This window comes from Flexivirga sp. B27, assembly GCF_052905685.1.
Map to the genome: position 1 here is coordinate 1 of NZ_JBPYUM010000003.1, position 114064 is coordinate 114064.

At 68.3% G+C, this 114064-nt stretch carries 104 protein-coding genes and 2 pseudogenes (1 of these 106 cut by a window edge); 48 read left to right on the plus strand and 58 right to left on the minus strand.

What is annotated here, in order from left to right:
• The coding region (locus ACSZL9_RS12310) for an ISL3-like element ISPfr2 family transposase (protein ID WP_446665803.1) at positions 1-1312 on the plus strand (1312 nt) is incomplete at its 5' end.
• A gap of 75 nt (positions 1313-1387) precedes the next feature.
• Positions 1388-2062 (plus strand): annotated as a pseudogene (locus ACSZL9_RS12315) (NAD(P)/FAD-dependent oxidoreductase); the annotation flags it as partial.
• 5 nt (positions 2063-2067) lie between these two features.
• Here ACSZL9_RS12315 and ACSZL9_RS12320 read toward each other — a convergent pair.
• Together ACSZL9_RS12320 and ACSZL9_RS12325 are read right to left on the minus strand one after the other, a co-directional pair.
• Positions 2068-3909 (minus strand): AMP-dependent synthetase/ligase, encoded by a 1842-nt coding sequence (locus ACSZL9_RS12320; protein ID WP_446665804.1) that lies wholly within the window; start codon positions 3907-3909, stop codon positions 2068-2070.
• A 52-nt stretch (positions 3910-3961) separates the two neighbouring features.
• Positions 3962-4801, minus strand: a complete 840-nt coding sequence (locus tag ACSZL9_RS12325) for an alpha/beta fold hydrolase (RefSeq protein WP_446665805.1) — start codon at positions 4799-4801, stop codon at positions 3962-3964.
• A 171-nt stretch (positions 4802-4972) separates the two neighbouring features.
• On the opposite strand from ACSZL9_RS12325, the gene ACSZL9_RS12330 reads away from it, so the two are divergent.
• Positions 4973-6571 carry an arylsulfotransferase family protein gene (locus ACSZL9_RS12330; protein WP_446665806.1) on the plus strand — a complete coding sequence of 533 codons (1599 nt, stop codon included), beginning with the start codon at positions 4973-4975 and terminating at the stop codon, positions 6569-6571.
• A gap of 25 nt (positions 6572-6596) precedes the next feature.
• Here the strand turns inward: ACSZL9_RS12330 and ACSZL9_RS12335 are convergent, their stop codons facing one another.
• Both ACSZL9_RS12335 and ACSZL9_RS12340 read right to left on the minus strand, forming a co-directional pair.
• A complete protein-coding gene (locus tag ACSZL9_RS12335) occupies positions 6597-8267 on the minus strand; it encodes a long-chain fatty acid--CoA ligase (protein WP_446665807.1) in 1671 nt (556 codons plus the stop codon).
• Positions 8268-8326: 59 nt separating this feature from the next.
• Positions 8327-9724: a glycoside hydrolase family 3 N-terminal domain-containing protein gene (locus tag ACSZL9_RS12340; protein WP_446665808.1), complete on the minus strand. Its 1398-nt coding sequence runs from the start codon at positions 9722-9724 to the stop codon at positions 8327-8329.
• Positions 9725-9845: 121 nt separating this feature from the next.
• Here ACSZL9_RS12340 and cobT point away from each other — a divergent pair, with 121 nt between their 5' ends.
• Both cobT and ACSZL9_RS12350 read left to right on the plus strand, forming a co-directional pair.
• Positions 9846-10883: a nicotinate-nucleotide--dimethylbenzimidazole phosphoribosyltransferase gene (cobT, locus tag ACSZL9_RS12345; RefSeq protein ID WP_446665809.1), complete on the plus strand. Its 1038-nt coding sequence runs from the start codon at positions 9846-9848 to the stop codon at positions 10881-10883.
• Between the two features lie 41 nt (positions 10884-10924).
• Positions 10925-11692, plus strand: coding sequence for an adenosylcobinamide-GDP ribazoletransferase (locus ACSZL9_RS12350; protein WP_446665810.1), 768 nt, complete (start codon positions 10925-10927; stop codon positions 11690-11692).
• A 20-nt stretch (positions 11693-11712) separates the two neighbouring features.
• On the opposite strand, the gene cobU is transcribed toward ACSZL9_RS12350, so the two are convergent.
• From cobU to ACSZL9_RS12375, 5 genes and pseudogenes are all read right to left on the minus strand, one after another.
• A complete protein-coding gene (gene cobU, locus ACSZL9_RS12355; protein WP_446665811.1) occupies positions 11713-12249 on the minus strand; it encodes a bifunctional adenosylcobinamide kinase/adenosylcobinamide-phosphate guanylyltransferase in 537 nt (178 codons plus the stop codon).
• An 11-nt stretch (positions 12250-12260) separates the two neighbouring features.
• Positions 12261-12794: a 2'-5' RNA ligase family protein gene (locus ACSZL9_RS12360; RefSeq protein ID WP_446665812.1), complete on the minus strand. Its 534-nt coding sequence runs from the start codon at positions 12792-12794 to the stop codon at positions 12261-12263.
• Positions 12794-13507 carry an aminoglycoside adenylyltransferase domain-containing protein gene (locus ACSZL9_RS12365; protein ID WP_446665813.1) on the minus strand — a complete coding sequence of 238 codons (714 nt, stop codon included), beginning with the start codon at positions 13505-13507 and terminating at the stop codon, positions 12794-12796. The genes ACSZL9_RS12360 and ACSZL9_RS12365 overlap by 1 nt, the downstream gene beginning before the upstream one ends.
• 41 nt (positions 13508-13548) lie before the next feature.
• Positions 13549-14123 (minus strand): annotated as a pseudogene (locus ACSZL9_RS12370) (DapH/DapD/GlmU-related protein).
• A 61-nt stretch (positions 14124-14184) separates the two neighbouring features.
• A complete protein-coding gene (locus ACSZL9_RS12375) occupies positions 14185-16533 on the minus strand; it encodes a heavy metal translocating P-type ATPase (protein ID WP_446665814.1) in 2349 nt (782 codons plus the stop codon).
• A 296-nt stretch (positions 16534-16829) separates the two neighbouring features.
• Here ACSZL9_RS12375 and ACSZL9_RS12380 point away from each other — a divergent pair, with 296 nt between their 5' ends.
• From ACSZL9_RS12380 to ACSZL9_RS12390, 3 genes are all read left to right on the plus strand, one after another.
• On the plus strand, positions 16830-17432 hold the full coding sequence (locus tag ACSZL9_RS12380; protein ID WP_446665815.1) for an NUDIX hydrolase: 603 nt from the start codon (positions 16830-16832) through the stop codon (positions 17430-17432).
• 14 nt (positions 17433-17446) lie between these two features.
• Positions 17447-18076, plus strand: coding sequence for a hypothetical protein (locus ACSZL9_RS12385; protein ID WP_446665816.1), 630 nt, complete (start codon positions 17447-17449; stop codon positions 18074-18076).
• 221 nt (positions 18077-18297) lie between these two features.
• Positions 18298-20214 carry a hypothetical protein gene (locus tag ACSZL9_RS12390; RefSeq protein ID WP_446665817.1) on the plus strand — a complete coding sequence of 639 codons (1917 nt, stop codon included), beginning with the start codon at positions 18298-18300 and terminating at the stop codon, positions 20212-20214.
• 148 nt (positions 20215-20362) lie between these two features.
• Here the strand turns inward: ACSZL9_RS12390 and ACSZL9_RS12395 are convergent, their stop codons facing one another.
• From ACSZL9_RS12395 to ACSZL9_RS12405, 3 genes are all read right to left on the minus strand, one after another.
• Entirely contained in the window at positions 20363-20797 is a 435-nt protein-coding gene (locus ACSZL9_RS12395) for an SIP domain-containing protein (protein WP_446665818.1), read from the minus strand.
• A gap of 126 nt (positions 20798-20923) precedes the next feature.
• Entirely contained in the window at positions 20924-21409 is a 486-nt protein-coding gene (locus ACSZL9_RS12400) for a Dps family protein (RefSeq protein ID WP_446665819.1), read from the minus strand.
• A gap of 148 nt (positions 21410-21557) precedes the next feature.
• Entirely contained in the window at positions 21558-22226 is a 669-nt protein-coding gene (locus ACSZL9_RS12405; RefSeq protein ID WP_446665820.1) for a class I SAM-dependent methyltransferase, read from the minus strand.
• A gap of 106 nt (positions 22227-22332) precedes the next feature.
• Here ACSZL9_RS12405 and ACSZL9_RS12410 point away from each other — a divergent pair, with 106 nt between their 5' ends.
• Positions 22333-23592 (plus strand): MFS transporter, encoded by a 1260-nt coding sequence (locus ACSZL9_RS12410; protein ID WP_446665821.1) that lies wholly within the window; start codon positions 22333-22335, stop codon positions 23590-23592.
• Positions 23593-23689: 97 nt separating this feature from the next.
• On the opposite strand, the gene ACSZL9_RS12415 is transcribed toward ACSZL9_RS12410, so the two are convergent.
• From ACSZL9_RS12415 to ACSZL9_RS12445, 7 genes are all read right to left on the minus strand, one after another.
• A complete protein-coding gene (locus tag ACSZL9_RS12415; protein WP_446665822.1) occupies positions 23690-24172 on the minus strand; it encodes an aminoacyl-tRNA deacylase in 483 nt (160 codons plus the stop codon).
• Between the two features lie 61 nt (positions 24173-24233).
• On the minus strand, positions 24234-24854 hold the full coding sequence (locus ACSZL9_RS12420; protein ID WP_446665823.1) for a GNAT family N-acetyltransferase: 621 nt from the start codon (positions 24852-24854) through the stop codon (positions 24234-24236).
• Between the two features lie 150 nt (positions 24855-25004).
• Positions 25005-25604, minus strand: a complete 600-nt coding sequence (locus ACSZL9_RS12425) for a PIN domain-containing protein (RefSeq protein WP_446665824.1) — start codon at positions 25602-25604, stop codon at positions 25005-25007.
• Positions 25605-25642: 38 nt separating this feature from the next.
• Positions 25643-26077, minus strand: a complete 435-nt coding sequence (locus ACSZL9_RS12430; protein ID WP_446665825.1) for a helix-turn-helix domain-containing protein — start codon at positions 26075-26077, stop codon at positions 25643-25645.
• A gap of 241 nt (positions 26078-26318) precedes the next feature.
• Positions 26319-26810 (minus strand): GNAT family N-acetyltransferase, encoded by a 492-nt coding sequence (locus tag ACSZL9_RS12435; RefSeq protein WP_446665826.1) that lies wholly within the window; start codon positions 26808-26810, stop codon positions 26319-26321.
• A 207-nt stretch (positions 26811-27017) separates the two neighbouring features.
• The gene (locus ACSZL9_RS12440; RefSeq protein ID WP_446665827.1) at positions 27018-28223 is read right to left on the minus strand and encodes an RNA polymerase sigma factor; all 1206 of its coding nucleotides are present in this window, start codon (positions 28221-28223) and stop codon (positions 27018-27020) included.
• A 7-nt stretch (positions 28224-28230) separates the two neighbouring features.
• Positions 28231-28623: a YciI family protein gene (locus tag ACSZL9_RS12445; RefSeq protein ID WP_446665828.1), complete on the minus strand. Its 393-nt coding sequence runs from the start codon at positions 28621-28623 to the stop codon at positions 28231-28233.
• A gap of 165 nt (positions 28624-28788) precedes the next feature.
• On the opposite strand from ACSZL9_RS12445, the gene ACSZL9_RS12450 reads away from it, so the two are divergent.
• A complete protein-coding gene (locus ACSZL9_RS12450; protein ID WP_446665829.1) occupies positions 28789-30105 on the plus strand; it encodes a lipase family protein in 1317 nt (438 codons plus the stop codon).
• A gap of 9 nt (positions 30106-30114) precedes the next feature.
• Here ACSZL9_RS12450 and ACSZL9_RS12455 read toward each other — a convergent pair whose 3' ends face one another.
• Positions 30115-30897, minus strand: coding sequence for a glucosamine-6-phosphate deaminase (locus tag ACSZL9_RS12455; RefSeq protein WP_446665830.1), 783 nt, complete (start codon positions 30895-30897; stop codon positions 30115-30117).
• Between the two features lie 69 nt (positions 30898-30966).
• On the opposite strand from ACSZL9_RS12455, the gene ACSZL9_RS12460 reads away from it, so the two are divergent.
• On the plus strand, positions 30967-31854 hold the full coding sequence (locus ACSZL9_RS12460) for a MurR/RpiR family transcriptional regulator (protein WP_446665831.1): 888 nt from the start codon (positions 30967-30969) through the stop codon (positions 31852-31854).
• Between the two features lie 74 nt (positions 31855-31928).
• Complete coding sequence (gene ald, locus ACSZL9_RS12465) at positions 31929-33044, plus strand: alanine dehydrogenase (protein ID WP_446665832.1); 1116 nt, start codon at positions 31929-31931, stop codon at positions 33042-33044.
• Positions 33045-33058: 14 nt separating this feature from the next.
• Here ald and ACSZL9_RS12470 read toward each other — a convergent pair whose 3' ends face one another.
• The 3 genes from ACSZL9_RS12470 to ACSZL9_RS12480 all read right to left on the minus strand — a co-directional run bounded on the left by ACSZL9_RS12470 (position 33059) and on the right by ACSZL9_RS12480 (position 35790).
• On the minus strand, positions 33059-33763 hold the full coding sequence (locus tag ACSZL9_RS12470) for a class I SAM-dependent methyltransferase (protein ID WP_446665833.1): 705 nt from the start codon (positions 33761-33763) through the stop codon (positions 33059-33061).
• Positions 33764-33826: 63 nt separating this feature from the next.
• The gene (locus ACSZL9_RS12475) at positions 33827-35326 is read right to left on the minus strand and encodes a DHA2 family efflux MFS transporter permease subunit (RefSeq protein WP_446665834.1); all 1500 of its coding nucleotides are present in this window, start codon (positions 35324-35326) and stop codon (positions 33827-33829) included.
• A gap of 137 nt (positions 35327-35463) precedes the next feature.
• Entirely contained in the window at positions 35464-35790 is a 327-nt protein-coding gene (locus tag ACSZL9_RS12480; protein ID WP_446665835.1) for an antitoxin, read from the minus strand.
• Between the two features lie 119 nt (positions 35791-35909).
• Between ACSZL9_RS12480 and recC the strand changes: the two genes are divergently transcribed.
• From recC to recD, 3 genes are read left to right on the plus strand one after another with little or no spacing between them, the layout of a single operon-like run.
• Positions 35910-39368: an exodeoxyribonuclease V subunit gamma gene (recC, locus tag ACSZL9_RS12485; RefSeq protein WP_446665836.1), complete on the plus strand. Its 3459-nt coding sequence runs from the start codon at positions 35910-35912 to the stop codon at positions 39366-39368.
• Positions 39365-42898 (plus strand): UvrD-helicase domain-containing protein, encoded by a 3534-nt coding sequence (locus tag ACSZL9_RS12490; protein ID WP_446665837.1) that lies wholly within the window; start codon positions 39365-39367, stop codon positions 42896-42898. The genes recC and ACSZL9_RS12490 overlap by 4 nt, the downstream gene beginning before the upstream one ends.
• The gene (gene recD / locus ACSZL9_RS12495; RefSeq protein ID WP_446665838.1) at positions 42898-44796 is read left to right on the plus strand and encodes an exodeoxyribonuclease V subunit alpha; all 1899 of its coding nucleotides are present in this window, start codon (positions 42898-42900) and stop codon (positions 44794-44796) included. Before ACSZL9_RS12490 ends, recD begins: the two co-directional genes overlap by 1 nt.
• Before the next feature lie 272 nt (positions 44797-45068).
• Here recD and ACSZL9_RS12500 read toward each other — a convergent pair whose 3' ends face one another.
• The 3 genes from ACSZL9_RS12500 to ACSZL9_RS12510 all read right to left on the minus strand — a co-directional run bounded on the left by ACSZL9_RS12500 (position 45069) and on the right by ACSZL9_RS12510 (position 47365).
• Entirely contained in the window at positions 45069-45452 is a 384-nt protein-coding gene (locus ACSZL9_RS12500) for a nuclear transport factor 2 family protein (protein WP_446665839.1), read from the minus strand.
• 69 nt (positions 45453-45521) lie between these two features.
• Positions 45522-46154, minus strand: coding sequence for a response regulator (locus ACSZL9_RS12505; protein ID WP_446665840.1), 633 nt, complete (start codon positions 46152-46154; stop codon positions 45522-45524).
• Positions 46151-47365, minus strand: a complete 1215-nt coding sequence (locus ACSZL9_RS12510) for a sensor histidine kinase (protein ID WP_446665841.1) — start codon at positions 47363-47365, stop codon at positions 46151-46153. Before ACSZL9_RS12510 ends, ACSZL9_RS12505 begins: the two co-directional genes overlap by 4 nt.
• Before the next feature lie 178 nt (positions 47366-47543).
• On the opposite strand from ACSZL9_RS12510, the gene ACSZL9_RS12515 reads away from it, so the two are divergent.
• Positions 47544-48611: an ABC transporter permease gene (locus ACSZL9_RS12515; protein WP_446665842.1), complete on the plus strand. Its 1068-nt coding sequence runs from the start codon at positions 47544-47546 to the stop codon at positions 48609-48611.
• 14 nt (positions 48612-48625) lie between these two features.
• Positions 48626-49312, plus strand: coding sequence for an ABC transporter ATP-binding protein (locus ACSZL9_RS12520; RefSeq protein WP_446665843.1), 687 nt, complete (start codon positions 48626-48628; stop codon positions 49310-49312).
• Positions 49313-49318: 6 nt separating this feature from the next.
• Here the strand turns inward: ACSZL9_RS12520 and ACSZL9_RS12525 are convergent, their stop codons facing one another.
• Both ACSZL9_RS12525 and ACSZL9_RS12530 read right to left on the minus strand, forming a co-directional pair.
• Positions 49319-50602 (minus strand): aminoacyl--tRNA ligase-related protein, encoded by a 1284-nt coding sequence (locus ACSZL9_RS12525; RefSeq protein ID WP_446665844.1) that lies wholly within the window; start codon positions 50600-50602, stop codon positions 49319-49321.
• A gap of 200 nt (positions 50603-50802) precedes the next feature.
• Positions 50803-51870: an NAD(P)-dependent alcohol dehydrogenase gene (locus ACSZL9_RS12530; RefSeq protein WP_446665845.1), complete on the minus strand. Its 1068-nt coding sequence runs from the start codon at positions 51868-51870 to the stop codon at positions 50803-50805.
• Positions 51871-51964: 94 nt separating this feature from the next.
• Between ACSZL9_RS12530 and ACSZL9_RS12535 the strand changes: the two genes are divergently transcribed.
• Entirely contained in the window at positions 51965-52552 is a 588-nt protein-coding gene (locus tag ACSZL9_RS12535; protein ID WP_446665846.1) for a TetR family transcriptional regulator, read from the plus strand.
• Positions 52553-52597: 45 nt separating this feature from the next.
• On the opposite strand, the gene ACSZL9_RS12540 is transcribed toward ACSZL9_RS12535, so the two are convergent.
• Together ACSZL9_RS12540 and ACSZL9_RS12545 are read right to left on the minus strand one after the other, a co-directional pair.
• Positions 52598-52912 carry a hypothetical protein gene (locus tag ACSZL9_RS12540; RefSeq protein WP_446665847.1) on the minus strand — a complete coding sequence of 105 codons (315 nt, stop codon included), beginning with the start codon at positions 52910-52912 and terminating at the stop codon, positions 52598-52600.
• Positions 52913-53089: 177 nt separating this feature from the next.
• Entirely contained in the window at positions 53090-54154 is a 1065-nt protein-coding gene (locus tag ACSZL9_RS12545; protein WP_446665848.1) for an OmpA family protein, read from the minus strand.
• Positions 54155-54254: 100 nt separating this feature from the next.
• Here ACSZL9_RS12545 and ACSZL9_RS12550 point away from each other — a divergent pair, with 100 nt between their 5' ends.
• Entirely contained in the window at positions 54255-54722 is a 468-nt protein-coding gene (locus tag ACSZL9_RS12550) for a PPOX class F420-dependent oxidoreductase (RefSeq protein ID WP_446665849.1), read from the plus strand.
• Between the two features lie 103 nt (positions 54723-54825).
• Here ACSZL9_RS12550 and ACSZL9_RS12555 read toward each other — a convergent pair whose 3' ends face one another.
• From ACSZL9_RS12555 to ACSZL9_RS12565, 3 genes are all read right to left on the minus strand, one after another.
• Positions 54826-56406, minus strand: coding sequence for a DHA2 family efflux MFS transporter permease subunit (locus ACSZL9_RS12555; protein ID WP_446665850.1), 1581 nt, complete (start codon positions 56404-56406; stop codon positions 54826-54828).
• A gap of 171 nt (positions 56407-56577) precedes the next feature.
• Positions 56578-57153 carry a dienelactone hydrolase family protein gene (locus tag ACSZL9_RS12560; RefSeq protein WP_446665851.1) on the minus strand — a complete coding sequence of 192 codons (576 nt, stop codon included), beginning with the start codon at positions 57151-57153 and terminating at the stop codon, positions 56578-56580.
• Positions 57154-57162: 9 nt separating this feature from the next.
• A complete protein-coding gene (locus tag ACSZL9_RS12565; RefSeq protein WP_446665852.1) occupies positions 57163-58551 on the minus strand; it encodes an MFS transporter in 1389 nt (462 codons plus the stop codon).
• 86 nt (positions 58552-58637) lie between these two features.
• On the opposite strand from ACSZL9_RS12565, the gene ACSZL9_RS12570 reads away from it, so the two are divergent.
• Positions 58638-59057 (plus strand): hypothetical protein, encoded by a 420-nt coding sequence (locus ACSZL9_RS12570; RefSeq protein WP_446665853.1) that lies wholly within the window; start codon positions 58638-58640, stop codon positions 59055-59057.
• Between the two features lie 204 nt (positions 59058-59261).
• Here ACSZL9_RS12570 and ACSZL9_RS12575 read toward each other — a convergent pair whose 3' ends face one another.
• Positions 59262-60284: an ATP-dependent 6-phosphofructokinase gene (locus ACSZL9_RS12575; RefSeq protein WP_446666364.1), complete on the minus strand. Its 1023-nt coding sequence runs from the start codon at positions 60282-60284 to the stop codon at positions 59262-59264.
• A gap of 132 nt (positions 60285-60416) precedes the next feature.
• On the opposite strand from ACSZL9_RS12575, the gene ACSZL9_RS12580 reads away from it, so the two are divergent.
• Both ACSZL9_RS12580 and ACSZL9_RS12585 read left to right on the plus strand, forming a co-directional pair.
• The gene (locus ACSZL9_RS12580) at positions 60417-60974 is read left to right on the plus strand and encodes an 8-oxo-dGTP diphosphatase (protein ID WP_446665854.1); all 558 of its coding nucleotides are present in this window, start codon (positions 60417-60419) and stop codon (positions 60972-60974) included.
• A gap of 94 nt (positions 60975-61068) precedes the next feature.
• A complete protein-coding gene (locus ACSZL9_RS12585; RefSeq protein WP_446665855.1) occupies positions 61069-61893 on the plus strand; it encodes an alpha/beta fold hydrolase in 825 nt (274 codons plus the stop codon).
• A 56-nt stretch (positions 61894-61949) separates the two neighbouring features.
• Here ACSZL9_RS12585 and ACSZL9_RS12590 read toward each other — a convergent pair whose 3' ends face one another.
• The gene (locus ACSZL9_RS12590; RefSeq protein ID WP_446665856.1) at positions 61950-62927 is read right to left on the minus strand and encodes an ArsR/SmtB family transcription factor; all 978 of its coding nucleotides are present in this window, start codon (positions 62925-62927) and stop codon (positions 61950-61952) included.
• Positions 62928-63106: 179 nt separating this feature from the next.
• On the opposite strand from ACSZL9_RS12590, the gene ACSZL9_RS12595 reads away from it, so the two are divergent.
• Positions 63107-65224: an MMPL family transporter gene (locus ACSZL9_RS12595; RefSeq protein ID WP_446665857.1), complete on the plus strand. Its 2118-nt coding sequence runs from the start codon at positions 63107-63109 to the stop codon at positions 65222-65224.
• A gap of 32 nt (positions 65225-65256) precedes the next feature.
• Here the strand turns inward: ACSZL9_RS12595 and ACSZL9_RS12600 are convergent, their stop codons facing one another.
• The 13 genes from ACSZL9_RS12600 to ACSZL9_RS12660 all read right to left on the minus strand — a co-directional run bounded on the left by ACSZL9_RS12600 (position 65257) and on the right by ACSZL9_RS12660 (position 75869).
• The gene (locus tag ACSZL9_RS12600; protein ID WP_188836149.1) at positions 65257-65784 is read right to left on the minus strand and encodes a glycosyl-4,4'-diaponeurosporenoate acyltransferase CrtO family protein; all 528 of its coding nucleotides are present in this window, start codon (positions 65782-65784) and stop codon (positions 65257-65259) included.
• A 174-nt stretch (positions 65785-65958) separates the two neighbouring features.
• Positions 65959-67119: a glycosyltransferase gene (locus tag ACSZL9_RS12605; protein ID WP_446665858.1), complete on the minus strand. Its 1161-nt coding sequence runs from the start codon at positions 67117-67119 to the stop codon at positions 65959-65961.
• Positions 67086-68492, minus strand: coding sequence for a cytochrome P450 (locus ACSZL9_RS12610; protein WP_446665859.1), 1407 nt, complete (start codon positions 68490-68492; stop codon positions 67086-67088). The genes ACSZL9_RS12605 and ACSZL9_RS12610 overlap by 34 nt, the downstream gene beginning before the upstream one ends.
• The gene (locus ACSZL9_RS12615; protein WP_446665860.1) at positions 68444-68785 is read right to left on the minus strand and encodes a hypothetical protein; all 342 of its coding nucleotides are present in this window, start codon (positions 68783-68785) and stop codon (positions 68444-68446) included. Before ACSZL9_RS12615 ends, ACSZL9_RS12610 begins: the two co-directional genes overlap by 49 nt.
• Complete coding sequence (locus tag ACSZL9_RS12620) at positions 68782-69138, minus strand: lycopene cyclase domain-containing protein (protein WP_229749522.1); 357 nt, start codon at positions 69136-69138, stop codon at positions 68782-68784. Before ACSZL9_RS12620 ends, ACSZL9_RS12615 begins: the two co-directional genes overlap by 4 nt.
• Positions 69135-70793, minus strand: a complete 1659-nt coding sequence (crtI, locus tag ACSZL9_RS12625; RefSeq protein WP_446665862.1) for a phytoene desaturase family protein — start codon at positions 70791-70793, stop codon at positions 69135-69137. The genes ACSZL9_RS12620 and crtI overlap by 4 nt, the downstream gene beginning before the upstream one ends.
• On the minus strand, positions 70790-71710 hold the full coding sequence (locus ACSZL9_RS12630; RefSeq protein ID WP_446665863.1) for a phytoene/squalene synthase family protein: 921 nt from the start codon (positions 71708-71710) through the stop codon (positions 70790-70792). Before ACSZL9_RS12630 ends, crtI begins: the two co-directional genes overlap by 4 nt.
• A gap of 25 nt (positions 71711-71735) precedes the next feature.
• Positions 71736-72830 carry a polyprenyl synthetase family protein gene (locus tag ACSZL9_RS12635; protein WP_446665864.1) on the minus strand — a complete coding sequence of 365 codons (1095 nt, stop codon included), beginning with the start codon at positions 72828-72830 and terminating at the stop codon, positions 71736-71738.
• Positions 72831-72867: 37 nt separating this feature from the next.
• On the minus strand, positions 72868-73332 hold the full coding sequence (locus tag ACSZL9_RS12640) for a hypothetical protein (protein WP_446665865.1): 465 nt from the start codon (positions 73330-73332) through the stop codon (positions 72868-72870).
• Positions 73332-73775, minus strand: coding sequence for a pyridoxamine 5'-phosphate oxidase family protein (locus ACSZL9_RS12645; protein WP_188836156.1), 444 nt, complete (start codon positions 73773-73775; stop codon positions 73332-73334). Before ACSZL9_RS12645 ends, ACSZL9_RS12640 begins: the two co-directional genes overlap by 1 nt.
• Complete coding sequence (locus ACSZL9_RS12650; protein WP_188836157.1) at positions 73772-74071, minus strand: hypothetical protein; 300 nt, start codon at positions 74069-74071, stop codon at positions 73772-73774. The genes ACSZL9_RS12645 and ACSZL9_RS12650 overlap by 4 nt, the downstream gene beginning before the upstream one ends.
• Complete coding sequence (locus tag ACSZL9_RS12655; protein WP_188836158.1) at positions 74068-75492, minus strand: cryptochrome/photolyase family protein; 1425 nt, start codon at positions 75490-75492, stop codon at positions 74068-74070. Before ACSZL9_RS12655 ends, ACSZL9_RS12650 begins: the two co-directional genes overlap by 4 nt.
• The gene (locus tag ACSZL9_RS12660; protein ID WP_446665866.1) at positions 75492-75869 is read right to left on the minus strand and encodes a hypothetical protein; all 378 of its coding nucleotides are present in this window, start codon (positions 75867-75869) and stop codon (positions 75492-75494) included. The genes ACSZL9_RS12655 and ACSZL9_RS12660 overlap by 1 nt, the downstream gene beginning before the upstream one ends.
• A gap of 61 nt (positions 75870-75930) precedes the next feature.
• Here ACSZL9_RS12660 and ACSZL9_RS12665 point away from each other — a divergent pair, with 61 nt between their 5' ends.
• From ACSZL9_RS12665 to ACSZL9_RS12685, 5 genes are all read left to right on the plus strand, one after another.
• A complete protein-coding gene (locus tag ACSZL9_RS12665; protein WP_188836160.1) occupies positions 75931-76824 on the plus strand; it encodes a MerR family transcriptional regulator in 894 nt (297 codons plus the stop codon).
• A 37-nt stretch (positions 76825-76861) separates the two neighbouring features.
• A complete protein-coding gene (locus ACSZL9_RS12670; protein ID WP_188836161.1) occupies positions 76862-77299 on the plus strand; it encodes an SRPBCC family protein in 438 nt (145 codons plus the stop codon).
• A 79-nt stretch (positions 77300-77378) separates the two neighbouring features.
• Complete coding sequence (locus tag ACSZL9_RS12675) at positions 77379-78113, plus strand: CPBP family intramembrane glutamic endopeptidase (protein ID WP_446665867.1); 735 nt, start codon at positions 77379-77381, stop codon at positions 78111-78113.
• A gap of 3 nt (positions 78114-78116) precedes the next feature.
• The gene (locus ACSZL9_RS12680) at positions 78117-79511 is read left to right on the plus strand and encodes a tryptophan-rich sensory protein (protein ID WP_446665868.1); all 1395 of its coding nucleotides are present in this window, start codon (positions 78117-78119) and stop codon (positions 79509-79511) included.
• A 318-nt stretch (positions 79512-79829) separates the two neighbouring features.
• Entirely contained in the window at positions 79830-80315 is a 486-nt protein-coding gene (locus ACSZL9_RS12685; RefSeq protein WP_446665869.1) for an OsmC family protein, read from the plus strand.
• Here the strand turns inward: ACSZL9_RS12685 and ACSZL9_RS12690 are convergent.
• Entirely contained in the window at positions 80305-80730 is a 426-nt protein-coding gene (locus ACSZL9_RS12690) for a rhodanese-like domain-containing protein (protein ID WP_446665870.1), read from the minus strand. The two genes, ACSZL9_RS12685 and ACSZL9_RS12690, sit on opposite strands and share 11 nt — an antisense overlap.
• 158 nt (positions 80731-80888) lie before the next feature.
• Between ACSZL9_RS12690 and ACSZL9_RS12695 the strand changes: the two genes are divergently transcribed.
• The gene (locus tag ACSZL9_RS12695; RefSeq protein ID WP_446665871.1) at positions 80889-82271 is read left to right on the plus strand and encodes a glucose-6-phosphate dehydrogenase; all 1383 of its coding nucleotides are present in this window, start codon (positions 80889-80891) and stop codon (positions 82269-82271) included.
• A gap of 30 nt (positions 82272-82301) precedes the next feature.
• On the plus strand, positions 82302-82874 hold the full coding sequence (locus ACSZL9_RS12700; RefSeq protein ID WP_446665872.1) for a DUF4190 domain-containing protein: 573 nt from the start codon (positions 82302-82304) through the stop codon (positions 82872-82874).
• Positions 82875-83027: 153 nt separating this feature from the next.
• Here ACSZL9_RS12700 and ACSZL9_RS12705 read toward each other — a convergent pair whose 3' ends face one another.
• Positions 83028-84206: a geranylgeranyl reductase family protein gene (locus tag ACSZL9_RS12705; RefSeq protein WP_446665873.1), complete on the minus strand. Its 1179-nt coding sequence runs from the start codon at positions 84204-84206 to the stop codon at positions 83028-83030.
• Between the two features lie 123 nt (positions 84207-84329).
• Here ACSZL9_RS12705 and ACSZL9_RS12710 point away from each other — a divergent pair, with 123 nt between their 5' ends.
• From ACSZL9_RS12710 to ACSZL9_RS12740, 7 genes are all read left to right on the plus strand, one after another.
• On the plus strand, positions 84330-85877 hold the full coding sequence (locus tag ACSZL9_RS12710) for a flavin-containing monooxygenase (protein WP_446665874.1): 1548 nt from the start codon (positions 84330-84332) through the stop codon (positions 85875-85877).
• A 115-nt stretch (positions 85878-85992) separates the two neighbouring features.
• Positions 85993-87261: a glycosyltransferase family 4 protein gene (locus ACSZL9_RS12715; RefSeq protein ID WP_446665875.1), complete on the plus strand. Its 1269-nt coding sequence runs from the start codon at positions 85993-85995 to the stop codon at positions 87259-87261.
• Positions 87258-87983, plus strand: a complete 726-nt coding sequence (locus ACSZL9_RS12720; RefSeq protein WP_446665876.1) for a class I SAM-dependent methyltransferase — start codon at positions 87258-87260, stop codon at positions 87981-87983. The genes ACSZL9_RS12715 and ACSZL9_RS12720 overlap by 4 nt, the downstream gene beginning before the upstream one ends.
• The gene (locus ACSZL9_RS12725; RefSeq protein ID WP_446665877.1) at positions 87983-89077 is read left to right on the plus strand and encodes a prenyltransferase; all 1095 of its coding nucleotides are present in this window, start codon (positions 87983-87985) and stop codon (positions 89075-89077) included. The genes ACSZL9_RS12720 and ACSZL9_RS12725 overlap by 1 nt, the downstream gene beginning before the upstream one ends.
• Positions 89077-89709, plus strand: coding sequence for a class I SAM-dependent methyltransferase (locus ACSZL9_RS12730; protein ID WP_446665878.1), 633 nt, complete (start codon positions 89077-89079; stop codon positions 89707-89709). Before ACSZL9_RS12725 ends, ACSZL9_RS12730 begins: the two co-directional genes overlap by 1 nt.
• Positions 89710-90046: 337 nt before the next feature.
• Positions 90047-92104 (plus strand): M4 family metallopeptidase, encoded by a 2058-nt coding sequence (locus ACSZL9_RS12735; RefSeq protein WP_446665879.1) that lies wholly within the window; start codon positions 90047-90049, stop codon positions 92102-92104.
• A gap of 89 nt (positions 92105-92193) precedes the next feature.
• On the plus strand, positions 92194-92712 hold the full coding sequence (locus ACSZL9_RS12740; RefSeq protein WP_446665880.1) for a DUF2599 domain-containing protein: 519 nt from the start codon (positions 92194-92196) through the stop codon (positions 92710-92712).
• 109 nt (positions 92713-92821) lie between these two features.
• Here ACSZL9_RS12740 and trxA read toward each other — a convergent pair whose 3' ends face one another.
• On the minus strand, positions 92822-93223 hold the full coding sequence (trxA, locus tag ACSZL9_RS12745; protein WP_446665881.1) for a thioredoxin: 402 nt from the start codon (positions 93221-93223) through the stop codon (positions 92822-92824).
• A 341-nt stretch (positions 93224-93564) separates the two neighbouring features.
• On the opposite strand from trxA, the gene ACSZL9_RS12750 reads away from it, so the two are divergent.
• Positions 93565-94023: a cysteine dioxygenase gene (locus ACSZL9_RS12750; RefSeq protein WP_446665882.1), complete on the plus strand. Its 459-nt coding sequence runs from the start codon at positions 93565-93567 to the stop codon at positions 94021-94023.
• A gap of 37 nt (positions 94024-94060) precedes the next feature.
• Positions 94061-95326 (plus strand): low temperature requirement protein A, encoded by a 1266-nt coding sequence (locus ACSZL9_RS12755; RefSeq protein ID WP_446665883.1) that lies wholly within the window; start codon positions 94061-94063, stop codon positions 95324-95326.
• Here the strand turns inward: ACSZL9_RS12755 and ACSZL9_RS12760 are convergent.
• A complete protein-coding gene (locus tag ACSZL9_RS12760; protein ID WP_446665884.1) occupies positions 95310-95855 on the minus strand; it encodes a hypothetical protein in 546 nt (181 codons plus the stop codon). The genes ACSZL9_RS12755 and ACSZL9_RS12760 overlap by 17 nt on opposite strands.
• Before the next feature lie 115 nt (positions 95856-95970).
• Here ACSZL9_RS12760 and ACSZL9_RS12765 point away from each other — a divergent pair, with 115 nt between their 5' ends.
• Complete coding sequence (locus ACSZL9_RS12765) at positions 95971-96762, plus strand: crotonase/enoyl-CoA hydratase family protein (protein WP_446665885.1); 792 nt, start codon at positions 95971-95973, stop codon at positions 96760-96762.
• A 133-nt stretch (positions 96763-96895) separates the two neighbouring features.
• The gene (locus ACSZL9_RS12770) at positions 96896-98038 is read left to right on the plus strand and encodes an NAD(P)/FAD-dependent oxidoreductase (protein ID WP_446665886.1); all 1143 of its coding nucleotides are present in this window, start codon (positions 96896-96898) and stop codon (positions 98036-98038) included.
• A 95-nt stretch (positions 98039-98133) separates the two neighbouring features.
• On the opposite strand, the gene ACSZL9_RS12775 is transcribed toward ACSZL9_RS12770, so the two are convergent.
• Both ACSZL9_RS12775 and ACSZL9_RS12780 read right to left on the minus strand, forming a co-directional pair.
• On the minus strand, positions 98134-98955 hold the full coding sequence (locus tag ACSZL9_RS12775; RefSeq protein ID WP_446665887.1) for an alpha/beta fold hydrolase: 822 nt from the start codon (positions 98953-98955) through the stop codon (positions 98134-98136).
• 9 nt (positions 98956-98964) lie between these two features.
• A complete protein-coding gene (locus tag ACSZL9_RS12780) occupies positions 98965-100227 on the minus strand; it encodes an MFS transporter (RefSeq protein WP_446665888.1) in 1263 nt (420 codons plus the stop codon).
• Between the two features lie 131 nt (positions 100228-100358).
• Here ACSZL9_RS12780 and ACSZL9_RS12785 point away from each other — a divergent pair, with 131 nt between their 5' ends.
• Positions 100359-102398, plus strand: a complete 2040-nt coding sequence (locus ACSZL9_RS12785) for an NAD(+) synthase (RefSeq protein ID WP_446666365.1) — start codon at positions 100359-100361, stop codon at positions 102396-102398.
• A 63-nt stretch (positions 102399-102461) separates the two neighbouring features.
• On the opposite strand, the gene ACSZL9_RS12790 is transcribed toward ACSZL9_RS12785, so the two are convergent.
• Positions 102462-103787: an MFS transporter gene (locus ACSZL9_RS12790; protein ID WP_446665889.1), complete on the minus strand. Its 1326-nt coding sequence runs from the start codon at positions 103785-103787 to the stop codon at positions 102462-102464.
• 73 nt (positions 103788-103860) lie between these two features.
• Between ACSZL9_RS12790 and ACSZL9_RS12795 the strand changes: the two genes are divergently transcribed.
• Positions 103861-104442 (plus strand): helix-turn-helix domain-containing protein, encoded by a 582-nt coding sequence (locus tag ACSZL9_RS12795; RefSeq protein ID WP_446665890.1) that lies wholly within the window; start codon positions 103861-103863, stop codon positions 104440-104442.
• A 14-nt stretch (positions 104443-104456) separates the two neighbouring features.
• Here ACSZL9_RS12795 and ACSZL9_RS12800 read toward each other — a convergent pair whose 3' ends face one another.
• A complete protein-coding gene (locus tag ACSZL9_RS12800) occupies positions 104457-104936 on the minus strand; it encodes a hypothetical protein (protein WP_446665891.1) in 480 nt (159 codons plus the stop codon).
• A gap of 242 nt (positions 104937-105178) precedes the next feature.
• Here ACSZL9_RS12800 and ACSZL9_RS12805 point away from each other — a divergent pair, with 242 nt between their 5' ends.
• From ACSZL9_RS12805 to ACSZL9_RS12815, 3 genes are read left to right on the plus strand one after another with little or no spacing between them, the layout of a single operon-like run.
• Positions 105179-108430: a DEAD/DEAH box helicase gene (locus ACSZL9_RS12805; protein WP_446665892.1), complete on the plus strand. Its 3252-nt coding sequence runs from the start codon at positions 105179-105181 to the stop codon at positions 108428-108430.
• A 46-nt stretch (positions 108431-108476) separates the two neighbouring features.
• Positions 108477-109352, plus strand: coding sequence for an SDR family NAD(P)-dependent oxidoreductase (locus ACSZL9_RS12810; RefSeq protein ID WP_446665893.1), 876 nt, complete (start codon positions 108477-108479; stop codon positions 109350-109352).
• Positions 109353-109359: 7 nt separating this feature from the next.
• A complete protein-coding gene (locus ACSZL9_RS12815; RefSeq protein ID WP_446665894.1) occupies positions 109360-110043 on the plus strand; it encodes an NAD(P)H-binding protein in 684 nt (227 codons plus the stop codon).
• A gap of 115 nt (positions 110044-110158) precedes the next feature.
• On the opposite strand, the gene ACSZL9_RS12820 is transcribed toward ACSZL9_RS12815, so the two are convergent.
• Positions 110159-111061 carry an SDR family oxidoreductase gene (locus ACSZL9_RS12820; protein ID WP_446665895.1) on the minus strand — a complete coding sequence of 301 codons (903 nt, stop codon included), beginning with the start codon at positions 111059-111061 and terminating at the stop codon, positions 110159-110161.
• 111 nt (positions 111062-111172) lie between these two features.
• On the opposite strand from ACSZL9_RS12820, the gene ACSZL9_RS12825 reads away from it, so the two are divergent.
• Complete coding sequence (locus ACSZL9_RS12825; RefSeq protein ID WP_446665896.1) at positions 111173-111739, plus strand: TetR/AcrR family transcriptional regulator; 567 nt, start codon at positions 111173-111175, stop codon at positions 111737-111739.
• Here ACSZL9_RS12825 and ACSZL9_RS12830 read toward each other — a convergent pair whose 3' ends face one another.
• Complete coding sequence (locus ACSZL9_RS12830) at positions 111740-112153, minus strand: hypothetical protein (protein WP_446665897.1); 414 nt, start codon at positions 112151-112153, stop codon at positions 111740-111742.
• 192 nt (positions 112154-112345) lie between these two features.
• On the opposite strand from ACSZL9_RS12830, the gene ACSZL9_RS12835 reads away from it, so the two are divergent.
• Positions 112346-114064 carry the 5' portion of an ArnT family glycosyltransferase gene (locus tag ACSZL9_RS12835; RefSeq protein WP_446665898.1) on the plus strand. 357 nt of this gene lie beyond the right edge of the window, so the window shows 1719 of its 2076 coding nt (coding positions 1-1719); the start codon lies at positions 112346-112348; its stop codon lies beyond the right edge, outside the window.

Genomic DNA, 114064 nt, shown 5'->3' on the forward strand with positions numbered 1-114064 from the left:
TACCCCGCCGGCCGGCTTCGGCCGCCCTGACCTGACCGCCTTCGCTCGACTCGACGGCCTCGGTCTGAGCGTGACCGGACAACGACTTGAACCGGATCGTGCGGTCCTCGCGTGCCGCGTGGTGGAACCAGATCAGTGGTGCCGACGGTGCGGCAGCGAAGGCGCTGCTCGTGACACCGTGATCCGGCGGTTGGCCCACGAGCCGCTGGGCTGGCGACCGACCGTGCTGGAAGTTGTAGTGCGCCGCTACCGCTGTGCCGACTGCGGACACGTGTGGCGCCAAGACACCAGCGCCGCGGCGGAGCCACGCGCGAAGCTCTCGCGCACCGGGCTGCGGTGGGCGCTGGAAGGGATCGTGGTCGCACACCTCACCGTCGCTCGTGTCGCCGAGGGGCTCGGGGTCGCGTGGGACACCGCCAACAACGCGGTCCTGGCTGAAGGCAAGCGGCTGCTGATCAACGACCCCACGCGGTTTGAGGGCGTGAAGGTCATTGGCGTCGATGAGAACGTCTGGCGCCACACCAGGCGTGGCGACAAGTACGTCACCGTGATCATCGACCTCACCCCGGTCCGCGATGGCGCCGGCCCAGCAAGGCTGCTGGACATGGTCGAGGGCCGGTCGAAGGCGACGTTCAAGACCTGGCTCGCCGACCGCGACGACGCCTTCCGTGACGCGGTCGAGGTGGTCGCGATGGACGGCTTCACCGGGTTCAAGACCGCCGCTGCAGAGGAGATCCCTGACGCGGTCACGGTGATGGATCCCTTCCACGTCGTGCGCCTGGCCGGTGACGCCCTCGACAGGTGCCGGCGCCGGGTCCAACTCGCGATCCACGGGCACCGTGGGTTCAGGGATGACCCGCTCTACAAGTCGCGGCGCACGCTGCACACCGGCGCGGACCTGCTCACCGACAAGCAGAGCGACAGGCTACGCGCGCTGTTCGTTGATGACGCTCACGTCGAGGTCGAGGCGACCTGGGGTGTTTACCAGCGCATGATCGCCGCCTATCGCCACGAGGACCGGCAACGTGGCCGCGAGCTCATGGAGAAGCTGATCACCGACCTCAGCGCCGGCGTCCCCAAGGTGCTCACCGAGCTCACCACCCTGGGCCGGACCCTGAAGAAGCGAGCTGACGTGCTCGCCTACTTCGAACGACCCGGCACCAGCAACGGGCCGACCGAGGCGCTCAACGGACGGCTCGAACACCTGCGCGGCTCCGCACTCGGGTTCCGCAACCTGACCAACTACATCGCCCGAAGCCTGCTCGAGACCGGCGGCTTGAGACCCCAACTCCTACACCCCCGATTGGGATGAGCCAGCAAAACCCACAAGGCAAATTGACGACGAATTTCGTGTTGAAATCGCCATTTGAGATCGAAAACAGCAGATGTTGCAGCAACCAACATATTTCCGTCGTTGCTGCGCAGGCTACGACTCTTCTGCGTCCCCGTCTACGACCACGTGCTGATGACCGAACCGTTGACCGATGAGCAACTGTCCGCTATCGGCTGGCAGCACCGGCAGGGCTTCGGCGACAGCGGCAACCAGTTCCACTACTACCGCCTGACGGCGGACAACCGGATCCTCTGGGGCGGTTACGACGCGATTTACCACTTCGGTCGCCGCATCCGTCCCGTGTATGACGACCGACCCGCCACCTACCGCACTCTCGCGCTGCACTTCGACGCGACCTTCCCGCAGCTCGCCGGCATCGGCTTCAGCCACCGGTGGGGCGGCGCGATCGACACCTGCACGCGTTTCTGCGCGTTCTTCGGGTCGGCATACGACCACCGGGTGGCCTATGCACTCGGCTACACCGGCCTCGGTGTGGGCGCCACACGCTTCGGTGCACAGGTGATGCTCGACCTGCTCGACGGCGTGGAGACCGAGCGCACACGCACCCCGCTGGTCCGCACGCAACCGCTGCCATTCCCGCCGGAGCCATTGGCATTCCTCGGGATTGAAGCAACACGGCGCTCGCTCGCGCACGCCGATGCACACGAGGGCCGCCGGAACCTCTGGTTGCGCACGCTCGACCGCGTCGGGCTCGGCTTCGACTCCTGAAACGGTCAGACGCCCTTCCCGGCATACAACTGCTCGATGGTGTCCGCCTCGGTCGCGGTGATGATGTTGCGCTTCATCTTCAGCGTGGGTGTGAGGTCGCCGGACTCGACGGTCCACTCGGTCGGCAGGAGGCGCCACCGGCGGATGTGTTCGGCCTCGGCGAGCGGCTCGTTGGTCGAGGCGACCAACTCCTCGATCGCGTCCAGCACATCGGGATGGGTGGTGAGCTCCTCACCGTCGCGGATGCCGTTGCGCCGCGCCCACGACGCGGCGCCCTCCGGGTCGAGGGTGAGCAGTGCGGCGAGAAAGGGTCGTTTGTTGCCCACGACGAGCGCCTGCGCGATCAGCGGGTGCTGAGTCAGGCTGTCCTCCAACACATTCGGCGCGATCTTACGCCCGTTGGTGGTGACGATCAGGTCCTTGGATCGCCCGATGATCAGCAGGTGTCCGTCCTCGAACGTGCCCAGGTCGCCGGTGCGGCACCAGCCGTCGACCGTCATCGTCGCGCGGGTCGCCTCGGGGTTGCCGTGATAGCCGATCATCGCCTGCGGCGCCTGGATGAGCACCTCGCTGTCCGGCCCCAGCGTCATCCGCACACCGGGCACCGGCGGACCGACCGTGCCGACCTTGGTGGCACCCGGCTGGTTGACGTTGGTGATGCCGCCCTCGGTCAGCCCGTAGCCCTCGAGGATCTCGAAGCCGACCCCGGCGAAGAATTTGCTCAGGTGCGGGCTGAGGGCGCTTCCGCCGGAGATGATCGTGTGGCACCGGCCGCCGAGCGCTGCCCGCAGCTTGCGATAGACCAGCCGGTCGTACATGCCGTATTTCATCCGCAGGTTGAAACCGGGCGTCTCCGTCTCGGCATACTCCACGGCCGTCTCCTCCGCGCCCACGAAGGCACGCACCGCCCGGGCGCCCTTCGCATGCGCGGACGCTGCCGCCGCGGAGTAGACCTTCTCGAAGACACGCGGCACCGAGCCGACATACGTCGGCTGATGTATGGCGAACGCCTCCGCGACGTGCGTCAGGTCCGGCTCGTGCACCATCACGTAGCGCGCCAGCAGGGTGCATGTCTCGAGCACCCGGCCGAAGATGTGCGCCAGCGGCAGCATCAGCACCGTCGTGGGTCGCTCGCCGCGGCTGACCGCTTCGCGGATCGCGGTGTATGGCGCATCGGCGCCGCAGAAGAACGCGCCGTGGGTGACCTCGCAGCCCTTCGGCCGGCCGGTCGTGCCGGAGGTGTAGACGATGCCGTGCAGGTCGGATTCGGCGACGGCGTCGGCGCGTTCGTCCAGCGACCGGTTGCTGACCGACGACGCAGCGCGCTCGATCTGCTCCAGCGCGCCGTTGTCGACGACCAGCACGTCGGGGCGTATGTCGCGGGGGATGTCGTCGACATTGGACGCGTCGCGCATCTCGGTCGACTCGACCACGAAGACGCGCGCTTCGGAGTCGGTGAGGATCCACTCGACCTGCAGCGCGGACGACGTGTCATAGATCGGCACCACCGCGACGCCGACGTAGGCGCACGCCCACGACACCAGCGACCACTCGTGCCGGGTGCGACACATGATCGCCAGCCGGTCACCGTGCCGCAGCCCCATGCCGATGAGACCCCGCCCCAGGGCGCGGACCCGGTCGCGGAACTGCCGCGCGGTCACCTCGGTCCACTCCTCCGCGGGTGCGGAGGTGTCGCCGTCCGGTGGCAGCAGCAGCACGATGGTGTCCGGCTCCTCGGCGACGAAGTCGATCGCCAGGGGTCCGGTGCGCGGGAAATTGCGCGCCTCCGGCCCGCCGTCCAGCTCGATCGGTGTGCCAGGCCGGAAGATGCTCGGTTGTGCGGTCATCGACGCTGTGCCTCGGGGATGGACGCCTCGGGTCCGTGGAAGATCATGGCGGTCACCGTATATGCGACGGGGCTCCGGTGTGGCCGGATCGGGCCACCCCGGACGTGACCCGGCCGGGGTCGTTGTGCGCCGCGACGGACCGTATGACGCCCGCGACCACCTGCGGACGCTGCTGCGGGAGACCGTGCGCGGCACCCGAGATCGTGTGCAGCGCAGCCCCACTCGCCGCAGCGAGGGCGGCGCACCACCGCTCGGTCACCACCCGGTCGTGCCGGCCGCGGGCGATGGTGACCGGGGCACGGACCCCCGCCAACAGGGATTCCGTGGTCGAACCGAGCATCTCGTGGAAGCCGACCATCACCGCCGGGCCCGCGGTGACGTAGTCACGCGTCGCCTGCACCAGGGTGCGCGGTGCTTCGTGGACGGCGCCGCGCAGCAGTGCAGCCAGGTGCTGCCACATGCGGGGCATCCCACCGTCGGGTGACGGTGACAGCAGGGTCAGTGACGCAACCGCATCCGGCAGGGCCGCTCCGAGTCGCGCCGCGAGCACCGCTCCGAGTGAGTGCCCCACGACGTGGACACGCTGTATGTCGTTCGCGCGCAACCATTTCGCGAGGTGACGTGCCTGCGAGTCGGCATCCATCGACCCCTCCAGCGCGTCGCTGTCACCGCAGCCCGGCGGGTCGACCACCAGCACGCGACGCGTCGTGGCGAGTCGGGGCAGCACCCACGCGTAGGCCCGGAACGTCATACCGACGCCCGGGATGAGCAGCACCGGCGGCCGCTCGTCGGCTTGCCCGGGCCGCTCGATCCAGCACAGTTTCGCCCCGTCGACATACGTCGTGTGCGAGTCGAACCCGTCGGGCACCTCGAGCCACTGCAGCCATCGCATGGGTCCCATCGTGACGCACGTGTCGAGATCGTGACCTCGGCGCCGTCCCTCGTATCTCAACGGTGCAGCAGGCACCGCAGGAACCGAAGGAGCACCGCCGTCAGCGTTTCCACAGCTGGCGCCCAGACCATCGCGGCGTAACAAATAGTGACGCGATGGAATGTGTTGTGAATGATCAGTGAACACCTCAAGTCCGGCAAGACAGTCCGACCGAGTTCGCCGCTGCGAGACGGTGACGAACGTCCGGTAGTCGGACGACGCACCCTTCTCATGCTGGGCGGAGGTATGGCGATCGGATCGGCGCTCCTGGCCGGTTGCAGTTGGGGAGCCGACGAGGCTTCTGCAGCGGCCGACTCCACCGGATCGGCGTCAGCTGGGTCCGAATCCGCTTCTGGCAGTGCGACATACGGTCCCGTGCGCAACTTCGTCAGCACGGACCTGACGATGCCGGCGCTGACTGCCACCACGTCGGGGACGACCGCGGACGGCAAGATCTTCACGACGGCGGCGCATCCGAAAGCGCCGTGCGGGATGATCCTCGACGACAACGGCGAGCCCTACTGGATCCGCGACTCGAAGGTGATCGGCCAGGACGTCGACACCAACGAGAACGTCTACAACCTCAGGGCCGAGACGTATGACGGCAAACCGGTGCTGCAGTGGGTGGAAGGCCGGACCGGCAACCGGAAGGCGTATGTCGTCGGCCCCGACTACGAGCCGATCCGGGTGATCAGCAAGCTGCAGGACGGGCACGGGATCGACGTGCACGAGATGCAGTTCACCGGCGACGGTTCGGTCCTGCTGGTCTCCCAGGTCTCCAAGCAGATGGACCTCACATCGGTCGGTGGGCCGAAGAAGGGGTGGATCCTCGACGGGCATGTCTACGAGGTGGACCTCGCCACGGGGGACGTCACGCGCAGATGGGTCGCGTCGGATGACATCGCAGTCACCGAGAGTTACCGGCCCATCGACGAAGCCGGTCAGGGTGACGGCACGAGCGAGTCGTCGCCATACGACCCCTACCACCTCAACTCCGCCCAGGTCTGGGGCGACAGCATCCTCGTATCGTGCCGGGCGACGTGCGCGTTGTATTCGGTCGAGCGCTCGACAGGGAAGCTGGAGTGGCGGATGCACGGCAAACGCAGTGACTTTCAGGTGGCGTCGGACGCTGCCTTCTCGTGGCAACACCACGCCCGCTGGCGCAGCGACACCGAGATGACCCTCTTCGACAACAACGCAGAGGTGTCGAAGGACAAGGGGCCATCCAGCGCGAAGTACCTCACGGTGGATCTCGCAGCCAGGACAGTCGCCCTGAAGCGGAAGCTGGAACGTGACGAGATAGTCGGATTTGCCACTGGCTCAACGGCATTGGTCGACGATCACACGCTGGTCAGCTTCGGCACCGGTGACCGCATCACCGAGTTCGACGCGGACGACAAGCCCGTGCTGGACCTGTCCGGCTTCGGGATGTACGCCTACCGCGCCTTCAAGGCGGACTGGATCGGCATACCGACGACGAGCCCGGACGTCGCGGCACGCAGGAACTCCTCGACGATGACGGTTTACGCGAGCTGGAACGGCGCGACCGAGGTCGCTGAGTGGGAGGTCCTCACCGGGACCGACAAGGACTCGATGCACCAGGTCGCGACCATGCGGCGCAGCGGGTTCGAGTCCAGTCGCAGCGTGCCGACGGCGGCGTATGTCGCGGTCCGTGCGCGCGACGTAGCGGGCACGGTGCTGGGGACGTCGAAGACCGTCACACCGGACTGACCGGCACCGTGCAACCGCGTGCCGCTCAGTCGGTGGGTTGTTCCACGTGCAACTCGCCGGCGGCATACCGCTCGCGTAGCCGCTTCTTGTCGAATTTGCCGACACTGGTCTTGGGCACCTCGTCGATGAGCACCCATCGCTCGGGCAGCTGCCAGCGAGCAACCTTGTCCGCCAAGTGCTTTCGCAGATCGGAAGTGGTCGTCGTCGACCCCTCCTGAAGCACGACGGTCGCCAGCGGACGCTCGCCCCACTTGTCGTCGGGGATGTTGACGACGCTCGCCTCGACCACGTCGGGGTGGGACATGATGTGGTTCTCCAGCTCGACCGAGCTGATCCACTCACCGCCGGACTTGATGACGTCCTTGGACCGGTCGGTCAGTTTCAGGAAGAGGTCGGGGGTGAGGGCGCCGACGTCGCCGGTGCGGAACCACCCGTCCTCGCTGAAGCGCGACGCGCGGTCGGCGATGTCCGCCTCGGAGTCACCGTCGTTGTTCAGGTATGACGCCGCGATCCACGGGCCGCGGATCTCCAGCTCGCCGACGCTGGTGCCGTCCTGGGGCTGCACCGCACCATCGGGGCCGACGATGCGCCCCTCGAAGGACGCGAGCAGCCGACCCTGCGAGGAGCGGTAGCGCCAGTAGTCGTCCGTGCCTGCATCCAGCCGCGCCGGTGGTATGGCGACCGAGCCCATCGGCGACGTCTCGGTCATGCCCCAGGCGTGGATGATCTCGATCCCGAGGTCGTCCTGGTAGTGGCGCATCAGCGACTCCGGTGCCGCCGATCCGCCCACGATCAGCCGTCGCACGGTCGAGGAGTCGATCTCCGGATGCGACGTCAGGTGCCGCAGCAGGTCCAGCCAGATGGTCGGGACGCCGGCACCGCCGGTGACCTTGAGCTCGTGGATCATCTTCCCGAGCGGCTCGGCCTGCAGGTAGCGGTCCGGCATGACCAGGCTGGAGCCGGAAAGCATTGCCATGTAAGGGAAACCCCACGCGTTGGCGTGGAAGAGCGGCACCACGACCAGCAGGCGGTCGGCCGCTGACCAGTGGAACGTCCCCGCGCCGGCCAGCGCGTGCAGGTAGTTGGAGCGGTGCGAGTAGGCCACGCCCTTGGGGTTGCCGGTGGTGCCGGAGGTGTAGCACAGCGACGAGGCGTCGTTCTCGTCCATCGCGGAGACCCACTCGAACGTGGTCGGCTGCCCGCCGACCAGCTCGCCCCAGTCGTGCACCTGCGCGTGCTCGGCCAGCGCGCTGCGGGCGGTGTCCGGGATCGGGCCGTTGACGATGACGTGCTCGACCTTCGGCAGGTGCGGCAGGAGCCGGCCGAACGGCTCGGCGAGCGAGTTGTCCACGATGACGACCTGGCTGCCGCCGTGGTTGGTGACGTAGGCCAGCTGCTCGGGGAAGAGCCGGATGTTGAGCGCGTGCAGCACCGCACCCATCGACGGCACCGCGAGGTATGCCGCCAGGTGCTCGGCGTTGTTCCACATGAACGTGCCGACCCGCTGGTCGCCGTCGATGCCGAGACCGCGCAGCGCGTTGGCGAGCTGCGCGCACGTCTCGCCGAGCTCGGCATACGTCGTGGTGCGCGGGCCGTCCTCGGTCCAGGTGATGACCTCACTGTCCGGATAGGCCGTCGTGCCGAACTTCAGCAGCGTCGAGATCAGTAGCGGCGATTCCTGCATCGTGCTCTTCATGGCCGCAGCCTGTCACCTGCGAGCCTCCGGCGGGAGGGGTCCGGCGGATTTTTCCTGGTCTACTTGCAGAAGAGCAGCCCGCGCTGCGATTTCAGCGTGAGCACCCGGTGCACCGCGGAGTCGACCTGCTTGGCGAAGGTCGGGCTGGACTTCATCTTCGCCAGGATCGCCGCCTTCATCGTCGGTATGTCGTGAGGCGCGCCGGTCAGCACGATGTCGCCGCCCGCAGCGATGAAGCGCACGGCCCGGTCGCCGACCGGGACGCTCTGCACCGCGACGGCGCTCATCGAGTCGCTGACCACGACACCCTTGAAGCCGAGCTGCTGGCGCAGCAGCGTGGTGACGATCTTGGACGAGAACGGTGCCGCGTTGGCCGAGTCGATCTTGGGGTATTTGGCCAGCCCGACCATGACCATGTCGGCGCCCGCGTCGATGCCCGCCTGGAACGGCTTCAGGTAGGGATCGGCCGTGGTCGCCGTGTTGTCGGTGATGCCCGTGCTCGACGTGTCGGTGTTGTTCTTGATCCGCCCGATGCCGGGGAAGTGCTTGAGCGTGGCGATCTCGCCGCGACCCTGCATGCCGTGCACGACGTTGGTCACCGCGCGGGAGACGGTGCTGGTGGTGTAGCCGTACTCCCGGTAGTAGTGCCCGATCGGGCCGTTGCCGGTGCCGAGTGACTTGGGCACGGTGTCGGTGACCGGTGCGAGGTTGACGTTGACACCGACGTCCCGCAGCTCCTGGCCGGTGCGGGCCGCGACGCTCTGCTGCTCGGACGAGGTCCAGCCGCCCTGGGTCAGCGCGCTCGGGTTGGAGCTGAAGCCGGTGCCGGTCAGTTGCTGCACCTCACCGCCCTCCTGGTCGGCGGCGATGAGCAGCGGGACGTCGCCGGTGTTGGCGCTGGACGTCAGGCCCTGGTTGGCGTCCGAGGTGCGTCCGACGTTGCCGTCGCCGCTCCACCCGCCGAGGTAGACGATGTTGCCGACGTGGTCGTAGCGCATGAGCACGTGGACGTAGGTCTGGTCGTCCTTGTTCATGCCGACCATGAGCAGCTGACCGACGCGCTGCTCCTGCGTCAGCTCGTCGTATTTCGCAGTGACACACGCCGCTCCGCTCGGCCCGAAGCTCTCCAGCGCCTTCCAGTTGAGCCGGTCGACGACGCCGGTCGAATTCAGGTGTCGGGCCGTCTGGAACTTCTTCACAGCTGCGGTCGTGCCCGCCCCGAAGGTGCCGTTGGCGCCGGACGAACCGACCGAGTAGCCGTGCTTGATCAGCAACTGCTGCGCCTGCGTGACACAGGCACCGGTCATTCCCTCGTAGAGCACCGGGTGCGTGGTGCAGCTTGCTGCGGCAGCGCGCGCTGTCGCATGTGACGGGGTGGCGACCGACAGCGCCATACCGGCTGCTGCGATGGCGACCGTCGTGCCCAGCACGAACGGCCGGTCTGCGATGAACTTCATGACGTGACTCCTCCGTTGAGTGTCCTCTCGGGTAGGACGCCGCAGTGCGCGAACGGGTTGTCGCGGGGTCGGTGGTCGCCCGAAGTTTCCGCACCGGTGCCTGGTCCGATAGGAATGCAGCATGTCCGACTTCGCCGCACCCTCGGCCACCGCGCGCAGGCAGGCCACCGATCGGCTCGCTGCACTCGCGACACCGCCTGGCGCGCTCGGCCGGCTCGGCGACATCGCGGTCTGGCTGGCGGCCTGCCAGGGACAAGTGCCGCCGCAACCTCTCGACAGTGTCCGGCTGGTGATCTTCGCCGGCGACCACGGTGTCGCGGGGCACGGTGTGTCCGCGTTCCCGCCGGCGATCACCGGCGCCATGGTGCGCACCTTCCTCGTCGGGAAGGCCGGGGTCAGCGCCCTCGCCGCCGCCCACGGGGTCGCCGTGCGGGTGCTGGACATCGGTGTGGCAGAGGGCTTTTCGGATCTGGACGCCGGGAGTCGGGAGGCGCTCACGGCATACAAGATCCGCGAGGGCAGCGGCGCGATCCATCTCGAGGACGCGCTGACGGCCGACCAGACCGAAGCGGCGCTCGCGGCCGGGGCGGCGGTCGCGGCCGAGGAGATCGCCGCGGGCGCGCAACTGCTGATCAGCGGCGACATGGGCATCGGCAACACCACGCCGGCCGCGGCGATGGTCGCCGCCGGGCTGGGGCTGCCGGGTGCGGCGGTGGTCGGACGGGGGACCGGCATCAGCGAGGAAGCGTTGCAGCACAAGGCATCCGTCGTCGACGCCGCCCTGGCGCGGGTCGCCGACCGCGCCGCCGACCCGGTGCAGACGCTGACCGCGCTGGGCAGCGCAGACCTGGCCGCCACCACCGGCTATCTGCTCGCCGCTGCGCGCGCCGGCGTGCCCGTGTTGCTGGACGGCCTGATGAGTGTCGCCTGCGCACTGACCGCCGACCGCATCGAGCCCGGTGCCGCCTCCTGGTATGCCGCCGGCCACCGCTCGACCGAGCCCGCGCAGTCGTTGGCACTGGACAAACTCGGCCTCGAGCCGTTGTTGGACCTCGGGCTGCGGCTCGGTGAAGGTTCGGGTGCGGTGGCAGCCGTGGCGCTCGTGCGCAGCGCGATCGCGCTGCTGCGGGACGTCGCGCTGTTGGCGGAGCTCGACTGATGGTGCGCGATTGATGGTGCTCGACTGATGGGGATCGGCTGATGTTGCTCGACGCGTGGCGGCTGGCGCTCGGCACTTTCACTGCGGTCCGCGTGCGGCCACCCTCCGAGGTGGACCGTCGCGTCGCCGGTATGGCGATGGTCCTCGCTCCGCCGGCGGCCGTCCCGCTCGGCGTTGCGGCGCTTGTCGTCGGTGTGCTCGGGCACTGGCTGGGCCTGCCGGTCCTGGTGACGGCGCTGCTCGCGGTCGGCGCGGTCGTGCTCGGCAACCGCGCCTTCCACCTCGACGGCTTGTCGGACACGGCCGACGGCCTTGCCGCGTCGTTCGACGCACAGCGATCGCTGGAGGTGATGAAGACCGGCACGTCCGGTCCGGCCGGGGTTGCCGCGATGGTGTTCGTGGTCGGGCTGCAGGTGACCGGCCTGGCCGGGCTGCTGGACCGGCAGCACTGGTGGCAGGCGGCGGTTCTCGGGGGTGTCGCGGTGTGCGTCTCACGGGCGGCACTGGTCGTCTGCTGCGTGCGCGGTGTCGTGCCGGCGCGGGAGGACGGGTTGGGACGCACCTATACCCAGACGGTGCCGCGCGGCGTCGCCGCGGCAAGTTGGCTGGTGGTGGCGGCGCTGCTGTCGATCAGCGGTGTGTGGGCCGGATTCCCTTGGTGGCGTGGGGTTTTGGCAGCCGGTGTGGCGCTGGCCGCCGTGGGCTTGATCGTGCGGCGGGCGATCCGCCGCTTCGGCGGAGTCACCGGTGACGTCTTCGGGGCGACGGTGGAGGTGGCGCTCGCCGCCATACTCGTGACGCTTGCGTGAGGTGTATGCCGTGCGGCGCGTCAGAGCACCAGCACGCGACCGGCGACGACGAGGTGCACCTCGTCGCAGGCCACGGCCAGACGCTGGTTGACGGTGCCGAGCAGGTCACGGAAGAGGCGTCCGGAGCGGTGCGCCGGGACCACTCCGAGACCGACCTCGTTGGTCACCAGCACCGCCTGGTCGCGGGTCTGCAGCACCGCAGCGGCGGCCTCGACCAGCTCGTCCACGGCCGCGGCGGCGTCATCGACCGGTGCCTCCCACAGCTCGCGCTCGTCGAGAACGGCGGTCAGCCAGGTGCCGAGGCAGTCGACGATGATCGCATCATCGGTCCGCAATGCCGTTGCCAGGTCACGGGTTTCGAGGGTGGTCCAGTGGGCCGGCCGGTGCTGTCGGTGGGCCGCGATGCGTGCGACCCAGTCGGGGTCGGCCTCCTCGTCGACGGTCGGGCCGGGTGCGACATACGTGACCGAGGGGTGGCCGACGACCAGCGACTCGGCGTGGCGTGATTTGCCGGAGCGGACGCCGCCGGTGACCAGTGTCTTCACGTCCGTCGTCACATCTGGTCCTTTCACCTGTCGTTCGCGCGAGGCCGCAGCGGAAACGACTGCAGCAGGCGGCAGTCGTCGTTCGCCCACCATTGCAGGTCGATGCGGTCCACGGTCACGGCGGCGGGCAGCAGATGTGCGACCCGCTCGCGGACCGACTCGCGGGTGACCGTCGCCGATCGCTGATCCAGCGTCAGGTGCGGGGCCACGTCGCCGAACGCTCCGCCGTACGGCGGGTGCTCGGGGAAGGCCGCAGCCAGCCGCGCGGTCAGTGCCCGGAGCTCGTCGTCGGGCACGGGAGGCAGGTGCAGCAGGCCGTTCGGGAATTCCTCGACCCGTTCCAGCTTGACGTCGAAACACGTTGTGTCGGCGGAGATTTCGGCGACCGTCGCCAGGTCCTCGATGGTCGGCTCCGGCACCCACGGCCCGAGCACGGTGATGTGCGCATGCGCGAAGCCGGGGTCGGCGGAGACGAAGGACGCGTCATAGAACGCCGTCCGTTCACGCACGACCGCCTCGAGAGCCGGCACCGGCACGGCGAGCACGGTGTGACCCATCAGGACGCTGCTTGCACTATCGCGACGCAGTAGTTCACGAAGCTGTGAGCGCCTGCGTCAGGGGTCCCCAGGTCCGTGCCCTGCTGCTGCGCTCGACGGGCACTGTCGACGAGGCTGCTCCGGCCGTGGGCGCGAGTCCACCAGTCCGCGCCGTCAACCTTCGACAGCAAACGGCCGGTCTCGGCGTAGGCGACGGCCCGGCACGCGTTCAGCACGGCATACCGCTGGTCCGCGTGTCGCAGACCCCACTCGAGCTCGCCGGCCAGATAGCGGAGCAACTGAGCACGGTGCACCGGCCCGAAGACCGCCTCGGGGTCTGGTCCCCACAGCGCGATGCCTGACTGCCGCGTGACCGCGTAGTGCGCGATCAGGTCCGGATCACCGGCTCCACCGATGGTGTTCACACGCTGCTCGGCGCTGTTGACATGCAACAGATACGGCCACGGCTGCTTGGGTTGTATGGCGGCAGCGCTCGCAACGACCGAGAGCTCGAGCGCCCTGGGGTGACTCGCTGCGCCCAGCAGGGCCTGCCCCAGCGCAGACACCCCGACAGCGGGCTCGGCGACGACCAGGATGTCGAGGTCGGACCGAGGCGTCATACCACCGAGGGTTGCTGACCCGTGGACGTAGATGCCCACCAGATCGGAGAGGTGGTGCCGGCAGGCCGCGACAACTGCGTCGCCCTGTGCATGCCAGTCGTCAACGTCGGTCACGCGTTCCAGGGTATGTCGCGTGTCGAGATCAAGTGCTCCACTCAGGCGTGAAAACCGGTGTCGCGAATGACTTTCGCGGGGACTCCCGCCACGATCGCATCGGCCGGCACGTCCTTGGTGACGACGGCGCCGGCACCGATGACCGCACCGTCGCCGATGGTCACACCGGGCACGACCGTGACACCTGCGCCGAGCCACACCTTGCGGCCGATGACCACCGGGGCGGGATGCATGTCGGCACGCCGCGCCGATTCATCCCGTGGTTGAGCGTGGTCAGCGTGCTGCCGTGGCCGATCAGTGACCCGTCGCCGATGCGTATGCCGCCGGTGTCCTGGAAGCTGCACCCCATGTTGATGAAGACGTCCTTGCCGAGGGTCAGGTTCTTGCCGAACTCGCTGTAGAACGGCGGGAAGAGGGCGACCGAGTCGTCGATCGGCCTGCCGGTGAGCTCACTCAGCAGCGCGCGCACCTCGTCCGGTGTCCGATAGTGGTTGTTGAGTTCACCGACGATGCGTAGCGCGTCCTGCGCCGCGCCGTGCATGAACTCGTGCAACTCCGAGCCGCCTTCGATCACCTCGCCGCGGTTCACGTGATCGAGGAAGTCCTGGAGATTCATGACTCATTCCTTCTGGCATCCGAGGGGCGGTAGCCCATCCCGCCACTGTGGGGGCGAGCGATCACCTCGGCAAAGAGGACCGGAATCCCTTGAGCCGCAGGCTGTTCGTGACCACTGACACGGAGGAGAACGCCATGGCAGCGCCGGCGAGCATCGGGTTGAGCAGTCCGGCGGCGGCGATCGGGATCGCGATGACGTTGTAGCCGAACGCCCATGCGAGGTTGCTCTTGATGACGCCGAGCGTGCGATGGGACAGGCGGATCGCGTCCGCCGCGACACGCAGGTCGCCCCGCACGAGGGTGATGTCACTGGCCTCGATCGCGACGTCGGTGCCGGTGCCCATCGCCAGGCCGAGGTCGGCGCGGGCGAGTGCGGCGGCGTCGTTGATGCCGTCGCCGACCATGGCGACGACGCGGCCCTCGGACTGCAGCTTCTCGATCACGGCCACCTTGTCGGCCGGCAGCACCTCGGCGAAGACATCGTCGGCGGCGATGCCGACCTGACCGGCGACCGTGTGCGCGACGCGAGAGTTGTCGCCGGTGAGCAGGATCGGGCGCAGTCCGAGATCGCGCAGTTGGGTGATTGCCTCCGCCGAGGTGGCCTTCACCTGGTCGGCGACCACGAGCACGCCGCGCGCCTTCCCGTCCCAGCCGACCGCGACCGCGGTCCGGCCCTGGTCCTGCGCCTCGTCGAAGGCCGCCTGCAACTCACCCAAGCTGGTCGAGTAGCGGTGAGGGACGAGCCGCGTATCGAGACCCTCCTCCGACCACTGCGCAAACAGCTGCGGGCGTCCGACGAGGACCGTGTGCCCGTCGACGATCCCTTGCACGCCGAGTCCTTCGATGCTGGCGAAATCCTCTGTGCTGCCGAGCGATCCGGCTTCGCGAGCCGCGTCGGCGATCGCCCGGGCGATCGGGTGCTCGGAGGCATCCTCGAGCGCGCCCGCCATACGCAACACCTGGGCGGCGTCTTCACCGTCGGCGACGTGGGTCGCTGCCAGGGTCATCTCGCCGGTGGTGACCGTGCCGGTCTTGTCGAGCACGATCGTGTCGATGGTGCGGGTCTGCTCCAGCACCTCCGGGCCCTTGATGAGTATGCCGAGCTGGGCACCTCGACCCGTGCCGACCATCAGCGCCGTCGGTGTCGCCAGACCGAGGGCACAGGGACAGGCGATGATGAGCACCGCCACCGTGGCGGTCAGTGCGCCCGCAGCGCCGGCGCCGGTGGCGAGCCAAAAGACGAAAACGCCTATGGCTATAGCGATTACGGCGGGGACGAAGATGCCGGAGATGCGGTCGGCGAGCCGCTGCACGGCGGCCTTTCCGGTCTGCGCGTCCTCGACCAGCTTTGCCATCTGGGCGAGTTGGGTGTCGGACCCGACACGGGTGGCGCGCACCAGCAGGCGACCGGACGTGTTGACGGTCGCGCCCACGACGCCGTCGCCGGGGGAGACGTCCACCGGCACCGACTCGCCGGTGAGCATCGATGCGTCGACCGCCGAGCGACCCTCCTCGACGGCACCGTCGGTGGCGATCTTCTCGCCGGGGCGGACGACGAAGAGGTCGTCGGTTGCCAACTGCGACACCGGGATCCGTTGCTCGGCACCATCACGGATCACCGCGACATCCCGGGCACCCAGGTTGAGCAGTGCCCGCAGGGCAGCGCCGGCGTTTCGCTTGGAGCGGTGCTCCAGATAGCGGCCCAGCAGGATGAAGGTGATGACGCCCGCGGCGGCCTCGAGATAGATGTTGGAAGTGCCGTCGGTGCGCTCGATGGTCAGCTCGAAGGGGTGCCGCATCCCCGGCATACCGGCGTCGCCCCAGAAGAGGGCATAGACCGACCACGCGAAAGCGGCTCCGGTGCCGAGCGACACAAGGGTGTCCATGGTCGCGGCGCCGTGCTTGAGGTTGGTCCAGGTGGCCTTGTGGAAGGGCAGGCCACCCCAGACGACGACGGGTGCGGCGAGGGTGAGCGACAGCCACTGCCAGTTGTCGAACTGCAGCGCCGGGATCATCGCCATCGCGATCACCGGGATCGAGAGTATGGCGGAGACGATCAACCGGGTCCGCAGGTCCTGCAGGGCCGAATCGGCGTTGGCGGCAGCGGGATCGACGCTGTCCGCGTTGTTGTCGGAGCTGTTGCTGGCCGTCTCCGGCTTCGGCGGCTCGGGAAGGTTGGCGCCATACCCGGCGGCCTCGACGGTCGAGACCAGATCCTCGGGTGTCACGGTGTCGGCGTAGGTGACCTTCGCCTTCTCGGTGGCGTAGTTGACGGTGGCGGTGACGCCGTCGAGCTTGTTGAGCTTGCGCTCGATCCGGTTGGCGCACGACGCGCAGGTCATCCCGGTCAGCAGGAGCTCGACGTCGGTGCCACTCGTCGCCGGATCCGTCCTGTCGGTGGTCGTGCTCATGGACCGGTCCTCTCGGTTGCAATGTCGTGCGGTGCTCTCCGTCGCAACGTCATACCCCATGGGGGTATTCCCAGCATACCTCGGCGGTGTGGACCTGAGGTGGCCGAGGAGGTCCGAGCGACCGCGAGGATCGTCTCGAGGCCACAACCAAGGTGGCCGAGCCCGTCGAGGTCACAACCAAGGTGGCCGAGGAGGTCCGAGCGACTGCGAGGATCGTCTCGAGGCCCCGACGAGGTTGCGACCTGCTCAAACGACCTCGGCGGCGCGATGTCGGTGCGCGCTGCCATGATCGGGCGATGACGGGAGACCTGGCGGAAGATGTCGTCCGGCGGGTGTGCGCAGCGGTCGCCGACATCGAGCCGTCCGACGAGCTTGCGGTGGCGCATCGGCGTGCCGCGCTGCGCTGGCTGGATTCGACGCAGGACATCTTCCGCCGGGTGAAGCCGGCCACGCCCTCGCCGCACTTGGTCGCCTACTTCCTGCTGGTCGACCGCCCGGCCGGCGCGGTGCTGCTGTGTGACCATCGCCTGTCCGGGCTGTGGCTGCCGACGGGCGGGCACGTCGAGCCGGGGGAGGACCCCGTGGACACGGTGCGTCGCGAGGTCGTCGAGGAGCTCGGGATCGAGGCCACGTTCGATCCAGTCGCGGGCGAAGCGCCGTTCTTCCTGACCGTCACCGAGACGGTGGGTGACCCTGCGGCGCGGCATACGGACGTCAGTTTGTGGTTCGCACTCGCCGGCAGTCGCGGGCAGGTGTTGCACCCCGACGAGCGGGAGTTCCGATCTGTGCGCTGGTGGCGCACGAGTGAGCTGTATGCCGCAGCCCCGTCGCGCATGGAGCCGCATCTCTTGCGTGCGCTGAAGCCACTTCAGCTCGATGTGTCGCCGGGTCGCGGCTGACGAGGCATGGGGAGATGTTGCGCATCAACGAGTCGGCAGCGGAAGCAGTCTCGGCATACGTTGCAGGCTGGTCGGTGTCGCGACGCACACCACCGCCAGAGCCGGCTCCTCTCGGCTGGCATGTCGCGAGCGGTCTCGCGCACGAGCCTGAGCGCTACGTGCCGGTCCGTGGCACGGAGTCTGACGTCAGGTCGCTGGCCGAAAGGTTGACGACTCCGCTGACCTGCGTGAAGTTCGCGGGCAGCCACCGGGATTGGCGGCCGACGTTCGGGTCTGAATGGGACGACAACCCGGTCGGGTGGTTCATGACGAAACGGCTCACACACCAGTCGGTCGAGCGACCGTTCGCGGGCGAGTTGGCTGTCGTGGCCGACCGTGATCTCGTGACCGCGCAGATCGCCCTGGATGGTCAGGTCGTTGCTTCCGGCCGAGCCGGTTTGGCGGGCAGCTGGTGCGTGCCTGACCGCATCCGCACCAGCGAGCACCACCGCAGGCGTGGACTGGGCAGCACCGTCATGCAAGCGCGCTGCTCGACGCCGCACTCGTGGCTGGTGCCGAGCGTGCTGTCCTGGACGCTTCGCCTGACGGCCGCGGTCTCTACGAGGCGATGGGGTGGGACATGTGCTCGCCGCAATTCGGAGTGACCCGACGCTGACCTGAGGTGCAGCTGAATCAGCTCGCGGAGCAGCTCAAGCAGCTCAAGCAGCTCGTCGTGAAAGTCGATACATAGCGTCCGATACGTATCGATATATGAACAAAGGTGAGCGGCGCTGGGAGTGCGATGCTCTCCGGAAAGGCTGTGTGTTATATGAAATTTACGGACATGAAGTCTTCCAAATAGATCGAACAGGTGTATTATATAAGTATGAAGGATCCGCAGAACGAGCAGCCGCCCACACCGGGTGCCGGCTCGACTGCGGCCGACAAGATCAGTGCGGCGTTCACGTTGTTGACTGCGGCATTCCAGGACTCGCGGACCGACGCCGACTCACTGGCCAAGGACGACCTCGTTGATCAGGTGGTGGTCGCCCAGCAGGTGCTCAACACGGTGTGGGCGCTGCAATCGGCCCGGCTCGCGCAGGCCGGCGCGATCGAGGAGCGCTTCGCGCCGGACTCGCGTGACCCACGGGGGCACCGTGAGACGCAGGTGCGGCATCCGATCGGGTCCTTCCACGCCGAGTTCATCGGATCGGACGTCGGGCCACGGCTCGGGTGGACCACCGGGCAGGCCGAGGCTCGGGTGCACGAGGCGACCGATGCGATCACTCGCACGCCACGCTTGTTCCAGCGGATCGGGTCCGGTGAGCTCGAGCCGGCCAAGCTCACCACCATCCATCGTGCTCTCGGCCGGGTGGAGCGGGGCGTCACCGACGACGGCACCACGGCAACGCTCGACCTGGCACGAGAGGTCGAAACCGCCATGCTGGGCGACCCGAACGACGCCGACAGTGCGGCCGAGGCCGCCGTCGTCGAGGAGCAAGGCACCCGCTTGCTCGCCGGGCAGTCGACGCCGCAGGTGCGCTACCGCACTGCACGGATCATCGCCTCGATCGATCCGGCAGCCGCCGACGAAGCCGCGAAGCGACGTCGCCGGCAGCGGGTCGGCGTCTACACACATCCGGACGGCGAGCCCGGTCTGAGCCAACTGCACGCGATCCTGCCGTCCGCGGCCGCAGCGCGCGTGATGGCCGCAGTTGATCGGCATGCCCGCGATCTGCACGCAGACACCACCACGGACAAGACACTCGCCGAGTGCCGCGCCGACGCGCTCGCCGATCTCGTCCTGGGCAACGCGAGTGTGAGCACTCACCTCGTCGTGCAAGTCCCGGTCCGCACCGGAGCGTCGTATGCCGCCGGATTTGCAACCTCCGGTTCATCGGAGAGCGCTGCGGGAGGTGCCGCAACGCAGGCGCCCGACCGAAGTCCTCGCGGGAGCGCGGTGTTCGCGCATCCGGTCAGCGGGCTGCCAACCGACCTGCCGGGGCACGATGCGCAGGGCTCCCCTTTTGCTTCCTCCTCGTCTGCTTTCTCGCAGGAGACCGGCGGCGGCTCGACCTGGAAGTCCCAGGATGCCGTCGACCGGGAGTTCAACGAGCTCCTCAAGCAGTGGTACGCGCCCGATCCGGACGAGGTGGACCACGACGAGGATGACCTCTTTGACGACAGCTGGGAGCTGGACGACAGGTGGGCGAATGCCCGCCCGCCTGACCCGGGCGAGTCGGCCACCGGCGCTGAGGAAGGCACTGCAAAGGGCAACGTCGACGCGAACGCGCAACCATGCGCTGGTTCCGCACTGCTGGATGCTTTGAGCCAGGGCGCGGGTCCACCCGATGCGTGCGCGCGTGAAATCCGACTGGGTGACGCACGCCTGGGTGACGCGATCGTGCCGGGCATCGGTGACATCCCCGCCCACGTGATCGAGGCGATGTCTCGATCGTTCGGCACGACGATGACGCGCGCGCTCATCGACGCCGACACCGGCATCACACTCGAGAGCAGCCAGATCGCCTACCGGCCGAGCCCGCGGTTACGACATTTCATCGAGACACGCGACCGGCACTGCCGCTTCCCCGGCTGCACCCGCGCTGCACGCTGGTGCGACATCGACCACGTGGTGCCGTGGCCGCTGGGGCCGACCGCAGCCGCCAACCTGATCTGCCTGTGCCGACACCACCACCGCACGAAGCAGTCACACGGGTGGTCGGTCACCGTGACACCGCTCGGTGTCTGCACCTGGACCAGCCCGTCCGGCCGCGTCTACCTCACGACCCCCGCCGAATAGTCCTCTCCCGAGCTGCCGCGGCCGCTGCCCGGCCGCCGCGGTCACCTGGGTCAACCTGACGGATCAGCTTCGGCTTCGCGACAAGCCCAGGTGACGGGATCGCCAACGCGCTCCGGGACGCGGGGCGCCCGGGTGAGGTGGACCGGGCTCAGCCCGTGACCCCGGGCGCGGATGTCGCGGTGACCGTGATGTGAGCAAGGCTCTCGAGATGCGGACAAGCGTCGGCGATGAGCACCTCGCGGACGACCTCCACCGCACAAGACCCCACGGCACCGACGAACAGATGATGGCAACGGTGCAGGTGGCGGTCACCCTCCGGCAGCCATTCGTGTGCCCACGCGGCGAGACTCTCCGCGAGTCGATGCCCGGGCTGGACACTCCCAACAGCCCGTGGCAGCCACTGCACGGCGACCCGCTCCGGAACCGACAGCTCTGGCGGGCCGGCCTGGATCGGCGTCTCCACCAAGATCTGCCCGTAGGCGTCACGGGGGAGCGCGGCGGCGAGTTCGCGAATGACCGGCAGATCCTGCTCGTCCCCGGCGATGAGCACGTGGGTCGAGGGACCTCGGCGGTGACGATTCATGCAGTGACTGTAACTAAGCCAAGCCTTACCTAAAAGCTGGGGGTCCAGTTCGTGGGACGTGAGTGGACGCAGAGCGAGGGCGGGCGACCCTGTCGGATCGCCCGCCCTCGTGGAGTCGTACCGGGATCATCCGGCGATGTGCGCCTCGAGGAGCCACCGATCCTTGGTGAGGCCGCGCTCGATCTCGATCGCGATGTCCTGGCTGACGAGATCGACCTCGTCGAGGCCATTGATGGCCGCACGAACGGTCACCAGAGCGGCGTCCAACTGGGCGACGACCTCGGTAACCGTGGTCTCCCACTGCTGGAAGCCTGCGGACAGAGTCGGGAGAGTCGCCTTCTCTGCGACGGTGGTCAGGCGCGAGTCGAGCGGGAGGCCGAGGGCGACCACACGCTCGGCAGCGGCGTCGGCGTAGTCCTGCGCGTGCGCCACGACACCGTCGAGCAGCTCGTGGATGCCGATGAAGCTGTCGCCACGCGTGTGCCAGTGAGCCTGCTTGCCGTTGACGACCAGTGCCTCGAGGTCGATGACGACCGGGGCCAGGAACTGTGCCGACCCCGAAGCCAGCTCAGAAGTCGTGGTGCTGGTGGTCGTGCTGGATTGGGTGGCCATGATTTACGTCCTTTCCGCGACTACCTGCGTGGGTCTGGGCCCAATACTTTCGCGTATGGCGGGCGCGTGCAAGGAAGAGAAGCCTGACCAACCCTGCGCGAAAAACAAGCGCTGGCAGTCTGTTTGGTTGTCCGTCGGCGATGCACCTTCACGCACCCCGTTGCGCGGTGAGCACCACCGCCGGGCCGGCGCCGTCGGTCGGGGTCAACCGCAGCTCGGCCGTCGGCTCCAGCCCGGCCGCGCGCAGCAGCGTGACGAGCTGCTCGGGTCGCCAGCGGTGCGTCGTCCACTGCACGGGCACGTCGCCATACGCCCGGGTGCGAGCGACGTCCTCGTCGCCGACGTGGGTGCCGATGATCAGCTGCCCGCCGGGTCGCAGCGCGGCCGCGCAGTGCGCGAGCACCGGCGGCACGAGGTCACGCGGCAGGTTGAACAGTGACCACCAGCCCAGGATGCCGCCGTATGACGCCGGCGCCAGGTCCAGCTCGGTCCACGAACCCACCTCGAAGCGGCACTCCGAGTGCAGCCGTCGCGCGTTGGCGATCATCTGCGGTGAAAGGTCGATGCCGGACACGTCGACACCACGCTCGGCGAGGTATGCCGTGACGGTGCCCGGCCCGCACCCGACGTCGAGCACCGGCCCGAGATCGCGCACGTCGTCGGCGAAGATGTCGATCGCCGCGAGCAGCCACGGTTGCCGGCGGATGTCGCCGATGCCGTCCTCGATCACCATCCGTGCGTAGTTGTCGGCGACGGCGTCATAGGACGCACGGACCGTCTCCAGGTCCTCGGGATGGCGGGTGGCGGGTCCGGTCACGGGTGGCTCGCTTCTCTCGGGTGTTGGGTCTACTCGGCAGCTGCGGGCCCAGTCAAGCCGTCGGGTACGACACGCCAGCCCGGGGAGTCCCCGTAGAGTCGCAGGCGTGACCACCGACCGCGACGTCGCGCCGGGTGACACACGGCTGTCGCCCAATTTCTGGCGGCTGTGGACCGGCGAGTCGGTGTCGGCCTTCGGCACCTACGTCACGCTCCTGGCACTGCAGGTGCTCGTCCTGGTCACCCTGCACGGCAACGCTCAGGACGTCGGCTGGGTCAACGCGGCCCGCTGGTTGCCCTACCTGCTCTTCGGCCTGCTCGTCGGCGCATGGGTGGAGCGACGTCGCCGGCAGCCGGTGATGATCGCGACCGACCTGCTGTGCGGCGGGTTGCTCGCCGTCATACCGCTCGCCTGGGCCACCGGTGTCCTGTCCGTGCCCGTCCTCGTCGCCGTCGTCTTCCTGTATGGCGCGGCCGCGCTCTGCAACGATGCCGCGTCGATGGCCGCCCTGCCCCGCATCGTCCCGCGCAACAACCTGCAGCGCGCACATGCTCTGTCGGACGGATCCTCCGCGGTGGCGCAGACCGCCGGCCCGGCGCTGGCCGGAGTGCTGATCCGGGTGCTCGGCGCACCGGTCGCGGTGCTGGTCGACGCGGCGAGCTATGTCTTCTCTGCGGTGATGATGGGCACGCTGAGGCTGGATGAAAAGCGTGTGCTGCCAGGGCGATTCGAGAGCTCGGTCCGCCGCGACATCGGTGACGGCGTGCGCTGGATCTACCGCGGACACACGCTGGCACCGCTGGCCATCGGCACGCACGTCTGGTTCGCGGCGAACGCAACGCTCGGCGTCGTCGTGCCCACCTTCGCGCTGCACACCGTGCGCCTGTCGGTCCTGCAGTTCAGCATCACCAGCGCGATCGCCGGGCTGGGCGCGGTCGTCGGAGCGAGCATCACAACCGCCGTCGGACGGCGCCTCGGCACCGGCCGGACGATCATCACCGCTCACCTGATCTCGGTCGTGGGTGTCGTGGTGATGGCGCTCGCCTTCGCGAGCCATAACTGGGCGGCGATGACCACGCTCGCCGTCGGGCAGGGGTTGCACGGCATCGCGATGGGCATGAGCAACTCGCACGAGACGGGCTACCGGCAGGCGGTCACGCCCGACGAGTTGCAGGCGCGGACCAACATCACCATGCGTGCCTTCAACCGTGCCGTGATCGTCGTATTCGCCCCGGTCGCAGGCCTTTTGGCGACCGTCATTGGGACTCGAGCCTCGCTCCTGGTCGCGGCCGGTGTATTCGCGCTCGCCGTCGTGGTGCTCGCGGCATCGCCCGTCCGGCAGGCGAATATCATGGAGCCGCGTTGAGCGCCGCGGAGCTGTCCACGGTGTCGGTGCACCTCGCGGACCGCCGGGCCTCTGCGCAACGACATCTGCTGACGTGTCTTCGATTGACCGAGCCGCGTCAGCCCATCGGGTCGGTGACATCGGCAGCATTCGCGCCGAGTGCTCGTATGACGTCATCGGCCGCCACAGTTGCCGACACACCGTGTCCGCCGGCGCCGATCGAGATGACGCCGGTGACGCGGCTGTCTGCGATGACCGGCCATGCCCGCAGCGATCCGAACGGCGTGATCGTGCCGCGCTCGTAACCGGTAACGTCGAGCGCGGTCGCGGCGTCAGGCATCGAAAGCCGTTTGACACCAAGCAGATCCCGCAGTTTCGGCCACGAGATCTTGCGGTCGCCGGGCACCAGCACGAAGAGGTAGTCGTCGTCACCGCGGCGTACGACGATCGTCTTGGCGATCTGTGCGGGCTCCATGCCGCGCACGGCAGCCGCCTCGGCGAGTGAGCCGACGGGGCCGTGCCGGACGATCTCGTGGGGTATGCCGGCCGCGGCCAAGGCTTGCGCCGAACGTTCTTCGCCGCTGCTCGTCACAGTCCCCATCCTTCGATCCAGTGCTTTGCCAGTTCACTTGGCTGCCGACTTTGACCGTACTCATAGGGCTTCACAGCCGCCGCAGGAGCGTCCGGCACGGCTCGACGGCACGAAGCTGGATGTTCTCGCGGCGCTGTGACGCCCACGTGTCGCGGGTCAGCCGCCACCGGTTCATCAGTGCAGGGTCACTATGTCGTGTCGCCCACTCCACTCCGTTGGGCTCATAACCGAGATCGCGAGAAATTGCGTTGGAGGCGTGGTTGTCCACGAATGCTTCACTGGTGGCCTCGGTCGCGTCGAGTCCGTCGAAGGCCAGGTGCAAGGCGGCAGAACGCATTTCGTGACCGATCCCACGCTGCCGGTGGTCAGCCGACACCCACGAAAAAGTCGTGACGGCGCCGATGGTCGCGAAGTTCACGCCGATGATGTCTTGCATCCCGATCAGTCCGTCGTCGGTGACGACGACGAAGAACAGCCGCCACGACTGCGCGTTGACCATGCCGCGTCCGCGCCAGATCGCCTGCAACCACTTGGCCACCCGCAACTCCGGGTCAGGCTCGTAGAACGACATCGGGTCGTCATACGGTGCGGGCTCAGCCGATGCCTTGCCGGCTCGGACGACGTCAGCGAGTTCGTCCAACAGTGCGTCGGTGGCAGAACGCAACTGCAGCATCGGTGTCTCGACACTCACATCAAGTAGCGGGTATCTCGCCACCTGTACCTCCGCGCAGTAAGAAGTTGCTGAGGAACCTCGATTCAACCCAGCTCGGCCCGCCGCCCGCAAGCGGATTGCCCGCCCGAAGAGTGGCTTGGCCAGTTGCGGATCGGTGCATGGGACTTGTCACGGATCGCCATCGATGTGAATTCCCGCGATGTCGTGCAAGTGATGGAGTACCCGCTTGGCGAACTCAGGACAAGACGCGGCGCGTAGCCTGGCGCACAGGTCGGCCTCGGCCGTCCTGCTGAGCCAGTAGTCGCGTTGCTGACAGGTGACAGAGCGCACGATGGCTGGTGCTGCCTCATCGACGAGCACGAAGAACTCGTCGGGCGTCATGGTGTCGTAGTAGGTGTCGCTACCGTCCCAGACGAAGTGCTTCGTATTGGAGGTCAGGAGGATGTCTGCCTGACACGCCAATGCCGCGGCATGGACGTGCGCGTCGTCAGGATCCCCGCCTCGGTAAGTGCCATCCACAGTGAAGTCAGCGACTCGGCCAATCTCGAACGTTTTGGCGAGTTGATCATGAACACGTGCGGTTTTTGCGCCGTCCCAGGTCGGGTGATCCTTTCTGAGGTGGTGAATCACATCGGCGAGGATCTCCTCGCTCCAGCACACCGTGAACAGGGCACCCTCTGTATAGAGCAGGCCCAACCAGTCGCGGGTGGTTCGTGAATAGAGGACGTTTGAGTCCGCGAACACGACATGCCTCCCGAGCCCCTGCATGCTCGGGAGGCTACCGTTTGGCAGCGGCTATTTCCCGCCTATGCCTCGTCTTCGTCGAGTTCATCACGCAGAGCTAGGAACGCGGCACGTTCGCGGGCGCGGCGCGCATGTAGCTCGCGCTGCACGTCGTCCGTCATCAGGCGGTTGTGACTGCCCACCTTGTGCGCCGGGATGCGCCCATCCTCAATCATCTTGAGCATTGTCGGTCGGGACACTCCGAGCATGGCAGCGGCGGTCGAGGTGGTGAGCTCTTTTGGTGTGGACATGACAGTGACGGTGCCGCCGGCGGCCATCGTCTCGAGAACCTGTTGCAGGATCCGGCCCAGGGCAGGTGGCAGATCCAGACGCTTCTCGCCTCGCTCTACAGCCAGCTTTCCCTCCGGGCCCGTGAGGTCCTCGAGCACCTGCTGGGCGAGCTCTTCGTCCTGGTGCGTGGTCAGCACGCGCCCGGCGGCGGGCAGGATCGGCGACATGGCGCGACCTTCCTCATCACTTCGTTCACTACAGCTTGACGTTGTAAGCGTATGACGCTGCACTTGTAATGTAAAGATGAAAACGCAAGGGGAGGTCTCGCCGAACACCACCGGAGTACCTGCACGACAAGTAGAGCTGCCGCGTCCAGAGCTGGCGAGACGATGGCAAAGCGGAGTCTGGCCACCCGCCAACAACCGGATTGGGTCGCGCGACGGTGCCGCCCGACCCAATCTTGTTGTGTTACAACGCCTTCAGGTAGGCAACGGTCGGAATGGGATGGAACCCGAGCGACTCGTAAAATGCCCGAGCCGGTGCGTGGAACCAGTCACCGCCGGTGCCGAGCTCGACATAGCGGGTCCCGCTCGCGCGCATCGCGTCCATCGCGTGCTCCATGAGGTCAGTGGCGACATGCGTACGCCGATGCCCCGCGTCGACCGCCAGCATGTCCACGATGCCGTGCTCAACGCGCGAGTCGTCCGGCAGCCAGGCGACATATCCGACGAGAGTCCCTTCATCCTCAGCGACCGCCACGTGTTTCTGGTTGACCGGATCGTGCAATTGCGGAACCTGCGCTCGATAGTCGTCGGCCCAGTGTCCGTGCTGGTGGTGGATCAGGTCTTGCTCATGATCCATGAGTGCCGGAAACGATTCCTCGTAGAACGGCCTGAACGTGGCGATGGTTAGTTCGATGAGTCGGGGTAGGTCTGCTGGCTGGTACGTGCGAATGCGCATGTGCGCGGTCCTTTCGCGGGAGAACTGTGGGCATGAGAAGGCAACCCGCGCCGTGCGGCGTGGGCACCAGTGAGGCAGTTCTCAGCGAGTACGCGTGATGACGAAGACATGCACCTGTCCATTGTGCGGACGACGGCGAGCACTGTCACCCGGTTTGTCCCCAGGGTCGTGTCACGATGTCTGGGTGGCGGCGGTGTTCCCGATTGCTCAATCACTCGTCGCCGCAAGGCGATTCAGATAACGCTGCTCGGGGATGCTGCGCGAACGCTCGGCCGCCCGCAGGAACGCCGCGCGCGCTTCGTCATACCGCCCCGCCTGACGCAGCAGGTGCCCGCGAGCGGCGTCCACGCGATGGCTGGTGTCGGGCGCCCGGTCGAGTGCCGCCAACCCGGCCTCGGGGCCGTCGACTTCCGCGACCGCGATCGCCCGGCCCAGTGCGACGGCCGGGCTCGGATCCACCTGCCACAACATGTCGTAGAGCTCGCGAATCTGCGGCCAGTCCGTCGCGCCGGCGGTGTCCGCTTCGTCGTGCACCGCGGCGATCGCGGCCTGCAACTGGAACGATCCGACATACCCGACCGGCAATGTGCGCTCGACCAGGTCGACGCCCTCGGTGATCAGCGCGTGATCCCAGGAGGTGCGGTCCTGCTCGTCGAGCGGCACGAGATCCCCGTCGCCGGTGAACCTCGCGGGCCGCCGCGCCTCGGTGAGCAGCAGCAGCGCGAGCAGCCCGGCATTCTCCGGGTCCGTCGGCGCGAGGCGGTGCAACTCCCGGGCCAGTCGGATCGCGGTCGTGCCCAGCGCCGACGGCCTTTGGTCAGCTCCGTCCTCGGCCGCGTGCGACCGCGTGTAGAGCAACGCGATCGCATGCCGCACCGCGAGCAACCGTCGTGGCAACTCCGCCGGCGCCGGTCGCTCGAACCGTGCGCCCGCCCGGCGCAGCGTGCTCTTCGCCCGGCTGATCCGCTGCGCCATCGTCGCCTCCGGCACGAAGAAGCCCTCCGCGATCTCCCGCGTCGTGAGGCCACCCACCGCGCGCAGCATCAGCGCGACCTGTGAGGTGGGGGACAGCGCCGCGTGGGTGCACAGCATCAGCAGCTGCAACGTGTCGTCATCTTCAGCATCGACAACGGTTTCCGGGGTCGCCGCGTCGAGGCGGGCCACCTTCTCCTCGCGGGTCCGACGCGCGACATCGGCGCGGATCTGGTCGATCATCCGCCGGGACGCGACCCGGGTCAGCCACCCGATCGGCTCGTCCGGGATGCCATCGCCCGGCCACTGCTCCGCGGCGGCGACGAGGGCGAGCTGCACCGCATCCTCACAGTCGGCGAAATTGTCATAGCGGCGCAACAGCGCCGCGAGGACGTATGGCGCGGCGTGGCGCCATACGTCCTCGAAGTCCGTGCCCGGCATCTCGGGCTCAGGCGTCCTCTGCGCCACCGCTCATCACCGGGCGCAGCTCGACCGTCTCACCGGGACCGCTGAAGAAGTTGGCGATCTGCTCCGCGCGCTCCTGCGACTCCACGTCGATGAGGAAGAAGCCCGCGAAATGCTCCTTGCCCTCGGCATACGGCCCGTCGGCCACGACCCGCTCACCGTCTTTGTAGCGGAACAGCCGCGAGGTCGCGGGCGAGCCGAGCGCTTCGCCGGTGACGAACTCGCCCCGCTCCATCAACTCGGCGAAGACGTCCTCGAACTCCTTGCTCAGCCGGTCACGTTCGGCTTGCGGCAGCGCCTTGTGCTCGGGTAGGTAGTCGGCGGTCGGGTGGCCCCAGGGCTGCGGGTTGGAGTGGATGAGAATGACGTATTTCATGGTTGCTCCTTGACTCTGTGCGGAAGCACCGGTTGCTTCCACCATCCAAGTCGAAGCCGTCGCGACGTTCTCGACATGCAGCCGGCTGATCGGTGGAATTCGCGATTCTCCGCCTGCGGTTGACAAACCAATAGTTCAGGACGAACTATCAGGCGGGTGCGCTCCGTGCCGGCTCAACTGCTGATCGTCGCCCTCGTCCTGGTGTGCGGCGTGGCGTGCTCCAGCGATGACGGGTCGTCGCGGGCAGGATCGGGCTCCGCGTCAGGAACGTCCGCGGTGAAGTCGGGCCCGGTGGCATACCGACCGCAGCAGTTCCACGGCTCGCCGAAGGCGTTCTACACCCCGCCCGACCCGCTCCCGAAGGTGCCGCACGGCACGTTGCTGCGTTATGAGCGTTCGCCGATGAAGGCACCTGGCGGAACGGTGTGGAAGGTCATGTACGCCAGCACCGCGCTGACCGGCAAACGGATCGCGGTCACCGGCCTGGTGATCGTTCCGAACGGGCAGCCGCCGACGCAGGGCTGGAAGCTGGTGTCCGTCGCACACGGGACGACCGGGATCGCCGACGACTGCGCGCCGTCGAGCGCTGATCTCCCGCGACCGGCCGGTCAACGACTTCCCTACACGGTGCGGATGGCGCACACCGACCTGGAGAAGCTGCCGCGGGCCGGCTACCTGAAGGCCGGTTACGTGCTCGCGATGACCGATTACGAAGGGCTCGGCACACCCGGCGTGCACCCCTACCTGGTGGGCGCGAGCGAGGGACGTTCCGTGCTCGACGCGGCCCGAGCCGCACGTCAGTTGCCCCACACCCCGGTGTCGAAAACCTTTGCTATTTGGGGATATTCACAAGGCGGTCACGCGGCCGCATGGGCCAACGACTTGGCCGCGAAATGGACGCCGGACCTGCACCTGGTGGGCACCGTCGCTGGTGGCCCGGTCAGCGAGATGAACCTCGTCGCCAACACGCTCGCCACGACGAAGATGGAGCCGAGCCTGCTGTTCATGATCGTCGCGGGGTATGCCGCGGCATACCCGCAGCTGCATCCGTCCGACATGCTCACGCCGGCCGGCATACGGGTGATGAAGCGGTTTGAGCGCAGTTGCAACGCATTCCGGACAGCCGCGAAGGGCAAGCCGCTGTCGACCCTCGTCAAGCCGGGATTCACCAAGAACACCGCCTGGCAGAAGCTGCTGGGAGAGAACAACCCCGCGCAGTACGGCTCACGCGCTCCGAAGTCCCCGCTGCTGATCCTGCACAGCAACGACGACGAAGTCGTCCCGGCATTCCTCAGCAAGACGATGTTCGACCGGATGTGCACCATCGGCTGGACCGTCGAGCGGCGGGTCTACCACAACGGCAAGGGTCACGTTGCCGAGGTGGCCAACGCGATGAGCGACGGGCTCCCCTGGATCAATGCTCGTATGGCGGGCACGAAGCCCGTCTCCACCTGCGCCAAGTCCGCGAAACACACTGACTGACAGGCGATCTCACGCCTCGGTGTTGATCTCCGGCCGATTGCTCAATGCCGACGCCGCAGCCTCGTCCGCGATCACGAGCACGTCCGGGTGACGCTGCAACCACGAGGCCGGGCAGTCCGCGCTCGGCGCCTGCTCCATCGCGTGGGCGAGCGCAGCGGCCTTGCGCTCCCCGGACGCCAGCAGCAGGATGCGCCGCGCCTCCAGAATGGTCCCGATGCCCTGGGTCAGCGCCTCGCGCGGCACGTCGTCGATCGAGTCGAAGAACCTGGCGTTGTCCCGCCGCGTGCGGTCGGCCAGCTTGACGGCGCGGGTGCGCGAATCCGCCTGGGATCCGGGCTCATTGAAACCGATGTGCCCGTTGGAGCCGATGCCGAGGATCTGCAGGTCGACGCCGCCGTTGTCGCGCAACTGCTGCTCGAAGCTGGCGGCCGCAGCCACCAGGTCGTGCGCTTCCGCGCGCGGCACACCCACCTGCCCCGCCGGTATGCCGAGCGGCTTCGCGATCTGCTCCAGCACGAACGTCGTGTAGCTCGCCGGGTGATCGGCGGGCAGCCCGACATATTCGTCGAGCGCGGCCAGCCGGAGCGTGCTCAACCGACCCTCGCTGCGCTTGGTCAGCTCGCGGTAGGTGGTCGCCGGTGTCCCGCCGGTCGCGACGCCGAGGACCTGCAACTCGCGGTCGGCATACGTCTGCAGGATCCGCTCGGCAGCGGCGCGACCCAGCGCCGCGTTGTCGGCGACGACCTCGATCTGCATGTGGGGGCCCTTCTCGTGCGTGTAATAGAGTTTCATTCTATCCGCAGCGTTATGAAACACCATTGCGCGGCGGATCCGTGACCATCCAGCGTGCCGGAGGCGACGATGCGCGACGAGTCAGTGGCGCCGAGCGTCGACGTGTTGCGGCTGGTCGCCGCCCGGCGGGAGGACCTGACACCGGCCCTGCAACGCATCGCCGACGCCATCATCGCCGCGCCCGACGACGTGACCCACATGTCGACGGCCGCTCTCGCGCAGCGTGCCGAGACCTCCGACGCCGCGGTGTCGCGCTTCTGCCGCAGCCTCGACATCGCCAGCTTTCCCGAGCTCCGGTCGCTCATCGCGGTCGCGCTCGCACAGGGCCGCCGCCCGGCATCGATCTCACTGGCCGACGTGCAGCGCAGCAGCGACCTCGGCACGATCGCCCGAGCGGTCCGCAACGCGCACGTCGATGCTGTCGACCTGACCTTCGCACGGCTGGACACCGACGTGGCGACGCTCGCGATCGACGCGATCGCGACAGCACGCCAGGTTCTCTGCTTCGGCGTCGGTGCCGCGGCCGGTGTGGTCGTGGACCTCAACCTCAAACTCGAGTTGGCCGGAGTCCCCGTCACGGCCACGAGCGACGTCCACCATGCACTGTCGATCGCGGCACGGTCCGGCGCTGACACCGTCGCCGTCGTCGTCAGCCAGTCCGGCGCCACTCGCGAGTGCGTGGAGGTCGCCCAGGCCGGCATCGCCGCAGGCGTGACGGTCCTGGCGATCACCGCCGACACCGGCTCGGCGCTGGGCCGGACGGCAACACTGGTGCTGCGTCCCGTCGCGCACGAGCCCAGCGTCCGGTCCGGCGGCACCGCCTCCCGCATCGGCCAGCTGTATGTCGTGGACCTGCTCTACCTCGGGCTGCTCGCACGCGCTCCGCACGACGAGTCGGTGGCAGCCGACCGGATGCGTCACGCGGTCCGTCCGCACCGGCTCTCCGGCGACAGGTGACCGCACTACGCTGAAAATGCGTGCGATGCCGCAACGACGTGACGCCGCACAGCCGACGACAAGGAGTTGAGCGGATGAAGATCGGAGTCCCCACAGAGGTCAAGTCGGGCGAGCACCGGGTGGGCATCAGCCCGGTCGGTGTCCACGAGCTCGTCGGCAACGGGCACGAGGTGCTGTTGCAGCGCGGCGCCGGCGAGGGCAGCTCGATCGCCGACGAGCGGTATGTCGCCGAAGGTGCGACCCTCGTCGACGACCCGGACGATGTGTGGGGCGACGCCGACATCGTGCTGAAGGTGAAGGAGCCGGTTGCCGAGGAATATCACCGGCTGCGCGACGACCTCACCCTCTTCACCTACCTACACCTTGCCGCGGACGAGTCCCTCACCCGCGAGTTGCTGGACCGCAAGGTCACCGGAATCGCTTACGAGACAGTGCAATTCCCGTCCGGCATGCTGCCATTGCTCTATCCGATGAGCGAGGTTGCCGGCTGCCTGGCACCCCAGGTCGGCGCGCACGCACTACTGAAGGAGCAGGGCGGTTCTGGTGTGCTGATGGGCGGCGTCGGTGGTGTCTCCAGCGCGAAGGTCGTCGTGCTCGGCGCCGGTGTGACCGGCCAGAACGCCGCCAACATCGCCCTGGGCATGGGTGCCGACGTCACAGTGTTGGACACCGACCTGGAGAAGCTGCGAATGACGTTCTGGCGCTATGACAACCGGGTGCGGCAGATCGCCAGCTCGGCGCTGGCCGTGCGTGAGCAGGTGCTCGCCGCAGACCTGGTCATCGGCTCGGTGCTGATCGCGGGCGCTCGGGCGCCGAAGCTCGTCACGAACGACATGGTCGCCGAGATGAAACCCGGGTCGGTCCTGGTCGACATCGCCGTCGACCAGGGCGGCTGCTTCGAGGACACCCACCCAACGACACACGCCGACCCGACCTTCCAGGTGCACGGCAGCACGTTCTACTGCGTCGCGAACATGCCCGGTGCGGTCCCCAACACCTCCACCTGGGCGCTCACCAACGCCACCCTCCCGTATGTCGTCAACCTCGCGAACCACGGCTGGCGCGACGCGTTGCGTGCCGACCCGGCCTTCGCGCGTGGCCTCAACACCCACGCCGGTGACATCGTGTGCAAGCCGGTGGCTGAGGCTCACGGCCTCGAATCCGTCGACGTGGCAAGCGTGTTGGGCTGATTTCTGGGTCCAGGTCAGCTCCGGCGTCGCGCCAGCAGGGTCGAGTCGTCGATGTCGAAAGTGTCACCGTCGCGGGTGACGGTGCGCGGGCGCTGCTCGACCACGATCGCCTCGAAATCGTCCGGCAGCCCGGGCAGCAGGTCGCGCGCCAGGAACATCGACTTGCGTTTGGCCTCCGTCAGCTCGGCGAAATGCGCCGCCGGTGAGTGCCCCACGACCAGCAGGTGCCCACCCGGCGCGACGGCGGTCGCGAAGGCGGTGACCGCGTCCGTCATACGGCCGTCGGGCAGGTGCAGGAAGTGTGAGGTGACCAGGTCGTAGGAGCGGCCCGCCGCGTCGAACTCGCGGGCGTCGACCTGCCACCAGTCGGTGCGATCGGCGACTCCGGCCGCCTCGGCGTGCTGCGCCGCGCGGGCCAGGCCGTTGGCGGAGAAGTCCGCGCCGGTGACCTGCCAGCCCTGCTGCGCCAGCCAGATGACGTCCCCGCCCTCACCGCAACCGACGTCGAGCGCGGTCCCGGGCGTCAGCCGCCCGGCTTCGGCCACCAATTGCGGGTTGGCATCGCCGCTCCAGACCGAGTCGGTCCCGGCATACCGCTCCTGCCAGCTCGCCGCCTCGAAGTAGTCCGGCTCCTCACCCGAGCCGTGCGTGCTGCGCGGCGGTCGTTGAGCGGGTGGGATCGACCGCGAGATGTCATGGGAGTGCTTGTCGGAGTGCATGGGTCGAGCATGACAAGCCGTCGGCGGACCGGCAAACGGGTTTGCCGAATCAGCAAACGGTGGTCAGGGCGTGGCTGCGGCCTGCTTCTCCAGCTCGGTCGCGCGCGGCCGGTGCGGATTGCGGAAGAACGCCACGGCGGCCACCGCGACGATCGCGAGCGCGGCCGGCAGGTAGAGCGACTCACCCATGGCGCGGGAGAACCCGTCGGCGACGACGGCCGGCAGGTGCACGGCCGCGCCACCGGAGCCCTCGGTCGCCGAGTAGGAACCGGCCGACGCGCCCAGGTGGGCGTGCAGTCGTGACTCCATCACGGCTGCGATAGCCGCGCTGCCGATGACGGCGCCGACCTGGCGGGTCATGTTGTAGACGCCGGCTCCGGCGCCCGCCCGTTGCGGGGGCAGCGTGCGGGTCGCCGTCACCGACAACGGCGACCACATGAACGCGTTGGCCAGGCCGAGCAGCGCCAGCGGCAGCAGCAGCTGCCAGGTCGCGGCACCCGGCGTGAGGACAGCGCCCAGCCAGAAGAGCGAAACCGTCAGGCACACCAGCCCGAAACCGCCGATCAACGACGGGTGGTAGCGGTCGACCAGCTGGCCGACGAACGGCGCACCGATGACGTTGACCACCGCCATCGGCACGAAGAGCAACCCGGCCTGGGTCGGCGACAGCTCACGCACGACCTGTGCGTAGAGCATCATCGGCAGTGCGAACGCGGTGATCACGAAGCCGACGATGCTGATCGCGATGTTGGCCAGGCTGAAGTTGCGGTCCTTGAAAAGGACGAGCGGCACCAGCGGATCGGACGTCGTGCGCGACTGCCACCACAGGAAGATCGCCATCAACACCAGCCCGACCGCGATCAGCAACGGCACCGAAACGAAGCTCCACATGGTGCCCCAGTCATAGGACTCGCCCTCCTGGATGCCGAAGACCAGGCAGAACAACCCGACACCGCTGAGCGCGACGCCGACCCAGTCGAAGCTGTGCGAGTGCACCGGCAGCGACGGCACCAGCCACCAGGCGAGTGCGAAGCCGATGACACCGACCGGCACGTTGACGTAGAAGATCCACTCCCAGCCCCAGCTGGTGGTGATCACACCGCCCAGGACCGGCCCGACGAGGGTCGCCACGCCGGCGACGGCGCCCCACAGGCTCATCGCCTGCCCGCGCCGCTCACCCGGGAACGTGCGGGTGATGACCGCCATCGTCTGCGGTGTCATCAGCGCAGCACCCAGGCCCTGTGTGACGCGCGCCGCGATCAGCATCCCGATGCTGTCCGTCAGGCCGCACCACAGTGAGGACACGGTGAAGATCGCGAGCCCGATCAGGTAGAGCCGGCGCGGCCCGAACCGGTCGCCGAGCCGTCCGGCGACCAGCAGCGGCACGGCATACGCGAGCAGGTAGGCGCTGACCACCCAGACCGCGTTGTTGATGTTGGTGTGCAGGCCCTCCTGGAGTGCGGGTATGGCGACCGACACGATGGTCGAGTCGACCAGGATCATGAAGAAGCCGATGCACAGCGCGATCAGCGCACGCCACGGGTTGACCTGCTGCGACTCCAAGAGGGACGTCCTTCTAACTGGGGTGTGGTCCTGGGGGTGACGAGAGCGAGCTCCACTCTAGGGCGCGGATCTGACAGCGGAACGCCCTCCCGGTCGGTGACCGGAAAGGCGTTCAGCGGTGGTGGGTCGGTGGTGGGTCAGGCGCCGGAGGGCGGGTTCTGACCGGGGTCGATCGGCGGCTGCTGGTCGCCGGTCACCGGGTCGGTTGCCGAGTTGTCGGTCGCCGGCTTGTTGCCGCCCGGGCGCTGCTCGGCGAGCTTGTCGGCACCCTTGAGCGCCGCGTCCTGCACCCCGCTGATCTTGTCGTGATATTTGCCCTGGGTCTTCTCGTCGATCTTCGAGCCCAGTTTGCCGAGCATGCCGGCGAACTTGTCCTTGTTGTCGTGCGCCAACTGCCCCGCCTTCTCCTTCGCCTGCTGAGCGGCGTCGCCGGCGTTCTTCTTGAAATCATCGGTGTTCGGCACGGTGCAACTCCCTTTGTCGATAGACCTTCAACTATTGAACGCAAACGACCGCATCGCAAGGTCGGTTCCGTGCGCGGCGGGACACATCTGAGTCGGTGCCTCGTCATACAGTCGTGCGGGTGACGTTGATCCTGCATCGTGCCGAGCGCACCGACGCGCTCGCCGACGGCCTGGCGCAGCTGCTGAGCGACCCGCTCGACGACCCCTTCCTGCAGGAGCTGGTCATCGTGCCGACCCGCGGCGTCGAGCGGTGGCTGGCGCAGTCGCTGTCGCACCGGCTCGGTGTCGGATCCCGCGGCGGCGACGGCATCTGCGCGGGCGTGCGGTTCGTCGCCCCGCACTCCCTGGTCGCGCTGCTCACCGGGCGCGAGCGCGACGACCCGTGGCACCCCGATCGGCTGGTGTGGCCGCTGCTGGAGCAGATCGACGCGCACCTGGACGAGCCGTGGAGTCACACGCTGGCGGTGCACCTCGGGCACGGCACCGACGATCCCGACGGGCACAAGGCCGGCCGGCGCTACGCCGTCGCCCGCCGCGTGGCCGGCCTCTTCTCCTCGTATGCCGCCCAACGGCCGACCCTGCTCGCGGACTGGGGTGCGGGTCGGTGGACCGACGGCACCGAGCAGCCGACTCCGGACTCACTCGACTCGAGCGGGTCGGGTGCGTCACCAGCCCCGACACCGATCCCGATCCCGCTACCCACGTTGCTCGACGACGACCTGCTCTGGCAGGCACAGCTGTGGCGCCTGCTGGTCGAGGCGATCGACGAACCGGCGCCGGCGGAGCGCCACGCCCGCACCATCCACCTGCTGCAGGAAGGACTGGACCCTGCCCCGGAAGCCGCACTGCCGCCACGGATCTCGCTCTTCGGCCACACCCGCATGCCGGTGACCGAGCTCGAGCTGCTCGAGGCCCTCGCCATACACCGTGACGTGCACCTGTGGCTGCCGCAGCCGTCGGCGGTGCTGTGGGAGGCGGCCCGCGACATACCGTCCGGAGTCGTGCCGCGCAGCGCCGACGACAGCGCCGAGCTGGTGCACCATCCGTTGCTGGCGTCGCTCGGCCGGGACGCGCGCGAGCTGCAGCGCTGCCTGCCGCCGGCCCGGGACGACACCCCGGCGGCGGAGCCGCAGCCGTCCCCGGCCAGCGTCCTCGGCTGGTTGCAGCACGACATACACCGAAACTTGTTGGTGGCGGGCGAGACTCGGCAGGCACGCCTGGCCGACGACCAGGATCGGTCGATCCAGGTGCACGCCTGCCACGGTGCGGCCCGGCAGGTTGAGGTGCTGCGCGAGGTGCTCACCGGGCTGCTGCAGGACGACCCGACGTTGGAGCCACGCGACATCCTGGTGATGTGCCCCGACATCGAGAGCTACGCACCGCTGGTGCAGGCCGCGTTCGGGCTGGGGGAGCAGTCCGGCGGGACCTCGGTGGGCGGCCACCCGGCGCACTCGTTGCGGGTCAAGCTGGCCGACCGCTCGCTGGCGAGTGTCAACCCGCTCTTCGAAATCGCTTCTGACCTGGTCGATTTCGCGGTCGGCCGCCTGCGGGTCAGCGACCTGCGCACCCTCATCGCCCGCGAGCCGGTGCGTCGCCTCTTCACGCTCGACGACGAGGACCTCGAGCGCATCGCCGAGTGGATCGACGAGGCGGAGATCCGATGGGGCATGGATGCGGAGCACCGGCGTCGCTTCGCGCTGGCCGACATCGACCAGAACACTTGGCGATTCGGGCTCCGGCGGTTGCTGCTCGGTGTTGCCATGACTCCCGCAGGTGGTGCCGCGCTGGACCAGGTGCTGCCGGTCGACGACATCGAGAGCGGCGACATCGACCTGATCGGCCGGTTCGCCGAGCTGGTCGACCGCGTCGACGTCGCGATCGCAGCACTGACCGACGCACACACCGCCGACGACTGGATGACCGCTCTCGGGAACGCGGTGACCAGTCTCAGCGCCACCTCGCGCGAAACCGCCTGGCAGCAAGCACAATTCGACCGCGAGCTGGAGGTCGTGCGGTCCATGTCTGCCGACGGCACCGACCTGCGGGTCAGCGACGTCCGGGAGCTGCTGCGGGCCCGGCTCGAAGGCCGCGCGACCCGTGCCAATTTCCGCACCGGGACGATCACCGTGTGCACCATGATGCCGATGCGGTCGGTCCCGCACCGGGTGATCTGCCTGCTCGGGCTCGACGACGGGACCTTCCCGCGCAGCAACGGCATCGACGGTGACGACGTGCTCGCCCGCAACCCGCTGACCGGCGAGCGCGACCTGCGCAGTGAGGACCGCCAGCTGCTGCTCGACGCGGTGCTTGCCGCGACCGACCAGCTGATCGTGACCTACACCGGTGCCGGCGAGCACACCGGTGCCGTGCGCCCGCCCGCCGCGCCGTTGGGTGAGCTGATCGACGCAGCGCGCCGGTGCGCGACCTGGCCGGACGGGCACGACGTCGTGACCCGGCACCCGCTGCAGCCCTTCGACACCCGCAATCTGATGCCCGGATCGCTCGGCACGCCCGGACCGTTCAGCTTCGACCGCACCGCGCTGGTCGGCGCGCGGGCGGCTCGCCAGCAGCAGCCCCGGGAGCAGCGACTGCTCGCCGCTCCGCTGCCTGCGCTGCCCGCCGACGACCTCAACTTCGCCGACCTGGCGCACTTCTTCGCAGACCCCGCAGCGCATTTCGTGCGTCGACGGCTCGAGGTCGCACTGCCCTTCGAGGAGCAGGAGTCCGGCGACGGCATGCCGATCTCGTTGGACGGGCTGCAGTCCTGGGCGATCGGCGACCGGGCCCTGCAGGAGTCGCTGGTCGGCACGGCGCCGGGCGACATCGCCCGGATGGAGCGGCTGCGGGGCGGCATACCTCCCGGAGCGCTGGGTGCCCACGTGTTGCAGCGGGCGATCGAGGGCGTGACGGCGTTGCGCGAGCCGGTCGTGCCGCTGCTGGTCCGTGACACGACGAGCATCGACCTGGACGTGCGGCTGCCCGACGGGCGGCGGGTGACCGGCACGATCGGTGACCTGCGCGACGACGTGCACCTGACGATCACCTACTCCACGCTGCGTGCCAAGCAGCGTCTGCAGTCCTGGCTGGTGCTGCTCGCGCTCGCGGCCGGTGCGCCCGACCGGCCGTGGCAGGCGGCCGTTGCGGGCTGGCTGCGCGGCGGTGCCAAGCGGCAGGCCGGCTACTACCTCGCCGGCGGGCTCGACCAGGAGACCGCGACCCGGCATCTCGCCGAGCTCATCGACGTCTACGACCGCGGGATGCGCGACACGATCCCGTTGCCGCTGGAGACGTCCTTCGCCTATGCCGACAAGCTGTCCCAGCGCTCCGGCAGTGAGCGCTTCGCCGCTCAGTGGGCCGAACGCAAGTGGGAGAGCAGCGGATTCGGCGATCAACGGTTCCCCGGTGACGCCGAGAAGCCGGCGCAGCAATTGCTGTATGGCGGGACGATCCCCTTCGACGACCTGCTCGCCGAGCGTCCGGTCGATGACGAGTCATGGAATGCCGCGACCTCCCGGCTCGGCCAATACGCGCTGCGCGTGTGGGGTCCGCTGCTGCAACACCAGGGGGCGCACACGTGACCAGCCCACGAAGTTCCGGGCCGAGTTCTCTGCCGGCCGGTGCTCAGTCCGAGGAGCCCTTCGACATACACGGGCCACTGCCGACCGGCACGACCGTGCTCGAGGCGAGCGCCGGCACCGGCAAGACGTGGACCATCGCCGCGTTGGTGACGCGCTATGTCGCCGAAGGCGTGCACACGCTCGACGAGTTGCTGGTCGTCACCTTCGGCCGCGCCGCGTCCCGGGAGTTGCGGGAGCGGGTGCGCGAGCAGTTGGTTGCTGCGGCGGAGGCGCTGGTCGACGCCGACGCCATACGCGCTGACGGATCCACCGAAGAACCCACCGACAAGCCGGCCGATCCGCTGCTGGTGACGCTGGTCGACGTCGACCCGACCGAGCGGGCGCACCGGGCGCGGCGGGTGCGTGACGCGCTGGCGGCGTTCGACGAGGCGACGATCGCCACGATCCACCAGTTCTGCCACCAGGTCCTGCGCGGACTCGGCATCGCGGGCGACACCGACGCCGGTGCGACGTTGGTCGACGACGTCGACGATCTGCTGATGGAGGTGGTCGACGACCTCTACCTGCGCGGTTTCGCGCGGCAGCAGAGCAGCCCGGAGTTCGACCTGGCCGAGGCCCGCAGGATCGCCCGGGTGGTTGCCGCCGATCCGAGTGCGCAGCTGGTGCCGACCCAGCCGGCGGCCGGGTCGGCTGAGGCCCGCCGGGTCGGTTTCGCGCGGGCGGTGCGCGACGAGCTCGCTCGGCGCAAGCGACGCCTGGGCATCCTGACCTATGACGACCTCCTGTCGCAGGTCGCCGACGCGCTCCGCGACTCCGGTGGCCCGGCGCGCGACCGGTTGCGCCGGCAGTGGAAGGTCGTGCTGATCGACGAATTCCAGGACACCGACCCGGTGCAGTGGGAGGTGTTCGACCGGGCGTTCCGCGACCACGCGACGATGGTGCTGATCGGTGACCCGAAGCAGGCGATCTATGCCTTCCGCGGCGGCGACGTCACGACCTACCTGCAGGCGGCGCGCACGGCCGGGGTGCGCCGCACACTCGACACCAACTGGCGGTCCGACGCCCCACTGGTCGAGAGCATCGGCCGGTTCCTCACCGGCGCCGCGCTCGGCGACCCGGCGATTCTGGTGCATCCGGTGACCGCGCATCACCAGGTGAGCCGGCTGGCCGGCGCACCGGAGCCGGCGCCGTTCCGACTGCGGCTGCTCGAGACCGATCAGGTCCGTCGGTCGCAGGTGCTCAAGGACGACGCTATCCGCGCGGCCGGCTTCCGCGAGCGTGCCGCGCAGGATGCAGCGCACGACATCGCGCGACTGCTGAGTTCCGGTGCGACCTATGACGATTCGCGCAGCGTACGGCCGGTCGAGCCGAGTGACATCGCGGTGCTGGCTTCCCGCAACGACCATCTGGTGCTGATGCAGCAGCGGCTGCGCGAGCTCGGGATTCCGGCCGTGCTCAGCGGTGCCGGCAGCGTCTTCCGCACGCAGGCTGCGCAGTCGTGGCGGATCCTGCTGGAGGCGATGGATCAGCCGCATCGAGCCGCCCGCGTGCGTGCCGCGGCCCTCACGCCGTTCCTGGGGGTCACGGCCGCGGAGCTCGACGCGGACAGTGAGGCGATGACCGAGCAGGTCACCGACCGACTGCGCTGGTTTGCCTCCGTTTATGAACACCGTGGCATCTCAGCGGTTTTCGAGACCTGCAACATCGCGGGCTTGCCGGCACGGGTGCTCGCCGAGGTGGGCGGCGAGCGGGAGCTGACCGACCTGCGGCACATCGCGGAGGCGCTGCACGCGGTGTCGATGCAACGCACGAGCGGCATACCAGCGCTGTTGGCGTGGTTGCAGGAGCAGGCCGAGCAGGACCGCCCCGCGTCCGGTGACGCCAGAGCACGACGCCTCGACAGCGACGCGGATGCCGTGCAACTGCTGACGATTCACGGCAGCAAGGGCCTCGAATTTCCGGTCGTCTACCTACCGTTCGTCGCCGACCGGTGGATCCGCGACGACGCGGTGATCAACCCGCTCTTCCACCAGCCGGGTGACCCGCCCCGTCGGTCGATCTACATCGGCCAGGCCGACGACGAGACCAGCAGGCTCGCCCGGGCCGAGGACGCGGGGGAGTCGCTGCGGTTGCTGTATGTCGCGCTCACGCGGGCCAAGTCCCAGGTCGTCGTGTGGTGGGGGCCGTCCAACAGCGCACCGCCCTCGGCGCTGCATCGGACCCTGATCGACCGCGACCCGGCGGCGCCCTCCGCGGACGGGGCGATCGCCGACGTCCGCCCGAGACGCAGTGAGCAGGAGTCGATCGCGTTGCTCCAACGCTGGTCGGACGCAGGCGGTCCGCAGTGGGAGCGCGTCACCAAGGAAGGTTCGGCACCGCTCCGATCCGACGCGACCGCAAGCGATCTCGCTGTTCGTGAGTTCACCAGAGTCATCGACGAGGACTGGCGTCGCACGTCCTACTCCGCGCTGAGTCGCGTGCTGGAGACGATGCCGACCGCCGATGGCGTGACCAGTGAGGCCGATGCCGACATCAAGGACGACGAGACCATCGTTGACCGCGACGCAAGCTGGCCCCGTAGCCGGGGGAGCGAAGCGGTGCAAGGTGGTCGAGTGCCGGAGGAACAACACGAGACGACGACCGACCCGGCGAACCAAGGTGGTCGAGTGCCGGGGGAGCGAAGCGGAGGAGGTGTATCGAGACCAAGCGCCCTCGACCGCGAGTCGCCCATGGGATCGCTGCCCGTCGGTGCAACCTTCGGATCGCTGGTCCACGCAGTGCTCGAGACCGCCGATCCGACAGCGCGTGACCTGGCAGCCGAGCTGACCCGTCGTGTCCGTGAGCAGCTGGTCCGCTGGCCGGTCGATATCGACGTCGCACAGCTCGTCGACGCTCTCGTCGCGGTCTACGACACACCGCTCGGCCCGCTCGCCGACGACGTCACGTTGCGGGCAGTGGGCCGGAACAAGCTGGCAGAGCTGGAGTTCGAGCTGCCACTCGGCGGACCGGACAGGCCGGAACGCGTGCACCTGGGTCAGATCGCCGCCATACTCCGGCGACACCTGCCCGACGGTGACCCGCTGCTGCCCTACGCGGACCTGCTCGACAACGAGCTGCTCGGTGGGCAGGTGCTGCGGGGCTACCTCACCGGCTCGATCGACCTGGTCTTCCGGGTCGGTGAGCGTTATCTGGTCGCCGACTACAAGACAAACTGGCTCGGGCCGGCCGACGAGCCGCTGCTGCTCGGCGCCTACGGGCCCGAGCCGCTCGCGGCGGCGATGGGCCACTCCGACTACCCGCTGCAGGCGCTGCTGTATGCCGCCACCCTGCACCGCTACCTGCGCTGGCGGTTGCCCGACTACGACCCGGATCGGCATCTGGGCGGAGTTCTCTACCTCTACCTGCGCGGCATGGCGGGGTCGGAAACCCCTGTGCTGGAAGGCAATCCGACCGGTGTCTTCTCCTGGAGGCCGCCGACGGCGCTGGTCCTGGAGCTCTCCGATCTGCTCGACGGCGAAGGCGGTGTGTGATGACGGTCAGTGACGCGCGCCTGGTGCAACGCGCCGACGGTGTGCTGGCGGAGGCCAACCGCGCCGGCATCCTCGAGCCTGCCGACGTGCACGTCGCCACGCAGCTGAGCAGCATTGCGGGAGAGGATGATTCGTCGGTCGTGCTGGCGCTTGCACTCGCCGTCCGAGCGGTCCGGCTCGGGTCGATCTGTGTCGACCTGCGCGAGTCCCTGGACCCGGCGGCGCTCATCGACACCAGCGCCGAGACGGAGGTGGCCGAGGACTCCGGTGGACAAATTGGTCAAGCGCCGGAGGGCGAGCAAGGTGGTCGAGTGCCGGAGGAGCGCAGCGGGGGAGGTGTATCGAGACCGGATGAACTGCGGGACAACTCGCACTTGACCTCGGCGTGGCCCACCGACGCCGACGAGTGGCTGCGCGCCATACAAGACAGTGCACTGCTCGGATCCGGCGTGTTGCGAGTCGAATTCGGATTGGTCTACCTCGACCGCTATCACCGTGAGGAGCTCCGTGTCGCGGAGATCCTGCGCGCCCGGGCGACTCAGGAGTCACCCGCGGTCGACGACGCGATCCTGCAGGCAGGGCTCGACCGACTCTTCGAGGGGGAGGCCTACGCCGAGCAGCGTGCTGCTGCCGACGCCGCCGCCCGGCAGTGGACGACGGTGCTGACCGGTGGTCCGGGCACGGGCAAGACCACGACGGTCGCCCGGCTGCTCGTGCTGCTGACCGAGCAATGGGAGGCAGCCGGGCAGACCCGTCCGCTGCGGATCGCCCTCGCAGCACCCACCGGGAAGGCAGCGGCACGGCTGAAGGAGTCGGTGACTCAGGCGGCTGCTCAGCTCCTGCCGGCGGACGCCGCCCGGATCCAGGGACTCGACGCGATGACGGTGCATCGGCTGCTCGGCTGGAATCCCCGCGGCAGCAACAGGATTCGTTTCAACGAGAGCAACCGCCTTCCGCACGACGTGATCGTGGTCGACGAGACCTCGATGGTTGCCCTGACGATGATGTCGCGCCTGTTGCGGGCGACGAGGTCGACCAGCCGGCTGGTGCTGGTGGGCGACGCCGACCAGCTCGCCTCCGTCGATGCGGGTGCGGTGATGGCCGACTTGGTCGACGGCTACCAACAGCTCGCACCGGACACGGTGTGCCGGTTGCGGACCTCCCACCGCTTCGATGCCGCGATCGGTTCGCTCGCTGCGGCGGTCCGCGAGGGTGACGCCGATCGAGTCGTCGAGTTGCTCCGTGAGGGGACCGAAGCGGGCGGCGCCGTCCGCTGGGTCACGGACGACGACCCGAGCGTCGCGTTGCGCGGGGAGATGCTGGCACACGCGCTCCGCTTGCGTGAGCGTGCTGTTGCGGGCGACCCGGCTGGCGCGCTCACCGTCCTCGGCGAGAGCCGATTGCTGTGTGCGCAACGGACCGGGCCGCGTGGCGTGCGCTGGTGGAACCACCTGGTCGACGAGTGGCTGTCCGAGGCGACCGGGGACCCGCTCTGGGAGCCGATGTATGTCGGCCGACCGCTCCTGGTCACGCGCAACGACTATGCACTGGGCGTGCACAACGGTGACAGTGGCGTCGTCATCGGCGGTGACGGCCCGGTGACGGCCCAGATCGGCACCGCCGCCGGACCCGTGCCGATCGCAGCCAGTCGGCTCTCGGACGTCGACACGATGCACGCGATGACGATCCACAAGAGTCAAGGCAGCGAAGCCGGCAGCATCACCGTCCTGCTGCCGCAAGAGGAATCCCCTTTGTTGACAAGGGAGTTGCTCTACACCGCGATCACCCGAGCACAACGGGCTGTCACGGTCGTCGGCAGCGAGGAGACCGTCCGAGCCGCCGTGACGGCTCAGATCCGCCGCGCGACCGGCCTGCGCCGGCGCCTCGCGCAGAAGTAGCGGCCCGAGCTCTTGAGCTGAACGAGACCGTCCCCTTGGTGGCCGAGCTTGTCGAGGTCACAAGCTGGGGCGGCGGTGCACTTCTTCGGAGCGGTCCATTTTCGCCAGTGACGGCTTCCTCGCCGAGTGACGGTTGTATGACGCCGTCAGTCGACGAACTCGCCGTCACTCGGCGTCGAGACGGCCGAGCTTGTCGAGGTCACGACTGGTTTCGACAGGCTCAACCAGCTCTCGCCCGACAGGTCGACGGCATTCGCCACCTTTGTGGCGCGTCAGTCCGTGATCGTGTCGGTCGCTTGCGACCACCTACAGCGCCAGTCGCCCTCGCCGCTGCGCACGTACGTGTCGAGGTGCCAACATTCGAGGTGGCCACCACCATGCGGGGTGATCAGGTCGATGATCGAGCGGTATCTGACCACCGCGAGGTTGCTGTCAGCAAGAACCTCGATCGGAGTCACTGGCTCGAATCTCGAGTAGCTGACCGACCCGTCGCACAGGCCGCCGACGTAGGTCGATCTGTCCCACACCGTGCCGCCGGGACTACACAGCACGAAGTCCGGAGCATGCAGTGACCACAACGCCGCTTCATCCGCAGTGATGATCGCCCGCAAGCGTTCGCGTTCGACAGCTTCCACGTCGTCGAGCTGATTCGTCATTGGTGAAGGCTACGTTCGGGTGGCTCTTCCGATGGGAGCCGCCGGACTCCCGACCAGGGACGGCCAGATTCAGTCGCTGAGCAGACCCAACTCGCGAGCACGGGCGACCGCAGCTGTCCGGGACTCGACACCGAGCTTCTCGAAGACGTGCACCAAGTGCGTCTTCACGGTCGCCTCGCTGAGGAAGAGGTGCTTCGCAACCTCCCGGTTGGACCGGCCCTGCGCCACCTGACTCAACACCTCGAGCTCGCGGCCGCTCAGCGTAGGCCGCGGACTGCGCAACCGCGCGAGCAGTCGATCGGCCACCACGGGGGCGAGCACCGTCTCGCCCCGAGCCGCGCGATGCACGGCATCGACCAGGTCGTCCGGCGGCGCATCCTTCAGCAGATAGCCCGACGCACCGGCCTCGACGGCGCGCAAGATGTCGCGATCGGTGTCGTATGTCGTCAGGATCAACACCCGCGGCGCGCCCTCCGCGGCCAGAACCCGCTCGGTCGCCGCAACCCCGTCCATGCCGGCACCCATCTGCAGGTCCATCAGGACGACGTCGACGGCATACTCACTCGCCAACCGGACGGCATCCTCACCCGTGGCGCCCTCGGCGACCACATCGATCCCTGCTGTTTCCAACAGCATTCGCAACCCGGTGCGGACGACCGGGTGATCGTCGACGAGCAGCACTCTGGTGCTCGCGGTGGTCACTGCGCACCTCCGGACGGCACCTCGACGTGCACGCTGGTGCCTTCGCCGAGCGTCGACTCCACCGAGGCATGACCGCCGGCGTCCCGGGCCCGCTCGTCGATGGCGCGCAACCCGAATCCACCTGCGGCGCTGGGGACGATCTCGGCGGCGGTGTCGAAGCCGACGCCGTCGTCGGTGACGTCGAGGGTGATGGTGTCGCCGAAACCGAGGGCGATGACAGCGCGGGTGGCGCGCGCATGCTGCCGGACATTGGACAAGGCACCCTGCGCGATCCGCAGCAGCGCTGCCTCGATCGTCGTCGGCAGCGATCGCTCGTCGCCGTCGATGACCAGCTTCGCGTCGAGGTTGCCGCCCTGCCGGTCGACCAGGCGCTGCAGCGCGGCCGACAGCGGAGACCGCTCGAGGTCGGTGGGCGTGAGCGCGTGGACCACGGTGCGCGCATCGTCCAGGCCGGTGGCCGCGGACTCCTCGATCTGGCGCAGCACCGCGACCAGCCGCTCGGCGTCCGGCTCACCGGCCAGCCCGGCACGCGACAGCAACAGGATGCTGGAGAAGCCTTGGGCGACGGTGTCGTGCACGTCGCGGGCCAGCCGCGCTCGCTCGGCGAGGACACCCGACTCGCGCTGCGCACCCGCCAGTGCATCGTGCGTCGCGACCAGATCCCCTTGTGCGGCAACGAGCTCCGCGTTCAGCACGCGACGGCGTTCGTTCTCCCGGCGCAGCCCGGAATAGATCCAGGAGATGCCGATCGCGACCAGCGCGCCGAGGATCGGGCCGAGGATCGAGGGCACCGTCGCGGTGTCCGGCCGGTGCAGTTGGGTGAAGATCACCAGGGCCGTGCCGACCACGATCGCGGAGAGGCCGGCCCACCGGGGCATCAGGTGCAGACCGAGGAAGAACAGCGCGAAGACGACCCAGATCAGGTCGGCGCTGGCCAGCAGCAGCGCCGCCCAGCCGAGGAAGAGCACGACATACCAGAGCCGACCCGCCACCGACCGGTGATCACCGACCAGACCGGGCGTGAGCGCCAGCCCGAGGAGATACCAGGCGAAGAGCGCCAGGCACCCGGACAACAGCCAGAAGGGATGATCCGACTCCTGAAAACCGCGGATCGTGCCGATCGCCAGCAGCACCACGAACAGCCCGTGCATGGCCAGCTGCAGGGTGCGGATCACCGGTGCGCCGGACGACGGGGCATGGTCTTCGAGCATCACAGCCGACGCTATGGGATCAGGCGCCTGTATGTCGCCCTCCGGGTATCCATCGATCGGTTGACCCGCGGCTCCATCGAAGTGGCATTCCGCGTTCCACCCTTCCCTCGATGTGCTGGAGGGGGAATCGCGATGGACTGGATGCACAACGAATCCCGACAGTTACGAAGGAGGAAGCGTGTTCCTGGCAATCAGGGATCTGTGGTGGGCGAAGGGCCGATTCGCGCTGATGGCCGGCGCGATCGCACTGATCACCCTGCTGGTGGTGATGCTCAGCGGACTGACCGAGGGCCTCGGCCGGCAGAGCACGTCCGCCATCACCTCACTGGACGCGGACCAGATCGCCATGGAGCATCCCGCGCCCGGTGAGACGCTGTCGATGTCGACCAGCCGCATCACCAAGACTGCGCTCGACAAGGCCCGCAAGCAGGAAGGCGTCGAGGCCGCCGACCCCATCGGGATCAGCTCGACACGGGTGACGATCGGCGAGACCCCCGCACCGGCAACGGTTTTCGGCGTGGATGTCGACGCGGCAGTGGCACCGGAAGGGCTGAGCGCGCACGACACCGTGATCGGCAGCGACCTGGCGAAGGACCGCTCGGTCGCAGTCGGCGACTCCATCACCGTCAACGGCACCAAGCTGCGGGTTGCACGGATCGTGGACGACGCGTCGTTCAGCCACCTGCCGGTCGTCTGGGTGTCGCGCACCGTATGGAGCAGCACGGGAGGTTCCGCGATGGGCGAAGGCAGTGTGGTCGCTCTGCAGACGACCAAGGGCTTCTCGGCCGAAACCTTTGACTCGGCCACCGGGCTGGTCGCCAAGTCGCGCGCCGACTCACTGTCCGCGATCGGCTCCTACTCCGCCGAGAACGGCTCGCTGACGATGATCCGGGTGCTGCTGATCGCGATCTCCGCGCTGGTGATCGGAGCCTTCTTCACCGTCTGGACGGTGCAGCGGGAGGGCGATCTGGCGGTGCTGAAGGCGATCGGCGCGCGCACTGGATATCTGCTGCGTGACGCGCTCGGCCAGGCCCTGCTGACACTGTTGATCGGCGGCGGGATCGGCACACTGGCCGCATTCGGACTAGGCATGCTGGCTGCCGGACAGGTGCCGGTGGTGATCGAAGTGGGCACGGTGCTCGTTCCGTTCGCGCTGATGGTGCTGGTCGGGTTGCTCGGTGCAACCGCAGCACTGCGACGCGTCGTGACCGTCGATCCGATGACAGCACTGGCAGGTGCGCGATGAGGAAGGAAGAGACCATGCATGCCCTTGAGATCGACCGGGTGACAGTGCGATTCCGTGACGGCGAGGGTTGGACCAATGCACTGACGGATGTCTCACTGGACCTTGCTCCCGGCGAGTTCCTGGCGGTGACCGGCCCGTCGGGATCCGGCAAGTCCACGCTGCTCGCCGTCGCAGGCATGCTGCTCACGCCGACCGAAGGCACCGTGCGGCTGGCGGGACGTGATGTGACCGAGGCCGATGCGAAGACACGAACCGACCTGCGGCGAGGCGGCATCGGCTTCGTCTTCCAGCAGCCTCACTTGCTCGCTTCGCTGACCGCGCTGGAGCAGTTGCTGATGGTGGCTCGACTGGACGGCGACCGCTCGAAGGAGGCCGAGCAGCATGCCAGGGACCTGCTCGCCCAGATCGGCCTCGGCCCGGTGCTGCACAAGCGGCCGTCGCAGCTGTCGGGTGGCCAGCAGCAGCGCGTCGGGATCGCCCGGGCGCTCATGGGTGATCCCAAGCTGCTACTCGTCGACGAGCCGACGTCGGCGCTGGATCACGAGCGCGGCGTCGCGATCATCGACCTGCTCCGGACGCTCACCGAGGAGCGTGGACTCGGCACCCTCGTCGTCACGCACGACCTCGGCACGCTCGGCCCGAACGACGAGGTCGTGCGATTGGTCGACGGGAAGTTGGCGATGCCGGAGGCGGCGCACTGATCGTCGTTACTCGACAAGTTCTGGCCAGGCGGGAGCCGACCGGTCGGCATACGCCTCGGCGAGTATGGCGACCACGGCCTCCCGCGGCAGCGATCCTCGGAAACCCGCGAAGACATCGTTGACCTGCACCGAGCCGTCCGCCGCCTCGGACTCGCCGAGCACCGCGAACGCGTAGTCGCGGCGCGCCCGGCTGGTGCGGATCCGCGCGCCGAGCGATCCGTCCACCTCGAGTTGCGCCCGCAGCCCGAGCGCCACGAGTGCATCGACGAAGTCGCGTGCGACGCCGTCGGCGGCCTCCGACACCGGCAGCACGCATACCTGGATCGGGCTGAGCCACAACGGCATTCGGCCGTCATACCGCTCGAGGAGCGCAGCGGTGACGCGCTCCATCGCACCGACGGTGCCGCGGTGGATCATCACGACCTGCTGCTTGGCGCCGTCCGGGCCGTCGTAGGTCAGGTCGAATCGTTGCGGCTGCACGAAGTCCAACTGCACAGTCGCCATCGACTCCTCATGCCCATTGCCGTCGAGCACCTGCAGGTCGAGCTTGGGGCCGTAGAACGCAGCTTCGCCCTCGGCCTCCACCACCTCCAGCCCGTATGACGCCAGGTCGACTGCAGCACACGCCTGCCGCAGGGCCGAAGTGGCCTCGGCCCACAGCACCGGATCGCCCAAATAGCCCGGACCATCGTCGCGCAGCGACAGGCGCACGTAGTCGACCGGCATACCGAGCACCTGCTGAGCGTGCAGCGCCGACCGCAGCGCGCGCTCGGACTCGTCCGCGACCTGATCGGGCCGGCAGAAGACGTGGGTGTCGTCCAGGTTGATCTGCCGGACACGGGTCAACCCGCTGACGACCCCGGAGCGTTCGGCTCGGAACATCGGCGCGAGTTCGTTGAAACGAAGCGGCAATTCGCGGTATGAGTGCTGCCGCGACGCATAGCTCATCGCGTGATGCGGACAGTTCGCCGGCCGCAGCACCAGCTGGTCCTCGGGCGCCTCGTCGCCCAGCTGCATGGGTGGAAACATGTCGTCCGCGAACTTCGCCCAGTGGCCGGACTTCTCGAAGAGCGCCCGCTTGGCCAGCACCGGAGTGTGCACGCCGACGCAGCCGTCGGCCCGCGCAATGTCTCGCGCCAGTCGCTCCAGCTCGTCGCGGATCACCGACCCGGCCGGCAGCCACAACGGGAGACCGGGTCCGACGAGCGGATCGCCGGCGAAGAGGTCGAGCTCCCGACCGAAATCCCGGTGGTCGTGAGGGGAATTTGCAGCGTTTTCAGGTGAATTCATGACTTCCTCGGTTCGTTGACCCCGAAGTCGCCTGCGGCACGAGAAACGCCCCGGAGAGGACTCCGGGGCGGTGGTGTGCAGGGTGGTTCAGTGCAGCACGACGCGGCCGGAGTGATCCGGCGTCGTCGTCCGCTGCGCGTCATACATGGGACGAGTGTAAGCGGCTCCACCTTCGCAGCGCACCACGTTTGGACGCACCGTCAGGGTTGTGCCGCAGCAGGCCTGTCGTCGTCCAGGTCGCCCATACCGAGAACGAACCGATAGCGGACATCACCGCGTGCCAGGCGTTCGAGTGCCTCGTCGGCCCGTGAGGAGGGCAACAGCTCGATGTCCGCCACCACGTCGTGCGCCGCGCAGAACTCGAGCAACTCCGCGGTGTGTGCTCGTCCACCGCTGCCGGCCGAGGTGAGCTTCTTGCGCCCGATCAGCAGATCCATCGTGTCGACGGAGATCCGCCCCAGATATCCGACCTGCGACAGCGCGCCGTCGAGGGCGAGGAGCGCGAGGTATGGCGCGAGGTCGTGGGCGACGGCGACGGTGTCGATGATGACGTCGAAGCGGCCGCGGGCCGCGGACATCGCGTCGGCATCGGTGGACACCAGCACGCCCTGCGCGCCGAGCCGGTGGGCATCGTCGGCCTTGTCCGCGGAGCGGCTGATGACCGTCGTCTCCGCACCGAGCGCCACTGCCAGTCTGACGGCCAAGTGGCCGAGACCGCCCAGGCCGACGACGGCGACCCGAGTCTTGGGCCCAACACCCAACGTTCGCAACGGTTCCCAGACGGTGATCCCCGCGCACAGCAAGGGTGCTGCGGCCGCAGGGTCGAGGGATTCCGGCAGTGGGTAGGCGAACTCCTCCCGGACGACGTATTCGCGGGCGAAAGCGCCGAACGTCGGCAGACCGTCCTGCCGGTCGGTCCCGCCATACGTCAGGGTCGGGAACTCGCGGCAGAAATTCTCCTGGCCGGCCGCGCACATGTCGCAGGCGAGGCAGGCGTCCACGATGTTGCCGACGGCGACGGCGTCACCCACCGCGAAACGGCGGACCGCGCTGCCGATCTCGGTGACGACACCTGTGAACTCGTGACCGGGCACCAGCGGCACCGCGGAGCCGGGTGTGTGCGCGTGCAGGGCATGCAGATCGCTGTGGCAGACCCCGCAGTAGTCGACCCGGACGGCCAGATCGTCGGGACGCAGGTCACGCCGCTCAAGGGCGATCGGGCGCACGGTGGAGTGTCCGGCGGCGGCCCAGCCTCGGGTACTTCTCATGTCGACATCCTTAAACAGACTGTTCGGTCTATTCCAGACTAAGCGGCGCTGCCACCAAAAACAAACCAACCGGTCTGTTGTGTAACGTGGAGTGATGCCCGACAAGGAACTGACGGCACGCGGTGCCGCGACGCGCGACCGGATCGTGGAGGCGGCAACGGCCGAGTTCGCCGAGCACGGCATTGCCGGCGCGCGAGTCGAACGCATCGTCGCCGCTGCCGCCACCAACAAGGCGCAGCTCTACGCCTACTTCGGCAGCAAGGACGGTCTGTTCGATGCGATCTTCGGCGCATCGCTGGAGCGGATCATGGAGGTCGTCCCCCTCGAGTCGGCTGACCTCGCCGACTGGGCGGTTCGTCTCTACGACGAATACCTGCGGCGGCCGGACCTCATCCGGCTGGCCACCTGGAATCGCCTCGAGCGCCGGCCCACCGGCCACCTCGTCGCAGAGGCCGATCGGCTGGACGACCGCAAATTGCGCATCATCGCCGACGGTCAGGCGGCCGGGTCCGTGCAACCGGGCGATCCGTTCGACATCATGGCGCTGGTCATCGGTATGTCGATGGCCTGGTCTCCGGTCAGCAACGTCTACGCCGCCACTGCAGACGAGCCGAAGCGCACCCATCGGGCTCGCCGTGAGCTGCTGCGTGACTGCGTCCGGCGTGCGGTGCTGATCGACTGACCGGCACGACCCATCGCCGCGAACTTCGTAGGAGGCCGCGTCGGGTCAGGCCCGGTCTGCCACGAGGTATGCCGCACCGGCGCTGACCGCTGCTGCCGTGAACACCGACGGCCAGGCGCCGATCTTCTTCGCCAACGGGTGCGAAGCGCCGAACGATCCGACGTAGATCGCGCTCAACGCCGCCGCGCCCACCGGGCCCGTCTTGGCCAGCCACGTGCGCCCGGCATACAGGCCGGCAGCACCGAGCAGGACACCGCCGAGCGGGCGGATGCCGGTCTCCCGCGCGGTCAGGAACCCGCCGACCAGCCCGAGGGCTGCGAGTGGTGCGGTCTGGACGTCGGTTGCGTTGCGAAGAGCCATGCTGCAGAGCCTAATTCGCGAGGCTGAGAGCCTTGCGCGGGACCTCGAGAGTGAGCTCATTGAGGAGGTCGTGAGGGACGAGCGACCGTCTCGAACGGGCTGGCGGAGGCCTCGAGACGCTCGTGCCTCGCTCCTCGGCCACCTCGGGGAGCTCGCTCCTCGCCACGTCGGGGAGAGCTACTTGTTGGCCCAGGCGATCGTGACGCGACGGTTCTTGGCACGCCCGGCGGGGTTGTCCGAGCCATCGGCCTTGGTGTTGGCCGCGACCGGCTTGGTCTCGCCGTTGCTGGAGACCTTCAGCTTCGCGCCGGGCAGCTTGCTGCGCAGCTCCTTGGCGACGGCGTCTGCGCGCTGCTTGCCGAGCTTCTGGTTGAACGCGTTGCTGCCCTTGGAGTCCGTGTTGCCAACGACTGCAATGGTTTTGCCGTCGACATGCGACTTGATGGAGATCGCGGTCTGTCCGATGACCTGCCTGCCGGTGGCGGTCAGTTTCGCGCTGCCGTAGGCGAAGAGGACGTCCGCCTGCAGGTCGACGGTCGAGGTGTTGCCGACGTTGCACACGACATAGCGACCGGCGAGCTTGCCACCGGTGGGCTCCTTGCCCGCGACGGTCTTCTTGCCGGTCTTGTCGACGTAGAAGAGGCCGCTCTTGTCGGCCGCGCCCTTGCTCCCGTCGGAGCCGACGAACTGCAGGCCCTTGGAGTTGGCGCACGTCACCGAGCCGTCCGGCAGCACACCGATGACCCCGGAGGAGTCCGCAATGACGCCGGCGCCCTTGGCGTTGACGGTGGTCGGTGCGCCGCTGGCGGAGACCCACGTCGCCTGCTTGTCGGTCAGGGTGAGCGATCCCTGCGAGGTCTTGCTCTTCGTGTGGTGCAGGTCCGTGATCGGTGCACCGGTGTCGACACTGAAGCGGATGCCGTTGTTGTAGACGAAGGTCACCTTGCTGCCCTCGGCATACCACCCGCCGTCGTTGCCGAGCGCCCCGTCCTCCGGCCCGACCTTGCCCGACCCGGGCGACGTGGAGGTCGAGGTGCCGGAGCTCGATGTTCCCGCGCTCGATGTGCCCGCCGACCCCGACGAGGCGCCGTTCGTCGCCATCTCACTGGCAGCGGGTCCGCCGTCGGCCGTGGTCGAGGTGCCCTCGGACACGGCCGGCCCGTCCTGCTGTTGGCACGCACTCAGCAGCCCGGCCGCCGCCAGCAGCACAGTGGCCGTCGTCAACGCCTTGGTTCGTCTCATGTCCCCTGGTCCTTCCACCTCGGTCACGGGCCTTCGCACGGTATGACGCAACGGGCCCGCGAACCGCTCCCGCCGGTTTCTCCCGGCATACGATCGCAGCATGTCACCTCGTATCGCCACCGCGCAGCGCGTCGACCGGGCCGCCGTCCTGGACTTCGTGCGCACCCGACACCGCGCCACGCTCGTCACCCACAAGCGCAGCGGCGGCCTGCAGTTGTCCCTCGTCACGTGTGGGGTCGACGAGCAGGGTGAGGTGTTGATCGCGACCTATCCACAGCGCGCCAAGGTCGCGAACATCCGCCGCAGCCCGCAGGTTTCGCTGCTGGTCCAGTCCGACGACTGGGATGACGCCTACGTGCAACTCGACGGCACGGCACGCGTCATCGACCTGCCCGACTCGGTCGAGCCGCTGGTCGCCTATTTCCGCTGCATCTCCGGCGAGCACCCCGACTGGGACGAATACCGGCAGGCGATGCGCGACCAGGGCAAGTCGCTCATCGCGGTGAGCATCACCGGGTGGGGACCCATCGCGACGGGCGGTTTCCCACCGGAGAACGTGCAGGCCTGACGGCATACGAAAGGCGCCCGGACTCGATCGAGTCCGGGCGCCTTTGGCTCGCGGCGGAGAGTGCTCCTACGAGATCTCGGATCCGCGAAACTTGGGGTGAGCCTCAGTGCATCATCATCGGCGCTGCGTCCTCACCGGATGCCGGCTCGGGCAGCGGCTTGCGGGGCAGCATCAGCGCCGGGACGATCGTCAGCACACACAGCACCGCGGAGACCCAGAACGTCGTGCTGAACGAACCTGCGAGGTCCGACAGCGCGTTGGCCATGAACTGCTTCTGGCCACCGGCCTGGGCGATCGCCTGCAGCTGGTCGTGCGTCGGCGGCAGTGGTGGCTTGTGCTGTGCACGCTCCTGGATCGACTGACCGATCTGCACGAAGTCCGATGCCTTCTGGCGGTCGGTCAGCACGGTCGACATCACCGCGACGCCGACCGAGGAGCCGACCTGCTGGACGATGTTGATCAGCGTCGAGCCACGCGCGACCTCGCTGTGGGTCAGCGTCTTCAGCGCCGAGGTCATGATCGGCATCATCGTGCCGCCCATGCCCAGGCCCATCACGAACAGCACCGGCAGGATGTAGGAGTAGCTGGTGCTCTCGTCGATCTGGGTCAGCCCCAGCATCCCGGCGATGATCAGGACGAGGCCGAACGGCACGATCCGGCCGACCGGCATCCGGTCGACGAGCGCACCGGCGATCGGCATGGTGATCATGGCGCCGATGCCCTGGGCAGCCATCAGCAGCCCGGAGTCGAAGGGCGTCTCGCCGCGGACCGCCTGGAAGTAGGTCGGCATCAGCAGCAGACCGCCGAAGAACGCCGCGACGAAGAGGAACATCGTGATCGTCGACAGCGACAGCAGGCGGTTCTTGAACAGGCGCAGGTCGATCAGCGGGTGCTTCGGCTTGAAGGTGTGCCGGATGAACAGCCCGATCAGGATCAGGCCGAGGATGCCGGTGATCAGCACCTTCGCGGAGCCGACGCCGTCGGTCGGGATCGACGATGCGGCGAAGAGGAAGAGCGCCAGGCCCGGCGACATCATCAGCATGCCGACGAAGTCGAAGGACTCCGACGGGACCGGCCGGTCGCTGTCCAGCGCGAACCAGGCGTAGACCATCGCGATGAGGCCGATCGGCACGTTGATCAGGAAGATCCAGTGCCAGCTGGCGTGGTCGATCAGGTAGCCGCCGAGGATCGGTCCGCCGATCGGGCCGAGCAGCATCGGCACACCGAGGATGGCCATCAGCCGGCCCATCCGCTTCGGTCCGGCAGCGTGGGTCAGGATCGTCATACCGAGCGGCATCAGCATGCCGCCACCGAGACCCTGCACGACGCGGAAGGCGATCAGCACGCCGATCGAGCCGGCCGAGGCGCACAGCGCCGAGCCGATCGTGAAGAGCAGCAGCGCCAGGATGTAGAGGCGCTTGGTGCCGAACCGGTCGGCGGCCCAACCGGTCATCGGGATGATCGTCGCCAGCGACAGCGTGTATGCCGTCACCGTCCACGCGACGGTCGAGTAGGCAACAGGGTCACCGCCGTCGGCGAAGGCCTGTTGGAAGGTCGGGAGTGCAACATTGACGACGGTGATGTCGAGGATCGACATGATCGCGCCGAGCACGACCACGCCGGCGACCTTCAGGACGGCGCCGTCGATCTTTTCTGGGTAATCCGCAGGTGCAGCGGTGGACACGCGAGGTGCTCCTTAACGACTGTGAAAGCTTGTGGCAATAGCCTGACCGGGATCGGTTTCACCGCGGTTTCACCGCCGACGCTGCTGCACAGCACACGAGCCGCCCCCGGGCGACCTATCCAGCCTATTACTCGGAGACTGTCTCCGGAAATGGATATTGGGTGGCCCGCGTCACGTCCCTGGCGGTGTCTGCAGGGCCGCTGCGACCCGCTCCACCGTGGCTTCTGTCGCGGTGGCGTCCCCGTCCGGCAGGTCGGTGTCGGTGAACAGGTGCCCCTTGCCGGGCGTCACGAAGTCGTCGAACGACGCACCTGACGCACGGACCGCCTCGCCCAACGCACGCAGGTCGTCGCCGTCGACGAAGGCGTCCTCGGCATACCGGTGCACCTGCACGGGTTGCCCGCTCCACGTGCCGTGCCGCGGCGCCGCGACACTGTGCATCAGGATGACGGCCTGCGCCTGCGGTCGGTCGGCCGCCAGCCGTTGCGCGAAGGCCGCACCGAGGGAGAACCCGGCGAGCACGGTGTCCGCGGGCAGCTCGTCGATCACCGGCCGCACCCTGGCCAGCAGCTGCGCCGGGCCGACATCGTCGCGGTGAGACAGGCCGGCGCAGGTGTCGTCGAAGACATTGCCGCCGTAGTAGTCCGGGGTCACCACCTCGTGGCCGTGCTCGCGCAATGCGTCGGCGAAGCGCAGCACCGCCGGGCGGAGCCCGAAGGCCGAGTGCAGCAACAGGACCGTGCTCATGATGTCTCCTCAGGTTTCGAGCGTCTGGGCGGCGGATGAGTCCTTGGCCGGCGGTGCGGAGCGCAGCAGCACCGCGAGCAACCCGCCGAGCACCATCACGACACCGACGAGCCACAAGCCCGTCTTCTGGGTGCCGGTGCCGTCCTTCAGCCAGCCGGTGAAGTATGGCGCGAAGAACCCGGCCGAGTTGCCGACCGAGTTGATCAGCGCGATCCCGCTCGCCGCCGCAGCGCCGGACAGGAAGTTGGTCGGCAGTGCCCAGAAGGTCGGCAGCGCACACATGATGCCGACCGCGCAGATGGTCACCGCGACCATGGCCGCGAACGGGCTGCCCAGATAGAGCGTGATCGGTATGGCGACGCCGCCGACGATCGTGGGTCCGGCGACGTGCCAGACGCGTTCGCGGGTCCGGTCACCGTGCAGCGCCCACGGGACCATGACGATCGCGCCGACGACATACGGGATGGCGTTGATCAGACCGCGTTGCACCACCGAGTAGTCGGTGCCGAACTGCTCGGAGAAGCCCGAGATGATCGACGGCAGGAAGAAGCCGAGTGCGTAGAGCCCGTAGACGATCCCGAAATAGACGAAGGCCAGGGCCCAGACCCGCGGCCGGGTCAGCGACTGCAGGATGTCGACCTGGTAGGCGCGGTTGCGGCCACGCTCCTCGGCGTCCAGGGTGCGTTGCAGCGCGTCCCGCTCGGCGGGTGCCAGCCACTTGGCGTTCTCCGGGCGGTCGGTCAGGAAGAACCACGTGACGACGCCGAGGATGACCGCCGGCACGCCCTCGATGAGGAACATGATCCGCCAGCCGTCGAGGCCCAACCAGCCGTGCGCGTGCTCGATCAGCAGTGACGAGATCGGTGTGCCGATCGCCGTGGACAACGGGACGGCAATCATGAAAAGCGCTGTCATCCTTGCGCGTTCGCGCTGGGGGAACCAGAAGGTCAGATAGAGCACGATGCCGGGGAAGAAGCCGGCCTCGGCGACGCCGAGCAGGAAGCGCAGCACGTAGAGCGTCCCGGCGTTGGGCACGAAGGTGATTGCTGCGGCAACGATGCCCCAGGTCACGAGGATGCGCGCGATCCACCGGCGGGCGCCGAACTTGTGCAGCGCCATGTTGCTGGGTACCTCGAGCAGCAGGTAGCCCAGGAAGAAGATTCCCGACGCGAAGCCGAACATCGACCCGGTCAGCTGCAGGTCGTCGTTCATGCCGTTCGGTCCGGCGAAACCGATGTTGGTGCGGTCGAGGTAGTTGACGAAGTAGAGCAGCGCCACGAACGGGACGAGCCGGCGCACCGAGCGCCGAACCGCGTTGCGCAGTGCGGGGTCGTTCTCGTCCGGGGCTGCGTCGGCCAGTTGCTTGGTCAGGTCCGGTCCGTCGCCAGGCGGCTGCATGGTGTCAACGTATCGGTTGTGTTCCGACGTTGGTCGAGCGGCGACGAAGCGGCGTTTCGAGACCACGACCGAGTAAGAATGGCTGTGTGGATGGCACTCAGGTCTGGCATGTCAGGGACGGCGAACTCGCCTCGAAGCGACCGGAGTCGTGGGTCTACGTCTGGCGGCTGCCGGACGCTGCGGACCCGCGGGCCAGCATCTTGTATGTCGGCACGACCGGCATGCCGCCGGCGCTGCGGACCTGGCTGCACCTGCACGCCAAGGACAAGGAGCTCGCCCGGATCCGCAAGCGCTTCCCCAAGATCGACACCGAGGCCGCCGACGTCTACGCGTTCCCGGTTCCGCCCGGCATGGAGCGTGTGCAGGTCAAGCACGCACTGGTGCACGCGCTCGCCGATGCCGGCCTGCTCGCGCCGGAGTATGTCGGCCCTCCCCTGGAGGGCACCGTGCGAGTGGGGGAGGCCGTCGCGTCATACGTGGCGCAAGTGGTTGCCGAGCTCACCTGACACAAGCTGGTCGAGTAGGGCGAGGCGCTAGCCGAGTCCGTATCGAGACCCCTCCCCAAGCCGGTCGAGTGCCGGGGGAGCGCACCAAGCCGGTCGAGTAGGGCGAGGCGCTAGCCGAGTCCGTATCGAGACCAACAGCAACGGTCACGTGGTCTCGATACGCGATTTCCTCCGCTTCGCTCCTCCATCGCACTCGACCACCATTTAGCCGAAGAGGATCGCCGCTTCGTCCCAACGCTCCCGGGGAACCGTCTTCAGCACGGTCGTCGCGGAGTGCAGGTCGACAAACTCGATCTCCGTGCCGATCAGCGAAACCATTGTCCCCCAACGCTTTTCAACGACAGCATCGACAGCAGCGGTGCCGAATCGGGTCGCGAGCACCCGGTCGTATGCCGAGGGCACACCACCACGCTGCAAGTGCCCGAGCGTCGCCGAACGGGTCTCGATGCCGGTGCGCTCCTCGATGGTCGGGGCGAGACGCTCGCCGATGCCACCGAGCCGCGGCCGGCCGAACGCGTCCAGCCCGCGCGGCGCGTGCACCTGCTCCTCACCGGACGGGACGAAGCCCTCCGCAACGACCACGACGGGTGCGCGTTTGCGGTCGCGGGCGTCCTCGACCCAGCCGCAGATCTCCTCGACCGAGACATCCACCTCGGGGATCAGGATGGCGTGCGCGCCGGCCGCGATGCCGGCGTGCAGCGCGATCCAGCCCACGTGCCGCCCCATGACCTCCACGACCATGCAGCGGTGATGCGACTCCGCGGTCGTGCGCAACCGGTCGATCGACTCGGTCGCGACCGACACCGCGGTGTCGAAGCCGAAGGTGTAGTCCGTTGCGGACAGGTCGTTGTCGATGGTCTTGGGGACACCGACGACGGGGATGCCCTCGTCGACCAGCCGGCGAGCGGCGGTGAGCGTGCCTTCGCCGCCGATGGCGATGAGCCCCGACATACCGCGCGCTTCCATGACTTCGCGCACCCGCTCGGCCCCGCCGTGCTCGAAGGGGTTGGTGCGGGAGGTGCCCAGGATCGTGCCCCCGGCACGCGAGATGCCGCGCACGTCGTGCCGCGGCAGCGGCACCATGTCGTCCTCGACGAGCCCGCGCCATCCGTCGTGTATGCCGAGGAACGACACGTCGTGGATGCGATCGCCCTTGATGACCGCACCGCGGATCACCGCGTTGAGGCCGGGGCAGTCGCCGCCGCTGGTCAGGATTCCGATCGTCATGCCGTTGGTCACGGGGTCCATCGTGCTGGTTTTCCGGCGGCGGCGTGGCGGATGTCCACGATGTTGTCCTCCGGTGAGCCCTCCCGGGTGCTCCCGCTGCATGCGGTCCCCGGCGTGCGATGCTGACAGGCGATGACAGAACCGACTCGCATACCGACGAGCACACCGACGCGCACCCCGATGTGCCTGGTCTTCCTGCTGCGTGACACCGACGGCGGCCAGGAGGTGCTGCTCGGGCTGAAGCGCCGCGGTTTCGGCACCGGCCGGATCGTCGGCATCGGCGGGCACGTCGAGCCCGGGGAGTCCGACCCGGATACGGCCGTGCGGGAGACCTTCGAGGAGACGGGCCTGCACGTCATACCGTCGCAGTTGTATGACGCGGGACGCGTCGATTTCCGCTTCCCGGGCAGCCCGGAGTCGGACATGACCGTCGCGCTCTACCGCGCGACGCAGTGGACCGGCGAGGTCGTCGCTTCGGACGAGTTGGACCCTCAGTGGCACCCGGTGGCGGACCTGCCGACCGGCCGGATGTGGGACGACTCGCGGATCTGGCTGCCGCACGTGCTGCGCGGTGAGCGCATCTCGGCCGACATCACCTATGACGCCGCCGGGACGCGGGTCGCGGACGTCCGGCTCACCGTCCTGGGACAAGCAGTTACCCGAGAGTCACCCGCGATCCACCGTTCGTAGGTACCGTGGCAAGGACCTGCGGGTGCCCTCAGCGCGCCCGGCAGATCCACGGCATGCGACATGTCCGTGACTCGGGCGAGATTTACGAGGATCCATGACGACGATCAGCTATACGCGAGCCGGCTCCGGTGACCCGCTGGTGCTCATCCACGGCATCGGACATCAGCGCTCCGCATGGGGCGAGACCTTCGAGTTGCTGGCCGAGGACTTCGACGTCATCGCCATCGACCTGCCGGGTTTCGGCAAGTCACCGCGGCCGAGCAAGCCGCACAGCTATCGGATGGACAGTTACGTCGATCAGCTGGAGGAGTTCTTCGCCGAACTCGGGCTGGATCGCCCGCACGTCGTGGGCAACTCGCTCGGCGGGCTGTTCGTGCTCGAGCTGGCCGCGCGCGGTGCGGTGCGCACGGCGACGGCGATCTCCCCGGCCGGCTTCTGGGGTCCGCTCGGCCTGGCCAATGCCGTGGTCAACCTGGCGGTGATGAAGGCGTCGACCTACGCCCCGCGCCGGGTGGTGAAGACCTTCTCGGACAAGGCGTTCCTGCGCAAGATCAGCCTGCGGGCGCTCTACCAGCACCCCGAGCGGGTGCCGGCCGACGTCGCCTACGACGACGCGCTCAACCTGCGCAGGTCGCCGGGCTTCTTCCCGGTCGCCTGGTATGCCGTCCGGTCCCGCTTCCGGCGTCAGCCGCTGGTCCCGGTGACGATCGCGTGGGGCACCAGGGACAAGCTACTCCTGCCGTCGCAGGCCACCACGGCGCGCGAGGCGCTGCCGATGGTGTCGCACCTGACGCTGCCCGAGTGCGGGCACGTGTCGATGGTCGACAACCCCGAGCTGGTCGCGGGTGCCGTGGTGCAGACGGTCGTGCAGGCCGCGGATCGCGCGGGTCAGCCGTTGCTGCACCTGACCGGCGCCTGAACCGGTAGCCGATCGGGACGAGGATCGCCGACACCTGATCTTCGCGTCAGGCGAATTCAGCTGCTGCGCAACGCGATTCCGGCGGCAGTGAGCTGGTAGTAGACGTAGCGTCCGCGGCGGAACTGACTCAGCAGCCCAGCTCGGCCGAGCACCTTCAGGTGGCCGCTCACCGTCGGCTTCGGCAGCTGCAGCTTCTCCGCCAGCTCGGTCGTGCTGACCGGCACCGTCGCCTGACCGAGGATGCGTGAGCGGGTGCTGCCCATGAGTTGCTCCAGGCTGCTCGACGCCGGCTCGGTGTCCTGCAGCCACAGGGTCGCGGCGCCCCAGGCGGGGTAGCCGATCGCGACCGGCATGTCCGGGGCGTCGTGCTCGTCCGGGCCGTGGACGATGAAACCGGAGCCCTTGAAGACGACCGGCGTGAAGACCAGGCCGCCCGGCGGCACCGGGATGTCGATGTCGAACTCGTGCTGCAGCTCCAGCACCTCACCGTCGAAGCGGATCTGATCGTTGAGGTCGTTCAGGACGCCGCCGATGCCGTCCTTGACGATGTGTTCGGCACGCATCGACAGGTCGCGCAACGCGATCGCGTGTGCACGGTCCCAGAACGGTTGCAGCACACCGCCGAAGTAGTCGACCAGCGCGTCCTGTGCGATCCGGCGCAGTCCCGCCAGGTCCTCATTCCCGTATGGCGACTCCTGCGAACGAAGACGCTCGCCGACACCCTGGACGTCCCGGTCGGGGATTGCGTCCACCAGTGACCGCAGCCGCTCGGTCACCGCGGCTGGGGAGTTGTCGACGTTATACGCATAGCCGGGCACGACCAGCAGAGAGGGTGCGGCCGGGTTGGTGGTGAGGCGGCGCAGGGTTGCGACGCCGGGCGCGTCCTGGTCACGCAACGCAGCCGCGAGCGGTGCATGCAGCGACCGTGAGGAGGGCTGCACGAAGAGCGACATGCTCGACAGGACGTTCCACGCAGGGTCGACGACGAACTTGATCGCGGCGATGTCACCGGTCGAGCACCGGATGCGAATCATCGCCGGTGTCCTCCTTCTCGTCGTGCTCCGTGGCCGACGGTACGTGGCACTGTGTGTCGGAGACCCATTGTCACGTATGGGTGCCGGGGATGGAGGTTCGGTCAGCGGGGTACTCGACGCGGCATGATATCCCGGGACAGCGGTGGACGATCTGACGATTTCAGTGAGGGTTGGCGCTCATGAAGGACGCATCGGACGGCTCAGGAACGCGTCCCGTCAGGCGGGAGCGCCGTCATACCCGCCTGTGGGTGCTTCCCGCGGTGCTGGTCGTCCTGTGGCTGGTGGTCGGCGGCATCACGGGGCCCTACTCCGGGAAGCTGAGCAGCGTCTCGACCAACGACCCGGCCGCGTTCCTGCCGTCCAGCGCCGAAGCCACTCAGGTCAACACCTTGGCCAAGGACTTCCAGGGCCGCGAGGTGAACCCGGCACTGATCGTCTATCAGCGCAGCGACGGCATCACGGCCGCCGACAAGAAGGCGGTTGCACGTAAGGCGGACTCGGTCCGATCCATCGGCGGTGTGGTCCGCGGCGTGGTGGGCCCGATCCCGTCCAAGGACGGGAAGGCTCTCGAGGTGGTCGTCCCCTTGGACGGCACGCTGGGCGACGAGACCGCGACCGTCGTGGATCAGGTCCGGGACCGGATGGAATCCGGGTTGCCGCCCGGGATGCAGGCCTACGTCACGGGCCCGGCGGGCTTCGCGGCAGACCTGGGCAGTGCCTTCAGTGGCATCGACGGGGTGCTGCTGCTGGTCGCTGTCGCCGTCGTGCTGGTCATCCTCATCGTGGTCTATCGCAGCCCGATCCTGCCGTTCGTCGTCCTGTTGTCGGCGTTGTTCGCGCTGTCGCTGGCCAGTGGCGTGGTCTATTTCCTGACCGACCAGGGTGTTCTCACCCTCAACGGCCAGAGCCAGGGCATCCTGCTGATCCTCGTCGTGGGAGCCGCCACGGACTATGCCTTGTTGCTGGCCTCCCGGTTCCGGGAGGAACTTCGCGAGGAGGCGTCCCGGTTCGCCGCCATGCGGATCGCCCTGCGGCAGTCGTTGGAGCCGATCCTGGCCTCGGGCATCACGGTCATCCTGGCGCTGATCTGTCTGCTGGTCAGCGACCTGAATTCGACGAGCAGCCTGGGGCCGGTAGCCGCCATCGGCATCGCCTGTGCCCTTGCCTCCGCACTCACCTTCCTGCCGGCTGTGCTGGTGCTGCTCGGGCGCGCGGCCTACTGGCCGAAGCGGCCGAAGCTGGGGTCGGAGCACCCCGAGCGGTCGGGCGTGTGGGGTCGGGTCGCAGACCTCGTCGCTCGCCGCTCGCGCCCGCTCTGGATCGGCGCGACCCTGCTACTCGTCGTGGGCTGCGCATTCCTCCCCACGCTGAAGGCCAGCGGTGTTCCGCAGAGTGCGCTCTTCCTGCAGACGGTCGAGTCCGTCACCGGACAGCAGGTGGCAGCCGATCACTTCCCGGGCGGCACGGGCAGTCCGGTGGAGATCATCGGCTCGGCCGGCAAGGCAGAACAACTCGTAGCAACCGCTGGGAAGGTCGACGGGATCTCGTCAGCACAACTGCTCGGTGACTCGGGACGCCCGGTCGGGCCGGGGACGCCGCCCAAGACGGTTTACGGACGGGTCGAGATCCAGGCCGTGCTGACCGACCCACCGGACAGTGACGCCGCGATCGCCACTGTCCAGCAGCTTCGCGAAGCGGCTCGTGCCGTCGCACCGGACACGCTGGTGGGTGGAGCGACCGCCATACAGCTGGACACGCAGCAGACCGCCGAGCGGGACCGCGCGCTCATCATTCCGATAGTTCTCGCGGTGGTCCTGATCCTGCTGATGCTGGTGCTGCGCTCCGTGCTCGCACCCGTGCTCCTGCTCGCGTCCGTCGTGCTCAGCTTCGCCGCGACCCTGGGGGTCTCGGCACTGGTCTTCAACCACGTGCTCGACTTCCCCGGTGCCGACCCGTCCGTCCCGCTCTTCGGCTTCGTCTTCCTCGTCGCGTTGGGAGTCGACTACAACATCTTCCTCATGACCCGGGTGCGCGAGGAAGCGCTCCGGCTCGGCACCCATGACGGGATCCGGCACGGACTCGCAGCCACTGGTGGTGTCATCACCTCGGCAGGCATCGTTCTCGCAGCGACGTTCTCGGCGCTGAGCGTCATACCGATCCTGTTCCTGGCGCAGATCGCGTTCATCGTCGCGTTCGGTGTACTGCTGGACACCTTTCTCGTCCGGTCGTTGCTGGTGCCGGCGCTCGCGGAAGACATCGGCCCACGAATTTGGTGGCCCAGCAAGTCCTTCCGATGATCACCGCGCTTGGTCCTCAGTGCTGAGCAGCCTCAACGGGGCTGCAGTGCGCAGGCGATCCGCATGCCTTCACCCGCTGGTTTTCGCCGTGACAAGATTTCTTGACATCGAAACCGGTTGTACCGCTGTATGGCGATGAAAGGCAGATTCACCAGGATCCCGTAGCCGATGAGCAGGCTGGCGGGCAGTGCAGGGTTCCAGAGAGCGAACAGCGGCCCGCACGCCAAGGCGCCCCAGTGTGCGAGTTCGGCGCGGCGCGTCTCCCTGATGAACAGGTCGAGGCCGCCGTCAGTCAAACCAGGTAGTCGCGCCTTGCTGATTCCTCCGTCGAAGAGATCGCCGGCTTCAGGTAGCCGGTCCTTCCAGGCATGGATGCGCAGTCGGCGGCGGTACCACCGTCCGGAGTCCTCGAACCTGCGGGGACGCAGCAGCCACCCGTCCTGGTTCAGGCAGCGTCCGGTCAGCCGATGAGCGGCATATCCCGTGCCGGCGTGGAAGACGCCCCAGGCGGCGATGTCGGTTGCGATCGTGACGCGGACCGGCATGACGAAGTTGAGCATCGGTCTCCTGCCCTTCCCACTCCTACGGGCGGCAGTGCGCTACCGCCGATTCCACGACGTCGAGTATGTCGTCTCGACAGCGCCTGTGCGCTCTCGCCGCCCTCGGCGTCATTGATCGACCGGCTCGACTGCGCGATCCTCGCAGTGTCGCTCGGTCTTCAGGTGTTACTTGCCCTACTTTTCCGCGTGCATGGCGACGTCGCGACCCCGCCACCGGACGGACCCGCGCGCGTAGGTCAGGAACACCGAACGCGCGAACAGCACACCGAACGCCACCAACGGCACCGGGAAGACCGCCCACGTCCACCACCGGTAGGACCCGACCCGTCGCAGGATGCTCCTGAACTGCAGTCCCAGCGCGGCCCAGCCGATCATCCACACGAACCACGGGCCGGTGACGAAAGCACGTTGTCCAGTCGCACCGGACACAATGGTCAGGAGCACGCCGACAGCGACGGCGAAGTGGCACATGATCCATGCCGCGGCACTGGCCCGGGCAGCAGGTCCAGCCTGTCCGGCACCGGAAGCGATGTTCTTCGTCCAGCCTTCGGCGAGCTGACGAAGGCCGTTCGGATACATCCGCATCCGCAGTTCCGCCCCACCCGTCAGGCACCGCACGGGAAGACCGACACGTGCGTAGGCGGTTGCCAGCTCCACGTCGTCGAGTATGGCGCCGCGGACCGCCCCATGGCCGCCGGCGCTTTCGTAGTCCACCCGCGACGTGAGCAGGCACGGACCGAACGCCATCGGCCGGCGCGTCCTCCGAGGCGCGAACTCGCCGCTACCCATGAGAGACATGACGTTGAAGTAGGCCGACAACTGTTCGTAGGCTGCGTGCACCTCGTGGTAGGGCTGCACCGAGACCAGTCCGCCGTACCTGCGGTGCGCACCGAGCAACCGCTCGACGGCGCCGGTAGCGAGCACGGTGTCCGCGTCGAGGAAGAGCAGGAGTTCCGCCTGCGTCGCGTCCGCACCCACCTGACAGGCCCAGGCCTTACCGGTCCAGCCGGCAGCCACCTCATGGACCGCCAGCACGCGGGCGCCGGTGGACGCGGCGACCTCGCCGGTGCCGTCGACGGACCCATCGTCGACCACGACAACCTCCGACACCGCGCTGCCGCCGTTGCTCAGCGAGTCCAGCAATATCGGCAGGGTGCCGGCTTCGTTGCGGGCCGGGATTACCACTGCGATCCTGCCGGCATCAGTGGCGCGGCCTTCGTCGCCCAGGCGACGCAGGTTCGCTAGTTGCCGAGCGCCGGCCGATGCACCGACTAACAGGAGCAGCAGAACAACGACAGTGGTCACGGCAACGCTGACCTGATCGGCGTCAGACACAGCGGCATACCACCGCTGGGGTGCACCGCGACGTCCGCCTGCGGGCTCGGACGGCTCCACTCGGCCGGCAGCTCGACACGGAACCTCGACACGATCCTGCTCAGGATGATGGCCATCTCACCCAGCGCGAAATCTCGGCCGATGCACAACCGCGGACCCGCACCGAAGGGCAGGTAGTTGGCGCGTGGCACCGAGCCATCGCGAAACCGCTGGGGCCGGAACCTCTCCGGGTCATTCCACGCATCGGCGCGGCGATGCAGTACCCAGGGGCTGATGATCGCGGTCGTTCCGGCCGGCACCTCCCGGCCGCCGATGAGATCGGCCGCCCGTGATCTTCGCGAGATGACCCAAGCCGGCGGATACAGGCGCAGCGCCTCGTCGATGACCGCCCGGGTCCACGGCAACACCGACCGGGTCTGCATCATCGGAACCGAACCCGGCAGCAGGGCGACCTCGCTGCGCACGCCGTCCTGCGCAGACGGGTGCTCGGCGAGCAGCATCAGCGTCCAGGACAGTGCCGCCGCAACGGTCTCGTGCCCCGCGATGACCATCGTCACCAGTTCGTCGCGGATCTCCTGGTCGGACAGACCTCCCTCGATCAGCAGGCCGAGCAGGTCGTCACCGTGCGAGCCGGCGGCCCGGCGTGCCTCGATCAACTCGAAACAGAGAACGTCCAGTTTGCGGCGTGTCGTCGTCAACCGGCGGTTGAGAGCGGACGGGATCCGCTCGGGAAGGATCGACTGCCCGAGTCGCACCACCAGTCTGGCCGCAGCGCTGGTCGCCTCGAGCAACCGATGCGCCTGCTCGGACAGATCGGTGGACAGGATGGCATCGCCCACCACGTCGAGCGCGATGCGCAGGCAAACCTCGGCCACATCGACGGTGTGCCTCCGTGGACTCCACCCGATGTGCACGTCCAAGGCGCGATCACCCGCGTCCGCCACCCGCGCCGCCAGAGAATGCAGTCGTTGATGATGGAAGGCCGGTGCCACCATCCGGCGATGCTCCAGCCAATTCGGTTCGGCCGAGGCCAGCAGGCCAGGACCGGTCACTCTCGCCAACGCGCGGTACTGAACGGTGTCCTTACTCCAGTTGCGGGCGCCCGTCTGCAGCACCCGGCGGACGTCGGCCGGATCGCTGACCAGCAGGGCCGGCGGACCGGGCACCGGAAACGCGACCAGGTCGCCGTACCGCTCCCGTGCGCGACACAGGAAGCGCAGCGGATCGGCCCGGATCGAGCGGAAACCAGTCATCATCTCCCGCGTCGACGGACCGGGAGCCCCGATGTCCAGCGGACCCTGCCTGATCCGTGCTGCAAAGCCGCTCACGATGTCGCGCAACGGCGGCGGCGACGCCCCGCCAGTGCGTCCCACACCGCACAGGTCAGCAGGATCAGCGCGAAGCCGAAACCGACATCCTCCACGGGCGCCCAGAAGAGCCGGCCGTCCCCGAGCCAGGTGATCCGTGCCGTCCCCACAATCGCGTCCCCGTCGTAGCGGACGATGCCCCGCCCGGTCAGCCACGCATTCGTCACCAGCTGGAAGGTCAGCATGATCGCGTAGGCCGCCCACCAGGTCCTGGACGTGGTCAGCCGGGTACGGGTGATCACACGATCGACACACACCGAGGCGATGACGGCGATGACGGCGAGCACCGTGTACGTCATACCGATCCCTTCCGACGTGGCCCGTTGCCGCGTGTATGGCGACTGCCGGTGAGGTGACGCACGGCTTCATAGGTGAGGATGGCCGCCAGCGGAACGACGACGAAGAACGCGATCTCCTCCAGCGGCAGTCCGCCGACCCGCCACGGCAGCGCCTGCCGGCTGTCGAAATGCCACTGTCCGGCATGAGTGGCCCACACGTCCCAGGCCACGAAGGGAGCGGACGCCAACACGATGGTCGTCAGCAGGCGTAGCGGCCGGTGCAGCACTCCCAAGCGGTAACCGAATTCCAGGGGGAGGGTGCCGGCCAGGCAGAACGCCAGCATGGCCACGTAGGAGAGGTGTCGCAGACTCATCGCGGCCACCGCCTCGGCCGGGCCGGTCCGTCGTGGTCGGTATCGGCCCGCCGCCCCGTGGATCGCACGGGTAGCGGAGCGGGCAACGGGCCGGTGGAATCGTCCCCGCGCACCGCCTTGAGCAGGACCTCCGCGCTGATCAGGCACATGGGCAGGCCGATGCCGGGCAGCGTGCTGTGACCGGCATAGAACAGACCCGCGACCCGTCGTGATCTGTTGCGTCCGCGGAAGAACGCGGACTGCCGGGCGGTGTGTGCCAGTCCCAACGCCCCACCCCTCCAGGCAAACACGTCGTCGGCGAAGTCCTGCGGGCCGATCGTACGACGGACGACGATGCGCTCGGCCAGGTCGGGCACCCCCGCCCAGGTGGCAACCTGGCGGATCGCCGCATCCGCGACGAGTTCGACTGCCCGGTCGCCGGCGCCGTCGACACCGCCGCGTCCCATTGCCGGGTCGGCGGCGACCGGAACGAGCAGGAAGAGGTTCTCGTGACCGTCCGGTGCCATGGCCGGGTCGCTGGCGGTGGTCCGACTGACGTAGATCGACGCGGGGTCGGGGATCGCCTCCGACCGGTGGATGGCGGCGAAGTGTTTCTCCCAGTCACGGGCGAAGAACAGCGAATGGTGCGCCAACTGTGGCACCTCCCCGCGCACCCCGAGCAGGACCAGCACCGCCCCCGGGCCCGGGTCGCGCCTGGACCACCACGATGCGGACCGGCTGCGTGCGGCGTCGCCGAGCAGTCGCGTCTCCACATGGTGCAGATCCGCCGCGCCGACGACGACGTCGGCGTCGACGGTCACCTGATCGTCGCCCGCGGCAAAGCTGACACCGGTGACGCGGAACCTGCGATGGTCGCGGCCCCGCCACCGACGGGCACGGACGGCCGTGTGAATCGTGGTCGCGCGGGACGAGGTGTGGATGCGGACCCCCTCCGCCTCGGCGAGCGTCACCAGCGAGTCGACCAGCGCCCGGAAGCCACCCTGCGGGTAGTAGACACCATCGACCAGATCGAGGTGGCTCATCAGGTGATAGATGCTCGGCGCGCGGGACGGCGCGGTCCCGAGGAATACGGCCGGGTAGCCGAGGATCTGCTCCAGTCGGCGGTCCCGGACATACGTGGGGATGAAACGGTCGAGTGGTTGGACCAGCATCCGCGTCAGCGGGCCGAGCCGGGTGACGACATCGCGGCGGACCAGCGGCACCATCGAGCGGTACGTCGTATAGAGGAAGCGGCGGACCGCCAGCTCGTATGTCGTCCGGGCGGATTCGAGATACGAAGCGATGCGCGGGCCCGCTCCGGGCTCGATGCCGTCGAAAAGCGCCGTCACCGCAGCCGTGCCGGAGCGCACGTCGATCGGTTCCGCGTGGCCTTCGAAGAAGGCTCGGTACGCCGGCTCCAGCCGGGTGAGCGCCAGCTCGTCGCCCGCAGCAGAACCGAGGAGTCCGAAGTAGTGCTCGAAGACGTCGGGCATCAGGTACCACGACGGGCCGGTGTCGAAGTGGAAGCCGTTCTTCGTCCAGCTGCCGACGCGGCCGCCCACGGTGGCGTTCTTCTCGTGCAGTTCCACCTCGAAACCGTCACGTGCGAGCAAGGCCGCCGATGCCAAACCGGCGACACCGCCGCCGATGACGACCACCTTCCGTGCGCCGCTCACGCTCGCCCCTGCCGTATGCCGGCCGCGAGCGCGATCCGCAGCTTGGTGGGTCCGGGCACCCGGACCCGCTGCCGCACCAGCTGCTCGGCCGGTGTGACGCGCAACCGGTGTGAGAGCTCTGCGAAGACCGCGTGCGCAGCGGCCACTGCCCGGCGGCTGCTGTTCGGAAGTTGGGCGACGGCTGCGGCGGCCTGATCCAGATCGGTGTCGATGTCGTCCAGGATCCGCTGCTTGTCGCCCTCGGTGAGGCACGCCGGGTCGATGCCGGGGAAGTAGCAGCGGCCGCGCAGGAAGTAGTCGTCGCGCAGGTCCCGCAGGAAGTTCACCTTCTGGAACGCAGCACCGAGCCGGCATGCTCCGGCCGCAAGTTCTTCGTACGCAGGACCGGCCAGCAGCTCTCCGACCGAGGAGCGTTCGCGGCCCACGGGTGCGAGAAACACCCGCAGACACATCAAGCCGACCACTTCCGCCGAGCCGTGCACGTAGCTCGCGAAACTGTCCGCGTCGTGCTCACGCACCGAGAGGTCGGTGCGCATCGACCGGAAGAAGGGCGATGTCAGGTTCGGCTGGATGCCGCATTCCCGGGCGGTGGAAGCGAACGCGTGGACAACCAGATTCGCGCTGTAACCGGTGCTGATCGCATCCTCGGTGTCCGCCTGCAGCCGGTCGAGCAGCACGCCGGCCCGCTGGGGCTGGCCGACGCCGATCGGTCCGTCCACGACTTCGTCGGCGAGACGGACCAGCGCGTAGATGTTGCGGACGTGAACCCGCACTGGTTGCTGCAGGAGTCGCGCGGCCATTCCGAACGATGAGGAGTAGGCGTTGATCATGCGTGCGGCGGCGACCTGCGCCACCGCGTCGTACGTGCGTTGCTGGTAGGGGTCGGCGTGTGGCGCCGTCCGGGTCTTCTTCACCATCGCTTCCCATTCGCCGTGCTGTGCGTCATGCGGCAGTGCTCCGCATGATGCGGCGGCTGTGCCGGGTGAGCTCGGTCAGCAGCGCCGGGTCGAGGCCGATACGCTCCGCCATTTCCTCAGCCCGCGTCAGGTGGTGCTCGGCGAGTCCTTCGACGAAACGTCGCGATCCGCAGCTCTGGAGCAGCTCGCGCACCGTCTCCGCGGCTCCCGCCTCCAAAGAGGCGTCTCCGATGTGCGGCGCGATCTTGTTCCAGACAGCGGTCGTCCGAGCGTGCGCGATCAGCGCGGTGAACTTTCCCTCGCGCAGATCGCTCAGCGCGCTCTTGCCAGTGTCGGATTCGTCCCCGAACACGCCCCGGAGGTCGTCGGCGAGCTGGAAACCGATGCCGGCGAGACGACCGACCTCCGCGAGCTGGTCGACGGTTGCTCCGGGCGCGCCGGCGAGCACCGCCCCGGCCTGCAACGGGAAGCGGAACGAATACCACGCAGTCTTCTGCTCGGCGATCGCGAGGACCTGCTCGAGGGTGGGTGCCGTAGCGCGGCATACACCGGCGGCAACGTCGTCGAGTTCTCCCGCGGCACTGACCCGTACCGCATCCTCCACCAGCGCCAGCAGCGCACGAGTCGTCGCAGCGTCTGCGCCACACAGCGCCACCAGGTGTATGGCGCGGGCCAGTGCGAGGTCTCCGGCGAGTATGCCGGCCGCGACGCCGAGAGTGACCGCGCCCTCCTCGCGCGCGCCACGCACCCGTGCCGTGTCAGCGAAGACCCCGGACACGTTGGCCGATCCCCGCCGCACGACATCCCGATCGATGACGTCGTCGTGGATCACCAACGCGGTGTGCAGCAACTCCACTGCAGCACCGACGCGGGCGACCACCTCATCATCATCGCCGCCGCAGCACTCGTACGCCGCGAACAGCAGTGTCGACCGCAGCTTCTCGCCGCCGCGGCCCGTTCGTCCCAGTTGCTGCCACAGCTCGTGCGTATCGGCACTCTCTTCTGTCGAGCGCCGCAGGCCGTCGGCGACAAACCGGTCCAACTCGACGTCGAGTCGGGCGCGCCAACCACTCGCTCGCGCCGCACGGTCGACCGGTGCCTCGCCCTGTTCATGGTTCACTGCTCTGCCTCCCTGCAGCTATCGAATCCGCCGGCTCTCAACTGATGAACGGCCGATCCGGGTGCTCGGGGTCTCCCGCCGAGCCGGGTCGCTCGGGCACGCCACTGACGCCGTCCTGCTGCGCGAGCACATCGCCGCCCGTGGTGACGATGTCCAGCCTGGCGTCCTGTACCCCGAAGAGCTGCTCGGCGATCATCTTGACCTGTACCGGCGGCATCGGCGTTTCCAGGCGATCGAACTCCTCGCTCAGGACCTTTGTGAGTTCGTCAACGTCCTCATGCGCTCCAGACGCTGCTCGGGTCAGGACGCTGAGGTACTGCCTCAGTTGGGCATCCTCGAGAGAGGCCACGAATCGCTCGTCCAGGACCAGGACGCGGCCCGTGGGGAGATCGGTGGGTCGTCCGGACGGGGACGGATCGGCGTGCATCGGGTGCTCCTTGTCATCGTGCGCGGTCTCTGGCGAGATATGGATCCCGACGCCGCGTTCGGCTGGATGGGTCATCACAGGCTCCCGATCAGGTGATCGATGGTGACGAATAGGACGACGCGCTCCGGGTTGGGCCTGGGGACCCGGAAACGCTCGGCGTAAACCTTCTCGGCGTGCTGGACCGACTCGTCGTCAGTCAGTACTTCGGCGGTTCCATTTGCAGTGCACCAACGGCGCCCGTCGACCTGGCACACGGAGACCCAGGGCTCGTCGCCGGCTTCGGTCACGTTGCGCACCTTCCGGGACCGGCGCGAGGCCAGGATCCGCAGCGCCCCGTTGTCCGCGTCGAGCACGGGTGCCACCGGGACCGTGTGCGGTCGACCGTCGGATGTCAGCGTCGTCAGGGTCGCGAGATGACGCTCAGCCCAGAACTCCTGGACCTCGGGGTCGCCCAGGGGCAACCGGTGCGTGCTTCGACGCCGCGGTGTCGTGGCGTCCGCTGCCGATCGCTCCGTCATGCGGTCTCTCCGTCGGGCTGGATCCACTGCTTCGTGACGGACCACACGCGTGAACCATCCAGATCCGCCAGCGGCGTGGTGACGAACCGGCGTACCGCATCGGACTTCTGCCGGCGGACGACGAAGTCCTCGCTGGCCACGGTCGACACTGACTGCATGAAGCCCTCGACGGCGAATTTGGCGTCGCAGTAGGCACCTGCGAACGGATGCCCGACCACCCCGCCGACCATTTCGACGGCAGCGTGCAGACCCATCCCCGAGGACGTCCCGGTGATCAGAGCTGGCCGCGTCCTCATCGCTGGCTCCCCCGGTCGGCTTTGGAGGCCCGCACGTGCTCGTAGCGACCGAGCGCGTCTCGTCGTTCGTGGTCGTGATCCACGACCGGAGCCGGGTATCCGTGCGCGTGGCCCTCCGGATGCTTCCACGGCGCATGCACGTCCGCGCCGTTCAGGTGCCGCAACTCCGGCACCCATGCGCGCACGTAGTCGCCGTCGGGGTCGAACCGCTCACCCTGCCGCACCGGGTTGAAGACCCGGTGGAATGGGGCGGCGTCGGTGCCGGTGCCGGCAACCCACTGCCAGCCGTGGTTGTTCGACGCCAGATCGCCGTCGATCAGGTGCTCCATGAAATAGCGCGCGCCCTCACCCCACCACCGGTGCAGGTCCTTGGTGAAGAAGCTGGCCGTCACCATGCGGACCCGGTTGTGCATCCACCCCGTCGCGTTGAGCTGCCGCATGCCGGCGTCCACCAGCGGATAGCCGGTCCGGCCCTCCTGCCAGGCGCGCACCAGTTCCTCGGCGTTGTCGTCGCTGTCCCTATCGGCGTCGCGTCTGGCGTGGGCCGGAGCGTCATACAAGGGCGACATACCGGACGTCATGTCGTGCCAGGCACTTTCGGGCGCCCGCCACAGCACGTCGGCGTAGAACTCGCGCCAGGCGAGCTCGGTGCGGAAGCGGTCGGCCGACCGGCTCCGGCGGCGGCTCAGGTCGTGCAGCAGGGTCCGCGGATGGATCGCACCGACCTTCAGGTGGGGCGACAACCGGCTGGTGCCGTCGAGATCCGGCCGGTCGCGATCCTCGTCATATAGACCGATCGAGTCGTGCAGGAACTCCGCCCAGCGTGCCCGCGCCGCGTCCTCGCCGGCGTCCGGCAGCGGCACCGGACAGTCCTGCACCGCCTGCTTCAGAGTCGTGAGCGCGTCGGTGTCGTCCGCGCCGTCGATCAGCTGCAGACCCTGGGGATCGGGTGCCGGCGCGGGCCAGCCGTGCGACCGCCAGGCGCGGGAGAACGGCGTGAAAACCTTGTACGACTGGCCGCTGTCGCGGGTCACCAGGCCGGGGCCGACGGCGTACGGCGTGCCGGTCGCCACCATGTCAATGTCCCGTTCGTGCAGCGTCGCGGCCACCCGGTCGTCGCGCCGGACCGCCCAGGGCGTGGTCTCCCGTGTGTAGTGCACGGCGGACACGGCGTGTTCGCCGCACAGGGCGGTCAGCACGGTGTCGGGCCGGCCGGCTCGCACCAAGAGGCGCCCGTCGAAGGCGTCTCGTGTCGCCAGTACCGTGGCGGCGAGCCAACCGCGTCGTACCGGCCCGGCGGCTTCCCACAGACGCGGTTCGATGACGAACACCGGCAGCACAGGGCCGCCGGCCGCTGCCTCCTGCAGCGCCGGATGGTCGCTCCGGCGCAGGTCCCTCCGCAGCCACAGAATGCTCGACATCACGCCCTCCCGTCGGCGCCTGATCGAAGGTGCTCTCCGAGCCGTTGCAGCACCCATGTCACCGCGCTGTCGGTGTCCTGTCGGAACTGTCGGCTGTCGGCCCAGAGGTGCAGGTAGAACGCTTGGGTGAGTTCCTGTGCCCCCGAGGTGTCCTCTGCCGCGCGGCACGCGAGTGGATAGACCCATCCGATCGTCTCGTCATAGAGAACGCCCATAGCGGTGACCTCGCTGGCCGCGCATTGGGTGAGCAGCGCACCGAGACGCTGCCCGCGCGACTGGGCTGGCCCGTGCCGGGACAGTGATGAGAGGCGAACCCGCGGTTCGCCGACCGGCATGCCGGTTCGACGTCGTTCGCCGTTGACTCGACCGGTGAGCATGCCAATAGCTTACACAAAATAACGAACTTGTAAAAGGTTTCGTACAAGGTAAGCTTGCGGTATGACCTACACGATCGGTGAGATCGCCGAGCTCACCGGCGTACCCGCAGTGACACTGCGAGCGTGGGAGAACCGCTACGGAGTCGTGCAGCCCGACCGCACCGCGTCGTCATACCGGCAATATGACGAGCACGACCTCGAGATCCTTCATCGAATGCGTGCTCTGGTGGACTCGGGCGTCCCGCCACGACGAGCAGCGCGTCTGGCTGCTTCACCGGCCAGCCAATCTCCGCGGTCCTTGGGCAGTGTTCCGGGCGCCGCCATACAGGACGTGACGGCGCTGGCGCGTGCCGGAGCAGCCTTGGACAACGATGCGCTTCGTCGGGTCCTGGACGAAGCTTTCGCGGTCACGTCGATCGAGACGGCCGTCGACTCCTGGCTCGTGCCGAGCATGCATCAGGTCGGACGGTTCTGGGAGTCTGGCAAGTTGGACGTCGTCTCCGAGCATCTGGTCAGCGCCGCGGTCATGCGCAAGTTGTCGGCGCTGTTCGACACGACGCCGGCACACGGTCCGCGCGTGGTGGTCGGCCTACCGGCCACCAACCGGCACGAGCTCCCTGCCCTCGCCTTCGCTCTGCTCCTGCAACGCCTGGGCACTGAGGTTCTGTATGTCGGTTCTGATGTGCCGGAGTCCTGCTGGACGCGCCTGGCCGAGGTGTGGCGACCCGACGCCGCGGTGATCAGCGTCGCCAGAGACCACGACATCGCCCCGGCCAACGTCGCCGTCCGCACTCTGGTCGGCGCCGGGATCGGAACCGTCTACGTCGGCGGTAGCGAGGCTCACCATGTCGACGGGGCGATCCCCCTGATGTCGTCCCTCACGGCATCGGCACAGACCGTCGCTGCGGCGCTCCTGCACCGCAGCCGGTCGCCACGGCCACAGGTTGCACGCTGATCCCGATGGCCACCATCCAGAGCCAGGAGCACTGTCGATGAACATCACCAGGAGTTTCTTCGTCCGCGCCGAACCGCAGGTGGCGCGCACATACCTGCAGGATTTCAGCCACGCAACAAAGTGGGATCCTGGCACCCAGCGGTGCGAACGCCTCGACAGCGGATCGATCGCGGTGGGAAGTCGCTGGCGCAACGAGTCCCGCTTTCTGGGCCGGCCGGTGACGCTGATTTACGTCTTGGCCCGCTTGGACGAGAACCGCGTCGTGTTCGAGGGCTCCAACGACTCCGCCGGCTCGCGCGACGACATACAGCTCGCGCCGGCGCCGGAAGGCGGCACCCGCATCACCTACACCGCCACCATCACCCTGCGCAGCCGGCTGCATGTCGTCCTCGATCCGCTGCTGCAGCTGTTCATGCGACCGGTCGCCGACAAGACGGTCGACCGCATGACCACGGTCCTCAACGGTCTTCGCTGATGGCGGGACCGGTGCGTGCGGCAGGCCCATGGCGGCCGGTGAGCGCCCACCCCGCCCGGTCGGCCTCGGGTTGATGCCGATGGTCGTGTTCGTGAACCCGGTGCGGGAGGTGCGCTCGTTCGTGCGGGCGGCGCTGGTCGTGCCGGTGCCGCGCGACCACCGGGAGACCGACGCGGCGTTCCGGCGGCGACGGATCGTGGCGCTGGCCACGTTGGTCGTGGGTGCGGCGCTGCTCGCGGCGGCGTTGCGCATCCCGGCGGGCGATCCCTCCTTCTACCTGGCGACGGCGGTGTTGGCCGCCGTCTGGACGGTGGGCGGCCTGCTCTCGGGTCCGCTGCACGTGGGGCGCGCGCACACCCGGGCCGGATCCGACCGGGCCCGGCCGGTGGTGCAGTCGCTTGCGCTCGGTGCGCTGCTGCTGACCGTCTTCCTGGCCGGCGGCCTGCTGGTGTCTCACGTGCTGGCGTTGCGCGACCCGGTGGTGCGGCTGCTGGACCACGCCCGGCTGGGCTCGTTGCCGGCGATCGTGCTGATCACCGCGGCCAACGGGGTCGCGGAGGAGATCTACTTCCGCGGGGCGCTGTATGCCGCCGTCGGACGGCGATATCCCGTGCTCGTCTCGACCGCGGTCTACTCTCTGGCCACGGCCGGCAGCGGCATACCGTTGCTGGTGCTCGCGGCGGCCGCGCTCGGCCTGCTGACCGGTCTGCAACGCCGTGTCACCGGCGGCATCCTCGCCCCGATCATCACCCATCTGATCTGGTCGCTGGGCATGCTGCTCCTCTTACCCGTCGTCCTACCCACAGGAGGTTGAACCATGGCACTCGTGCTGGTCACCGGCGCGACCGGTTACATCGGCGGACAGCTCGTTCCGGAACTGCTGCAGCGGGGGCACACGGTCCGCGTGCTCACCCGTCATACGTCCGGACTCAGCGGGCAGTCGTGGTCGGGACAGGTCGAGGTGGTCGAGGCTGACGCGTCCCGCGCGGCCGACTGCCGTAGCGCGCTGGACGGGGTCGAGACGGCCTACTACCTGCTGCACTCGATGGACGGCCGGGGCGACTTCCGGCGGCGCGACCGGGCGATGGCGCAGACCTTCGCCGACGCGGCGGCCGACGCCGGGATCGCCCGGGTGGTCTACCTCAGCGGGCTGCACCCCGAAGGTGAGCTCTCGGACCACCTGGCGTCCCGGGTCGAGGTCGGGCGGGTCTTCCTGGACGGTCCGATCCCGGCCGTGGTGCTGCAGGCCGGTGTGGTGCTGGGCAACGGGTCCGCATCGTTCGACATGCTGCGGCACCTGACCGAGCGGCTGCCGGCGATGGTGGCGCCGCGCTGGGTCGACAACCGGATCCAGCCGGTCGCGGTCGCGGACGTGGTGCACTACCTGGCCGGCGCGGCGGAGCTGCCCGCCGACACCAACCGCACCTTCGACATCGGCGGCCCGGAGGTGCTGACCTACGCGCAGATGATGCAGCGGTATGCCCAGATCGTCGGCCTGCGGCCACGACGGATCATCAGCGTGCCGGTGCTGACGCCCCGGCTGGCCGGATTGTGGGTCGAGGTCGTCACGCCGATCTCCGCGGGGATCGCCCGGCCGCTGGTCGGCAGCCTGGTGCACGACGCGATCTGCCAGGAGGACGACGTGCTCGACGCGATCGGGCCGCCCCCGCGGGGCCGGACCGGCTTCGCCGACGCGATCCGGGCGGCGGTCACCGACCTGGAGCCGCACCGGTGGATCCGCACGCTGGCCCGCACGTCGGCGGTCGTCGGCACGGCCGCGGTCGCCGGTTCGCTGCTGACCACACCGGATTCGCCGTGGTACCGCCGGCTGGACAAGCCCGCCTGGCAGCCGCCGCCGGCGGCGTTCCCCACCGTGTGGACGCTGCTGTACGCCACCACGGCGGTGGCCACCGCCCGCAGCAGCGCGGAGCTCGCCGAGACCGGCCACCCGGCCCGGAGCCGGCAACTGGAGCAGGCGCTGGCGGCCAACATGGTGCTCAACGCCGGCTGGACCGCGCTGTTCTTCCGGGGCCACCGACCCTGGCCGGCGGCCGTCGAATGCGCTGTCCTCACTGCCAGTTCGGCCGACCTGGCCCGCCGGGCGGGCGCCACGGGCCGGGGAAAGGCAGCCGGCATCGGGCTGTATGCCGGGTGGTGCCTCTTCGCCACCGCGCTGACCGGGTCGATCGCGCGACGAAATGGCCGGCGGTGATTGTGCGGTACGAACCGGTCGGCGCGCTCGCCGATGCCTCCGCTGTGCGCGTCACGAACCGGCACAGATCGTCAAACTCTCGTCGTACACCGCGACGAGCACGACCATCTCCTGCTGCTCGTCCCGGGCGACTGAAGGAGCTGCCGTCCGATCCCGCGCGAACACCTCGGCCTGACAAGGCTGTCGACCTCGGACGCCGCGATGCCACCGCGTTTGAGCGTGTCACCATCACACCGTTCTGCTGTGGCTTCGCGGCTCAGGCGGATCGAAAAATTTACGGCGGGCGCAGGCTGTGTTGGTCCGGCATACGATGCGGGTATGGCGGAGAACCATTCGTACCCCGTGGCTTTGAGCTGGCAAGGCTCCACCGGTGAGGGGTATGACGCCTACTCCCGTGAGCACCGGGTCGGACCTGCAGGACTGGCCGGGATGAAGTTGTCCGCGGACCCGCACTTCGGCGGTGATCCAGCCGTGGCCAACCCCGAGCACCTGCTCGTGATGGCGGCGAGCAGTTGTCAGTTGCTGTCGTTCCTCGCGGTCGCAGCGCGGGCCCGGCTGGACGTCGTCGACTATGCCGATGCAGCGGAAGGCACCATGCCGCAAGGAAATTCGCCGATGTCGGTCACGACGATCACGCTGCGACCGGTGGTCACGCTCGCGACCGGCAGCCGGTTGGATCAGCTGGAGCGCCTCACCCGGATAGCCCACGAGCAGTGCTTCATCGCCAACTCGCTGCGGTCCCTGATATCGATCGACGCGCGCTTCGTGATCGACGGCGAGGACGTCGCTCGGGTCAACCTCTGACCGGCAGGCCAAGCGCCCGCCAGGCCGCGAAACCGCCGACGACATGGGCGACCTGTCGCGCTCCGGAGCTGGCGAGCGCTTCGGCGACGGCCGGTGCCGCCGAGCCGTCGTGGCAGAGGACGATGATCCGACGACCCGGCACGCCGGCCGGTGCCTCGGTGACCTGCGCGCGGTGCATCGACCCTGCGGGCACACCCGGCCCGGCATCGCCGTCGGCGGCACGCAGCGCGGGAGGTCGTATGTCGAGGAGTGTGCCGCGCTGCCACAGCAACTCCTGGAACGCCGCGCGCGGACTGAGCTGCTGCACCGTCGACGTCGCAGCGGACTGCGCCGTCGACGTCGACCGATGCGCGGCGGGCCGAGCCGCGAAAAGCTCGGACTGCCAGGACATCTCGGCAGGGGCGGTGATCGTCATACGACGGGTCCGTGGTGGTGACCCGGTGGAGCGGCGACCGACGAGCAATTGCAAAACAGAATACGTGGCATAAGCACACGTTACTGAAACATGGTGGCTGCGCCAACTGGTGCCGTCCGCATCGCGAAACATCCGGCGACGCGTGCCATGCTCGGGCCATGGCTGCTGAGACTCCTGTGACCTTGCTGATCCTCGGTGCCGGCGGTGACCTCACCCACCGGCTGTTGCTGCCCGGGATCGGCAGTCTGCTCAACATCGAGCCCTCGAGGAAGGTCCGCATCGTCGGTGCCGATCGGGCGGATCTGACTGCGGTGCAATGGAAGAAGCGCGTCGAGGACGCCTTCGGCACGGTGCCGGTGCCCGCCCGTCCGACCCGGTCCACGCTCTCCAAGACCCGCTATCAGCAGACCGACCTGCTCGACCCCGAGCAGCTGGCCGCACTGATCGCGGGCTGCCAGGGCCCGCTGGTCATCTACTTCGCGCTGCCGCCGGCCGTGTCGATGAAGGTCTGCGAGTTGCTGGAGGACATCGACCTGCCGGACGACACCCGGCTCGCGCTGGAGAAGCCCTTCGGTGGTGACGAGAAATCGGCACGCACGTTCAACACCCAGCTGCACAGGCTGGTCTCGGAGGAGCGGATCTTCCGGGTCGATCACTTCCTCGGGCGCTCCACCGTGCTCAACCTGATCGGCCTGCGCTTCGCCAACCGCATCCTGCAGCCGATCTGGAGCGCGGAGCACATCGAGCGCGTCGAGATCATCTACGACGAGGACCTCGCACTGGAAGGCCGCGCCGGTTACTACGACAGGACGGGTGCGCTGCGCGACATGCTGCAGTCGCACCTGCTGCAGGTGCTCAGCGTCTTCGCGATGGAATCGGTCGCCGACCTGTCCGCCAAGGAGGTGCAGGACCAGAAGGCGCAGGTGTTGCGCGCCACCCGGTTGTGGGGCGGCAGCCCGAAACGGTCCAGCAAGCGAGCCCGCTACACCGCCGGCCAGATCGGTCGCCGGAAGATCCCGGCATACACGCGGGAGAAGGGCGTCGACCCGTCGCGGGAGACCGAGACGCTCGCCCAGGTGCAGGTCGAGGTGCGCAACAACCGGTGGGCAGGCATTCCCTTCACGCTGCGCAGCGGGAAGGCGCTGGGCACGCCGCGCAAGCAGGTCATCGCCTACTTCCGGCCGGTGCCGCACCTGCCCGACGGCTTCGACAACGCGGCCGCGCCCGACAAGCTGATCATCGACCTGAAGCCCGGCGCGGTGTCCTTCGTGCTGACCATGAACGCCGAAGGCAGCCCGATGGACCTGGAGCAGAAGACGCTGCGTGCCGAGCTGGCACCCGGCTGGATGCTGCCCTACGGCGAGGTCCTGCGGGAGGTCCTCGACGGCGACAATCTGCTGTCCGTGCGCAGCGACGCCGCCGAGTCGTGCTGGCGGATCATGGATCCGGTGCTCAAGGCGTGGAAGGCCGGACGCGTCCCGATGGAGACCTACCCGGCCGGCTCGACCGGTCCGGAGGGCTGGCTGCCGGAGGATTCGTGACGGCCGCGCGGTCGTGCTTACCATGACCGCATGTCTGATCCGTATGGCGCCGACCGCCCCAAGGACCGGAGCTTCCACGAGCAGGCGACCAGCGCGCAACCAGCCGTCGACCCCTACGCTCCGCAGGGCTCCGATTACCGGACGACCGAGGTCTACGGCCCGCAGAGCTATCCGCAGCAGTCGGGCCAGCCGCAGGGTTACCCGCAGCAGGCGCCCTACGGTCAGCAGCCCGGCTACGGTCCCGCGCCCTACGGACAACAGCAATACGGCCAACAGCCTTATGGGCAGCAGCCGTATGGCGCCTACGGCACGCCCTATGCGGGCTACCAGCCGACGCCGACCAACGGCCTGGCGATCGCGTCGCTCATCACCAGCATCGCGGGGATATTCGTGCTGTGCGGTCTCTCGGGCATCGTCGCCGTCGTGCTGGGCATCCTCGGCCTGAACAAGTCCCGGGAGATCGGCGGCATCGGCCGGGGTCAGGCGATCGCCGGCATCGTGATCGGCGCCATACAGGTCGTCCTGCTGGTCGGCTTCATCGTCGCGATGATCATCGCCGCGTCGCAGGATCCGTCGACTACCTCGAACTTGACGACGACCTGAGCCCCGGGAGAGGTGGCCGAGCCGTAGGAGAGGTGCCGAGCCGCAGGAGAGGTGGCCGAGCCGCAGGAGAGGTGGCCGAGCCGCAGGAGAGGTGGCCGAGCCTGTCGAGGTCATCGTTTCGACAAGCTCAACGATCTCCTGGACGCTCAGCGATCACCAGCGGTTCATCGCCGCCAGACCGACACGCACGACCCGGTGTCGGGTCATGTGCGCCAGCGTCGTGTCGCCGCGGGTGATCCGGGTGAAGGCCCGCCACCCAAGCCGTGTCCGCAGCATCGTGTGGAACGCCCGCGGATGCCGCTCGAAGGCCCGCAGCGTCTGCTCGCCGACAGCCATCTCCGTGCCCAACGCCTCGGACACCCCTCGCTCGTATGCCGCAACGCCCTCCTCCGGTGCCGCGCTGCCCGTGCCGATCCGGGCCGCCTGCGTTCCGGCGAGGGCGCCGGACCGGACGGCATACGAGATGCCCTCCCGGGTCCACGGCTCCAACAGGCCGGCGGCATCCCCGGCGACCAGCACCCGTCCGCGACCGAGCGGCGAGTCCGAGGTCCGGCAGCGGGTGAGGTGGCCGGAATCGCGGGCGACGGGCAGGGACGAAAGACCTTGCTGGGCAACATAATCGGTGAGGTATTGCTTGGTTTTGCCCGGAGAGCCCTTGGCCATGATGACGCCGACGGTCAGCACGTCCTGCTTGGGGAAGACCCAGGCGTAAGAGCCCGGCTCAGGACCCCAATCCAGGTGCACCCGGCCGGACCACCGGGCGGCAGCAGCGGCATCGGGCGTGAGCTCGACCTCCAGCCCGAGGTCGATCTGGCGCAGATCGACCCCGACATACCGCCCGAGTCGGCTGGCAGACCCGTCCGCACCGACCACCGCCCGCGCACGCACCGCACCGTCGGAGGTGGTGACGGTCACCAGGTCGTCCTGCTCGCTCACGCCGGTCACGGTCACGCCGGTGCGGACCTCGGCTCCCGCGCGGGTCGCGGCCGCCAGCAGGATGGCGTCGAACTCGGACCTGTTGACCAGGCTGAGGACCCGGTCGCCGGCGACTTGCTCGAAATGCGACCCGCCGCGGATCGTGAACGACGCCCGGGTGATCCGCTGCTGCACCGGGACCTCGACGTCCTCGGGCAGCGACGCCAGGGTCGGGCCGATCAGGCCACCGCCGCAGGTCTTGTAACGCGGGAAGGTGGCCCGGTCCAGCACGAGTGTCGTGGCTCCGGACCGTGCCGCCGAGTGTGCGGCGCGGCTGCCGGCAGGGCCCGCGCCGACGACGACCACGTCATACACGGTGCTCGGCCGCGTGCCCGGCTGACTGTCCCGCTGCGTCACGACCGCAGATGTTAGTGCGGCTGCGCCGGTGCAATCGACCGGCCGCCCACCTGACACAACATGTGACCGACGGGTAACTTTGGGGGTCCGGACCATCCCCGATCGGCGAGCCGAGGAGTCACGATGCCGTTGCAGGAGCACTACGACGTACTGGTGGTGGGCGCCGGCCTGTCCGGGATCGACGCCGGCTATCGGATCCAGACCATGTGCCCGGGCGCCGACTACGCGATCCTCGAGGCACGCGAGTCGCTCGGCGGCACCTGGGACCTGTTCCGCTATCCCGGGGTGCGCTCCGACTCGGACATGTTCACCCTCGGCTTCCCCTTCGAGCCGTGGACCGGCGAGAAGTCGATCGCGGACGGCGCCGACATCCTCAATTACCTGAAGGACACGGCCGCCAAATACGGCATCGACGAGCGGATCGTCTACTCCACCAAGGTCACCGCCGCCGACTGGTCGAGCGAGGACGCGCGCTGGACGCTGACCGTCAGCTCGCCGGACGGTGACTCCACGGTCAGCGCGGACTTCGTCTACCTGTGCGCGGGCTACTACAACTACGACAAGGGCTACCGGCCGGAGTTCCCAGGGCTCGACGAGTTCGCCGGAGACGTCATACACCCGCAGTTCTGGCCTGAGGGGTTGGATGTGCGCGGCAAGAAGGTCAGCGTCATCGGCTCGGGCGCCACCGCGATGACGCTGGTGCCGGCGCTCGCGAAGCAGGGTGCGTCGGTCACCATGATCCAGCGATCGCCCACCTACGTCATCAGCCAGCCGTCGCGTGACCCGATCGCCCGGACGTTGCGCAAGGTGCTGCCCACCAAGCAGGCGTATGCCGCAACGCGGATGAAGAATGCCGTGACGACCGTCGGGTTCTACGAATTCTGCCGCCGCGCGCCGGGGCTCGCGACCAAGGCGCTCAAGACCGGTGTGGCCCGGCAGATCCGGCACAGCAGCGTCGACATGACGGCGTTCACGCCGCGCTACAAGCCGTGGGACGAGCGACTGTGCGTCGTGCCGGACGCCGACCTCTTCAAGGCGATCCGGCACCACGACGTCGACGTCATCACCGACACCATCGACCGCATCGACGCCAATGGCATCCGCACCGGCAGCGGCCGCGAGGTGCCTGCCGACATCATCGTGACTGCGACCGGGCTCAACGTGCAGCTCATCGGTGGGGCGACGCTGCGGGTCGACGGTCAGCAGTGCGACCCGGGCAAGCGGTACATCTACCAGGGCCTGATGCTCGAAGGCGTGCCCAACGCGGCCGTATGCATCGGCTACACCAATGCCTCGTGGACGCTGCGCGCCGACCTGTCGGCGAAGTTCTTCTGCCGCTTCGTCAACCATGTGCGCGAGCACGGTCACGCCTACGGATATCCCACGGTGACCGAGGAGATGCCGAGCACCCCAGCGCTGGACCTCGCGGCCGGCTACATCCAGCGGTCGCTGGCAACGCTGCCCAAGCAGGGCGACCGCAAGCCGTGGTTCCTGCGACAGAACTATTTCGCCGACCGCCGCGACGCGCGCCGTGCGAACGTCACCGACGACATGACGTTCGTGCGCGCTGGTGAGGTGCGCTCGCCCAACGCCGATCTGCACACCGCCGCGGCCAACGCTGCAACCGGGGACACTGCAACCGACGACCCTGCACACGAGAGCGTCGCCTGATGCCGACCCACCCCCTGCGTCCAGTGACGGCTTCCTCGCTGAGTGACGGTGAAATCTCACCGTCACTCGACCGGTGGACCGTCACTCGCCGGGACCGGCGCCCGGGACGCCGCGCATGAGGATCGCGCTCGCGTCATACAGGAGCAAGGAGCACTCCGGCGGGCAGGGCGTCTACGTCCGCAACCTGTCCCGCGAGCTGGTCGCCCTCGGCCACCAGGTCGAGGTGTTCAGCGGTCAGCCCTACCCGCGGCTGGACGACGGTGTCCGTTTCACGCCGGTGCCGAGTCTGGATCTCTACCGTGCGGACGACCCGTTCCGGCGTCCGGGACTGCGTGAATTCCGCTCTGCGGTGGATGTTTTCGAGTTCGCGACGATGTGCACCGCCGGGTTCCCCGAGCCGCGGACCTTCGGCATGCGTCTGTCCCGTTTGCTGCGCGACCGGGTCGACGACTTCGACGTGTTGCACGACAACCAGACGCTGGCGCCCGGGCTGCTCGCGCTCGAGCGCCGCGGGCTGCCGCTGTTGACCACCATCCACCACCCGATCAGCCGCGACCGACGACTGGAGCTGGAGGCGGCCACCGGATGGAGCCGCGTCACCAAGCGCCGGTGGTACGGCTTCGTGCAGATGCAGCGCCGCGTCGCCAAGCACAGCACGCACATCCTGACCGTCTCGAAGGTCTCTGCCCAGGACATCGCCGCGGACTTCGAGGTGCCGCGCGAGCGGATGCGCGTCGTGCCGGTGGGCGTCGATGTGGATCGATTCCGGCCACGCGAGACGCCCCGCGTGCCGGGGCGCATCGTCTCGGTCATCAGCGCCGACGTCCCGCTGAAGGGTATGTCGGTGCTGGTCGACGCACTCCGGGCGCTGCCGCGGGACGCCTGGGGCGAACTCGTGGTCGTCGGGACGCCGAGCGAGACCACCGAGAAGCGGCTGGCCGAGGCCGGGCTCGTGGACCGGGTGACCTTCCGCAGCGGCCTCACCGACGAGGAGCTCGCCGAGCTGGTCGCATCGGCCGCGGTGCAGGTGATTCCCTCGCGCTACGAAGGCTTCTCGATCCCGGCCGTCGAGGCGATGGCCTGCGGCACCCCGGTCGTGGCGACCGACGTCGGCGCGCTGCCGGATCTGCTCGCCGACGGTGTGGGCCGCCTCGTGCCGGCCGGCGACGCACCGGCGCTCGGCGCGGCCGTCGCCGAGGTGCTGTCGTCGCCGGAGACGGCAGCGCGGATGGGTGCGGCGGGTCGGACCCGGGCCGTCACCACTTACAGTTGGCGCGAGGTTGCTCGGGCGACCGCCGATGTCTATGCCGAGGTGATCGCCGCGAGCGGGCACCCGGTGCCCGCTGCGCCTGAAGCAACGAAACGGCAGGAGTCATCACGATGATCACCATGGACTTCGACTCGGCATTCCCGGTGTCCCCGGGGATGAGTGTGCTCGACGTCGGTGCCGGCCAGGGCCGTCACTCGTTCGAGGTGCTGCGCCGCGGCGCCGTGGTGACTGCGTTCGACCAGTCCGAGTCGGACCTGGCCGACATCAAGTCGATGTTCGCGGCGATGGAGCTGGAGGATCAGGTCCCGTTCGGTGCCTCCGGCACGGTCCTGCACGGCGACGCGCGGTCGATGCCCTTCGAGGACAACACCTTCGACCGGGTCATCGCCTCCGAGATCCTCGAGCACGTCCACGAGGACGAGCAGGTCATGGCCGAGATCTTCCGGGTCGTCAAACCCGGTGGCCTCGTTGCGGTTTCGGTGCCACGCAGCTGGCCGGAGAAGGTCTGCTGGCAGCTGTCGGACTCCTACCACGAGGTCGAGGGCGGCCACATCAGGATCTACCGTGCCTCCGAGCTGGTCGCCAAGCTCGAGCGAGCTGGGTTCGCGGCATACAAGCGACATCACGCGCACGCCCTGCACGCGCCCTACTGGTGGCTGAAGTGCGCCGTCGGACCGGACAACAACGACAACCCCGCGGTGAAGGCCTATCACCGGTTGTTGGTGTGGGACATGATGAAGGCGCCGTTCGTCACCCGCGCTGCCGAGAACGCCCTCAACCCCGTCGCCGGCAAGAGTTTCGTGGTCTACCTCCGCAAGCCGGAGATCGCCGCATAATGGCGGTGCAGCGACCGGTGGGGCGGGTCGGAGCACTTGCGGTGCCGGGCCTCATGTCGGCCGAAAACTGCGCTGCCACAGCGCAATTCATCCTCCGACAGCAGCGACCCGACGGCTCGATCCCTTGGTATGACGGCAGTCATCTCGACCCCTGGGATCACGTCGAGGCGGCGATGGGCCTGACCGTTGCCGGGCACTGGACCGAAGCCTGGCGTGCGTTCGAGTGGTCGGCGGCGACCCAGCGCAAGGACGGCTCCTGGCCGATGGTGTTGCGCGGCGACTACGTCGAGGATCCCGGCGCCGACACCAACCAGTGCGCCTACATCGCTGTCGGCGTCTGGCACTACTACCTGGTGACCGGTCGCACCGACGCGCTGGCCCGGCTGTGGCCGACTGTCGAGGCGGCGATCAATTTCGTCATACGTGCGCAGCATCCGGGCGGGGAGCTCGGGTGGGCCGTGGGCACCCACGGCCCGGCCGATTTCGCGCTGCTGACCGGCAGTGCGAGCGCTTTGCAGTCGCTGGAGTGTGCGTGCCTGATCGCGGCGACGCTCGGGCACGACCGCCCGCGGTGGCGCTGGGCCGGCAACCGGCTGGCCGAGGCGCTGCGCGAGCGGCCGGAGAGCTTCGCCGACCGGTCACGCTTCTCGATGGACTGGTATTACCCGGTGCTCGCCGGGGTCGTGCGCGGCCCGCGTGCGCGGGCCCGGATCGAGGCCGGTTGGGCGGATTACGTCCGTGACGGGCACGGCGCCCGGTGTGTCAACGACCAGCTGTGGGTCACGTCGGCCGAGTCCGCCGAGCTGGTGGCCGCCTTGGACGCGATCGGCGAAACCGACCGGGCCGTCACGGTGTTGGCGGACCTGCAGAGCCTGCGTGATGAGTCCACCGGCGGCTACTGGACCGGGCGCAACCTGCCCGACATGGTGCTCTGGCCGCGCGAGCAGACGTCGTGGACCGCGGCGGCCGTCCTGCTGGCCGCGGATGTCGTCACCCAGACGACCGGCGGCGCCACGCTCTGGCGGGACGCCGGATGGCCGGGGGACGAGTCGGTTGCCGCGGTCCCCCTGGCCGGTGAGGAAGTGGCCGGCTGATGCCCGTCCCTCCCGAGCTCGCCGAAACCGTCGCAGTAACAACTGGTTTCATGCCCATCGACGAGGGCGACGCACTGTATGACGTCGCGCTCCGCGCGAGGCCCGGCAGCTGGCTGGAGATCGGCACCTACTGCGGCAAGTCCACCCTGCTGCTCGGCGCGGCCGCACGGTTGCGGGACGCGCGACTGGTGACCGTCGACCACCACCACGGCTCGGAGGAGAACCAGCCGGGCTGGGAGTGGCACGACACGTCGATGGTCGACCCGCGCTCCGGTCTGCTCGACACACTGCCGCACTTCCGGCCGGTGCTCGACGCGCTGGCGGACGTCTGCTCCGCGGTCGTCGCACGCACCGAAGTCGTTGCGCGCTGGTGGAATTCGCCGATCGAGCTGCTCTTCCTCGATGGCAACCACACGGAGCGGACCGCACAGCACGACTACCGGGCATTTGCTCGCCACCTGACGCCGGGTGGGTTGTTGCTGGTGCACGACGTCTTCCCGGACCCCGCCGACGGTGGCCAAGCGCCCTGGCACGTCGTGCAGGCGGCGCTCGCCGACGGCTTTACCGAGGTCGAGCAGCACGGCTCGTTGCGGGTGCTCGCCGCGCCCGCTCCGGCCGGCTCCGTCCACTGACGCACCTGCCGTCGAATGACGCCGCTGCAACGGCGTCAACGGTGAGTAATTGCGTCACTCGTGCGGAAGTTGCCGGGCGCAACGATGGCGCAGAGTGACCCGAGCCAATCAGACCACAGCAAACGTTCAGCGAATGATGTTGATTGGTTAAAGAATCGGCCGGTTTTCGGTCATGAATGGCTCAGCTGCATAGCGGTTCGACATGTCACAGCGGCACAGTCTGCGCCAGTGCCTGCCAAACACCCCCAAGGGCGGGCACACACCTCTAGGAGAAGACCCCGTGAAGAAAACCGTCACCGGTGTCGCGTTGGGCGCAGCCCTCGCCACCGCTGTTTGCATGAGCATGCCATCGGCACTGGCCAGCAACACCGCTCATGCCCAATCCGCCTCTGCCAAGGCGACTTCCGTCAAGAGTGGCGCTGCCAAGGCCGACACGGTCAAGGCTGACACGGTCAAGAGCGACCACGCCGCACTCGGCCTGAGCAGCAACGAGAAGCTCGTCGTCCGCAACGTCGTCACCGATGCGAACGGCACGAAGCACATCCATTACGACCGCACCTACAAGGGTCTCAAGGTCGTCGGCGGTGACCTCATCGTCACCCGCAACAAGGCCGGCAAGCTCGGCACGGTGCGCAAGAACGCGTCGGGCAAGGTCGCCGTCTCCTCGGTCACGCCGACATACTCGGCGAGCAAGGCGAAGGTGACCGGGCAGCAGAAGTCCCACGCGGTGCGGACGCTGAAGAAGGACTCCGACCTGGTGATCTTCGCCGGCAAGGGCACTCCCCGGCTGGCCTACGACGTGTATGTCGAGGGTGTGCGCGCTGACAAGGTGCCCACCCGCTCGCACACGTATGTCGATGCCCGCACCGGTAAGGTCCTCGCGGTCGACGACGACATCAAGACCGGCAGCGGCCGCAGCATCTACGTCGGAAACGTCACCATCGGGACCAAGGCACACAGCGGCGGCGGTTACGAAATGACAGACGCCGCAGGCAATTACACGACCGACGTGCACAACCAGGGCGACCCCAACACCGGCAGCGGACCGGCGGGTGACCTCTTCCTGGACAGCGACGACACCTGGGGCAACGGCACCAACTCCGACCGCGCCAGTGCAGCGGTCGACGCGCAGTACGGCGCGGAGAAGACGTTCGACTACTACAAGAACGTGTTGGGCCGCAACGGCATCTGGGACAACGGCCAGGGCTCGCGCTCCCGCGTGCACTTCGCGGACGGTATGGCGAACGCCTTCTGGGACGGCCAGCAGATGACGTATGGCGACGGCAGCGACAACAACAGCCCGGTGCTCGCGCTGGACGTCGCCGGCCACGAGATGAGCCACGGCGTCACCGAGAACACGGCAGGGCTCGTCTACTACGGCGATGCCGGCGGCCTCAACGAGGCGAACTCGGACATCTTCGGCACCGCGGTCGAGTGGTACGCGAACAACTCCGCGGACACGCCCGACTACCTCATCGGCGAGAAGGTCGACCTCTTCGGCAACGGCGACCCGCTGCGCTACATGGACCAGCCGAGCAAGGACGGTGCGAGCAAGGACTGCTGGAGCAGCAGCCTCGGCAACCTGGACCCGCACTACTCGTCCGGTCCGCTGAACCACTGGTACTACCTGACCTCGGAGGGCTCGGGCGCCAAGACGATCAACGGCGTCAACTACAACAGCCCGACCTGCAACAACAGCAGCGTCACCGGGATCGGTCACGACAAGGTGGAGAAGATCTGGTTCCGCACGCTGACGACGAAGCTGACCAGCAACTCCAACTACAAGGCTGCGCGCGAGGGCGCGATCACCTCCGCGATCGAGCTGTATGGCGCCTCCAGCCAGGAGTGCAAGTCCGTCGAGTCGGCGTTCAACGCGATCTCGGTGCCCGCCGGAAGCGCGAGCTGTGACGGCGGGAGCGACCCCAACCCGCCGACCGGGGACAACCTGCTGAAGAACCCGGGCTTCGAGTCCGGCACGGTCGGCTGGACCGGCACCGCGGGGCCGATCACCAACAACAGCGGTCGCGCGGCGCACACGGGCAGTTGGAAGATGTGGCTCGGTGGCAACGGGCAGACCGCCAGCGAGAACGAGTCGCAGACCGTGTCGATCCCCGCCGGGTCCGACGCCACGCTGACCTACTGGCTGCGTGTCGACTCCAGTGAGTCGTCCCGTTACTACGCCTACGACAAGATGCAGGTCCAGGCGGTCAGCGGCGGGACGACCAAGGTGCTGAAGTCCTACAGCAACGTCAACGCCGACAACACCTGGCACCAAGTCTCGGTCGACCTGTCGGCATACGCCGGCAAGTCGGTGACGCTGAAGTTTGTCATGAACGAGGACGCGTATCTGCAGACCTCGTTCGTCGTGGACGACACGTCGATCACCGCGAAGTGACGCACGTCGACTGACGCAGTAAACGCCGAGTGACGCACTTACAAGTGCGTCACTCGGTGTTTCATGCGTCAGTCGGCGAAAATGTCGGCATGTCCAAGGCCCCTGTCGTCGGTATGACGCTGCTGCTGCTCGGCAGCCTCGCCGCGTGCTCGATCGGTGACCCCAGCGGCAGCCGAGGAACGGGGGAACAGCACGAGACGACGACCGGTGCGGGACAGCACCGCCACGAGTCGAGTCAGCAGCACAGCGGAGGAACGTCGCGCAGCGCCTCTCCCCGCGCCACCCCGACCAACACCACCCCTCCGCCATACATCGCCCGAGTGGTGTGGGTCAGTCTGCCGAGCGGCCGCAGCCTGCAGGTCTACCCGACGGCCAACGGGCGGGTGACGACGGCGGACGGATCCGGCAAGGAGGCGTGGCGGGAGGTGCTGCGCAAGGCACCGGATGCCGGGTCCCGAGGAATGCGAGCGCAATTCGAGTGCCACTGGGCATTCGCGCGCCTGGCCGACCCGGACAAGCCGAGTTGGAATCTCGAGCCGTGGCGACCGGTGGTGTCGGCGCAGGTGATGTACGACACCCGGTGTAATCCCGGCGGTCCCGAGGTCTGAGCGCCTGCGCCCGCCCGCGCGAGTAACTCGCGACAGTAGCGACTTGGTCGCCGGGATCCGGTGTTTCGAGCGAATAACTCGCGACAGTAGCGAGTTACTCGGCCGATCCTTATTCGCCCGAGCCCTGGCCCTCCTGCTCGGACTGCTGCTTGGCCTGCTCCGCCTCGATCTGGGCGCGCACCTCGTCCATCGGCAGCTTGCGGGTCTGGTCGATGAGGCTGGTCAGCTCCGGGCCGGGCAGCGCGCCGGCCTGCGCGAAGACACGAATGCCGTCGCGGAAGATCATCAGCGTCGGGATCGACGTGATCTGCAGTGCCTGGCTCAGCGCCGGCTCGGCTTCGGTGTCGACCTTGCCGAACGTGATGTCCGGGTGCTCATTGGAGGCGTCCTCGAAGATCGGCGCGAACATCTTGCACGGGCCGCACCAGTCCGCCCAGAAGTCCACCAGCACGATGCCGTCGGACTGGACCTCGTCGGTGAAGGTGTCGGTCGTGAGGGTCTTGGTGGCCATCGTGTCTGCTCCTTGGTCGACGGTGGCGGGCGACGGCGTTCGGTTCACCGTCACACCTGCCAACGTATGGCGCCCACCGATCCTTCCCACGAAGTGACGTCCGCCATACGGGCAACAGTCTCGACATATAAGACGGCAATCAATGTGTTTGGTGATTGCCACGGTGCCGTGTTGTGCTGGTGGCATGTCTTCGCAGGTCACGCTCCGCATGCGCATCGCCAACCGGCGTCGCATGACGACGTGGCATGTCTGCCGCTATTGAGCCGATCCACCACCCAGCTCGCCGCAGACCACAGCGCCCGATCACGGCGCAGACCCACCTCGCTTCAACGGAGACTTCGATGACCACTGCTTCACCCGGCGTCCGGGACTTCACCGGTGACCAACTCGTCCGGATGGCACGGCTTTTCGTGCGTGAAGGCGCCGCTGTCAGTGCCCGTCGGCCCTCCGGCACGGAGCGGGAGCGCCACCAGCTGACCAAGACGCCGCACCTCGAGGTGTGGGTGGTCAACTGGCCGCCCGGCGCCGAGACCGGCTGGCACGATCACGGCGCCGCCGACGGTGCGATGGTCGTCGTCGAGGGCGAGCTGATCGACCGGCAGTGGAAGGGCGGCTCGGAGCACTGGAGCGAGCTGACCGACGGTGACGAGGTGACCATCACGCCGAACACCGCCCACCACGTCACCAATGTCGGCGACGGTTACGCGGTCACCGTGCACGCCTACTCGCCGGGCCTGACCGAGATGACGCCATACGCCTGGGAGAACGGCCGGCCCGTCGCGGTCGACGCACTTTCCTGACCGCAATGCCGCGTGCCTCCCTGCGAGGATGCTGCGTATGAGTCGTCTGTCATCCGAGTCGTTCCGGCGGCGCCTCGTGCCGATGCGCGGGCGCGATCCCGAGGAGGGTGAGCGCGCTTCCACCCCACTGGAGCTGCTCTTCGACCTGGTCTTCGCGGTCGCGGTCGGCACCTCGGCGTCGCAATTCGCCGGTATGGCGGCCGACGGGCACCTGGTCAGAGGCGTTTTCGGCTTCCTCTTCGCGATCTTCGCGATCTGTGTCGCCTGGATCAGCTTCACCTGGTTCGCGTCGTCCTTCGACACCGACGACTGGCTCTACCGGCTGCTGACGATGTTCATCATGACCGGCGTGGTGATCTTCGCGCTCGGTCTGGCGCCGATGTTCCACTCGATCGACCAGGGCGCCCACGTCGACACCCGGCTGATCGTCATCGGGTATGTCGTCATGCGCATCCCACTGCTCATGCAGTGGTGGCGGGCATCCCGGCAGTCGTCGGACTTCCGGCTCGTCGCGCTACGCAACATCCGGTGGTTGTCGATCGTGCAGGCAGGCTGGGTCGTCTTCGGGTTCGTCTCGATGCCGCTCGCGGTGACCGTGCTGATCGGCATCTTCCTCGGTGCCTGCGAGCTGCTGATCCCGGTGCTCGCCCAGGGCAGCGCGAACGGCACACCCTGGCATCCGGACCACATCGCCGACCGATACAGCGCCTTCGCGATCATCACCCTCGGCGAGGGAGTCGTCGGCACCATCGCCACCTCGCAGGACCTGCTCGGCGGCGCGGCCGGTGACGACTGGAGTTGGAACGCCGTGGCCGTGGTCATCGCCGGGATCGGGCTGACGTTCGGCATGTGGTGGATCTACTTCGCGATGCCGTTCGGCATCTTCCTGCAGCACCGGCCGACATACGGCTACTTCTTCGGCTACGGGCACATCCTGGCCTTCCTCGGGATCGCCGGTGCCGGCGCCGGGCTGCACGTGCTCGGCCTCTACCTGGAGGGTGACTCCGCGCTGTCGGAGACCACCGCGGTGGCGCTGCTCGTCGTGCCGGTCGCGCTCTATCTGGCGACGATCTACACGCTGCACGACGTGCTGATCGGGCGACTCGACCCGCTGCACCTGGTCAACCTGGTGGTCACCGGTGGGCTGCTGGTCGCGGCGGTCGTGCTCGCGGCGGTCGGCGCGCCGATCTCGTTGTGCCTGCTGCTCGGTATGGCGGCCCCCTTCGTGACGGTCATCGCGTTCGAGGGCGGAGCGCACCGTTGGCAGGACGAGCAGCTGCAGCGTCTCAGTGCAGAGTCGTGAGTTGGTCGACCGGCCGCAGCAGAACCGGTGAACGGCGCCGGCGGATGTAATCGATGGTCACGGCGATCAGGCTCGGTCCCCAGAACGCGAGTGGGGCGTAGCAGGCGTACATCAGCACCGCCCAGCCGTCCCACGCGTCGACGTTCGACGGGAAGCCGAAGACGACGGCCATGCCGAAGAGCGTCGCGCCCAACCCGCCGAGCAGCGCGAGCGGAGCGGCGAACAGCACCGGCACCGGGCGTCCACCGACAACCGGCAACCAGCGCGGGAAGGTCTCGCCCCACGACCGGACCAGCCCGAGAGCGAGGAACGCCAGTCCGTCGCTGAGCACGCCGAGCCCGATCAGGTAGCCGGCGCGCATCCACCACGGGTGGCTCATCATGTCGTCCACCGATGCGTCGTCGAGCCCCATCGACGCTCCGAAGATGAGCGGCAGCCGCCACAACGAGGACAGGACCGGGCTGAGTGCGCTGAGGTGGGCCAGGTGCACCATCAGTGGTGATGCGGGTGGGATCGCTGATTTCTTCATGTGGAAGAGCCTCGCGGGCACGGTGCGTTCGCCGCGTCACTCCGCCGAGTGGCGGGCATACCCCGGGAGGGTGATTCCTGTCGGGACACGTCAGCAGGGCCGATAGGGTCTACCCATGAGTAACATCGATGTGACGGTCGCCGGCGGCATCGCCGACGTGCGGTTGGACCGCCCGGAGAAGCTGAACGGCCTCACCCTCCCGATGCTGCGGGACCTCACCGCTGCAGCTCGGAGAATGCGTGCGGACAAGGGGATTCGCGCCGTCATACTCTCCGGGACCGGTGACTCGTTCTGCGCCGGACTCGACTTCAAGACGGTCACCGCCGACCCGAAGCAACTGCCGCTGGGCATGCTGCCGCGGCCGTGGCGCGGCACGAATCTCTTCCAGGAGGCGTGCTGGGCGTGGCGTCGGGTGCCGGCGCCGGTCATCGCGGCCGTGCACGGTCATTGCTACGGCGGCGGCGTGCAGATCGCGCTCGCGGCCGATCTCCGTGTCACCACGCCGGACGCGAAATGGTCTGTGCTGGAAGGCAAATGGGGGCTCATCCCGGACATGACCGGCGTGCGCACGCTGTCCGAGTTGGTCGGCATCGAGACCGCGAAGCGGCTGACGATGACCGCCGAGGTGATCTCCGGTGACGAGGCGGCCCGGCTCGGACTCGTCGGACAGGTCGACGCCCAGCCGTATGACGCAGCCCGCGCGCTCGCCGAGTCGCTCGCGAAGCGGTCTCCGGACCAGCTGGCCGCGACGAAGAAGATCTTCGACCGGTCCTGGCGCTCCTCGCCGCGGCGGACCTTCTCGCGGGAGCGCTGGGAGCAGACCAAACTGCTCCTCGGCACGAACGCCAAGATCGCGCGGGTGTCCGGGCTGAAACGCGAGGACCCGGTCTTCCGCGCCCGCCGCTAGTCACTGCCAAGCACGATCTGCCCCAGAAATATGTCTGCCCCGACGTTCCCGGTGCGGCTAGCTTTGGGCCGCAGGTGCCCCGCGTCGGCAGGTGACGCCGGCGCGGGGCATCCGTCGCAGCGGAAGAGGGATCATGCGAGTTCTGGTGTTGGGAGCGGGTTTCGGCGGTCTGGAGTTGGTGACTCGCCTCTCGGAGGAGCTCGGTGACGACGCCGACGTCGTCCTGATCGACAAGGCCGACGACTTCATCATGGGCTTCTCGAAGCTCGACGTGATGTTCGGCCGCACGACGCCGGACGCGGTGCGGCACTCGTATGCCGATGTGGTCAAGCCCGGCGTCCGCTTCGTGCAGGCGGAGATCCGGTCCATCGACCCGACGCACCGCAGCGTGGAGACCGACGCCGGGCACTTCGACGGTGATGTCCTGGTGGTCGCGCTTGGCGCGGACCTGGACCCTGCCGCGACACCCGGACTCGTCGAAGCCGGGCACGAGTTCTACACGCCCGCAGGCGCTTTCGCGGCCGCGGAAGTGCTCGACTCGTTCACCGGTGGCACGGTGATCGTCGGTGTCACGTCAACGCCGTTCAAGTGCCCGCCGGCACCGAGCGAGACCGTGTTGATGCTGCACGACTTCCTCACCGAACGCGGGCTGCGGGACAAGTCCGAGATCTCACTGGTCATGCCGCTCGGCAGCCCGATCCCGCCGTCACCGGCGGCGTCGAAGGCGTTGCTCGCCGAGTTCGCCGAGCGCGGGATCACCTGGACTCCGGACAGTCTGGTGCGCAGCCTGGACGGCGACCGCGGGGTGGCGGTGCTCGCGGACGGCCGCGAACTGCCCTTCGACCTCTTCCTCGGGGTGCCGGCGCACCGGGTGCCGGCCGTGGTCGCCGAGTCGGGCATGTGTGTCGACGGCTGGATTCCGGTCGATCCGTTGACCCTGGAGACGTCCTACCCCGATGTGTATGCCGTCGGAGATGTCACGAGTGTCGGCACGCCGAAGGCCGGTGTCTTCTCCGAGCGGCAGGCGGGTGTCGTCGCGGACCGGCTGATCGATCGGCACCGTCGGGAGACCGCGGGGGCGACATACGACGGGACGGGACTGTGTTTCATCGAGTTCGGCGGAGATCGGATCGGCCGGGTCGAGGTGACGTTCCGCAGCGGGGAGCCGCCGGTCGGGACCTTCGACGAGCCGTCGCAGGAGCTGCGCAGCCGCAAGGCCGACTTCGGGTCCAGTCGCGCGAAGCGGTGGTTCGGCACCGACTGGGCGAATCACTGACGCAACCACGCTCTGATTGACCGGCAGGGTCCTGCATTGACCGGCATACCGATTCAGCCGAAATTGGTATGCCGCTCAATGCGTCGGTATGCCGGTCAATCAGAGGCACGGAGGATTTGCCGGACCTGCGGCCAGGCGAGGCGGCCCAGCTCACGGTTGGTCTCGTCAGTGCCGCCACGGCGCATGGATTGTCCTGCCGTCACGGGGTTTTCGCCGGGTAGGAGGGTGCGGTGCCCGGCGTCCGCGAGCGAAACATATGCCGTGTCCAGGTCGTGCTCACGGCGGCGCGCGACGATCCGCTCGGCGAAGTCGGTCGACGGCCAGACCTGGTCGTCACCGCCGGCAACTAGCAGCAGCTCATTGATGCGTTCGACCGGGATGGTCGCATTCGCAACGGTTTCCGCGTCCGCTGTACGCAGACTTTGTTCATACATGCCCACGTAGGCCGGCTGATCGGTGTCCGGCTCCCAGCCGAGATCAAAGGGCACGAAGGCAACAGGTTGCCCCTCACGGGTCCAGTGCGAAACCTTGTTGCCGTCCGGGTCGATATAACCCCACGCCTGGGAGCTGGGCGCGAATCCGATGCAGCCGTCAACCCTTTCGTCATACGACGCGGTGAGCAGAGCGGCCTCGGCGCCGAACGACATCCCCGAGATCACCAGTCGATCGCAGTCGGCGGCAAGTCGGTCGAGCGCGCCGGTGAAGGTCTCCAGCGGGACCAGCCGCGGACCGTCCGGTTGTCCCGGGCCGCCGAACCACCGGATCGACATCGCGAGCGCACCGTGGGCGGCGAGTAGCCGGGCGCGGTCGTCGTCGATGCGACCGCTCGAGCCGCCGATCGTGAGCACGCCTGTCCCACAAGGCTTCTCGGGTATGACGAACAGGCCCTCCGGGCCGGTCAGCTGCTCCTCGCGCATGTCCGCAGCCTAGGCGGTGGCGATCCGGGCCGCGCGTTGAGCGAAGACGCCGACCACCAGGCTGATCGCCGCCAGGCCGGCGAACGCCAGGATGACGTCCTGCTCCGGCCAGTGGCCGACGAAGAGCGACACGATCGTCGGCACACAGAACCCGACATAGGTCAGTGAGTAGAAGACGGCGTTGGTCAGGGCCAGATCCGTTGCAGGAGAGGACTGCTCGATCCGGGTGAGGCCGCCGACGATGTTCATCCCGTAGCCGGCTCCGAGCACGATCGACGTGACGATCACCAGCGCGACCGACCCATGCGTCACGGTCACGGCGGTCAGCAGCACACCGGCGAGCGCACCGATCATGCCGAGCACGGTGACCGACCCGGGGTGCTGCGCGTCCATGCGGCGAGCCGGCTGCTGCACCAGGACGCCGGTGCCCAGGGTGAGTCCGCAGATCAGGCCGGTGAAGGCCAGCGCCGCACCGGAGATCTGCTCCCGGACCAGCGTCGGCAGGATCACCATGCTGATCGCCGGGCATGCGAAGACCCACGGCGCCATCGGTGCGATGCGGGTCCAGAAGTGCCCGCTGAGTGCGTAGTTTCCGCCTACGTTGGTTGAGCCTGTCGAAACCACTCGTGGTGACCTCGACAAGCTCGGCCACCGTGTGTTGGTTGTAGGCCACCTTGAGTTGGTTGAGCGGTCCAAGGTGGTTGAGCTTGTCGAAACCACCACCTCCCGCGTGTTCCACACCAGAGCAGCAGCCACGACGGTCAGCACGATGTGCACGACATACGGCAACACCTTCGGAGCAGGCAGCCACTGCGCCATGAAGCCGACCAGGAACGCGCCGCCGCCGAACCCCGCGGACAGCGCGATCGCAGCTCGCCGGGCACCCGTGCCGACCGGGGCGTCGGTGGACAGCTCCTTCACCCACGTGGTGCCCGGTGCCATCGCCGCGCCGGTGCACACGCCATACAGGACACGACCGATGAAGAGCGGCGCCGGCGACGACTCGCCCAGTGCAAGCAGCAGCGACGAGACGGCGGTCAGCACCATGACCGGGCGCATCACCCGGTGGTGTCCGAAGCGGCCACCGAGTTCGGCGGCGATCAGCAGTGCCGGCACAAGTCCCAGGACGTATGCCGCGAACATCGACGTCACCAAGGTCTGCGAGTAGTGATCGGTGTCGCGATAGACCAGCAGCAGTGGCGTGAACTGGTTGGCGCCCCAGCCGACGACGAACATCGCGAAAGCGACGCGGAGCCAGCCGGGAAAGCGCATTGCTCCAGCATGTCAGCGCTGGCTGATGGTGCGACGACTCGTCCCATGAGGTGGCCGAGGAGGCCCGAGCGACCGCGAGGGCCGTCTCGAGGTCCCGGGTCATACTTTGTGGGGTGGGGCAGACTGCAGGGATGAACTTCTACTCGGCATACGACCAGGGCTTCGCCCGTGTCGCCGCGTGCACGGTCCCGACCGCGATCGCCGATCCGGCCACCAACGCCGCCACGATCATCGAGCAGGTGCGGGCGTGCGACGCGGACGCGGTTGCGGTTGCTGCGTTTCCCGAGATGAGCCTGACCGGCTACGCGATCGACGACCTGGTGCTGCAGGACGCCGTGCTCGCCGACGTGGAGCGGGCGATCGGTGACATCGCGGCGGCGACCAGGGACCTGCTCCCGGTGGCCGTGGTCGGCGCGCCGTTGCGCAAGGGGCTGCGCCTGTTCAACTGCGCCGTCGTGATCCACCGCGGCCGCGTGCTGGGTGTCGCGCCGAAGAGCTACCTGCCCAACTACCGGGAGTTCTACGACAAGCGCTACTTCGCGCTCGGCGACGACCAGCGCGGTGAGTCGATCACCGTCGGGGGAGAGGTGGTGCCCTTCGGTCCCGACCTGATCTTCACCGCATCCGACCTGCCGTCGCTGGCACTGCATGTCGAGGTCTGCGAGGACATGTGGGTGCCGATCCCGCCGTCGTCGCTCGCCTCGCTCGCGGGTGCGAACGTGCTGGTCAACATCTCGGGCAGTCCAATCACCGTCGGCCGGGCAGCCGACCGGCAGGCGCTTGCGGCGGCGCAGAGCTCGAGATGCCTTGCGGCATACATCTATGCGGCGTCGGGGTATGGCGAGTCGACCACCGACCTGTCTTGGGACGGCATGACGATGATCCACGAGTGCGGGACGCTGCTCGGCCGGGGCAAACGCTTCCCGCAAGAAGCCACCCGCACGGTCGTTGACGTCGATCTGGATCGGCTCCGCCAGGAGCGGCTGCGTGATGGTTCCTTGGCCGACAACGCACGAACACATAGAGATGCCAGTCGATTCCGGGCAATCGACTTCGAGCTGGACCCGCCGCGCGAGGACATCGGCCTGCGTCGCAAGCTGCAGCGCTTCCCCTTCGTGCCCGACGACCCGGACACCCTCGCGCAGGACTGTTACGAGGCCTACACGATCCAGGTCACCGCGCTCAAGCAGCGGCTGCGCGCGATCGGCGACCCGAAGATCGTCATCGGTGTCTCGGGAGGTCTGGACTCCACCCACGCACTGCTCATCGCGGCGCGCGCGATGGACGAGCTGGGCCGGCCGCGGACCGACATCCTCGCCTACACGATGCCCGGTTTCGCGACCGGCAGCGCGAGCAAGTCGGCGGCGACCGACCTGGCGCAGGCGATGGGAGTTTCCTTCCAGGAGTTGGATATTCGCCCTGCCGCGACGCAGATGCTGCGTGACATGGGACACCCGGCCGGCGACGGTGAGCCGGTCTACGACGTGACGTTCGAGAACGTCCAGGCCGGCCTGCGCTACGACTATCTCTTTCGGATCGCGAACAAGGAGGGCGGCATCGTCCTCGGCACCGGCGACCTGTCCGAGCTGGCGCTCGGCTGGTGCACGTATGGCGTCGGCGACCAGATGTCGCACTACAACGTCAACGCCGGCATCCCGAAAACGCTGATCCAGCACCTGATCCGGTGGATCATCGGTGCAGGGCACTTCGACGAGGCGGCGGCGCACACCCTGCAGACGATCCTGGAGGCCGAGATCAGCCCGGAGCTGGTGCCCGCGGGCGACGACGAGAAGCCGCAGTCGACCGAAGACGCGATCGGCCCCTATGCGCTGCAGGACTTCAACCTCTTCCACCTGTTGCGCTTCGGCTTCCGGCCGACCCGCATCGCGTTCATGTCGTGGCACGCGTGGCACGACGCGTCGGCAGGTGACTGGCCGCAGGGCTTCCCGGAAGGTCGGCGCACGGCATACGAACTGGGCGAGATCCGGTCATGGTTGGAGCTCTTCCTGAAGCGCTTCGCCGCCAATCAGTTCAAGCGCTCGGCGCTGCCCAACGGCCCGAAGGTCGTCGCCGGCGGAGCGCTGTCGCCGCGTGGTGACTGGCGTGCGCCGAGTGACGGCAATGCCGCTGCCTGGCTGCGCGATCTCGAGGCCGGCGTCCCGAAGAGCTGACACTCGTCCTTCGGGTATGTCGAAAGTGCGGTATGGCGCACGTTCGGCATACCCGAGGGGCGCTCAGTGCGGCGAGCGCTCACGGTTCAGGATTGGGAAGGTCACCAGCCCGCCAACCACGAAAAGCATTCCGGCAGCTGAGAATACGGAGTCGACGGGACGGAAACGCATGCCCGCGAGACTCAGGTCCAACCCGTGCAACACGGTGCTGACCAGCCAGCCGGCCGCTGCCATCGACACCAGATTGGCGGCAGTGCTCACGGCGTTGAGCCAGGCGAGGGTCCGCCCGAGCATCGCGGGCGCGACGGTCTTCATCCACAACGGACCGATCAACACGTTGACCAGCCCGATCGGAGCGCCGATCAGTCCGTAGAGCAGCAGCGCGGGTGCGAGCGCGGTGCACCGTGAATAGGCGAGCAACTCGACGCCGGACACGATGAGTCCGATGGCGATCAGCGGTCCGGGTGCCCATCGTCGCGCGAGACGAGGTGCGACCAGCGACCCCAGGACCATGCCGACCGCGTAGAACATCGACAGCACGCCGAGCATCGACGCCGGCTGATCGAGGGCGTCGGTGACGAAGAAGACTTCCAGCACGTTGAGGGCCGCGGCGCCGATCATCGCGATGACGATCGCCGAGCCGATCGCGAGCAGGACCGGTGTGCCGAGCACGACGCGGGCACCCTCGCGTATCGACTCGGACAGGCCGAGTTGAGCAGTCCCGGGATCCGGCGCGGAATCCCATCGCACCCGGGCGAGCAGCCAGGTGCACACGAGGAACGAGACCGCATCGATGGCCAGCGCCCAGCCGACACCCGCGGTGAACATCAACGGTGCCGCGAGCGGTGGCCCGATGATCGCCAGCGTCTGGTTGGCCGCGCCCTGCTGGGCGAACGCGCTGTTGCGCAGGTTCTCCGGGATGGTCGCGGCGATCATCACGCTGCGAGAGGTCATGAAGAACTGGCCAGCCGCGTTCGTGACCATCACCCCGAGGTAGATCCAGACCAACTGCCCGCCGACACCGATCGTGTTGCCGCACAACGGGATCAGCAGCAGGCTGCCGATCGTCACCGCCTGGACGGCGTTGCTCCACAGCAACACCCGTCGCCTGTCGAAACGGTCGGTGTATGCGCCCGCGAGGGGACCGACGAAGAGGACCGGCAGCGCCGCCGCGATCAGCACTCCGCTGACGGCGATCGGGGTCCAGGACCGGTCCGGGGCGATCTCGGTGCTGATCCAGAGCACCACTGTGATGTCGAAGACGAAGTCGCCGAGTCGTGAGACGAGCGAGGCAGGGAAGGCAAGTCGCCAGGCCTGCAGCGACCAGAGCCGCGCTGGAGTGGTGTCGGCGTCGCTCGGACTGGCGACTCGGGAGCTGTCGGGCTGCATGGTCGGCCAGCGTAGAGTCTCACAAATAATTTGCGCAAGAAACTTGCGCAAATTGCTTGTTAGTATGGCGGGTATGGCTCGAAAGCACACACCGACCGATGTCTCGGACCCGCAGCGGTGGCGGGCGCTGGCGCATCCGCTGCGGATGCGGCTCGTGCACGAGCTCCAGGACCGGCCCGCCGCACGAGCCGCCGACCTGGCGGAGGCGGTCGGTGAGCCCGCGAATTCGGTGAGCTTCCACCTGCGTCAGCTGGAGCGTTACGGCTTTGTCGAGCAGGACGACGAGCACGGCTCGGACCGACGCGAGAAGTGGTGGCGCACGACGAACCGCGCCGGCTTCCGTGTCACGGGCACCCCGGACGGCGAGGACCAGGAGTCGGCACGTCGCTTGGTGCAGACGATCGGCGCTCACACCCACGCGGCAGTTGACGACTGGCTGCGGGTCGCCGTCGGTGACGAGGACGTGACCAGCGTCAACCACGATGTGCGCTTCCACCTCACCGACGCTGAATTCGTCCGGTTCCGAAGTGAACTCGGCGAGTTGTACGACCGGTGGCTGTCCGTCAGTCGCGCCCATGACGAGGATCGTGACGGGCTGGTGGACTTCCGGGACATCCGCTTCGGGTGGACCGATCGTCCGGTCGTGGAGGACTGAGCTCGGGCCGACCCTCAGCCCTTGGCCCAGTCCAGGATCCGCCAGCGCTCGGAGCCGTCGTTGCGAACCAGGTAGTAGGTCCACCGCTCGTGGTCGGGCTCGCTGTCGTCGGTGGCGCCCTTGACGTGCTTGAGGGTCGCCACGGTGTGGACCTCGACGCACTTCTTCCAGGCGGACGCGGTCGGGCGGTGGCAGCGTGCGCCCTCGACGGCGGAGTCCGAGTGCAGGATCCGTAGGTCCTCCACGCGGGGGCCGTGCAGGTCCCACCACTTGGCGTCGACGCCGACCTGGTCGCCGACGACGATCGACTTGGCGGCGGAGTAGTCGCGGTCGTTGAGCGCCTGCGCGAAGGTCCGCACGACCTTCGCGGGCGCGTCGGCCGAGGTCGGCACCGGCACCGTGGTGCGCGGTTTGCCCCACAACCACAGGCCGAGGACACCGCACAGGACAGCGATCGCCAGCACGAGCCCGACGATGTTCTGTGCCTTACGCATGTGACGAGTATCAGGGTCAACGCTGATCGAGTGAAGGGCTCCCCGGGAATCGTCGCGTCCTGCACCGTGGCCACTGGCCATCTGCAGGCGACGGTCGTCCACATCCCCGGGCGTGCGCTCGCTGCATACACAGGCGGCTCGGCGGGTGTCGCAGGTGTCAGCAGTGGCGGCTACCGTCGGGATGTGATCGACGCGCAGCCGTGCGGCCGACGGGCGCCAATTGAACACCGGGAGGTGCATTGATGACGTGGGACGAGTCGTCGGTGCAGCTGCACGGCGCCGAGTGGGTGCGGCGCGTCGGTCCCGAGCAGCTGGCGGCGCGGCTGGGCGAGCTCACCCTCGCCCGCGCGGAGCTGTATGTCGACTCCGAGCGCGTGCAGTCGATCAACACCGGCGACCAGGGCAGGTTGTTGCTGGCCACGGTCGAGGGCAACCGACCCCGCCCCTACACCGTGATGATCACGCGCGTCGAGGACTACGACGGCCTGCCCGACTGGCACTCGCGCTGCTCCTGCCCGGTCGCCACCGAGTGCAAACACGTCGCCGCGACGCTGCTCACCGCGCGCGACCATCTCGGCGGCGAGGTCGAGCAGCTGCCGGCCTGGCGCCGCTTCGTCCAGGAGCAGCTGGAGGAGCAGCCCGTCGACCTGTCCGACGACGGTGTCCGGCTCGGGCTGCGGTTGGAGGCGACCAGGGAGTTGCGCGGTCGACGCCGAGTGACCCGGCTGGCGATCCGTCCGGCACACGTGACCAAGGCCGGCAACTGGTCCAAGACCTCGTCCTGGGACGAGATCGCGCTCAATCGCATCCGCCGCCGGTTCAACCTCGCGCAGGCCGACGCCGTCGCCGCGCTCCGCGACCTGATCACGGGACGCGCCCCTCAGTTCGCGCTCGCCCCGGCCCAGCTCTATCTCGATGACTGCGCGGCCGCTCTCTGGTCGGCGCTGCGCGACTGCACCACGGCAGGTGTGGAGCTGCTGCCGGCATGGGGCAGCGCCGACGAGGTCCGGCTGTTGCCCGACCCACTGCGGGTGGCTGCCGACTTCGGTGAGCAACCCGACGGCTCGCTGCTCGGCAGCGCGAGCATCGTCGGGCTGGCCGACCTGTCCGGTGAGACCGTCGTGCTGGGTGACCCGGGGCATGGTGTCGCAGTGGTCGGCCACGACGGCACCATCAGCCTCGCGCAGCTGGAGACGACGCTGAGTCCGGCGTCCCGTGCGTTGCTGCTCGACGGCCCGCTCGAGGTGCCGGCCGAGGACGCCGAGGAGTTCCGTGACCTCTACTACCCGCGGCTGACCCGTCAGTTGCGGCTGGTGGCCAGCGACGGGCTGCCTGTGCCGGAGCCGTTGCGACTGCGCCTGGAGGTCAGCTCGCCCGAGCCGCACGCGGTCCGGGTCATCGCCCGGATGCTGTATGCCGGCAAGCACGCCAAGCCCGTGACGCTGGACGTCTACGACCGGACCAGGGACCGCGTTGCCGAGCATGCACTGGTCGAGCGGGTCGACCCGGCCCTGCGGGAGCTCGGCCTGATGGAGATGATCGGCGGTCTCGGCTGGTGGCCGATGTCGGAGAGCCTGCTGCGCGGGTGGCCGGCGGTGCGACTGGTCGAGGGGCTGGACGAGTTGTCCGACTCCGAGGACATCGAGGTCGTCATCGACGGCGAGCTGCCGGCCTTCGAGGAGAGCACCGTCGCCCCGCAGATCACCATCGGCACCAGCGACCCCAGCTCGACGTCGGCGCAGGAGCAGGACTGGCTCGACCTGCACGTGACCGTCTCGATCGACGGTGAGGAGGTGCCCTTCGCCGAGCTCTTCGCAGCACTCGCACGCGGCGATGAGGCGATGTTGCTCGCTTCCGGCACGTGGTTCTCGCTCGACCGGCCCGAGTTGCTGCAGCTGGAGCGACTCATCGCCGAGGCCCGCGAGCTCTCCGACAAGGAGCGAGAAGGCCTGGCGATCAACCGTTTTCACGTCGGGCTGTGGGAGGAGCTCGAGCAGATCGGCGTCGTCGACCAGCAGAGCGAGCGGTGGACCCGGCAGCTGGAGCGGGTCCGCGGGCTCGACCGCTTCACCGCCCCCGACATCCCCGAGTCGCTGCACGCAACGCTGCGCTCTTACCAGGTCGACGGATTCACCTGGCTCGCCGCGCTCTGGGACTGCGCGCTCGGTGGTGTCCTCGCCGACGACATGGGCCTGGGCAAGACGCTGCAGACCCTCGCCCTGCTCGCCCGCGCCCGGGAGGAGGGTGAGCTCGACGTGCCCGTGCTCGTCGTCGCGCCGAGCTCGGTCGTGGGCACCTGGGTGGGCGAGGCAGAGCGGTTCGCCCCCGACCTGCGGGTGTCGGCGCTGGCGGAGACCAGCCGGCGCCGCGGCAGCACCGTCGTGGAAGCCATCGGTGATGCCCAGGTCGTGGTGACGTCATACGCCGTGCTGCGGCTGGACGCCGAGCAGTTCGCCGAAACCTCCTGGAACGGCCTGGTTCTCGACGAGGCGCAGGCGGTCAAGAACCACACGTCCAAGACCTTCCAGGCGGCCAAGCGGATCGGGGCTCCCTTCACGCTCGCGATCACCGGGACCCCGCTGGAGAACTCGCTGATGGACCTCTGGTCGATGCTGGCGCTCGCCGCGCCCGGTCTCTACCCGCGGCCCGACTTCTTCAAGCAGCGCTACCGCAAGCCGATCGAGCGCGGCGACGCACCGGAGCTGCTCGATCAGCTGCGCCGCCGCATCCGGCCGCTGATGCTGCGGCGCACGAAGGAGCAGGTGGCGAGCGACCTGCCGCCCAAGCAGGTGCAGGTGTTGCCGGTCGAGTTGCGCATCAAGCACCGGCAGACCTACGAGCGGCACCTGCAGCGGGAGCGGCAGCGGGTGCTCGGCCTGCTGGAGGACCCGGACGGCAATCGCGTCGCGATCCTCGCGGCGCTCACCCGGCTGCGACAGCTCGCGCTCGATCCTCGCCTGGTCGACGAAACGGCTGGCGGCACAGATGATTCCGCCAAAGTCGAGTGGCTCGTCGAGCAGATCGGCGAGCTGGCCGCGGAGGGTCATCGGGCGTTGGTCTTCAGTCAGTTCACGTCCTACCTGGAGATGGCTCGGGACGCGCTCGGCCGTGCCGGGCTGTCCACGTCATACCTCGACGGCCGCACCCGCAAACGCCAGCAGGTCATCGACGCGTTCAAGGCCGGTGACGACCCCGCGTTCCTCATCTCGCTCAAGGCGGGCGGTGTCGGGCTGACGCTGACCGAGGCCGACTACGTCTTCGTGCTCGACCCGTGGTGGAACCCCGCGACCGAGGCGCAGGCGATCGATCGTGCTCACCGCATCGGACAGGACAAGCCGGTGATGGTCTATCGCCTGGTCAGCGCCGGCACCATCGAGGAGAAGGTCGTGGCGTTGCAGGAGCGCAAGCGCGAGCTGTTCGAGCGAGTGGTCGACGGCGACGGCGGCGCGGGCGGAGCCATCACCCCCGACGACATCCGCGCGCTGCTGGAGTGAGCCGAAGCCTGGTTACTCATCGGTAAGTATGTCTAGGGTGGTGGTCATGGCTCTCTTCTCCTCGAAACCGTCCAGGTCCTATTCCGCAGCCCGTGTCCTGGTGACCGGCGGCTGCTCCGGACTCGGCCAGGCGCTGGTGAAGCTGCTGGTCGCCGACGGCGCCCGGGTGCTCGTCGGTGACGTGCACGAGACGGCGCCCGAGGGGTCGCTGCCGCCCGGCGTCGACTACGTGAAGCTCGACGTAGCACGGGACGAGGACTGGGACAACGCGCGCAACTGGGTCGAAGGCTCCTACGGCGGTCTCGATCTGCTGGTCAACAACGCCGGCATCGCCGCCGGCGGTCGCATCGACGTCTCCGACATGGACGAATGGCGCCGGATCACCGACATCAACCTGCTGGGTGTGGCACGCGGTTGCCACACCTTCGTGCCGATGATGAAGCAGCAGGGCAGCGGGCAGATCGTCAACACCGCATCGCTCGCCGGGCTGGTCCATGCGCCCGCGATGGCGTCATACAACGCGGTGAAGGCGGGTGTGGTCGCGATCAGCGAGACGCTCCGCTCGGAGTTGTCGCCGTGGGGCATCGGGGTGTCTGTCATCTGCCCGTCCTTCTTCCGCACCAACCTGGCGGAATCGTTCGGTGGCAAGGACGTCGACATGGAGGCGAGCGGTGTCGACATGATCAACAAAGCGCCGCGTTCCGCGGATCAGGTCGCCGCTGTGGCGTTCGCGGGTATGAAGAAGGGCACGCACATCATTCTCACCGACCGCGACGGTCACATCGCGTACGCCACCAAGCGTTACGTGCGACCGGTCTACGATCGAGCCATGAATGCTGCTGGCCGCCAGGTCGGCAAGGGCAAGCCGGCGACGCCGAAGGTCGTCGAGAAGCTCCAAGCACTGGGCAGCAAGAGGAAGTGAGGATCGGATGAGTTCTGTTGCGATCATCGGCGGACACGGCAAGATTGCCATGCAACTCGCGAAACTGCTTGTCGCACAAGGACATCAGGTGCGATCCCTGTTCCGCAACGAAGACCACGCGCCCGAGGTCGCAGCCACCGGGGCCACCCCCGTGGTCGCCGACGTCGAGAATCTCGACGTGCCTGCGTTGCGCGACCTGCTCAACGGAGTGGACGCCGTGGTGTGGTCCGCCGGCGCGGGCGGCGGCAACCCGGCCCGGACCTATGCCGTCGACCGCGACGCCGCGATCCGCAGCATGAACGCAACCGCGGAGCAGGGGATTGACCGCTACGTCATGGTTTCCTACTTCGGGGCATCGACGGATCACGGTGTGCCCGAGGACAATTCGTTCTTCGCGTATGCCGAGGCGAAGGCGGCCGCCGACGAATACCTGCGCGGCACCGGGCTGCGCTGGACCATCGTCGGTCCGAGCCGGCTGACCGACGACGAGCCGACCGGCCGCATCGAGGTCAAGGGACCGGGCCACGAGGACCTGGCCTCCGACTCGGTCACCCGGGCGGACGTCGCGGCCGTGGTGGCAGCGTTGCTGTCCGCGGACAACACCGTCGGTGAGTTCGTGCAGTTCAACAACGGCGACACCCCGATCGCCGACGCCGTCGCCGCCATCAAGCGGCCGAATAAAGCGGGTTGAGTAGCGGAGGAGCGAAGCGGGGGAGCGTATCGAAACCGCGGGTCTCGATACGCAGCCTCGTGCCCCTTCGAGACGTCGCTCGTCCCTCGCGACTCCTCAGGGCACCGCTCGGCTGCTACTCGACCACCTTGAAGTAGGCACCGGCCTTGATGTCGTCCAGCAGGGTCGGGCCGGTCGGAGTCCAGCCGAGCAGCTCACGGGTCCGGTCGGACGACGCAGGCATCTCCATGCCGAAGAACCGGCCGATGAACCCGAAGTGCTCGATCGCGTCGGCGGGATCGACGGACACGACCGGGAGATCCAACCCGGCGCCAATCGCCTCGGCGATGGACCGGGTCGGCACCGCGGTCTCGGCGGTGGCGTGCATCCGGGTCCCTGCCGGAGCACTCTCCAGGCCAAGCCGCACCACGCGCGCTGCGTCCGAGCGATGCACAGCCGCCCAGTTGTTGGTGCCGTCGCCGACGTACCCGGAGACGCCCGTCTTGCGGGCGGCAGCGACGATCAGCGCGATGAACCCGTGGTCGCCTGCGCCGTGCACCGTCGGGGCAAAACGCGCAGCGACAGCGCGCACCCCCTGATCGACGAAGTCGAAGGCGCGGTTCTCACCGCCGCCGCGTGGGGACTGCGGACCGATGAACGGGTTGGCGTCGTCCTCGGTCGCCGCCCGGCCCTGTGCCAGGCCGGCGACACCGGATGCGAAGACGAACGGTCGGTCGCTCCCTGCCAGCACCTCGCCGATCGCCTCGATCGATGCACGCTCGGCAGCATCCGATGCTGCCGGATTGGTCCAATCGTGTTTGTTCGCAAGGTGTATGACGCCTTCGGCCGCGTCGGCTCCCTTGCGGATGGAGTCCAGGTCGTCCAGGTCACCACGGAGCACCGTGACGCCCTTCGCCTCGAGACGCGCTGCGGACGCGTCCGACCGCGCGAGGCCGGTGACTTCGTGGCCGGCCTCGAGCAGGTCGTCGACGGTGGCAGAGCCGATCCAGCCGGATGCTCCGGTGACGAATACGCGCATGGTGTGTCCTTTTCGTTGAGGGGGCTCGCCGCACCGGCGAGTGATGTCATTGCCTGACATCACTTACAGTACACCTGGATGTCAGTGACTGTCATCAGTAGGATCTCGCGTATGGCGCGATGGCAACCCGGAGCACAAGAGCGACTGCAGGCTGCGGCCATGCAACTGTTCACCGACCAGGGTTTCGAGCGGACCACGGTCGCGGAGATCGCTGCGGCGGCCGAGCTCACGGAGCGCACATTCTTCCGGCACTTCGCGGACAAGCGCGAGGTGCTGTTCGCCGGCCAGGACGACTTCCAGGAGCTGTTCACCGACCCGATCGACGCAGCACCCGGCGACACCCCCGCATACGAGTTGATTCGGCGTTCCCTGGCAGGTGCGGGTGGCTTCTTCCCGGACGAGCGACGGCCGTTCGCCCGCGCCCGCGCAGGGATCATCGGCACCGAGTCATCGCTCCAGGAACGCGAACTCGCGAAGCTGGCAGCTCTGAAGATCCGGCTCGGTGAGCTGCTCCGGCAGCGTGGCATCAGCGAGCCGTCAGCCACCCTCGCAGCCGAGATGGGCGTGACCGTCTTCCACCTGTCGTTCCAGCAGTGGATCGCCGAGGGTGAGCAACGCAGCCTGTCCGAGATCGCGCGCGAGCGACTCGACGCGATGGCGGCGCTGGTCTCCGCCTGATCAGCGGCCGGGACCCTGGCCGGAATCCTCGCCGGCGGGGGCGTTCCCAGTCGGTGCCCCGCCGCTGTTTCCCGCGGGCCCGTTGCCGTTGGGCGCACTGGTGTTTCCCGGGTTGCCAGTCGTGCCACCGGAATTGCCCGGCGTGCCGTTCTGGCTCCCGGTGCCGCCGGGGAATCCGCCCTTGAAGTTGCGGGCGTTCCCGAAGCCGCCACCCATCCCGCCGCCAATGCCTCCTCCGGTGCCTGAGGACACCGTGGCGGACGCTGAGATCGCTCCCGCGGAGGACAACCCGATGGCGAGCGCAGCAACCACTGCGGTCTTCTTGCCGGACCACCGCGGCTGGCGCAGCACCGGTGCCGTCGGGGGTTGAGTGCTTGGCGGCGGGGTCGGCAACTCGTGGTGCTCCTGCGTCATGGCTTTGCTTCCTTCATCGATCGGGGCATGGTGGATTCCGTTGTCGGACAGCACGATTGCGCCGATCGCTGTGGTCATTCTTTGAAGCAGCGCTGCTATACCTGGCAACAGATGCATGTCGGCTGAACGCTCACGGACAGCCCAGGCGACAGGCACAGGGTCGCCACAATCAGCCTGGGCACGGTTCTTGGCATGGACTCAGCAGCCGCGCAGTTGCGCACCTCGGATCAGACAGTGCGCAGGGATGCGCCGGGCGACATACACCGCTCGGGAACCGCTGCGAGCAGTGGACGACTTGCTCGATGGTGGCGCGGGCATCCGGAGGACCCGTCCTGGGCGCGCCCGTCGATGTTCGCCCTGCTCGTCGCGACAGCCGTCGTTTACTTCTACAACCTGACCGCCAATGGATGGGCGAACTCGTTCTATTCGGCTGCGGCACAGGCGGGTTCGGTCAATTGGGAAGCCTTCTTCTTCGGTTCGTCCGATGCCGCGAACTCCATCACGGTCGACAAGCCGCCGGCGGCGCTGTGGGTGATGGCGTTGTCGGTGCGGGCCTTCGGACTGAACTCGTTCGCGCTGCTGATGCCGGAAGTGCTGATGGGTGTCGCAACCGTCGGCCTTGTCTACTCGATGGTGCGTCGACATTTCGGCGCCGGTGCGGGCCTGCTCTCCGGGGCGGTCCTCGCGTTGACACCCGTCGCGGCGTTGATGTTCCGATTCAACAACCCGGACGCGCTCCTGGTGCTGCTGATGACGCTCGGCGCATGGGGCACCATGCGAGCCATCGAGAAGGGTTCGATCCGCTGGATGGCGTTCGTCGGGATCTTCCTGGGCTTCGGCTTCCTGACCAAGACCTTCCAGGTCTTCCTCGTCATACCCTTCCTCGGGATCGCCTACCTGGTCGCAGCACGCACGGACCTGAAGCGAGGCATCCTCGGCCTGCTTGCCGGACTCGGCGCGATGATCGCGGCCGGCGGCTGGTGGGTGCTCATCGTGCAGCTTGTGCCGGCCAGTGCCCGGCCGTACATCGGTGGCAGTCAGGACAATTCGTTCTGGAATCTCACGTTCGGGTACAACGGCTTCGGGCGGCTGAGTGGCAACGAGACGGGCTCCGTCGGCGGTGGCGGTGGACCCGGCGGAGCCGGTGGCGGCATGTGGGGCGTCACCGGGCTGACCCGGATGTTCGGCTCCGAGGTCGGCAGTCAGATCTCCTGGCTGCTGCCGTCGGCGCTGATCCTGCTCGGCGTCGGCCTCTTCCTGCGCGGCAGGAGACCGCGCACCGACGCCCGACGAGCGGCATACCTCGTCTGGGGCGGCTGGCTGCTCGTCACCGGGCTCACCTTCTCGTTCATGGCCGGCATCTTTCATCAGTACTACACGGTGGCGATGGCGCCGGCGATCGCCGCGCTCGTCGGCATGGGTGCCGCGGAAGCGTGGGAACGCCGGCACCTGCCGATCGGTTCGATCACACTCGCCGTCACGACCGCCGCCGCAGCCACGTGGTCGTTCATCCTGCTGACACGCATTACGGCATACGGAGACTGGCTGCGCACCTCTATCCTCGCCGTCGGTATGGCGTCGGCGTTCCTCCTGCTGGCGCTGAACTGGTTGCACCGCAAGGCGATTCCGCTGGTGCTGACCGGGGCGATCGCGGCCGGACTCGCCGGCCCGGCGGCATACACCTGGAGCACCGTGAACTCCGCGACGACCGGGTCGATCCCGACTGCGGGACCGGACGGAATGGGCGGGTCCGGTGGCGGACCAGGCGGTGGCGGCCCCGGCGGAGGCGGCGGCTTCCCCGGCGGCAATGCCGCGGGACGGACAGCTCCGGGCGCGACGACCGCACCGGGCGGGACGACGGGTCGCACCGCAGGAGGGATGGGTGGCCTGCTCAACGCGAGCACCCCGGGC

Coding starts and splice junctions, on each gene's coding strand:
- ACSZL9_RS12340 (WP_446665808.1), bottom strand. CDS start 9,724: ATGAAGTTCATCGCAGACCGGCCGTTCGTGCTGGGCACGACGGTCGCC.
- ACSZL9_RS12770 (WP_446665886.1), top strand. CDS start 96,896: ATGCGAGTTCTGGTGTTGGGAGCGGGTTTCGGCGGTCTGGAGTTGGTG.
- ACSZL9_RS12565 (WP_446665852.1), bottom strand. CDS start 58,551: ATGCAGCCGCCTGGCGACGGACCGGACCTGACCAAGCAACTGGCCGAC.
- ACSZL9_RS12790 (WP_446665889.1), bottom strand. CDS start 103,787: ATGCAGCCCGACAGCTCCCGAGTCGCCAGTCCGAGCGACGCCGACACC.
- ACSZL9_RS12680 (WP_446665868.1), top strand. CDS start 78,117: ATGGCACTCGTGCTGGTCACCGGCGCGACCGGTTACATCGGCGGACAG.
- ACSZL9_RS12320 (WP_446665804.1), bottom strand. CDS start 3,909: ATGACCGCACAACCGAGCATCTTCCGGCCTGGCACACCGATCGAGCTG.
- ACSZL9_RS12670 (WP_188836161.1), top strand. CDS start 76,862: ATGAACATCACCAGGAGTTTCTTCGTCCGCGCCGAACCGCAGGTGGCG.
- ACSZL9_RS12435 (WP_446665826.1), bottom strand. CDS start 26,810: ATGCGCATTCGCACGTACCAGCCAGCAGACCTACCCCGACTCATCGAA.
- ACSZL9_RS12765 (WP_446665885.1), top strand. CDS start 95,971: ATGAGTAACATCGATGTGACGGTCGCCGGCGGCATCGCCGACGTGCGG.
- ald (WP_446665832.1), top strand. CDS start 31,929: ATGAAGATCGGAGTCCCCACAGAGGTCAAGTCGGGCGAGCACCGGGTG.
- ACSZL9_RS12820 (WP_446665895.1), bottom strand. CDS start 111,061: ATGCGCGTATTCGTCACCGGAGCATCCGGCTGGATCGGCTCTGCCACC.
- ACSZL9_RS12380 (WP_446665815.1), top strand. CDS start 16,830: ATGACGGGAGACCTGGCGGAAGATGTCGTCCGGCGGGTGTGCGCAGCG.
- ACSZL9_RS12740 (WP_446665880.1), top strand. CDS start 92,194: ATGTCCAAGGCCCCTGTCGTCGGTATGACGCTGCTGCTGCTCGGCAGC.
- ACSZL9_RS12510 (WP_446665841.1), bottom strand. CDS start 47,365: ATGCTCGAAGACCATGCCCCGTCGTCCGGCGCACCGGTGATCCGCACC.
- ACSZL9_RS12775 (WP_446665887.1), bottom strand. CDS start 98,955: ATGCGCGAGGAGCAGCTGACCGGCCCGGAGGGCCTGTTCGTCATACCC.
- ACSZL9_RS12330 (WP_446665806.1), top strand. CDS start 4,973: ATGATCAGTGAACACCTCAAGTCCGGCAAGACAGTCCGACCGAGTTCG.
- ACSZL9_RS12425 (WP_446665824.1), bottom strand. CDS start 25,604: ATGCAGGGGCTCGGGAGGCATGTCGTGTTCGCGGACTCAAACGTCCTC.
- ACSZL9_RS12445 (WP_446665828.1), bottom strand. CDS start 28,623: ATGAAATACGTCATTCTCATCCACTCCAACCCGCAGCCCTGGGGCCAC.
- ACSZL9_RS12360 (WP_446665812.1), bottom strand. CDS start 12,794: ATGGGTCACACCGTGCTCGCCGTGCCGGTGCCGGCTCTCGAGGCGGTC.
- ACSZL9_RS12455 (WP_446665830.1), bottom strand. CDS start 30,897: ATGAAACTCTATTACACGCACGAGAAGGGCCCCCACATGCAGATCGAG.
- ACSZL9_RS12785 (WP_446666365.1), top strand. CDS start 100,359: ATGAACTTCTACTCGGCATACGACCAGGGCTTCGCCCGTGTCGCCGCG.
- ACSZL9_RS12630 (WP_446665863.1), bottom strand. CDS start 71,710: ATGGTGAAGAAGACCCGGACGGCGCCACACGCCGACCCCTACCAGCAA.
- ACSZL9_RS12700 (WP_446665872.1), top strand. CDS start 82,302: ATGTCTGATCCGTATGGCGCCGACCGCCCCAAGGACCGGAGCTTCCAC.
- ACSZL9_RS12815 (WP_446665894.1), top strand. CDS start 109,360: ATGAGTTCTGTTGCGATCATCGGCGGACACGGCAAGATTGCCATGCAA.
- ACSZL9_RS12685 (WP_446665869.1), top strand. CDS start 79,830: ATGGCGGAGAACCATTCGTACCCCGTGGCTTTGAGCTGGCAAGGCTCC.
- ACSZL9_RS12540 (WP_446665847.1), bottom strand. CDS start 52,912: ATGGCTCTTCGCAACGCAACCGACGTCCAGACCGCACCACTCGCAGCC.
- ACSZL9_RS12590 (WP_446665856.1), bottom strand. CDS start 62,927: ATGATTCGCATCCGGTGCTCGACCGGTGACATCGCCGCGATCAAGTTC.
- ACSZL9_RS12325 (WP_446665805.1), bottom strand. CDS start 4,801: ATGCGATGGCTGCAGTGGCTCGAGGTGCCCGACGGGTTCGACTCGCAC.
- ACSZL9_RS12595 (WP_446665857.1), top strand. CDS start 63,107: ATGAAGGACGCATCGGACGGCTCAGGAACGCGTCCCGTCAGGCGGGAG.
- ACSZL9_RS12650 (WP_188836157.1), bottom strand. CDS start 74,071: ATGAGGACGCGGCCAGCTCTGATCACCGGGACGTCCTCGGGGATGGGT.
- ACSZL9_RS12655 (WP_188836158.1), bottom strand. CDS start 75,492: ATGTCGAGCATTCTGTGGCTGCGGAGGGACCTGCGCCGGAGCGACCAT.
- cobT (WP_446665809.1), top strand. CDS start 9,846: ATGTCCGACTTCGCCGCACCCTCGGCCACCGCGCGCAGGCAGGCCACC.
- ACSZL9_RS12615 (WP_446665860.1), bottom strand. CDS start 68,785: ATGACGTACACGGTGCTCGCCGTCATCGCCGTCATCGCCTCGGTGTGT.
- ACSZL9_RS12755 (WP_446665883.1), top strand. CDS start 94,061: ATGAGTCGTCTGTCATCCGAGTCGTTCCGGCGGCGCCTCGTGCCGATG.
- ACSZL9_RS12550 (WP_446665849.1), top strand. CDS start 54,255: ATGTCACCTCGTATCGCCACCGCGCAGCGCGTCGACCGGGCCGCCGTC.
- ACSZL9_RS12600 (WP_188836149.1), bottom strand. CDS start 65,784: ATGCTCAACTTCGTCATGCCGGTCCGCGTCACGATCGCAACCGACATC.
- ACSZL9_RS12395 (WP_446665818.1), bottom strand. CDS start 20,797: ATGAATCGTCACCGCCGAGGTCCCTCGACCCACGTGCTCATCGCCGGG.
- ACSZL9_RS12460 (WP_446665831.1), top strand. CDS start 30,967: ATGCGCGACGAGTCAGTGGCGCCGAGCGTCGACGTGTTGCGGCTGGTC.
- ACSZL9_RS12430 (WP_446665825.1), bottom strand. CDS start 26,077: ATGTCGCCGATCCTGCCCGCCGCCGGGCGCGTGCTGACCACGCACCAG.
- ACSZL9_RS12825 (WP_446665896.1), top strand. CDS start 111,173: ATGGCGCGATGGCAACCCGGAGCACAAGAGCGACTGCAGGCTGCGGCC.
- ACSZL9_RS12830 (WP_446665897.1), bottom strand. CDS start 112,153: ATGACGCAGGAGCACCACGAGTTGCCGACCCCGCCGCCAAGCACTCAA.
- ACSZL9_RS12545 (WP_446665848.1), bottom strand. CDS start 54,154: ATGAGACGAACCAAGGCGTTGACGACGGCCACTGTGCTGCTGGCGGCG.
- ACSZL9_RS12500 (WP_446665839.1), bottom strand. CDS start 45,452: ATGACGAATCAGCTCGACGACGTGGAAGCTGTCGAACGCGAACGCTTG.
- ACSZL9_RS12660 (WP_446665866.1), bottom strand. CDS start 75,869: ATGCTCACCGGTCGAGTCAACGGCGAACGACGTCGAACCGGCATGCCG.
- ACSZL9_RS12710 (WP_446665874.1), top strand. CDS start 84,330: ATGCCGTTGCAGGAGCACTACGACGTACTGGTGGTGGGCGCCGGCCTG.
- ACSZL9_RS12585 (WP_446665855.1), top strand. CDS start 61,069: ATGACGACGATCAGCTATACGCGAGCCGGCTCCGGTGACCCGCTGGTG.
- ACSZL9_RS12795 (WP_446665890.1), top strand. CDS start 103,861: ATGGCTCGAAAGCACACACCGACCGATGTCTCGGACCCGCAGCGGTGG.
- ACSZL9_RS12720 (WP_446665876.1), top strand. CDS start 87,258: ATGATCACCATGGACTTCGACTCGGCATTCCCGGTGTCCCCGGGGATG.
- ACSZL9_RS12530 (WP_446665845.1), bottom strand. CDS start 51,870: ATGAGAAGTACCCGAGGCTGGGCCGCCGCCGGACACTCCACCGTGCGC.
- ACSZL9_RS12560 (WP_446665851.1), bottom strand. CDS start 57,153: ATGAGCACGGTCCTGTTGCTGCACTCGGCCTTCGGGCTCCGCCCGGCG.
- ACSZL9_RS12525 (WP_446665844.1), bottom strand. CDS start 50,602: ATGAATTCACCTGAAAACGCTGCAAATTCCCCTCACGACCACCGGGAT.
- ACSZL9_RS12535 (WP_446665846.1), top strand. CDS start 51,965: ATGCCCGACAAGGAACTGACGGCACGCGGTGCCGCGACGCGCGACCGG.
- ACSZL9_RS12640 (WP_446665865.1), bottom strand. CDS start 73,332: ATGACCCATCCAGCCGAACGCGGCGTCGGGATCCATATCTCGCCAGAG.
- ACSZL9_RS12385 (WP_446665816.1), top strand. CDS start 17,447: ATGTTGCGCATCAACGAGTCGGCAGCGGAAGCAGTCTCGGCATACGTT.
- ACSZL9_RS12715 (WP_446665875.1), top strand. CDS start 85,993: ATGAGGATCGCGCTCGCGTCATACAGGAGCAAGGAGCACTCCGGCGGG.
- ACSZL9_RS12580 (WP_446665854.1), top strand. CDS start 60,417: ATGACAGAACCGACTCGCATACCGACGAGCACACCGACGCGCACCCCG.
- ACSZL9_RS12375 (WP_446665814.1), bottom strand. CDS start 16,533: ATGAGCACGACCACCGACAGGACGGATCCGGCGACGAGTGGCACCGAC.
- ACSZL9_RS12750 (WP_446665882.1), top strand. CDS start 93,565: ATGACCACTGCTTCACCCGGCGTCCGGGACTTCACCGGTGACCAACTC.
- ACSZL9_RS12400 (WP_446665819.1), bottom strand. CDS start 21,409: ATGGCCACCCAATCCAGCACGACCACCAGCACCACGACTTCTGAGCTG.
- ACSZL9_RS12440 (WP_446665827.1), bottom strand. CDS start 28,223: ATGCCGGGCACGGACTTCGAGGACGTATGGCGCCACGCCGCGCCATAC.
- ACSZL9_RS12760 (WP_446665884.1), bottom strand. CDS start 95,855: ATGAAGAAATCAGCGATCCCACCCGCATCACCACTGATGGTGCACCTG.
- trxA (WP_446665881.1), bottom strand. CDS start 93,223: ATGGCCACCAAGACCCTCACGACCGACACCTTCACCGACGAGGTCCAG.
- ACSZL9_RS12800 (WP_446665891.1), bottom strand. CDS start 104,936: ATGCGTAAGGCACAGAACATCGTCGGGCTCGTGCTGGCGATCGCTGTC.
- ACSZL9_RS12725 (WP_446665877.1), top strand. CDS start 87,983: ATGGCGGTGCAGCGACCGGTGGGGCGGGTCGGAGCACTTGCGGTGCCG.
- ACSZL9_RS12695 (WP_446665871.1), top strand. CDS start 80,889: ATGGCTGCTGAGACTCCTGTGACCTTGCTGATCCTCGGTGCCGGCGGT.
- ACSZL9_RS12350 (WP_446665810.1), top strand. CDS start 10,925: ATGTTGCTCGACGCGTGGCGGCTGGCGCTCGGCACTTTCACTGCGGTC.
- ACSZL9_RS12675 (WP_446665867.1), top strand. CDS start 77,379: ATGGTCGTGTTCGTGAACCCGGTGCGGGAGGTGCGCTCGTTCGTGCGG.
- ACSZL9_RS12665 (WP_188836160.1), top strand. CDS start 75,931: ATGACCTACACGATCGGTGAGATCGCCGAGCTCACCGGCGTACCCGCA.
- recD (WP_446665838.1), top strand. CDS start 42,898: ATGACGGTCAGTGACGCGCGCCTGGTGCAACGCGCCGACGGTGTGCTG.
- ACSZL9_RS12690 (WP_446665870.1), bottom strand. CDS start 80,730: ATGACGATCACCGCCCCTGCCGAGATGTCCTGGCAGTCCGAGCTTTTC.
- ACSZL9_RS12810 (WP_446665893.1), top strand. CDS start 108,477: ATGGCTCTCTTCTCCTCGAAACCGTCCAGGTCCTATTCCGCAGCCCGT.
- ACSZL9_RS12415 (WP_446665822.1), bottom strand. CDS start 24,172: ATGGGGACTGTGACGAGCAGCGGCGAAGAACGTTCGGCGCAAGCCTTG.
- ACSZL9_RS12390 (WP_446665817.1), top strand. CDS start 18,298: ATGAAGGATCCGCAGAACGAGCAGCCGCCCACACCGGGTGCCGGCTCG.
- ACSZL9_RS12735 (WP_446665879.1), top strand. CDS start 90,047: ATGAGCATGCCATCGGCACTGGCCAGCAACACCGCTCATGCCCAATCC.
- ACSZL9_RS12520 (WP_446665843.1), top strand. CDS start 48,626: ATGCATGCCCTTGAGATCGACCGGGTGACAGTGCGATTCCGTGACGGC.
- ACSZL9_RS12780 (WP_446665888.1), bottom strand. CDS start 100,227: ATGCGCTTTCCCGGCTGGCTCCGCGTCGCTTTCGCGATGTTCGTCGTC.
- ACSZL9_RS12730 (WP_446665878.1), top strand. CDS start 89,077: ATGCCCGTCCCTCCCGAGCTCGCCGAAACCGTCGCAGTAACAACTGGT.
- ACSZL9_RS12470 (WP_446665833.1), bottom strand. CDS start 33,763: ATGCACTCCGACAAGCACTCCCATGACATCTCGCGGTCGATCCCACCC.
- ACSZL9_RS12805 (WP_446665892.1), top strand. CDS start 105,179: ATGACGTGGGACGAGTCGTCGGTGCAGCTGCACGGCGCCGAGTGGGTG.
- ACSZL9_RS12335 (WP_446665807.1), bottom strand. CDS start 8,267: ATGAAGAGCACGATGCAGGAATCGCCGCTACTGATCTCGACGCTGCTG.
- ACSZL9_RS12620 (WP_229749522.1), bottom strand. CDS start 69,138: ATGAGTCTGCGACACCTCTCCTACGTGGCCATGCTGGCGTTCTGCCTG.
- ACSZL9_RS12575 (WP_446666364.1), bottom strand. CDS start 60,284: ATGACGATCGGAATCCTGACCAGCGGCGGCGACTGCCCCGGCCTCAAC.
- ACSZL9_RS12645 (WP_188836156.1), bottom strand. CDS start 73,775: ATGACGGAGCGATCGGCAGCGGACGCCACGACACCGCGGCGTCGAAGC.